Raw genomic sequence first — 115,343 nt, forward strand, 5'->3', positions numbered from 1 at the left:
TGCGTGACAGCCAGCTGTTTCATGGATCAAACGCTTCCGGCACAGCTGTTTGAAGGTCAAGATGATACACTTCGAATTGGTCATCCTGCTGGTATTATGCAAACTGAAATTGATATCTCACAAAACAGAGTGAAAGTCATTCGAACCGCAAGAGAAATCCTAGATGGAGTGGTCTTTACAAAAAAAGACTACATGGTTCAACCTCAAATAAAAAGAGAAGCATAAATGAGACGTCATCTTGTCGACAAAGAGCTAAAATGAACTGATTTTAGCTCTTTGTCTTTTTTCAGTGTGAAGATCTTAAAGCAACTCCGTTCTAACACCGAATGCAACGGTTTGTCTACACACTAATCGAACGAGAAAGTGTCTACTTGGGCGGTGCATCAATATCTCCTGCTGAATGGGCTTTTATATGTCCTTGATCATCTTTTAACTGAATATGACCATAACGGTTCACACCGCAGCAAATCCCTTCCTGCCATGTTTGCTTTTCACGATCTAATGAAATACGAAGCGGTTGATTCAGACGATATAATCGTTTGTTATAGAGGGCAGTGAGGGCTTCAAATCCTTCCATTTGCCAGCGTGTATGGTATTTTTCAAAGGCAGCTGTCAAATCTTTCACTAGCTGGTCCGCTTTCACATGAGTCAGTTCTGATAAGCAAACGGTTTTATACGGAACTTGCTCCGGCTTCGTCTGTACATTGATGCCTACACCGATGTAGATGGCGCTGCGGTCTGCTTCAATTAATGTGCCAGATACTTTCGCTTCATTAATCAATAGATCATTTGGCCATTTGATTGCTAGCTGATCATCTTCTCTCATGAGTGGTTTGAGTACATCATAAATGGCGAGTGCCGTCAGCGGGGCAATCGTTGATTGGGTGGAGATATCTACTGGCGGTTTTACTGTCATCGTGACAGCCACATTCCCTGTAGGCGTTTCCCACGGTCTGCCAAGCCTGCCTCTCCCTGCTGTCTGCTGCCGGGCATATACGGCAAATGAAGGGGTTTCCCCTTGCTGAATGAGCCTTTTCGCTTCATTATTTGTACTATCAATGGTGTCGTATTGAAAAATCTTCATGTGATCTCCTTTTGTTTCATCTTCATCTGATCTTTTTATTATAACAAAATGAAGCATTCAGCCGTGATTCTTTAATGTCGCTGTGCTTGAAAAGTTTCTTTTTCCTCTTCTGTAAACGGTACAGGGGCACCGGTGTCTTTACTTATTTGCACCATCGTGACAGAGCCTGTAAAACACGGTTCTTGCTGCTCATTTTCTCCTAAATAATGAAGGATGAGAGAGCTTGATCCAACCTTTTCCGGCTTTACATACACACGCAGCCTCTCACCGATTTCCACTTGCTTGATGTAATCACATTGAAGGTTTGCCACGACCGTAATCGTCTCTCTCGCGCGCTTCATTCGTTTATCTACAATTCCCGTTTTTTGAAAGAAGGCAATCCGCGCCTCTTCAAAATACACAAACGGGGTGACATTGTTCATGTGACCAAACATATCCGTTTCTGAAAAACGGACGGTTGTTTCCACATAAAATCGAAACGATGCCCTCCACTCTTCAAACGGTTCTTCAATATATGACGGCAGCCTCATTTGATCCACTCCTTATTCGCAAACAAAACGCCTCTCCCGTATTGGAAGAGGCGTTTGTTATGTTTTTGCATCCAGCCTCTTGTAAACACTCATCATGATTGGCAAGGAGGACTGAATGTGATGTTATTCTGCGTGATCGCTTCCGAAGAAGTTACGGAAAGCTTGTAATGTTGTATCTCGGTTAAGTGCTGCAATTGATGTTGTGAGCGGGATTCCTTTCGGACAAGCCTGCACACAGTTTTGAGAGTTCCCGCAGTTTGCAAGACCGCCATCACCCATAATTTCTTCTAAACGGTCAGACTTATTCATTGCACCTGTCGGATGTGCGTTAAATAGACGAACTTGTGAAAGCGGTGCAGGGCCCATAAAGGAAGACTTATCATTCACGTTTGGACAAGCTTCAAGGCAGACACCACATGTCATACACTTTGAAAGCTCATACGCCCATTGACGCTTTTTCTCAGGCATTCTTGGTCCAGGTCCAAGATCATATGTGCCATCGATTGGCACCCATGCTTTGACTTTTTTCAATGAATTGAACATACGGCTTCTATCAACCTGCAAGTCTCTCACAACCGGGAACGTTTTCATCGGCTGAAGACGAATCGGCTGCTCTAACTTGTCAATCAGTGCAGTACAAGACTGGCGAGGCTTTCCGTTAATGACCATGGAACAAGCGCCGCATACTTCTTCAAGACAGTTCATGTCCCAGTTGATCGCCGTTGTTTTTTCACCTTTTTTATTGACCGGGTTACGTCTGATTTCCATGAGTGCGGAAATGACGTTCATATTCGGACGGTAAGGGATTTCGAATTCCTCATCATAAGGCTTGCCATCTGCTGTATCTTGACGTGTGATAATAAATTGAATCGTGTTTTTTTCACTCATCTTATTTCTCCACCTTTTTCTTCGAGTAATCTCGTTTACGAGGTGCAATTAACGATACATCGACGTCCTCATAGTGGAATGCAGGTTTTTGGTTTTTCCCTTTGAACGTAGCCATCGTTGTTTTTAGGAATTCTTCATCGTTTCTTTCTGGGAATTCCGGTTTATAGTGTGCGCCTCGGCTTTCATTCCGGTTGTAAGCCCCAATCGTAATGACGCGTGCCAGCTGAAGCATGTTGTCAAGCTGACGCGTGAAGGCAGCGCCTTGGTTGCTCCATGAAGCTGTATCGTTGATGTTAATATGCTTATAGCGCTCCATCAGTTCTTCAATCTTCTCATCTGTTTTTAAGAGCTTCTCGTTGTAACGAACCACTGTCACGTTGTCCGTCATCCATTCTCCAAGCTCTTTATGAAGCACATATGCATTTTCTGTGCCATCCATGCTAAGGATGTTGTCCCATTTCTCCTGCTCTTTCTTCACGGCACTGTCGAATGTTGCAGATGATAAATCTTCTGCAGACTTTTCAAGACCGCTAATGTATTTCACAGCATTTGGTCCAGCAACCATTCCACCGTAAATCGCAGAAAGCAATGAGTTTGCACCAAGTCTGTTTCCGCCGTGCATAGAGTAATCACATTCTCCTGCAGCAAACAAGCCTTTGATATTCGTCATTTGATCATAATCAACCCATAATCCGCCCATTGAATAATGAACAGCCGGGAAAATTTTCATCGGAAGCTTACGCGGGTCATCACCCATGAATTTTTCATAGATTTCAATGATTCCGCCAAGCTTAATATCAAGCTCTTTTGGATCTTTGTGAGAAAGATCTAGGTACACCATGTTCTCTCCGTTGATGCCAAGCTTTTGCTCCACACATACGTCGAAAATTTCACGCGTTGCAATGTCACGTGGTACAAGGTTCCCGTATGCTGGGTACTTTTCTTCAAGGAAGTACCAAGGTTTTCCGTCTTTATATGTCCAAACACGTCCACCTTCACCACGAGCCGATTCACTCATGAGACGCAGCTTGTCATCTCCTGGGATCGCTGTTGGGTGAATTTGAATGAATTCTCCATTAGCATAATGAGCACCTTGCTGATAAACGATCGATGCAGCTGATCCGGTATTAATCATGGAGTTCGTTGATTTACCGAATACGATACCAGGGCCGCCTGTTGCCATGATGACAGCATCTGAACGGAAAGATTCGATTTCCATTGTCGTCAAGTTCTGTGCGACAATGCCTCGGCATACTTCCTCGTCATCTAAGACAGCGCCAAGGAATTCCCAACCTTCATATTTCGTCACAAGCCCCGCTACTTCATAGCGGCGAACCTGCTCATCTAGTGCATATAATAACTGCTGACCTGTTGTTGCACCAGCAAATGCTGTACGGTGGTGCTGTGTTCCCCCGAAACGGCGGAAGTCCAGTAATCCCTCTGGTGTTCTGTTAAACATTACACCCATCCGATCAAGTAAGTGGATAATGGACGGCGCTGCTTCACACATTGCCTTTACTGGCGGCTGGTTAGCTAAAAAGTCTCCGCCATATACCGTGTCATCAAAATGCTCGTAAGGTGAATCTCCTTCACCTTTTGTATTGACCGCTCCGTTAATTCCGCCCTGTGCACAAACAGAATGCGAACGTTTCACAGGTACGATTGAAAATAGTTTAACAGCTGTTCCCGCTTCTGCTGCTTTGATAGTTGCCATGAGACCAGCTAAGCCGCCTCCGACAACGATGATGCTAGAATTACTCATTGTAGCCCCTCTCCCTCTTCTACTAATCTATTTCCTCTTAAACAAAAGCGAAAATTGCTCTTAGCCCTACATATGAAAGCGCTATAAATATACCTAATGTCACATATGTGGAGATTCTTTGTGAGCGTGGTGAAACTGTAATTCCCCAGCTGACAGCAAATGACCACAAGCCATTAGCAAAGTGGAAAATAGTAGATAAAACGCCGACAATATAGAAACCTAGCATAAATGGAGAGCTTAAAATATTCGCCATCATGTCATAGTTTACTTCAGCACCAAGCTGCGCTTGAATGCGTGTTTCCCATACGTGCCAAGTGACAAAAATCAATGTGATAATACCTGTAATCCGTTGCAGTCTGAACAACCAGTTTCTTAAGTAACTGAAGCGAGACGTGTTGTTTTGTGCCGTAAAGGCTATGTACACCCCATAAACAGCATGATAGATCAGTGGTAAGAAAATCACGAACAGCTCAAGTGCATATCTGAATGGAAGCTGTTCCATAAAGTGTGCAGCTTTGTTAAACGCCTCTGGTCCATTCGTCGCAAAGTGGTTAATCACTAAGTGCTGTACTAAAAATAGACCGACCGGAATGACGCCAAGCAAAGAATGCAATCTCCGATAAAAAAATCCTTTGTTCCCCGACATTACTTTACCCCCTAGTAAAAAAAGTGCAATTGCTTGAAAATTGTCTTACCCCCGCTTCTTTCAATTGTAAGCACTTTATTCAAATTTATTGACAATTTCATTTTACTCCTATGTCAAAAAAGCGTCAAGAAACCGCGTACATAAATTAAAATTTTCCGAAATTTAAAAGTTTTAAATCAAAATTCGTTTTACTACAATAAGAATTTCTTAGACTTCAGGGAAAACTCTGTCATCATATGCCCACATAAGCTATAATAAATTGTTGAAAGAGGGGAGCCATACAATGAATAAATTTGAATCTAACTTAGAACAGCTAAAAGAAATTGAAGTCAATGGATTTGCCTACGAGCTGATACGCGAAGTTCTGCTGCCTGACATCCTTGGTCAGGATCATTCATCTATGATGTATTTTGCGGGTAAACTGCTTGCTCGTAAATTTCCTCAAGAGTCATGGGAGAAGATCCCCGAATTTTTCCATGATGCCGGATGGGGAACTCTCACGATGGTCCATTCTAAAAAACAGGAAATTGAGTTTGAGCTCGAAGGTCCACTTGTATCGAATCGACTCAGCTATCAAAAGGAGCCATGCTTTCAAATGGAAGCAGGTTTTATCGCTGAACAGATTCAGCTTCTCAATGAGCACGTGGCTGAATCCTATGAACAAGTAAAAAAGCGTGCTGATAAAGTCATTTTAACCGTTAAATGGGATTTAAGAGACCCTAGCTAACACTGTTTATGAAAGGCGATGACTTCGTGTCACGCCTTTTTTATATACCCTTCTATCATAGCACAGTTGGCGTACCGGTTTACGCACGTTTTCCTTTCTTCATATGCTGATGATTTCCAATATAAAAAAGAGGTGTATCTTTTCATGAGATACACCTCTTTTGAAGATTTAAGAATGAGCAGCTGCGCTCACTTTTGATAATTCAAACGCATCATGAAGGGCTTCTACAGCTTTCACCATATCTTCACGATCAACGACTGTTGAGACTTTGATCTCAGACGTACTGACCATTTTTACCTGAATGTCTTTTTGCGCTAACACAGCGAACATTTCAGCCGCAACGCCTGGGTTTGAAACCATACCAGAACCCACGATGGATACTTTGGCTAATTTGCTTTCTGTCTCAATCTGCTCATAACCAAGCGCACCTTTGTATTCTTCTAATACTTCAACTGTTTTAGACAAATCATCCGTTTTGACAGAGAAAGAGATTGACGTCTGATTCGTGCTGGTAACGGACTGAATGATGATATCGACATTGATATTTTGCTTCGCTAGTGTCGTAAAAATAGTCGACAGCGTTGTTAAACCGCTTGAAAGGCCGCATACCGTCACGCGTGTCATCTGATCTTCAAATGCAATTCCTCTTACAACTAAATTTTGTTCCATGGATGATTCCTCCTCAATGAGCGTACCCGATTCATTTTCAATACTAGAACGGACTTCTAGCGGGATTTGATAATTTTTCGCAAATTCGACCGCTCTCGGATGCAGCACACCTGCTCCTAAATTGGCTAACTCAAGCATTTCATCGTATGAAATTCCTGCAAGTTTTCGCGCAGACGGCACATAACGAGGATCTGTTGTAAACACACCTGGTACGTCCGTATAAATATCACATTTGTCCGCTTTGAGTGCCGCAGCTAGTGCCACAGCAGTCGTATCTGATCCACCACGCCCAAGTGTTGTAATATGTAGATCATCCGCAATTCCTTGGAAACCTGCTACAACGACGACTTTTCCCGCACTCAGTTCTTCTTTGATTCTTGTTTCATCGATGTCCACGATTCTTGCATTTCCGTGCACCTTCTCTGTTTTCATCCCAGCTTGCCAGCCTGTAAAGGAAATGGCATCATAACCTTTTGCTTGGAGCGCCATCGCTAATAATGAAATGGTCACCTGCTCACCAGTTGTCAGTAGCATATCCATTTCTCTTTTGCTTGGATCATCTGTGAGTTCTTTCGCTAGGTCTACTAGAACATCCGTTGATTTGCCCATCGCAGACACAACCACGACCACATCATTTCCGGCCTCGCGTTCAGCGATGACTCTCTCTGCGGCATTGCGAATTTTTTCTGTCGATCCAACAGATGTTCCACCAAATTTTTGTACAATTAGTCCCATGTCTACCACCCTTTTTCAAAAGATCACGTGTGAGAGAAGAGGCTGCGGAGACTGCTCTCGTCACTGCAAATAAAAAAGCAATGAGAGAACAAATCTCCCATTGCTTTAAAATCATCATCAAACGATGCAAACAATGAGATAGCCCTCCAAGAAATGAATTCTTGACAGCCCTACATTTCTTCAATGTACAGCCAGCGAATAAAATGAGTGGATTTTATTCACTTCGGCGACGCTCCCCTTTCAGCCCTCTTCCTAGATCCCCTCGATCTCTGAAGGCTTACTCTTGAAGTTCGCACCTCTATCTTCAACAAACAACACGTTCATTTATTAAATTAGTCACATCTTAACAGACTTTTGGAAAAAGTACAATCTATTTTTTTAATGCCTCCATTAAAAGTTCAGCCGTTTGTTTCGGAATACCAGCGTCCTGAAAATCCTGGATAGAGGCTTCTTTCATCTTTTTCACAGAGCCAAAATGTTTAAGTAACTGCTTTTTGCGCTTTTCCCCGATACCTGGGACATCGTCTAGAATAGACTGAAATGCATTCTTCCCGCGCAGCTGCCGGTGAAAACTAATCGCAAATCGGTGCACTTCATCTTGAATGCGCTGCAATAAATAAAAGGCCTGACTATTCCGTTCGAGCGCAACCATTTCAAGCGTATCACCCATCATCAGATTCGATGTCCTGTGTTTTTCATCTTTCACAAGACCTGCCACAGGAACAGACAGATTTAATTCATTTTCGAGCACATCTATGGCTGCGTTGATTTGTCCTTTTCCTCCGTCGATTAAAATCAAGTCAGGAAGCGGCAGTTCATCCTTTAACACACGGGTATACCGCCTTCTAATGACTTCACGCATGGATGCATAATCATCGGGGCCCTCAACGGTTTTAATTTTGTATTTTCGGTATTCTTTTTTATACGGCTTCCCGTCTTGGAAGACAACCATAGCGGATACGGGGTCTGCTCCTTGAATATTGGAGTTATCAAATGCCTCAATCCGGTATGGCATATAAATATTGAGTGCATCGCCAAGCTGCTCCACTGCACCAATTGTCCGTTCTTCATCACGCTCTATAAGCGAGAACTTTTCTTTGAGAGCAATTTTGGCGTTTTGGTGGGCAAGTAAAAGCAAATCCTTTTTCTTTCCTTTTTTTGGCTGATGAACATTCGTTTCAAGCAATTGCTCAATCATCTCTTGATCGACGCTGTCCGGCACCAAAATTTCCTTCGGCAAAAAGTGGTTGTTTTTTTCATAAAACTGCCCCATAAACGTGAGAAATTCTTCCTCAGGGTCTTGATACATCGGAAATAGGCTGACATCACGTTCGATTAATTTCCCCTGTCTGATGAAGAAGACTTGGACACACATCCAGCCCTTATCATAAGCATAGGCAAACACATCGCGATCAGATAAGTCACTCATCGTCATCTTTTGCTTTTCCATCGTTGAGTCGATATAAGCGATTTGATCTCTCAGTTCTTTTGCCCGCTCAAACTCTAATTGTTCGGCCGCTTCTTGCATCTTCTCTGTTAATTCTTTCTTGATTTGCTGATGTCCTCCGTTTAGAAATCTTGTGATTTCATCGACGAGCTGTTTATTCGTTTCTTCAGAAATGTCATACACACACGGAGCAAGGCATTGCCCAAGATGATAATAAAGACAGACTCGGTCAGGGAGTGTCGCACATTTTCTAAGTGGATATAAACGGTCGAGCAGCTTTTTCGTTTCTCTTGCTGCTTGTACGTTCGGATATGGACCGAAGTATTTCCCTTTATCCTTTTTCACATTGCGGGTGACAATCAGCTTAGGGTGACGTTCATTCGTAATTTTAATAAAAGGGTACGTTTTGTCATCCTTGAGCATGACATTGTATTTCGGGTCATATTTTTTGATTAAATTCAGCTCTAAAATAAGTGCCTCAATATTTGAAGAGGTGACAATGTATTCAAAGTCTTCGATTTCACTGACAAGCCGTTGCGTTTTGGCATCATGAGATCCTGTAAAATAAGAGCGGACCCTATTTTTTAATACCTTTGCCTTTCCCACATAAATGATCGTATTTTGTCTATCTTTCATTAAGTAACAGCCTGGTTGATCAGGTAAGACTGACAGCTTTTCTTTGATCAATTTGTTCATATTTTCATCCGTCCTTGTTTTCCTCTTTCACTCCTTCTAGTGTATCACGAACATTTGTTTTATACCACGATGAAAGAAAAGCGGCTCTCTATACGAGAACCGCTTTCGAGATCATGCCACGCGGGCATAGATCGGTTTATAGATGTTTGTTTACAAGCTCAGCTAGTGCTTCTTTTGGTTTGAAACCAACAGACGTTTCAACGACTTCACCGTCTTTTAAAACAAGAAGTGTTGGGATACTCATAACGCCGTATTTACCAGCAGTTTCTTGGTTATCATCCACATCAACTTTAACAATTTTCATTTTATCGCCCATTTCTTGATCAAGTTCTTCAAGAACTGGAGCAATCATTTTACAAGGTCCGCACCATGGTGCCCAAAAGTCTGCAAGAACAACACCTTCTGCAGTTTCTTGTGAAAATGTTGCGTCAGTAGCTTTTACGATTGCCATTATTCATTCCTCCAATGTAAATTATGCTTTTTAGTATAGCATCTACCAATGCGACTTGCGAATGAAATGCTTACGAATCATTTTTTATGAAATGAATTAAAAAACAAACCGTATAATCGCACCAATAACAACAATCGCACCAATGATCATCAGAATGGTTCTAAGCATATGACATAACTCCCTTTCCGCTTCATTTACAATGTATGATGCCCCAACATTCTTCTCATCAAACATTGAAATATGCGATCAAGCCAGATCGACAGTCAACATTACAACCGACATAGGCGGGAGATCCATAGTCAGCTCGCCGTGCTTCACAGCAAATTGCCGAAAGTCCGCAGGCTGAACGGAATGAGGATCATCAAACGTATTGTGCGCATTCATCCGATCAGATGTTAGCACACGGCCAGTGACCTTCGTTTTTGCATCCATTCCCTCTATCGCAAGAGATACGTTTGCTTTTTCATGGGGATTCAAATGACATAAACTAATATGCATCTTGTCAGATGACCGCGAGGCTGACACACTGACTTGAGGCATTTTTTCACCCCGGTGTTCATACGAAGGGGCATTTAATTCTACTTCAAGCGCTTCTTCTTCTTGATGCACTTGAAACATGTGAAATACGTGATAGGTAGGTGTCAGGAGCATCTTCTCGTCCTGCGTTAACACCATCGCTTGCAGAACATTGACGGTCTGGGCAATATTCGCCATATGAATCCGCTGGCAATGGCGATGAAAAATATGAAAATGCAAGGCACAGACTAGGGCATCTCTTAATGTGTTTTGCTGATACAAAAACCCTGGATTTGTCCCCGGTTCTGGATCATACCATGTCCCCCATTCATCAATAATCATCCCGATTCGCTTGTCTGGATCATAACGATCCATGATTTTTCCGTGTTCCACGACAAGCCGCTCCATTTCAGACGCCTTTTTCAGCGTTGTAAACCACTCATCCTCATCAAAATCGGTCGCTGACCCTTTTTTCTCCCATGTTCCTGGGACCGTATAGTAATGCAAACTGAGCCCATCCATCCACGGCGCTGCACGCTCCATTAATACTTTTGTCCAATTCACATCATTTGAATTCGCACCGCATGCGATTTTGTAAATGCGCTGACCAGCAAATTCTCTCACATACGTTTGGTAGCGTTTATATAAGTCTGCATAATACTCTGGCGTCATATTTCCACCGCATCCCCAGCTTTCATTGCCTACACCAACATACGTCAGCTTCCACGGTTCTTGTTTTCCATTTTGAATGCGCCAATCCGACATAGGTGTCCCCTTAGGAAATGTGATATATTCAATCCATTCTGCTAATTCTTGAACAGAGCCGCTTCCAACGTTTCCACAAATATAAGGCTCACATTCAAGTAATTCACACAGTCTCATAAATTCATGTGTACCAAACGCATTTGATTCAACGGTGCCACCCCAATGAGTATTCACCATCGGCTTTCGTTCACTAAGGTCACCGACGCCGTTTGCCCAATGATACTCGTCTGCAAAACAGCCACCCGGCCACCTCAGCACCGGGATATGTAATGCTTGAAGGGCCTTTAGCACATCAGTACGAATCCCTTCAACATGATCAATCTCTGAATCTTTCCCTACCCAAATTCCGTCATAAATTCCTCTTCCTAAATGCTCTTGAAAGTGTCCATAGATGTGTTTAGAAATGCGTCCAATCACTTCATTGACTTTTAGTGTCCCATTCACTTATAAACCGCTCCTTTGTTTCGTGATGACATACAAAAAAACCCAGAATACCTAGGCATTCTGAGTGTATGAGCGTTAAGAGTGGATATTCATGTTTTTTAACTCTTCATTTAAAAGCGGAACGACTTCGAATAAGTCACCAACTATTCCGTAATCAGCGATTTTGAAGATTTCAGCTTCTGGGTCTTTGTTGATCGCAACAATAACTTTACTGTTAGACATACCTGCTAAATGCTGAATGGCTCCTGAAATTCCGCAGGCAATATAAAGGTCAGGTGTAACGACTTTACCGGTTTGACCAATTTGCAAGGCATAATCGCAGTAGTCAGCGTCACATGCACCACGCGAGGCACCGACTGCTGCGCCGAGTGTTTGGGCAAGTTCTTTCAGCGGTTCAAAGCCTTCTTTGCTCTTGACGCCTCGTCCTCCTGCAACAATGACCTTCGCTTCAGATAAATCTACACCTTCTGATGTTTTTTTAATGACTTCCTTCACGATTGTTCTTAGGTTTTGAATATCGACAGAAACTGGCGTCACTTCTCCGCTGCGTGACGCATCACGCTCCAGCGGTGCCACGTTGTTTGGACGGATAGTAGCCAAAAGCAGACGATCTGTTGAAATGACTTTTTCAAAAGCTTTTCCTGAATAAATCGGTCTAGTGAAAACAAGATGTTCACCGGTAACGCTTACATCTATTGCATCTGAAATTAAGCCAGTTTGCAGGCGTGCAGCTATTTTTGGCGACAAGTCTTTTCCGATCGATGTATGACCGAAGAGCACTGCATCAGGATTGACTTGATCTAATATTGCTTGAAGCGCCTGCGCAAAACCATCAGACGTATAATAAGAAAGATGCGGGTGCTCGACGATCATCACATGATCCGCTCCATAATAAAGCAGTTCATCCGCTTGATCTTTGACGTGATCCCCTATTAAAACGCCAATCACTTCACCGCCATCAGCCACCTCGTGAGCGGCAGCAATCGCTTCAAACGTCACATTTCTTAATTTACCGTCACGACTTTCTCCAAGTACAACAACTTTTTTACTCATCCTTTAAGCTCCCCCTTGTTCTCGTGATATCGTAAAATGGATGTTTAGATGACTTTTGCTTCATTTCTTAGCAGGTCTGTCAGTTCCTTGACCTGATCCTGAAGCTCTCCGCTCAACACCTTGCCACCCTCTTTTTTCTCCGGTAAGAAACGTTCGATTGTTTTGATTTTAAATGGCACATCGTCTTCATCTAGATCTAAATCGTCTAATTCTAATTCTTCTAAAGGCTTTTTCTTTGCCTTCATGATGCCTGGTAACGATGGATAACGAGGCTCATTGAGACCTTGCTGCGCGGTGACCACTAGCGGGAGCTCGGCAGAAATCACTTCCACATCACCCTCTGCATCTCGCTCAATTGAAGCAGTGCCGCCGTCGATTTGAATACTTGTAATGGTTGTGACATATGGAAAGCCGAGTAATTCAGCAAGACGCGGGGCCACCTGTCCAGACCCGCCGTCAATCGCTACATTCCCTGCTAAGATCAAGGAAGCTTCTTTATCTTTGAAATAGTGATATAGAATCGTAGAAGCGGAAAATTGATCCCACTCCTCCAAATCATCTTCAACATTTAACAAAACGGCTTGATCGCAGCCCATTGCAAGTGCTGTTCTAAGCTGCTTCTCCGCATCTTCATTGCCAACTGTCACGACCGTTACTTCTCCCCCGTGCTCATCCCGAAGCTGAATCGCTTCTTCAATTGCGTACTCATCATAAGGATTAATAATGAACTCTGCCCCATCTTCTTGAATAGCACCAGACTGAATAGAGATTTTCTCTTCCGTGTCAAACGTACGCTTCATTAAAACAAAAATATTCATTCATTTCTCCCCCTTGTGTCGTACTAATCCCTTATTCCCCTTTAAAATTCGGTTTGCGCTTTTCGATAAAAGCCTGGATGCCTTCTTTGGCATCATTCGACTGGAACACCTCAGCAAACTTTTTGGCTTCCAGCTTCATTCCGCCATCATATGAGTACACTTTTGTCGCATTCAATAACTCAAGCACATACTCAAGCGTTTTAGGGCTTTTCGCTGCAAATTTCGCAGCCAATGTTTTGGCTGTTTCCAGCGCTTCTTCTTCTGTTTCCGCAAGTTTTGAAACAAGTCCGCAGGCAAATGCTTCTTCTCCTGTAATCGGCTCAGCTGTTCCCATCATTTCAAGTGCTTTAGCTGATCCAACATAGCGAGGCAGGCGCTGCGTTCCGCCGAATCCTGGGATAATACCGAGATTTAATTCCGGCAGTCCCAGCTTTGCATCTTTTGTTGCGATTCGAATATCACACGACATCGCCAACTCAAGCCCGCCGCCTAATGCTGCCCCGTGAATGGAAGCAATCACCGGTTTTGGACATTGTTCAATTCGTTCAAACACTTGCTGTCCTCTGTCTGCAAGGCTGGCATAATCAGACTCTTCCTGCAAGGTCGTAAATTCTTTAATATCAGCACCTGCTGAGAAAAATCTACCTTCTCCATGAATGACAATAGCTCTCACTTCACTGTTTTGTTCAAGCTGATCAAACATGTCATTAAGTTCAGTGAGAAGCTGAGAGGATAAGGCATTTGCAGGTGGGTGTTGAATCGTGATGAGTGCTATCTGTTCGTCTTGGTGTAAGCTAAGTATTTTTTCCATGTCAATCATCCTTTTTCAATTGTCTTTAAGATTGATGTATTCCGTTTAATAGAAGATCATGTACACTTTCTGCGAGTGCAGGCAGGTCATACTTTTGATCATTCATGACCCATGTTGTAGCGGTTTCATCAATCGTCCCAAATACCATTTGTCTCGCTAAGCGGACATCTAGATTTTGTCTAAATTCTCCTGTCTTCTTTCCTTCGGTTAAAATGGAGTCGAGCATATTTAAATACCCTTTCAGCACCTCATTGATTTTTTGGCGCAGTTCAAGGTTTGACTGCCTGAGTTCAAGCTGTGTCACAAGGGCCAAATGATGGTCTTGCGATAGCAGGCGAAAGTGTTCTCGAATGAGGAGAAGAAGCTTTTCTTTGGCAGACGGTTTCTTTTGAATATCTGTTTCCATCCGTTCGATGAATTGTCCCATTTTTTCTTTGAACAACGAGATTAAAATATCCTCTTTATTTTTGAAATAGAGATAAATGGTTCCGTCTGCTACTCCTGCTTGTTTGGCAATCTTTGAAACTTGTGATTGATGGTAGCCGTTCTCTGCAATCACCACAACGGCTGCATCAATAATTTGCATGTACTTCGGTCTTTTCTGCTTCAATGTGCTTCGTCCCTTTCTAAATTGAATGAGCATTCATTCATAACTTTATGTTAAAAAGAAACGAGTGATTTGTCAAGTGATGTTCTTCTTTCTTTTCAACCTTTAGCATACCAGAGCAGACACGTACAATTCAAATCATCCGGCCGCTTGACCGGATGATGCTCGTTCATTCTCTCATTGATCGACTGGTTCTTCCGTTGAAGATAATTGCTTTCTTTTTTCTTCTTCAATTAATACTCTGCGCAAGATTTTCCCTACAGCCGTTTTAGGCAGTGATTCCTTAAATTCGTAGACACGCGGCACTTTAAATGAGGCAATTCTTGTTCTAACAAAACGATCCAGTTCATCCTCTGTTACATAGGCATCCTTTTTCGGGACAACAAAGGCTTTTACTGTTTCCCCTCTGTATGGATCAGGAATACCCGCCACAACAACTTCTTGTACAAGCTCATGCTCATAAAGGGCTTCTTCAACCTCTCTTGGGTAAATATTATAGCCACTCGCGATGATGACATCTTTTTTCCGGTCTACGATATAGAAAAAACCATCCTCATCCATATACCCAATGTCTCCTGTGAAAAACCAGCCGTCTCTTAACACTGCCGCTGTCTCCTCCGGCTGATTCCAGTATCCTTTCATGATTTGAGGACCTTTGACGATAATCTCTCCATGCTCATATGGCGCTTTAAGTCCACCCGTTTCTTCACAATAAATACCGGCATCTGTATTCGGCCAAGGGCACCCGATACTTCCTATTTTGTTCGCTCCCCATAAGAAATTGGCATGAGTGACAGGAGAAGTTTCTGAAAGTCCATACCCCTCCACCAGCCTTCCTCCTGTTAATTTTTCAAAGCTCTGTTTAACTTCAACAGGTAGAGCGGCCGATCCGCTTAAGCATGCGGTGATGGATGATAGGTCATACTTTTCAATATTCGGATGATGAAGCAGGGCAATATACATCGTTGGTGCTCCTGGGAACAGCGTCGGTTTCTGTTTTTCAATGGTCTTTAGGGCATCCGCTGCATCAAAACGCGGAAGAAGAATCATTTGATGACCTTCTTTGACTGCAAGGTTTAGCACGGTCGTCATACCGTACACATGAAAGAACGGAATGATCCCAAGAATCCGCTCTTTTCCACGGTTCGTTTTATACATCCAGGATGCACACATTTCTGTATTGGCTACTATATTTTCATGTGTGAGCATGACCCCTTTTGGTAAACCGGTCGTTCCGCCTGTATATTGCAAAACCGCAACATCCTCTTTCGGTTGAAAGGATATTTGCGGAATCCGTTCTCCTGACGATTCTTTCATGATCTGTGAGAAATGATGAATGGTCTCACTCTTTTCCACTTGGATGACCATGTTGTTTTTCCTACGCTGGACAATTGGAAACAATATGTTTTTCGGAAATGGCAAGTAATCTTGTAATTTTGTGATGATCAAATGTTCCATACTTGTCAGCGCTTTCATTTTATAGGCCTTTGGATACAGTAGATCGAGAGTGATCAGCACCTTAGAGCCGCTGTCCTCCATTTGATATTCCAGTTCTTTCTCCGTATAAAGCGGATTGGTTTGAACGACAATGCCGCCTGCTATTAAAACAGCATAATAAGAAATCACCGATTGCGGGCAGTTTGGCAGCATAATCGCTACTCTGTCGCCTTTTTTCACACCGATGTCAATCAAGTGACTGGCTAATGTAAGTGCATCTTCTTGTAACTGCTGGTAGGTGATGTTTTTTCCTAAAAAATGAATGGCTGTATGCTCAGGTGCTGCCTCTGCGGAGCTGAATAAGTAAGATTGCAACGTTTCATTTGGGATGGTGAGTTCGTGGGGAATTTGATTCGGGTAATGCAGAAGCCAACGTTTATCTGACTGCATAAAAACCCTCCTTCCTGAACTTTCGTACTATTTTATTATAGCAAACTTTTCCTTATGGCAGTTTGCTTTTTTCAAATCGAGCTCGTTCTATGGTCCATCTTCATTTTTTCGCCGGTGTTTCTATAGAGGCTCTTTTCCCTTCATGATGCCACTTTTCGTATAATCCACCGATCGCACGAAATGACTCATGGACTCTCTCCACAATCTGTTTATGGATACTAGGGTCATTAGGTAAATGTGTGTGGATGTTGTCCACTTGATATTGTCTCATCATGTCTAGATACACAGTTAGAAAGATGGTGTCTTCTAAAATCCAATAAACGACTTCATCCGCCTCTTTTGTTCTTTTATGAAGCACTTTAATCCCTCGTTCATATTGAATAAGAATATAGCCGGCTGGATCAATGTCGATATATGGACTCAAATCATCAAAAAAACCAGTCGTTTGAAAAGGACGTGCAATATACGGTTCATAAATGTCTTGTGGAAGAGATGTCTTTTTGAGACAAGTGTCAATGCACTTTATGAGTTCGTCTTTCTGCAAGATTTGATTCATTCTGATTCGCCGCCTTTGATGAGTGAAAAGCTGTCAAGGTTTTCCCTGACAGCTTTTCTAGAATATATTCTTCATTTCACAGGAACATGTAAACGGCACCAATAACCGCAAAAGTGCAGGCAACTACAATTAATACTTTGGCTAGCTTTTCCATGTCGTCTCCTTAAATGCCGGCTGCTACTACATAAGACAGCCCAACAGAAATAATGAGTGAAATAAACCCGACCGCTCTATTATCATTCTCAATCTCTTTGTCTACTTTAAATCGTGGTGTTAAAAATTCAAAAATGAAATAGCTGACAAGCAGCATCACAAAGCCGTATACGCCCCATCCGACCATTTGAAGAAGGGAGTTGTGCTGGGCGATGGAATGCTGAAAGACATTGGCAATCCCAAAAATCTTCCCGCCGGTTGCCATAGCAACTGCTAAGTTCCCTCGCTGAATCTCTTCCCAGTTTTTATAGGAGGTCACGAGTTCAAATATGGTCAGAAATAAGACAAGACATAGGACGGCCACACTGTAATAGGCGGCAATTTCCACAAGTTCATTTTCCCAAAAGGCTTTCATGCGTTTTCTCCTTTTTACTTTAATTCGACGATGGTGACGCCTGATCCTCCCTCGCCTTGTTCTCCAAAACGAGCATTTTTTACACTACGGTGCTGTTTTAATAATTCCTGGACCCCTTTTCTCAGGGCGCCAGTGCCTTTACCGTGAATGATCGACACGCGCGGATAGCCAGCTAAGACGGCATCATCTAAGTATTTCTCGACTCTGCTTAAGGCATTCTCATAGCGCTCTCCTCTTAAATCAAGCTCAAGCGATACATGATAGTCTTTTCCTTTGACCGCCGTGATGGCTTTCTCTTGCTTAAATTCCGGTGCTGATTTGATAAATTCCATATCTTTTTCTTTTACTTTCATTTTTAGAATGCCCATTTGGACAATCCATTCTTTGTTACCTGTTTGTTCGATGAGCGTTCCTTTTTGGCCAAATGTCAGCACTTTGACTTCATCGCCTGGCTTTAGCTGTCTTGCTGCTTTTTTCACTGGCTCTGGTTTTTTCTTACGGTCAAACTCAGGGACAGCTTCTTCAAGACGCTTCCTCGCATCAATGAGTTCATGTTCTTTGAACGAGCGATGCTCACTTTTGATGGACCTCAGCTCTTGAATAATCTCTTCTGCTTCTTTTGTTGCTTGTTCAATTTTTTCTGCCGCTTTTTGTTCGGCTTCTTCCAGCAGTTTATCCTTTTGTTCATTCCATTCAAGGATTTGTTTTTGCAGTTCCTTATGAAGCTTCTCTGCTTCTTTTCTATAGAATTCCGTTTCATGCAGTTCTTCTTCTGCTTGTTTTTTGCTGTCTTCTAATGAAGCAATCATCTGATCGACTTCATTATGTTCCGCATGCATATCTGCTTTTGCACGGTCAATTAAATGATGAGGTAACCCTAGACGTTTGGAAATTTCAAATGCATTACTTCGTCCCGGCACCCCGATGAGCAAGCGATATGTGGGGGATAAGGTTTCAATGTCAAACTCTACACTCGCATTTGTGACGCCTTCTCGGTTATACCCGTATGCCTTCAGCTCAGGATAGTGAGTCGTTGCGATGACGCGCGCATTTGTTTGATGAACTTCATCTAAGATGCTCATCGCAAGTGCTGCACCTTCAGCAGGATCTGTCCCTGCACCTAATTCATCAAATAACACAAGTGAATTAGACGTCACATGCTTTAAAATATCCACAATATTGACCATATGAGATGAGAATGTACTCAAGCTCTGTTCAATAGACTGCTCGTCTCCAATATCAGCAAAGACTTGATCGAATACAGCCACTTCCGATCCTTCTTCGACTGGAATATGAAGACCTGCCTGCGTCATCAGCGTAAGAAGTCCGAGTGTTTTTAAAGTGACGGTCTTACCGCCTGTATTTGGACCCGTGATGACGATCGTTGAAAAATCTTTGCCTAGCTCAATATCATTTGCCACAACCTGATCTCGGGGCAATAGGGGATGTCTTGCCCGTTTTAAATAAATCTCCCCTTGGTTATTCACAGTAGGTTTTGTGGCTTTTTCTGCTTTTGCATATTTGGCTTTAGCGAAAATAAAATCTAATGTCTGAAGTTCATTCACATTATGAAGCAATTCATCAATGTGCTCTGACACACTCGCTGTCAGCATTTGCAAAATCTTTTCAATCTCTTGCTTTTCTTTTAGGCGAGTTTGCTGCAAGGTGTTATTTAAATCCACGACCACCTGCGGCTCAATAAAAAGAGTGGCGCCTGAAGAAGATTGATCGTGAACAATCCCTCCATAATTCGAGCGGTACTCTTGTTTTACGGGAATGACAAACCGATCATTACGAATGGTCACAATGGTGTCTGACAGCATTTTCGAGGCAGATTGTGAACGAATCATTGATTCTAATTTATCTCGTACTTTTGATTCTAGTGATCGTAACTGTGTTCGTATGGTGCGGAGTGCAGGCGTTGCGTGATCAAGCACTTCTCCATTGTCACCAATACAGCTTTCGATTTCTTTTCTCACGTTTGGCAGTAAAATCAGCGATTCTGCATATGTATGAAGACGGGGTATTTCTACTCCGTCCTCATACATAGAGGTGAGAAAGTGTTTCATGTTTTTTGCGGTATATAACAGCGCCGCAATTTCCATCAGCTCAGCAGGGCTTAATATACTGCCTATTTCTGCTCGTTTGACTCCTCGTCTAATATCCGTTAACCCGCCAAACGGCGCAGATCCTTTTAAACGAATCACATCTTGCGCTTCTGCTACCTCTTCTAACAGATGCTGAATGCTCTCAATATCTGTGAGCGGTGTTAAGTCCTGCGCTTTTTCTTTCCCTAAAGTCGAAGCAGTATAGGACATGACTTTTTCTTTTACTTTATGAAATTCTAATGATGCTAACACTTTTTGTTGCAGCATGGTCCAGCCTCCTAACGACTACCTGTCACGCGTTAAAAACTTTTTCATCTCATTGAGTGAAAATGTATTCACGACATTTGCTTTTGGTGTCCATCCTTTTCTTGCAGCTGTGACACCGACGTCCATATGATTGAGCATAGCGATGTTGTGCGCATCTGTATTGATCATGATGTTCACACCCGCTTCGTTTGCTTTCATTAAATGCTCTGTTTTTAAATCCAGTCTTGACGGGTTGCTGTTGAGTTCCAGTGCAGTGCCCGTTTTTTTCGCAAGCTCTATGAGCTGATCAATATTTAAGGCATAGCCATCTCGTCTACCGATCAAACGGCCTGTTGGATGGGCAATTAAATCCACATGCTGATTATTCAAGGCATTTTCTAGGCGCTCCATAATGACTTCCTCCGGCTGAGAGAAGCTAGAATGAATAGACGCAATGACAAAATCCATGTCTTTTAAAAAGTCATCATCATAATCTAACGATCCATCCGGCAGAATGTCCATTTCGACCCCTTTGAAAATGTGAAAATGCTCGAATTCTTGATTCAACATGTCAATTTCTTTTGCTTGCAAACGTAATCGTTCTTTTGTTAAACCGTTTGCTACTTTTAAATATTGCGAGTGGTCTGTAATCGCCATGTATTCATAGCCTTTTGCGATACATGCCTCTGCCATTTCACGAATAGAAAAAGCGCCATCACTCCATGTCGAGTGCATATGAAGGTCGCCTTTGATATCTTTTCGTTCTACAAATTGCATACTTTCTTTATACGTATCAATCTCTGCTCCGGTTTCACGAATTTCTGGCGGAATGAGCGGAAGCTGGAAATGTGCATAAAAAGCGCTTTCGTCTTCAAATGTTTTCACATCCCCAGTTTCGATCGTTTCAACCCCATATTCACTAATACGCTCACCACGCTCCTTCGCAAGCTGTCGCATACGAATGTTATGATCTTTTGAGCCAGTGAAATGGTGCAGTGTTGTTGCAAATTGATCCGTTGTCACAAGCCGGAAATCTACACTGATTTCAAAATCAAGTGCAAGCATGACAGATACCTTCGTATCACCACTCGCAATGACATCTTTGACATCATCAAGAGCAACAATCTGCTTTCTCACTTGTTCAGGGTTGTCAGTCGCAATGATGTAATCTAAATCTTTGACCGTTTCACGGGCACGTCTTAAACTGCCCGCTCTTGAAAAACGGATGATTCCCTCCATCTGTTCCAGCGCATCATCAATTCGCTCTGCCACATCTAATGCAAAGCCAATTGGCAGTCGTTCTGGCTGCTTTCCTGCCTCCTCAAGAGCGGCAAGAATCTTTTCTTCTGTTTTTTTGCCAAACCCAGCAAGCGTTTGTACTTTTTCCGCTTCACATGCCTCTTTTAAAGACTGTGCATCGTGAACACCAAGCTCTTGGTAGAGCTTAGCAATCTTCTTCCCACCGAGTCCTTGCAATTTTAAGAGTGGGACAAGTCCTTCAGGCACTTCTTTTTTTAATTGTTCGAGTGTTTCAGACTGTCCTTTTTCGATATACTCTGTGATCACAGCAAAGGTTCCTTTTCCAATGCCGGGTAATGCTAATAGGTCATCTATTTGAGAAAGGCTGCGGTCATCTTGTTCCAGTGCCGCAGCTGCTTTACGAAAGGCAGAAATTTTAAAAGGATTATCTCCTTTTAGCTCCATATAGACTGCAATTGTTTCAAGAAGTTTGATAATATCTTTTTTATTCATCTCTCATCCTCCAGCCGCTTTGGCATCTTCCTATATAAATATACAAACTTTCCCTTCATCCTACAACTTTCTGTCATGGAATGAGAAAAAACTTCTCCAAGAAAGGAGAAGTTCTTAAACTCCATACGTCGACCAGAGGTCTTTGACAAGACCGGACAGGTAAGGGGTGCTATTTACGATCACATCTGCTAACATTGATTTGCTCATCATCGTTTGAAGCGCATCGACTGGAAGTAATGCAGCCACAAACAATAGAATAAACACAAATAGATAGGTTTCAAGAAATCCTAAAACAGCGCCAAGCAGTTTGTTGACCTGTTTAATCACAGGGATACTTGCAATGGTTGTGAGCAATCCGCCGATGATAGCTAGCAGGATTTTGGTCAAGATAAACAGAATGATAAACGCAATGGTATTATAATAAGCTGTTTCTAGATTCCCACTAAAGAAAGCGAGCTGCGCTTGACCGCCGCTAAAATTAGGTGCTGGAATCCACGTAAGCTGTGGTGCAAGTGACTGATAAAACAGAGAAGCCACTAAAATAGAAACAACAAAGCTAATCAATTTAATAAATTGAAGAATAAACCCGCGTTTTAGACCGACAAGCGTTCCCATAAGAAGCAAAAACAAAATGATGATATCGATCACGGTAATTTCATTCCTTTTCTTTTAGATGAAGCTCTAGTTTTTCGTATTGCTCTTTTAATTTCAAGTAGTCGTGGACGACATTGACTGCTGTCAGTACAGCTAATTTGTTTATATCAAGGTATGGATTTTTTTCATTGATTTCTCTCATTTTATCATCAACAATTGAAGCAACATGTCGCATATGCATCTTCGTTTCTTGACCGATGATCGTATAGGACTGTCCGTAAATCTCAACTGTTGTTTTCGTTTTACCGCCGTCAGACAACGTTTCTCCTCCATTCCACGAGAATCCTAGTCTCTATCATAACATGTTTAGACATTGAATGGAAAGACGAGCCCTTCCCTGTTATGGTACACTTTAGAAATCAATGATATCAAGGTAAAAAGGAGTTATCCACTGTGCCCCAATCCGTCTTAAAAGCAACATCAGAAGACATGAAAAAAATGAAGAGCGTGTACGCTCAGCATTTAACTGACACTTTGCCGCCAGGCGCTCTATTTCAAGCAAAGGTTCCCGGCTGTACGATTACAGCCTACAAATCTGGAAAAGTACTGTTCCAAGGACAAAAGGCAGAAGCTGAAGCGAGTCAGTTCAACCATATACAAACAGCTGAAACAAAAAGCAAAAAAACGCCATCCATCACACAGTACAGCCCACCACCCGGCATTGCTTCCATGTCGGTTATTGGCTCAGATGAGGTCGGTACTGGCGATTATTTTGGACCCATTACGGTCTGTGCGGCTTATGTTGATTCCAGTCAGCTTGCTCTCATGAAAGAGCTCGAGGTGAAAGACTCAAAAGGACTAAAAGATCCACAGATTATCAACATTGCCAAAGACTTGATCAAAACCATTCCGTTCAGCCTTCTCGTGCTTCGGAATGAAAAATACAATGCGATGCAGGAAAAGGGCATGAGCCAAGGGAAAATGAAGGCACTGCTTCATAACCAAGTTATCACCTCCGTACTAGAAAAACTGGATGGGAAGAAACCAGAAGCAATTCTCATTGACCAATTTGCCGAACCAGGTATTTATTTCAGGCACCTTGCGGGGAAAAAGATCATTCGGGAGCGTACATATTTTAGTACGAAAGCAGAAGGCATCCACTTATCGGTTGCTGCAGCTTCTATTATTGCAAGATATGCTTTTTTAATTGAAATGGATAAATTATCAAAAGCAGCGGGCTTTGACATTCCAAAAGGGGCCGGTCCGCATGTTGACAAAGCGGCAGCAAAGCTGATGAAACAGCACGGCGAAGAGGCTTTACGCCAATTTACAAAACTTCATTTTGCCAACACCCAAAAAGCGAAAAAATGGTTATAATCAAAAAAGAGCTATCGCCCATACAGCGATAGCTCTCAGATTGTTGACAAAGGGCTAAAATGGGCTTGATTTTAGTCCTTTGCCTTCTTTTAGCGTGATAGAAACCTTTGCAGCCCTAGGAAGGACGAGTACTGGCGCGGAGCGAATTTGACATTCGTGAGCACCGGCACGAAGGACTGACAAAGAATGCGAGGGTTTGTCTACACGCTAAGAGCTATCGCCCATAAAGCGATAGCTCTTTTTATTATCCGCGCAAGACGGCTTGATACGTATCTTCTAATGCTTTCAATACGTTTGTATGAACAGCCGTGACTTCTTCCTCGGTCAACGTTTGTTCTGGGTTTAAATATTGCAGCGAGAACGCAACAGATTTCTTGCCTTCTTCCATATGCTCACCCTCATACACATCAAAGACGGAAAGGTCTGTGAGCAATTGGCCGCCAGCTTCATAAATGACTTTCTCCAACTGTCCGCTCGAGATATGCTGATCGACAACAAGTGCAATATCTCTTGTCACAGCAGGGAATCTCGGAATAGCCGTATATTTCATATCCTCTGTTTCAGACGTCATCACATCTGTTAAATCAAATTCAAATACATACGTTTCTTTTAAATCTAATTCCTTTTCCACTACTGGATGAAGTGCAGCTACAAAGCCAATCACTTTTCCATTTAAATGAACATCGGCTGTACGCCCTGGGTGAAGGCCCTCACGCTCTGCTTGAACATACGTGATCTCTCCTGATACACCAAGCTTTTCAAATAGTCCTTCTGCAATTCCTTTCGCTACATAAAAATCGACGGCTTTTTTCTCGCCCTGCCAAAGATTTTTATGCCATAAGCCTGTCAGCGCACCAGCGACATGTTCTTTTTCCACCGGTTTTGCCCCTTCAGCTTCTGCTAAGAACACAGAACCCGTTTCATAAAAACCAAATGAATCAGCTTGTCTTGCCAAGTTATATGCAACAGAATCAAGTAAGTTTGGCAGCAGACTTTGTCTGAGCACACTTCGTTCCTCACTCATTGGCAGGGAAAGTCTTGTTTGATAAGCTGGATTTAAAGCAAAAGCTGTGGACTTATGCTGATTCGTTAATGAATACGTAATCGCTTGAGAAAGCCCTGCGCCCTCTAAGAAACGTCTCACCTTTCTGCGCTTCACTTGGTATGGCGTGAGACCGCCAACGGTTCCAGCTGTCGCAGGGAGTGTAGATGGAATATTGTCGTAGCCGTATAATCTCGCGACTTCTTCAATGAGGTCCTCTTCAATCGTAATATCCATTCTGCGGGAAGGAACCGTTACGACAAGCACATCATTTGATTCGCCCACTGTAAAGCCTAGTTTGTTGAAAATCTGAATCATATCTTCTTTTGAAATGCTCATGCCAAGCACCTTGTTCACACGCTCAGTTGATACGTGGATCACATTCATACTGGCTTCAATGTGATTTTCCTCAACTGTACCGCTTAGCACTTCACCGCCTGCATACATACTGATCAATTGAGCTGCTCTTTCGGCTGCCGGTTTTGTCCGCTGCGGATCGAGCCCTTTTTCAAATCGTGTACTTGATTCACTGCGAAGCCCTAAGTCTCTAGATGCTTGACGGACGGTTTGACCGTTGAAATATGCCGCTTCTAAAAGAATCGTTGTCGTCTCATCACGTACCTCTGATTCAAGACCGCCCATGACACCTGCAACAGCATGCGCTTTCGTTCCATTAGTGATCACAAGATGCTTCGATGAAAGTGTACGCTCTTGCTCATCAAGTGTTTGAATGCTTTCGCTATCAGTCGCTTTACGTACAACCACCTGCTTTGAACCAAAGCGGTCATAATCAAAGGCATGTAGTGGTTGACCGTATTCAAGTAAGACAAAATTCGTAATATCCACGACGTTGTTAATTGGGCGGATACCTGCATTCATCAATCTTGTTTGTATCCAAAGTGGTGCTGGTCCAATCTTTACATTTTTAATGATCTTCGCTGCATAAAGTGGATTCGCTTCTTGATCCTCAATTTTAACAGAAATATAGTCTGCTGCTTTTTCAGAAGAAGTGTCATGCACTGTATCAGGAAGCTTGATGTTTCTCCCTAAAATGGCGGCAACCTCATAAGCCACTCCTAGCATATTAAGGGCATCGGCACGGTTTGGTGTTAAGCCAAGTTCAAGTACCGCGTCATCTAATTGAAGTGCTTGAAGGGCATCATCCCCTGGTTTCACGTCATTCGGGAAAACAAAGATGCCTTCTGCATATTCTTTTGGTACGAGCTTAGTCTCTACGCCTAATTCTTGCAGAGAACAAATCATGCCATGAGACTCTTCACCGCGCAGTTTTGCTTTTTTAATTTTAAAGTTTCCAGGAAGGACTGCACCAACCGTTGCGACGGCCACATGCTGTCCTTTATCCACATTTGGAGCCCCGCATATAATTTGCACCGGTGCGTCTTCGCCGATATCAACAAGACATTTGTTTAATTTATCCGCATTCGGATGCTGTTCACGTTCAATGACGTGTCCAACGACAACGCCTTTGATGCCTTCGCCTTTATACTCAACGGCTTCCACTTCAATTCCGCTTCTTGTGATTTTCTCTGCTAATTCATCTGGTTTGATGCCTTCTAAATCGACATAGTCTTCTAACCATTTATATGAAACAAACATGTTGATTTCCTCCTCTTAGTCCTGCTTAAATTGCTTCGTGAATCTAATATCATTTGTGTAGAAATGACGAATATCATCTATGCCGTATTTCAGCATCGCAATACGTTCAACACCCATTCCAAAAGCAAAGCCTTGGTAAGTATCTGGATCAAATCCGCTCATTTTTAATACATTCGGGTGAACCATTCCTGCACCTAAAATTTCAATCCAGCCTGTTCCTTTACATACAGAACAGCCTTTCCCGCCACATTTAAAGCAAGACACATCGACTTCAACGGAAGGTTCTGTGAATGGGAAAAAACTTGGGCGCAGTCTAATTTCACGATCTTCACCAAACATTTTTCTTGCGACTGTCTCAAGCGTTCCTTTGAGGTCACTCATGCTAATATTATGATCTACCACAAGTCCTTCAATTTGCATGAATTGATGCGAGTGAGTGGCATCATCGCTGTCACGTCTATATACCTTACCAGGGCAGATGATCTTCACAGGACCTTGGCCTTTATATTTCTCAAGTGTACGTGCTTGAACGGGTGATGTTTGCGTTCTCATGAGTGTGTCTTCAGTAATATAGAAGCTGTCCTGCATATCACGTGCCGGATGTTCTTTTGGAAGATTGAGCGCTTCAAAGTTATAGTAATCTGTTTCCACCTCAGGGCCCTCTTCAACGGTATAGCCCATTCCGATAAATAAATCTTCAATATCTTCTACGACAATCGTTAATGGATGTCTTGCCCCGATTTTAATCGGACTTGCTGGCAATGTGACATCAATGGTTTGAGAAGCCAGTTTCTTTTTCACTTCTTCTGCTTCTAGCTGCTCATTTTTTTCAGCAATGGCACCAGCAATCTGCTCTCTTACTTCGTTTGCAAGTGCGCCCATTTTTGGTCTTTCTTCAGCGGAAAGCTTGCCCATTCCGCGCAGCACTTCTGTAATCGGACCTTTTTTCCCTAAATATTGAACACGAATATCATTGACTTCTTTGAGCGAGCTGGCTGCTTCTACCTTCGCTATCGCTTCTGTTTCAAGCTGTTTTAACGTTTCTTGCATGAGTGTCATCCTCCTTTTAATATACAAAACCGTCTGAATAAACGGGCGTTTGATTGTTTGAAGACAATAAAAAAACCCGCCCCTCCAAAAAAGAAGGGACGAGTTGTGGTCGCGGTACCACCCTTGTTAAGCACAAATATATGTGCGAATAAGCTTCATTGACATAACGGAATCAAACGAATCCGGTCCACCTTTACGCAAAACATGCGGTCCCGGTGACAACTCCAGAGGTGAATTCCTGTTTCAGCATTCCTTAAATGCACTTTCAGTCTACGATGCATTCTCCCTATTAGGACGCCCCGTGAAACAATCTTCCTCTATCATGGTTTTTAAAATATTAGTTTCATTATAGTGAAAAATAGGACGTGATGCAACACTATCCGCGCAAATGATAGACAAGAACCGCTGCTGCCACAGCCACATTTAATGATTCCGCTTGTCCGTACATCGGAACGTATAAATTCTGATCTGTCATTTGAAGGATCTCTGGATCAATACCTGCTCCCTCGTTGCCCACAATTAACGCAAATGGACCTTCTGATGCTATGTGTCTATACTCTTTCGCATCTTTCAAAGCACTGCCATATACAGGTATGCCTTGCGCCTTTAATGCTGGAATTGTCTGTTGTAGTGTTTGTTTTAAGATAGGCAGGTGAAAATGAGACCCTTGTGCTGAACGGAGCGTTTTTCCGTTAAACGCATCAACGGTTCCATCCCCTAGAATCACAGCATCAAGCCCCGCTGCATCTGCTGTCCGAATGAGTGTGCCTAAATTCCCCGGATCCTGCACTGCATCTAACAGAAGCATTCGTTCATACTTTTTCTCCTCAAATACAGGAATTGTACAAACCGCTGCGATTTGCTGAGGTGTTTCCGTTTCCGTCATCGCAGTAAAAGCCTCTTCACTTAATTCATACAGCTCAATGTCAGGCTCGATGTCAGCAGGGAGCATGTCAGGTGTTGTGATCATTAACTCTTTCACAACCCCGCTTTTCAATGCTTCTTCTACTAAGTGTTTTCCTTCAACAAGGAACAGCCCTGTTTTCGTTCGTTCTTTTTTTGTATGGAGCTTTTTCCATTGTTTAATGTGTGCGTTTTTAGCTGATTCTATATATTTCAAGCGACTTTAACTCCTTTAAATATCATGAATTTATTATATCTCAAGCACACTACATAATAAACCTGTCTTTGAGACAGAATAGGGCTATCACCATCAAAAAAGGAGTGTGGGCAATGGATTTTAATTTAAGAGGCGCAGTGATTCAAAACATTACTGGCCATAATCAAGAACAACTTGAGCATACGATTTTAGATGCCATTCAAAGCGGCGAGGAAAAAATGCTACCAGGACTTGGCGTTTTGTTCGAGGTGTTATGGCAAGAGGCATCCGAAGATGAAAAAAATGAAATTCTTGAAACATTAGAGCAAGGCTTAAAACCTGAGCATCAGCAATAACAAGAAGCCGGTTTGCTTATCTATTAGCAAGCCGGCTTTGTTCATTTAGCCAGTGATTGGCGTCTCCATTCGAAGAGCTGGATCGCGCCAAATCTCGATCCATTTTTTAATAGCGAACACGATAATGACAAAACCTAAAATCAGCATAATCATCGAAAGCACGGCATTCAGTACACTGTAGCCAGATGCTTCAGGATTGAGATAGACATTCGCAACCATCCAATAACCCGCATAATTCACCGTCACATATAAGTAAGCAAGTGGAATTAAACAAGTCAACATATACCGCCTTTTATCCGCAATTTTTAACACAACCGTCGCCCCAATGATTAATCCGACCGAGGCCATTAGCTGGTTTGAAACGCCAAAAAGTGCCCAAATGGACCCAATGTCTCCAGAGTAAAGCAAGTATCCCCACATAAAACAAGCAAGTGCACTTGCAAAGACTGACCCTGGTACCCAGTCGTTTCGTTTCAGCGGTTTATATGCTTCTCCAAAGAAATCTTGAATCAAATATCGCGCGACACGGGTTCCCGCGTCAATCGCCGTTAAAATAAAGACGGCTTCAAACATAATCACGAATTGGAAGAAATAAGATGCCAAATGACTAAAGAACGGAATACCCGTAAAGATGTACGCCATCCCTACAGCTAATGTAACAGCTCCACCCGTCCTTCCTTCTAAATCAAGACCGATTTCTTTACTTAGCTGAGGAAGGTTTTCAACACTCATACCAAGCGTTCGGAACACTTCAGGTGTACTATTAATCGCAAAATAATCTCCCGGATGAAGCGCAGTAGCGGCAATTAACGCCATGATTCCCACTAAACATTCTACCAGCATCGCGCCAAACGCCACCGGCTTCATATCACTCCAACGATCTAGCATTTTTGGCGTTGTCCCTGAGCCAACAAATGCATGAAAACCAGAAATCGCGCCACAAGCAATGGTAATCGAAATAAAAGGCCAGACAGGTCCAGCTAAGACAGGTCCTCCTCCATTTACAAACTCCGTGAACGCCGGAAATTGGATGGTTGGATTAACCACAAAGATTCCCGCAATCAGCGCGATGAATACACCAATTTTCATAAAACTGCTTAAATAGTCTCTGGGTGCCAAAAGCAGCCAAACCGGCAGGGCCGCGGCAAAGAACGCATAGATTGGCAGGGCAAGGGCAAGCGTTTTTGTATCAAGTGTTAACAAATCTCCAAGTGCTGTTCCTTGAATATTCGGTCCAAGGAATACCCCCAACATCAATAATATGAATCCCGCAGATGTCGCCAGCTTTAAATTGCCCGTCTTTTTATAATAAAGGCCAACTCCCATCGCTATTGGAATGGTAATACCAACTGCAAAGGTTCCCCAAGGATTTCGTTCTAAAGCATGAAGCACAACCATGGACAGTCCTGCCATTGTAATTGTAATAATAAATAACATGGCGAGCCCTGTGCAAAATCCTGCCACAGGACCAAGCTCCTCTTTCGCTACTTCTGATAGTGATTTCCCCTTTTTCCGCATCGAAGCAAACAAGACCACGAGATCATGAACAGCTCCGCCAATCACCGCTCCAATTAAGAGCCAAAGGAGACCAGGTAAATACCCAAATTGTGCGGCTAAAATCGGACCAACTAATGGACCTGCAGCGGCAATCGCAGCAAAGTGATGCCCAAATGTAACCCATTTGTTTGTCGGCACATAATCTTTCCCGTCCTCGAGTGTATGGGCCGGCGTAGGGTGATCATCTGTGACCTTTAGTACCTTCACCATCATAAACGTGCCGTAGAGGCGATAGGCAATCGCTAAAATACACATCGATCCTATCACAATTGAAACCGCATTCATTTAACCATCCCCTTTGTATAAACAATTTGTTACAAATATAACATAAATTGATTTATTTTTCTTTCTTTTAAAACCAAGTTGACAAATAGGAATAATTGATTTAATCTAAAATAAGCTTCACCTACTTCCATAAACTCTCTTTTGACAGAGCAAGTTTGAGGCTCTGTCCTTTTTTATTGATTTCATCTTACATAAATACAAGATGGATCACATGTGCCTTCCTCACTAGAAAAATATCACTTCATTTACTTGAAAACAGTTCTTTTGACACAACTTACATTCCAACGTTCATTTCCTGGGAAATTCAACGCAATTAAAAAACCTTTCCCCATACTGAGGAAAGGCTTCATTTTAAGAACCGTACGTAATTTGTTCGACCGTTTTTTGATCAAGTCTTTTGATGACTTCTGTTAAAAGCTTCACCGCATTTTCATAATCATCTCGATGAATCATGGCTGCATGAGAATGAATATATCTGCTTGGAATCCCGATGGATAGTGATGGAACGCCATGACCTGTTAAGTGAATACCTCCAGCATCTGTTCCTCCACCTGGCATGGAATCATATTGATAAGGAATGTTTAATTCATCCGCAGTTTGGACAACAAAATCGCGAAGCCCTTTATGAGAAACCATGGAAGCGTCGAATACGACAATCGTTGGTCCTTTGCCAAGTTTGCTTGTTGCTTCTTTTTCAGTAATACCTGGTGTATCACCTGCTACTCCAACATCAATAGCAAATCCAATATCAGGCTGGATGGTAGCTGCCGCTGTTTTAGCTCCGCGCAAGCCAACTTCCTCTTGGACAGTTGCTACACTGTATGCAATATTTTCATGCTGAGTATCCTTTAAATTCTTCATGACATCAATCGCTACTGCACAGCCGATACGGTTGTCCCAGGCTTTTGCAAGAAGCATTTTTTCGTCATTCATTACCGTAAACTCAAAGTAAGGTACGATTTGATCTCCAGGGAGGACGCCCCATTCCATTGCCTGTTCTTTGCTCGAAGCCCCAATATCAATGAACATATCTGTGATTTCGATTGATTTTTTTCGTGCTTCTGGTGATAAGACATGTGGCGGTTTAGAACCAATCACACCTGTAATGTCTCCTTTTTTCGTCACAATGGTGACACGCTGCGCCAGCATAACTTGTGACCACCAGCCGCCGACCGTTTGAAAACGAATATAACCTTTGTCATCAATTTTTGTCACCATGAATCCTACTTCATCTAAGTGACCAGCAAGCATCACTTTAGGCCCATTTGCATTTCCTTCCTTCTTAGCAATTAAGCTGCCAAGGCGGTCTGTAGAAACTTCATCTGCATATGCTTCTATGTATGACTCCATGACTTTTTTTACATCACGTTCATTTCCTGGAATCCCTTTTGCATCCGTTAGGTCTTTCAGCATAGTTAATGTTTGATCTAGTTTTGTCATTTTTGTTTATCCTCCTTTTTCTTCATGGTGCATTCTTATTATACAAAACCTTTTTCGTTCAATACGATCTTTTTATGAATATTTTTTCGTTTATCGAAATATTTTTTTAAAAAAAGTTGAAACCTTTTGGCTTTCTCATTCGTAGTACATCAGATAACGGTATTGGAGGTGCATCCTGTCATGTTTGTCATCCTCATTAGACTTGCTCTTGTTGCACTGCTTGTCTATATTTTCTACATGGCGGTAAAATTCTTCTCAAATCCGAGAAGAAAGTTGAAACAAGCACAATTAAAAGAAGGCTTTTATTTTATGGACGAACAGCAAAATGCCCGCAAAAATTTCAATTTCGTCTATAAAGGTGTCTTGTTTGAAGGGGAGAAACATGTTCCTTCTAAGGATCATCCTCTGTTTGTCCACTCCATTTACGTTTGGACCGAGTCACCTGAGAAGCTAAATGAATTCACATTAGAAGACTTTGAAAAACTTGAGGAAAACATCATTGAACGGTATCCTCAAACAAAAATTGATTGGGATCAGCCCATCAAAAAAATCAAACAAAAAAAAGGAGCAGACACGCCGACTTGACGGTGTCTGCTCTTTTTCAGATCAGATTGATATAGCCCAATATCACCAATTGAACAACAATTAAAGCAGGCATACCTATTTGAAAGGCAGGATGCTTTGTTTTATGACGAAAATACTGCATGCCTAGAAATGACCCAGCAGCACCAAAAAGAACTGCAGTACTCCATAAGTGTGCTTCTGATATTCTCCATTTATGTGCTTTCGCCCGGCGTTTATCCTCTCCCATGAGAAAAAATCCATAGACATTGACCAAGATGAGCAGTACGATCATTGCGAAATTCATTTATTCCACCTCACATGATGAGAAAAAAAGATCACTCCTCGACGGAATGATCTTTTATATGACTTACTTGTCTAGTTGTGCTTTTGCAGCATCAGCAAGCTGGTTGAACGCGTTTAGGTCATTCACAGCAAGATCAGCAAGCATTTTGCGGTTTACTTCGATACCAGAAAGCTTTAAGCCATGCATTAAACGGCTGTAAGAAAGACCGTTCATACGAGCTGCAGCATTGATACGAGTGATCCATAGTTTACGGAAGTCACGTTTTTTCTGACGACGGTCACGGAAAGCGTAGTTTCCAGATTTCATCACCTGTTGGTTTGCTACTTTATATAATCTATGTTTTGAACCGAAATAACCTTTTGCTAATTTAAGAACCTTTTTACGACGCTGACGCGACACAGTTCCGCCTTTTACTCTTGGCATTGTAATTCCCTCCTATGTTTCCTATTCCAGATTACTTGATGTTTGCAAGTTGTTGTTTGATACGTTTGAAATCTCCAGCACTTACGATTGCGCTCTTACGCAATTTACGTTTTTGCTTTGTAGATTTGTTAGCGAACAAGTGACTTGTGTACGCATGAGAACGTTTAAGTTTACCAGAACCTGTTTTTTTGAAACGTTTAGCAGATCCGCGGTGAGTTTTCATTTTTGGCATTGGATGTTTCCTCCCTCTGTTACTTTACTTTTCGACTTTTGGTGCAAGCATGAGGAACATGCTGCGTCCGTCCATCTTAGGTTTTGTTTCTACTGTTGCTACTTCAGCGCAAGCTTCAGAGAAACGGTCTAACACGCGCTGTCCGATTTCTTTATGCGTAATCGCACGGCCTTTAAAGCGGATAGAAGCTTTCACTTTATCTCCCTTTTCAAGGAATTTGATTGCATTACGGAGCTTCGTGTTAAAATCATGTTCATCGATTGTCGGGCTCAACCGAACTTCTTTTAAGCTAATGATTTTTTGATTCTTACGTGCCTCTTTTTCCTTCTTCTGCTGTTCGAATCGGAACTTACCGTAGTCCATGATTCGGCAAACAGGTGGTTTTGCATTTGCAGCAACTAACACAAGGTCAAGATTGGCTTTCGTAGCAATTTCCAGAGCTTCCTGGCGGGTTTTAATCCCAAGCTGATCGCCATTTTGTCCGATCAAACGAACTTCACGCGCACGAATACCTTCATTAACTAATTGATCTTTGCTAATAGTGAGCCACCTCCATGAGATTTTGAATTGAGTTCACAATTCATTTTGACCATTTCGTTGTATGTTTTACAGGCAAACAAAAAGTGTGGGCATATAAAACACCCACACTGCGAACATTTGCATGAAAAAATAAATGTACGGTCAACCTGTCAACTACAAACATGTGTCAATCAGGTGAGAAGCGGGTGCTTCTGCTTGTGATATCTATTCAATTCGTTAACTATTCTACACAATTTTCATTTGTCCGTCAAGTAACGGAACTCTTGAAACAACTTTTTCATTTTAGCATGACGAAACGATTTGGGCAAGCCTTTTTCAAACAATGCTGATATTAAAGAATCAATTGCAAGAAGATTGGGATGACAATCACGGTGACAACCCCTACTACCACAACAGCGATACTTGCCATTGCCGCTTCCACTTCGCCCATCTCAATCCCAACAGAAACGCCAAGTGCATGTCCTGAAGTACCAAGTGCAAGGCCTTTGGCCACTGGGTTTTTAATCCGAAACAGTTTTAGGAAGAAGGCACCTAACGCATAGACAATCACCGCATTAAAAATAACCGCAAAGGCTGTAATATCTGCAATTCCGCCAATATCCTTTGCAATTGGCAAAGCAATTGCTGTCGTCGCCGCTTGTGGGAGCATGCTTTTCATAACAGCAGCATCAAGATGAATCCCTTTTGCTACTGCATAAACAATCGTAATAGAACAAAGTGAGCCGACAAAAATAGCGGATAAAATTTGCCACCAATATTTTTTCAGCAAAGCTCGCTGTTTATAAAGAGGAATCGCAAACGCGATGGTCGCAGGCTCTAAGAAAAACTTGATAATCTTACCGCCTTCATTATAATCTGCATAGGAAAAACCGCCAATTTTCAAAAACAAAATGCCTAACACCATGGCAACAAATAGCGGGGTGAATAAGAAGAAACCTTTAGACTTTTTAAATAAAAATGTGCCAATCCCAAAGGCCACTAATGAGACGACAATGCCAAAATAAGGACTCATAGTACTTGTACCCATCTTACACCTCTCCTTTAATGCGTAGTTGAAGCTGGTTTATTTGAATGAGAAGGAGTGGATTTGCTCTCCTTTGTCTTTTGACGCTGCTGTGGTCTTTCTGATAACTGCATCAGAAGCTGAGAGAACAGCCCAGTGGCGGCAAGTAACATAATGGTTGCAATGATAATCACACCCACTACCTGTACCCCTACTTCTTGCATGACACCTAATGATTGAATGACTGAGATACCAGAAGGAACAAATAGAAAACTAATAAGACCTGTCAATGAACTGCCTAATTGCTCTACATGCTCTAGTTTCACAATCTTTGTTGTTAATAAAATAAATAAAAGAACCAAACCAATAACAGATGCAGGCATCGGAATCGGTAAATACATTGAAATGAGATTAGAAACGAACATTACCGTTGCAAAGATAAATGCTTGAGATAGAAATCCATATACTTTTGTGGCACTCATGCCCTTTCACCTCTTTCTTCGACTGCCCTCAGTATATGGCATGAAACAAACAAATGAAGCGTTTACAATAAAACTCACCTAATATCCTGACTGAAATGCAAAAAATGAGGATTGAAATACAAATGAAAAAAGCCGCCCTATTCTAATAGGAGCGACTTCTTTAGTTCTTTCGCATATGTTCGGCTGACAGGGACGATAGACCCGTCTGTCATATGAAGATTATACGTTGAATTAAACCAAGGCTGTACTTCTTTCATATGAGACGTGTTGACGATATAGCTTCGGTGAACTCTCATAAAATAAGCCTCGGGTAATTTCTTTTCAATGACCACAAGCGGTTCTGTCACCTCATACATATGATCTCTTGTTTTCACAACCTTTTTTCCTTCACTAAGCCCTACATACATAATCTCGTCAACCTGCAAGATCACAATAGACTCATCGACAGAGATCGCTAATTTTTGGTTGTGAGAAAATTTGTCTTCTGAAAGAGACGGCTCCTGCGTCTCAATAGCTTTCCACTTCTTAAACTTTTGCATCGTTTGCAAAAGCCGCTCTTCATCAAAAGGCTTTGTTAAGTAATCTAGTGCACTCACCTCAAACGCCTTCAGCGCATATTGATCAAATGCTGTAGCAAATACGATCGCCGGCGGATCAGACATTCGGTTGAGCCTTTTGGCAATATCAAATCCATTCTCACCTGATAAATCGATATCTAAAAAGAGCAAATCGGGCTTGTGATCGACCATCCGGTCAAAAGCAGATTCTATATTTTCCGCTTCCTCTATTTGAACATTCTCTTTTGTTCTTTGTAACAAATATTTTAATTCGTCTCTTGCTAAAACTTCATCATCTACAATCAATACCTTTATCAACGAGAATCATCCTTTTTTACATAATCCATTGGAATGCGAAATGAGATGTCAGTGCCTTTGTCACTATGAATGGATAAAGCAGCTTGCCGGCCAAAAATTCCTCTTAGCCGCTGGTCTAAATTATAAAGTGCTGTACCTGTTCCTTCTTTTGATTCAACTGGCGATTTTAATAATTGAGCCATCTTGTCGTCTTCAATCCCCTGGCCATTATCTGTGACTTTCATATAGACATGCCCATCTTTTATCAAAGCGGATACGATGACTTCACAATTTGTTTGATGTTTAGGAAAAGCATGTCTCACTGCATTTTCAACAAGCACTTGAAGCACAAAGGGAGGGATCATCACCTGTTCCAGCTCTTTTTCAATTTGAAAGGTCACTTGATATTTATTTGGAAATCTCGCTTGTTCCAGTGATAAATAAGCCTCCACATGCTGAATTTCTTTATGCATTGGAATGAGCAGCTGGCGGGCGCCTTGTAAATTTGATCGAAAATAAATACTCAGTTGCAGTAGCAGTTTCCTTGCCATCTCTACATTCGTTCTACACAAAACGGAGATGGTGTTAATGGCGTTAAATAAAAAGTGCGGATTCACCTGGGCCTGAAGCGCCTTGATCTCTGCATCTTTCAGCAGACGGCTTTGGGTCTCAGCCTCCCCAAGCTCAAGCTGTGTGGAAAAAAGCATCGCCAAACCTTCTGCAAGCTCCTCTTCTACTCTGCTTAATCCGACTGGAGAAGTGAAATACATTTTTAATGTTCCGATTGTTTGACCATTAGACGTGAGTGGTAGCACAATGGCTGCTTCAAGAGGACAGTGAGCGACTGAACAATTGATGTCATCTTTCGAATGCGCCTTCATAATCTTTCCACTCATCAACACTTGCTTAGACAACCCTGTAATCAGGCTTTTCGATGGAATATGATGATCTGTTCCATCTCCAACATGTGCTAAAATCTTTTCTGTATCTGTTAAGGAGACAGCATCTGTTTCTGTTAAACGATGAATGATTTCTGCCACACTTTTACATGATTGTTCGTTTAGCCCTTGCCGGAAATAAGGAAGTGTTTGATCTGCAATAGAAAATACTCGATGCGTCTGCATCGCTTTCGCCTGCTCTTCTTGGCGAATTACTGACTGTAAAATGGATAAAAAGATAAAACTCCCGATTCCATTCACAAAGATCATCGGCAACGCAATAATACTCACAAGGCCCCAAGCATCAGCAAATGGCTTCGCAAACAGAAGGATAATGACCATTTGTAAAGATTCCATCGCTACACCAAAAATCGCTGCTTGTCGCGGTGTGACCATTCGATTCTTCCGCTTAAATCGCCTGCCGACATAGCCTGCAATCACACCGGCTAAAATGGAAGAAATTGCGCAGCTAAGCGCGGTGCTCCCTCCTAGTGAATAGCGATGAATGCCAGCTAAAAGCCCAGCACCAATCCCTACAAATGGCCCCCCTATTAAGCCGCCCATTTCGATCCCCATAATTCTCGTATTGGCGATAGAACTTGATGAGCCTAGGTGATATGAAAATTCGTGGTTCATCACAATCTGCTGCTGGATTTCAATTCCAGTGTAATTGCTGATGATACTAAAAGAAGCAAAAATAAAGACAAGGATTGCTTTTTTTCGAAACCCTTGATTATGTAGTAAGAGATTGCGAAAGCCCTTCACATGGGCAAGCACAAATCCCAAAATAACGATGATTCCTACACGCTCAATCATCATAATAATTAAATGAAGCAAACCGGCCACCCCAATTGATGTATGTGATATCTACTGTCTATCTATTCTATCATGCACGGTCAATGCTCAAAAATCTCTCAAATCTTTTCTTTATTGCCCTCTCCTTCTATTGTAAAATGAACATGAGCCTGTCACATGCAATTGAGGGTAACTACATACATAACAAGGGAGAAGATCATGAAAGCCGTATTTTTCGATTTAGATGATACTTTGCTTTGGGATGAAAAAAGCATTCATACCACTTTTCAAGAAACTTGCCGGGAAGCAGAAAAGAAATATGGACTTGATCCAGAATCGTTTGAACAGATTGTGCGTGAAGAAGCAAGAAAGCTGTATTCTTCTTATGAAACATATGATTATACTGTCATGATTGGCATTAATCCTTTTGAAGGACTGTGGTCTAATTTTAGTGAGCCGATTAGCGAAGGCTTTCAAAAGCTGAACGCCCTTGCACCAGAGTATCGCAAAAACGCTTGGACGAACGGCTTAAAAGAGGCAGGAATTGACGATGAAGCATTTGGTCAATACTTAGCAGATTTCTTTGCAGCAGAGCGCAGAAAACGCCCGTATGTCTATGAAGAAACGTATCCTGTTTTAGAGCGCCTAAAGGGGAGCTATGAATTACTTCTTTTAACAAATGGAGATCCTAGTCTGCAAAAAGAAAAACTTGCAGGTGTTCCGGAACTTGCCCCTTACTTTAATGAAATTGTGATTTCAGGAGATTACGGGAAAGGAAAGCCTGATCCTGGCATCTTTGAGCACTGCCTTCAGCTGTTAAATCTCACAAAAGATGACGTCATCATGGTAGGAGATAATCCAAAAACAGATATTCTCGGCGCTTCTCGCGTAGGCATCCAAACCGTTTGGATCAATCGTCATGGCAAGAAAAATGAAACAGATGTGACACCAGATTATGAAATTAAAGACTTACACGAATTGTTTGATATTTTAAAATAAAGCATTAGAAAAACACCCTTCTCCTGATCGAGATTGGGTGTTTTTTCGATTTCGGCTAAACAATTGCTGCTAGACTTTGTGCTTGACGATCTAAGCTGCGTGCTGCTTCTCCTACATTCATGAATTCCTCGCTTGCCTGCTTGACAAGGTCCCGGTTTGTAAACACGCTTGTCTTTGCACGGCTGGTCCCGCTGCTGACCTTTTCAACTTCTATATGAATCGCCTTCACATATCGATCCACCTTTACGATCGCTTCCTTTGAATCTGTCGCAAGCTTACGGATTTCTGCCGCGACGACACTAAAGCCATTTCCATAGGAACCTGCATGCGCAGCTTCTATGGCCGCGTTCAATGCGAGCAGCTGCGTTTGGGAAGCGATACTGTTAATCGTTGTAGCAATTGAACTGATCGACTCCACCTGCTCTGTTAACCCTTCTAGCAAACTCATGTTTTGATCCGTTTCACTCGCAATATGTTCAAAAGAAGCATTTACACTTTGACTATGCTCGATGCCGATTTCCGCTCGCTCCATTAATTTTGCAGACATATCCTTTAAGTCTTCTACTACCTGCTTCACTGTGTTTTCTCTCTCCGTAATATCTGTTGCCACTTTCACGACAGCCACTACGTTCCCCTCTTCATTGAGCACTGGTGTATACGTCGCTTCAAGCCATAAGGTGTCACCGTACTTCGTGATCCGCTGCACCTTTTCCTGAAACACTTGTCCATTCTTCAAACGCTTCCAAAACATTTGATAACTTGCGTCTTCTGCAATATGCTGAGGACAAAACTGTCTATGCTTTAAACCAATCATTTCTTCCTTTGTATATCTCATGGCTTTTGCGAAAATATCATTGACCCATAGTACCTCGCCTGTGACATCAAATTCAATCATCGCCAATGAATGTTCTAACGCACGAAGAACGGCTGATTGCTCCAATACTTGTGTTGATAAAGTGTTTGTTGTTTGAATCATCACTTTCATTCCCCCAATTTGCCTCTATCCAATAGTACATACTTACCCATACTTTCGTACTATCTAAACGTATTATTTGCGTTCTTGGATCACTAGTAGAGAATTTTTTTCCACAAGAAAAAAGCCAGCAACCTCAAGAGATGAGATCACTGACTGTTTCGTTTGCCTTCATTATTTTTTTGCTTCTGCGACTGCATGTTTCACAAAAGCTTCGAGGTCCATTGTTTCTGAATCTTGTTCCCCGTATTTTCTTACATTGACTGCGCCATTTTCTGCTTCTTGATCACCGACAACTAGCATGTACGGAATCTTTTGCATTTGCGCTTCTCTAATTTTGTATCCGATTTTTTCATCACGGCTGTCAAGTTCAACACGAAGACCTTCAAGCTGCAAACGTTCTTGTACTTTTTTCGCATAGTCTAAATGGACAGACGGTGAAACCGGGATGACTTGGAATTGTACAGGTGCCAGCCATGTTGGAAGAGCTCCTTTGTATTCTTCAATTAAGAAGGCAACGAAGCGTTCCATTGTGGACACAACTCCTCTATGAATAACAACTGGACGATGGTGTTTTCCATCTTCTCCGATATATGTGAGATCGAAACGCTCTGGAAGTAAGAAGTCAAGCTGTACAGTAGATAGAGTCTCTTCTTTTCCAAGGGCTGTCTTTACTTGGACGTCAAGCTTAGGACCATAAAATGCCGCTTCGCCTTCTGCTTCATAGTAGTCGTGCCCAAGCTCGTCCATTGCATCTTTCAGCATAGACTGTGCTTTATTCCACATTGCATCATCGTCAAAATACTTCTCAGTATCCTCTGGGTCACGGTAAGATAAGCGGAACGTATAATCATTTAAGCCGAAGTCTTGATAGACTTCTTCAATTAAACGAACTGTACGGATGAACTCATCTTTGATTTGATCTGGACGAACAAAGATATGGGCATCATTTAATGTCATCCCGCGAACACGCTGCAGGCCGGATAAAGCGCCTGACATTTCATAGCGGTGCATTGTTCCAAGCTCTGCAATTCGAATTGGCAGTTCACGATAGCTATGAGGTTCATTTTTATAAATCATCATATGGTGCGGGCAGTTCATTGGACGAAGGACAAGATCTTCGTTGTCCATTTCCATGACCGGGAACATATCTTCTTGATAATGCGCCCAGTGGCCTGATGTTTTATACAATTCCACACTCGCAAGAACGGGTGTATACACATGCTCATAACCAAGGCGTACTTCTTTATCAACAATATAACGCTCAATGACGCGGCGGATTGTTGCCCCTTTTGGCAGCCAGAGCGGAAGACCTTGGCCCACTTTTTGAGAGTTCGCAAACAGCTTCAATTCTTTTCCTAGTTTACGGTGATCGCGCTCTTTTGCTTCTTCAAGCAGACGTAAATGCTCGTTTAATTCTTCTTTGCTGAAGAAAGCTGTTCCGTAAATACGCTGAAGCATTTGGTTGTTACTGTCACCTCTCCAGTAAGCACCTGCAAGGCTTAACAGCTTGAATTCTTTGATTTTCCCTGTAGACGGCAAGTGAATGCCGCGGCATAGATCGAAGAATTCACCTTGCTCATAAATTGTGACGGCTTCGCCTTCTGGGATTGCCTCTAACAACTCGAGCTTCAATTCATCGCCAATTGCTTCAAAGCGTGCTTTCGCTTCTTCTCTTGAAACTTCAATGCGCTCAATCGGCAAATTGCTGTTAATGATTTTTTTCATTTCTTTTTCAATCTTTGGTAAATCTTCAGGTGTAATCGCTACATCGATGTCGACATCATAGTAAAAGCCATTTTCGATGACAGGGCCTACGCCAAACTGGACGTGATGCTCTTTTCCATAAATGCGTTTGATTGCCTGTGCTAGTAAATGCGCTGTGCTGTGGCGCATAATATCGAGCGCTTCTTCACTCTTATCTGTGATGATCTCGATTGTTCCACTTTCTAACAGTGGCGTACGCAGATCTATTTCTTTGCCGTTCAATTTACCGGCAAGCGCTTTTTTCTTTAGGCCTGGGCTGATTGATGCCGCGATGTCTTCTGTTGTAGCTGTTTTGTCAAACTCCTTGACTGCTCCATCGGGAAATGTAAGTTGAATTTGTTCTGACATCTCTAGTCACTCCTTTTTTTGGCAATATAAAAACCCCGCCCCCTGGAAAGGGACGAGGTTGAATAAACGGAATCGTGGTTCCACCCTTTTTCCCGTATTTGCAGCTTGCTTTGTCAAAAGCAAATACGGCTTGTGGTTCAATAACGGGAATTCCCGTCAGCTATTACTAAACAGTTCACAGCTGATGTTCAAAGGTGGTAAAGCAAATGGTCCTCTGCTAGGAAGCTTTCAGCCGCGGCTTCCCTCTCTTTAAGCGGGTGTTCATTTGTTCATGTCCTTATCAATACGGTCTTTGTATGAAGTTACACCGTATTATAAAACGTTTTTTCGTGAAAATCAAGAAAGCTTTTCACTTTTCTTTTCCAAATGGCTAGGAACAAATTGTACATTCTGTTCTTGAAACGAATGAGGCGGGAATACCTCGACTCTTTCTTGAAAAATATTTTGAATGGTTTGCACCATCGAGTGACCTGTATCATCTGTAAATAGGTCAATTTTTTGTGGCGCAATGGATACAAGCGGTGCAATCAACTGCGAATCAATATACATTGGATGCTCTCTTACAAACTGTCTGTCTATGTATTGTTTTTGATCACGCTCAGAAGCGTACCGAAATTCCCAAATCATAAGGCGGTCCTGATGCACAACATGTACTTTTTCAAGCTTAGGTTCTCTTGACATCACATAGTCTCGAAGGGATTGAATAAAGTTTTGATATTCTTGTTCCATTTTATATTCTTCGATGGATACTTCAACATAGTTCTTCAGCCTTCTGTCATACGCTGAGAGCCTAAATGTCATAAATGAACCAATGGAAAAAACACCTTTCTGTAAAGAAATCGTCTCAAGCTCTTTTTTTAACAGATCCTCCCTCGGCGGGTCTTGATGAATTCCAGGAATATCATCTAGATCCCCTTTCATGATGCTATGGGCGATTGAAAGAATTTGGTGCTGCTCTTCTGGATCTTTAAATAAGTATGTGTTTTCAAGGATGCTTCGCATGCGTTCATTTTCTTTGCATTCCAAAAAAAAGTGAATCAGCAATGTCCGCACAATGTGCTCAATGGCTTCTCCTGATTTTTTTGCTTCTATGAGAAGCCGATCTTTCCCTTGTTGAATCGAAATGTGATGCCGACTGTCCAAGTGTTCAGCAAGATGTAAAAAAGCGGCGGTATCATATTCATCTTCAAAGATTATTTCAAGCATGTTTGTCCCCCCTAACGACATCTGTTACATATATATGGGGGGAACATAAAAAATAGACGCCTAAAATAAATCAGGCATCTTTCTTTTTAAAATCAATGGAACTGAGATAAAGATCAAATAAATCAAACAAACAATCGCTAAGGCAGCATAATTTCCGCTCACAAAGCTTGATCCAAGGACATTTAATGCCACAGTACCTGGTATTAATCCTAAAAAAGTAGCTGCCGCAAATGCACGATAATTCGCACGTGAAGCTGCTGCGGCATAACTGACAAAATCAAAGTGAATGGGTGCAATGCGTAATAAGAGGATATAAAGAAATCCATGCTCTTGAATACGGGACGTCACCGCTTTTAGCTTCCGATTGCTTGATTCGTTTTCCTGCTTGTTTGAACGGAAGGTTGAGGCAAGCAAAAAAGATCCTGTTGCACCTGCTGTCGCACCAGCTAAGGCATAAATGGTCCCAAGGACACTGCCGAATGCCAAACCTGCTGCTAGCGAAAAGACGGTGAGAGGGACAAGCACAAATGGACGAAAAAGTGATAAGAAAAGAAAGACAAAGGGAGCCAGTATCCCAAATTGAAGAATCCAATTCTTCACATCTTTCGGCGACAGTTGAAGATGCTGTTTGTTGAGCCACCATAGCACAGCAGCTAGAACGCCAATCACGAGGAAAAGCAGCCATTTTCTTTTATTCATTTCATCCGCTCTCCTTCACGTGACCTATCTTTTTATAAATGACGACGATTTTCCCCTTCAAGCAGAACTGGTTCAGCTAGGTAGAGAATACGTTCCATTAATCGAGCTGCCTTCACCTCTTCTTTTTCCCCGCGCTGTGAGTACGTAAAGTGATGCTTTAACTCATTCGGTGAGAAATTAGAAGAGAAAAAAGTCGGCAGCTGCTCTGCCATACGGTATTGCAAGATTGTTCCTAAAAGTTCATCTCGTACCCAGCTTGTCATCGACTCTGCTCCAATATCATCAAGCATTAAAATCGGTGTTGATTTGACCATATTCAGCTTCTCTTCGAGTGTATGATCGGCTAAGGAATTTTTTAACTCTCTCACAAATTCAGGCACGTATACAAGGAGAGATGGATACTCTTTTACCGCTAGCTGCTGCGCAATCGCTGCCAGAATAAATGTTTTTCCGACCCCAAACTTCCCGTGTAAATAGAGGCCTTTGCCCTTCCCTGTTTCATCATAACTTTGCAGGAATTGACCTACTTTTTGAATGACTTCCTGTCTTCCAACCACATTTAAATCAGCAAACGTCGCTTGAAGAACATTCTGTGGAATATACATACTTTTCATGAGTTCTTGCTGTTTTTTCTGTCTATCAAGCCGCAGTTTGACAGGACAAGGGGAATATTCAATATCAATGCTCTGACCTTTGATTACAAGCTTCGGGTGATACCCGTCTAAAATGACATTTACATTCTCTTCCTCTAAGCAGTAAGAACAGCCCTTTGATTGCTGTACATATTCAAAGAGCCTATTCAAGCTGCGATTGATCATATCTTCTTGTATTTCCTCTTGATGCTCCGTTAAAAAAGCTTTCACATCTTCATCAGCTAGGACACTTTCTTTAATCTGATTGTATCTCACACGAAAATCTACCCGCCCTTTTAGCTGATCAAATGAACGACCGATCGGTTTCATCTCCATCTCACCTCACATTAATGTGCATTGTACTTTTTCATATTATTAAACTGATCTAACAATTTTTCTTTTTCTCGTTCGAGGTCCTCTGTAGACAAATTATCTGTCTGTTCTTTTGCGGGCTGTTCTTTCGTTTCAGCTTCCTTCATCCAGTCAGGCAGCTTCTCCTCACGGATGACTTTTCCTGATCCATAGGATTGACGCTTATTTTTTTGCTGCGCCCATTCTGTCATTTGCCTGTTCTCTTCTTTGGCAATTTTCATAGCAGCTGCCACGGTTTTGATTTTCTTTCGCACCCAGTGGGCAGCGATTTTCTGCATATATGTTTTGGACAGTTTCATATCGGTTTTTAGCAGTGTATAGTAGATCAGGACATTCATAACCCCAGGCTCTAGCTGCTGCTCAAGCATAATATCTTCAACAATTCTTAAGTCTGCATACGTTGGTTCAATGCCATCTGCCATATCTTTCAAAAGCTCTCTAGGCGAAATATGATCAAGCTTTTCAATCAATTTCGCATCAGGCGCATCTGCGCCTGGCTGCTGCGTGGCTTCGTGACGTAAATGCCTTGGCTGTTTTTGATCAATCAGCTTCGGCTGTTCGCCTCTATATTCAATTTGATACCAGTCTCTCGCTGCTTTTCGCAGATCTTCAGTTGATATCATCTGATCTGAACCACAGGCACTCGCAACAATATTTTGCATTTGAAGCGGGGTGATGCCATAGACGACAGCTAACTTCTTAATTGTCTCTTTCACTTGTTTTGTCAAAGCCTTTCTCGGAATCATCATGTCCGACATGCCTGCTAACAGGAGATCAAAATCAAAAGATTCATCTGAAAGCGGTGCAGGCTGACTTGAGCCAACTGTCACATATTCGTAGCCCTCATCAAGCGATGACGCCTGATTGATTTCCTCTGTCATCTTGCGCTCTCCTGGCTGCAAGACATGAAACACTTCTTCAAACGATCGGGATATGTTCTTTGCATCAGCAGGAACTCCTGGATAAGAAAAATAATCACGGAGCTGCATATATTTTGCTTTCTCTACCCGATGATACAAAAGGACATTCAGCATACCATCTTGGAAAAATTCATCCGGTCTCAGCGGCGGCACGAGCTCATATGTAAACAGTCTGCCTTCTTCCGTTTCCTGTTCATATGTGCGTAGTAATCCGATCGCTTCAAGCTTTAGGCGCTCCTCAAAAATATCATTTAAATTCGTTTGCAGCATCACCATCAGCTGACGGTGAGGTGCGGGTTTCCCCCACATTCGATTTTGTTCCAGCTCTCCCCATAGCGTCATGTATAAACTGAAAGCGGACATGCCAATAAGCGGCTGATATAAAAGAGTAATAAGCTGTCTATCGATGTCACCGAGCAATGAAGCGCTTTTGACGACATACGGATCGACGGCTAGCACTTCCTTCCAATGCTCTGTCATATGCTGATCCTCCCTTAATACGGTTGTCTTCATTGTACACTCTTTTTGCGTTTTTCGCTTTACGCAGGAAAAAGAGCATGAAGAATCTTCAGCTCTTTTTTAGCGTTCTTTCTTTAATAAATCTTTTAATTCATCAATAAACACATTGATATCTTTAAACTGACGGTAAACCGAGGCAAACCTGACATAAGACACTTCATCAATTTTCGCCAGCTCGTCCATCACCATTTCCCCAACAAGCTCGCTTTTCACCTCTGACATGCCTTGGTTACGCAATTCCTTCTCGATGTTAAAGCAGACATCCTCGAGCTGTTTTAAAGCGACAGGACGTTTTTCACAAGCTTTAATCAATCCTCTCAACATCTTTTCCCGGCTGAATTCTTCTCTAATTCCTTCTTTTTTCACCACAATCAATGGCAATTCTTCTAATTTTTCAAACGTCGTGAAGCGATATTGACAGCTTTCACACTCTCTTCTGCGACGGATGGATTTCCCTTCATCTACTGGTCTTGAATCAAGCACCCTTGTGCCAAGGTGCTGACATGTGGGACATTTCATTTCATCAGCTCCGATCTCTTCTTGGAAGTTGTTTGTCTAGTTCTTTATAAAGGGACAAAACAGCCTTTTGACTATAGCCAAAGTCTGTTGGCAGCGCTGTTTCTGTTGTCACATGAAAATCGACAGCTGTTTCAAAAGGACGAATTGAAATGACAGTCGCCACGAGAAAAGCTTTTTTCGGCGTTCGTATGTTTGCGCTGATTTCACCTCGTTCTGCTGAAACAGATGTCACTTGATAGGAATCGTTTCTTGAAAGAACGGCTTCTACCGTTTGGAAAACTTGAGTTTGTGTCGATTTGTAGTAATGGCTTTTCAGCTCTGACACTGGATGATGGTCAGATGTTTCTGTATGATTTGAAATGAATCGTTTTAGATTTTGTCCTAAAGTCATACACGTATCCCCTTTGTCATAAACCCTCTTCTTTATTTTATAAAAAAAACCTTTGTTTTCCTAGAACAAAAGTATAGACAGGTTGGATCATGCTGGATGCCCGTGTATGGAACAAATATAAAAAGGAGCATAACACAAAGGCATTTAATGCTTTTGGCCAGCTCCCATTGCAATCTTTTTTATGTTTACAGTGCTTTGGCTTGCGCCTGTTTCACTTGTACAGGTCCCATGCCTCGAGGAATTTCGATGTTTTCTCTTGTTTCAGCACCTAGTTCATCTCCGATATGATCTGCTGCAATATTCGGATCTAGATCGCCGCAAGTATAAACATCTATGCTCGCATAACCATGTTCAGGAAAGCTGTGAATTGTCAAATGAGATTCAGAAATAATGACAACTCCACTTACTCCTTGAGGTGCAAATTTGTGAAAAGCAACCTCTCTAACTTCAGCTCCTGATTTCAAAGCTGCATTTACAAACGTTTTTTCAATAAAATCCATGTCGTTCAGTTTATCACAGTCGCATCCCCATAACTCAGAGATAACGTGACGTCCGATTGTTTCCATCATGGACCCCCCTTAAACAAGAATGAAAGAGTGAAGTTCTAAGCAGCCGGACCGGACATATACCACGGGGGAAAGTTAGTCCAAAGAGGTCCTAACCCTTTAAGTATACCCGAATGAGTCTGCGAACAAGAAGTTCACGAAAAATAGTATACTTTGTTTAGACCCATTTTGCAAGCTGTCTTTTTAGTGGGATTTTCTCTCATTTCTTGAAAAGGGACGTTCAGTCTTCTTCATTTCAAACAGCTGAAAGCTCTTTCATCTGTGAACCAACAAACTTTACAAGATCAACCACTCTGCAAGAATAGCCCCATTCATTGTCATACCATGCAAGAACTTTTACTTTTCTGCCTTCCATCACCATCGTTGTAAGTCCATCAACGACAGCAGAATAAGGGTTTGTGTTAAAGTCTGTGGAGACAAGTGGTTCATCGGTGTAATCTAATATGCCAGCAAGAGATGTTTTTGAAGCCGTTGCAAAGGCAGCATTTACTTCTTCTGCTGTGACATCTTTTTTCAAGTCGACCACAAGATCAACCATCGATACATTTGAAACCGGTACGCGAAGTGCAAGTCCATGTAATTTCCCTTTCATGTGCGGCAGCACTAAAGAAAGCGCTTTAGCGGCACCCGTCGTCGTTGGAATGATGGACTGGGCACATGCTCTTGCCCGGCGCAAATCCTTGTGGGGGTTGTCGATATTTTTTTGATCATTTGTATAAGCATGAACCGTTGTCATTAAGCCGTTGTCGATGCCAAATTCATCATCTAACAATTTGACAACTGGTGCTAAGCAGTTTGTTGTACAAGATGCGTTTGAAATAACGACGTGCTTTTCAGGATCAAGATCATCCTCATTGACACCCATTACAATTGTAACGTCTTCATTTTTACCTGGAGCTGTAAGTACGACCTTTTTCGCTCCGGCATCTATATGGCCCATCGCTTGATCTTTTGAATTAAATTTCCCTGTTGCTTCGATCACGATATCAATCCCAAGCTCTCCCCATGGAAGCTGCTTTGGGTCTCTATTATTGAGCAAAAGCACTCTTTTGCCATTGACAATCAACGCGTCATCTTCTGCTGTCACATCGCATTCGTAACGTCCATGATTTGTGTCATATTTAATTAAATGTGCTAGCGTTTCGGCAGGATAGCTTGCGTTCACCGCTACAATTTGAATTTGATCATCAAGCATTGCTTTTCTGAAGACCATGCGTCCAATTCTGCCAAACCCATTGATCGCTGCTTTTACCTTCATGAACAGGTCACTCCTCTATTATGTGTTATACTCAATAAATTTATTTATGAAATTAGTATATCACATTAGAATGTAATTGCCAGTATATAAACGTACATTTTCAAAAAAGGGCTGTTCTTTGCAATGAAATTGACGAAAAAAGCATAAAAAAAGAAGAGTACTGTATGTACTCTTACTTATCTGTATGTTCCCATTCGTTTAATATGTTCTCTAATTGCTTTCTCATAAAAGCAAGATCTTTTGTGTTTTCTATCACGCGGTCTGCTTTTTGGCATTTTTCCTCAAGAGGCTGCTGGGAGTGAATGCGATTCAGCGCTTCTTCCTCACTCAAGTCGTTTCGATTCATGAGCCGCGACAGCTGCAAATCAGGCGTCGTGTACACAACGATGATACGGTCGACTAGCCCTTCCAGCTTGCTCTCAAATAGGAGCGGAATATCAAGCACAACAAAAGTTTCTTGGTTGCTGACCCCTTCATCACGCTGCTTGAGCATTTCCTTTCTGACTTCAGGATGAACGATGGCATTGAGCTTTTTTCTTTTCTCTTCATCAGAAAAAATGATCGCCCCAAGCTGCTGACGGTTCAGTTCACCATTTGGCTGAAGAACCTCTTCACCAAAAGTTTGAACGATTTGATGAAGGGCAGGCGATCCTTTAGAAACCGCTTCTTTTGCAATGATATCTGCATCCACCACCCGAATGCCTTTCTCTTTTATCATCTGCGAGACTGTGCTTTTTCCGCTAGCAATCCCGCCTGTTAATCCAATGACGAGCGTCAATTCGTTTCCTCCTTTACAGCTTCCACACCCCAATTAAAATGAGCAACAGCCCTGGTAAGCATGCGAGTTTATCGATCCAGCGCCAATTGGCCAAATAATGACCTGCACGCAGTCCAATGCATACAAAAAGAGAACTCATCACAGCGACCGTGATGCTCATGACAATTGGAGAAAAACCAAGAATCGCTGCACCAATCCCTGCACCAAATGCATCGATGGATAAAGCAATTCCAAGAAGCACCGCTTCCATTCCATTAATGGTGCCAGAGCGGTCAATATCTGCACTTGTAGGCTTTCGCAAAATATGAATGACAAGCCCAAGAGACTGCACTTCTACATTGAGAAGTGTTTTTTCATGAAGGAGCAAATCACGCTCTTTCGCTGGTTTATAAAATTGATACAGAACCCAAAGTCCGATAGCAATTAAAATGCCTCCACCCAGTTTATCTGTCACTGAGACAGGGAGGAATGTCGTGAGCAGGCTGCCAATCAGCATGGAAATGAGCAACACAATTCCTGAACAGCAAGCAATAATAACGATGGCTTTAAATGGAATCCTCATCTTGCGAAGACCATACGTAAAACCTACAGAAAAGCTGTCAATGCTGACGGCAATAGCTAAAAACAGAAGCGAAAACGAAATCATACCTGTACTCTTCCTTTCTGTTCATGCAACGATGATCAAGAGTCTCTAGGCGTCCTTAGACTCTTCTTCACTATATGAAGAGCAGGTGGGCTGTGTGTCAGTCTACACCTTGCTGAAAAAAGAATGTTTTTTATCGTATGCATGGCAAAAAGGAAGCATGCTGACGGCTTACTTTTATGAAGGGCGTTTTTGGCAGGTCACACAAAAATGAGTGCCGCGCCCTCCCACCACTGTTTTCTCTATGATACTTCCGCACGTCTGGCAAGGTTCTCCCCGCCGGTCATATACAAGAAGCTGTAATTGAAAAGTCCCAATATCACCTTGTGAATTGATGTAGGAACGAATGGTGCTACCTCCTGCATCAACAGCCACTTGAAGCGTATCAATAATATGTTTGTGGAGCACCTTACAAGATTCAAGACTTAGCTGATTCGCTTTTGTTTCTGGATGAATGCCTGATTTAAACAGCACTTCATCTACATAAATATTACCGAGGCCAACCACAATCTTTTGATCAAGTAAAGCCGTTTTGACCACGCGGGAGGTTTTCTTTAATTGCTCCCATAAATATTCTGGTGTAAATGAGTCTGAAAAAGGTTCATATCCCAGCTGTGATAGCGGAAGTTCTTTTTCTTCTTCGCCTGGCTGAAATAGATGCATCGTCCCAAATTTACGGACATCATGGTACCGAAGTTCGGTACCATCTGTGAACGTAAAGACGACGTGTACATGTTTATCATAAGGCTCACCAGTTTCATGTACACGGTATTTCCCTTCCATTCTTAAATGGGAGACCATCACATAGTGGTCTAAATGAAAGAGTAGAAACTTCCCTCTTCTTTCAATCGTTTGAATGGTTTCTCCTACCATCCTTCTAGCGAACTCTTCCGGTTCCCCAGGACGTTTGATGATATTTGGCCATTTGATATCGACCGTTTCAATCGTTTTTCCTTTGACTAACCGCTGAAGAGTGCGCCGGACGGTTTCTACCTCTGGTAATTCCGGCATGCTCCTCGCTCCTTTTTCTCTCTCTTTATTTTGCGTCGTACCAAGATGGACCTGAAGCGAAATCGACTTTTAGCGGCACATCGAGCTGAAGTGCATTTTCCATGACTTCAGGGACGATTTTTTCTAGTATGGCGATTTCTTCTTGTGGCGCTTCAAAGATCAGTTCATCGTGCACTTGCAATAACAGATTTGCCTGCAGATTCTCTTCTTTTAACTTTCGTGCCATATCAATCATCGCTTTTTTAATGATATCGGCGGCACTGCCTTGGATCGGTGTGTTCATTGCCGTTCTTTCCGCAAAGCTTTTCACATTAAAATTACGGCTTGTGATATCTGGAATATATCGTCTACGTTTGAGAAGCGTGGTCACATACCCTTTTTGTTTTGCTTCCTGCACGATGTCTTCCATATAGGTTTTCACGCCTTTAAAGCTTGTTAAGTAACGTTCAATGAAGGCCGCCGCTTCTTTTCTTGTAATCCCAAGGTTTTGAGACAGTCCATAATCACTAATTCCATACACGATTCCGAAGTTGACCGCCTTCGCCTGTCTTCTCATAGAGGAAGTCACTTCTTCTTCTGAGACATGGAACACATCCATTGCTGTTTTCGTGTGAATATCCATATCTTGCGTAAAGGCTTCAATCAAGTTTTCATCTTGAGAAATGTGCGCGAGTACACGCAGCTCAATTTGAGAATAATCAGCCGCAAACATGAGCCAGCCTTCTTTTGACGGGACGAACGCTTGACGAATCTTTCGGCCTTCTTCTAAACGAATCGGGATGTTTTGAAGGTTTGGGTCTGTTGAGCTTAGTCTTCCTGTTTGTGTAAGTGCCTGATTAAATCTTGTGTGCACTTTATGCGTATCTTTGCGCGTCACTTTCATTAAGCCTTCCACATAAGTGGATTGCAGCTTTCCTATTTGACGGTAATGCAGAATGGACCGAATAATTTCGTGCTTGTCTTCAAGCTTTTCAAGGACATCCGCAGACGTAGAGTAGCCTGTTTTAGTCTTTTTGATAATAGGCAGTCCTAATTTTTCAAATAAAATCACACCAAGCTGCTTCGGTGAATTGATGTTAAATGTTTCTCCTGCTAACCGATGAATGGTTTCTTCATATTCCTTCAGCTTCTTCGTGAGTTCTTCACCCATTTTCTGAAGGCGTTCAACATCCACTTTTACCCCAAGAGATTCCATTTCACCTAAGATGAGGGCAAGTGGTAGCTCTAAATCTTCATACAACTCATGCTGATCATTTTTTTCTAACGCTTCAAGGGTCAAATCATGCAGCGCAGAAATCGCTGCTGCTTTTCTTCCAAGATGGTCTTTTAGCTCTTCTTCAGGTGGAATCGCCTGTTTCGCTCCTTTTCCGTATACTTTTTCATCGGAAAGGGCAATGTTCAGGCCATATTCCTTCGCCACACTTGCAACGTCCTCATAGGATTTCTGCGGATTGACCACATAGGAAGCGAGTAGGACATCGTTATCGACACCTTTTAAATCAACATCATGCCATCTGAGGGCAACAACCGCTCTTTTGGAATCAAAGACCCATTTCTTCTTCGTTTCATCCTGTACCCATTGTTTAAACGCTTCAGATTGTAGAGCATCTTCTTTTGTCATAAAAAATGCACCGTTCTCATTATGGATCGCAAACCCTATCAAATCGGCTTCGTGATAATTGTCTCCTAGCTGTTCTACCACAAGGGCAGCGTGATCTGTCAGCATGTCCTCCGTGACATCTGTCATTTTCTTCACATCTATTTCGTCTATTTCTACTGGTTCATCTGATTCTGGTGCTTCTCCTAAACGCTCTAGCAGCGTTTGAAAGCCCAGTTCTTTATAAAGCGAGATGACCTGTTCCATGTGAGGACCTTCATAGGCGAGCTCTTTGCTAGACACATCTATTGGTGCTTCTATGAGAATCGTCGCCAGCTTTTTACTCATCACCGCTTGTTCTTTATATTCTTCAAGCTTTTCTTTCAGCTTTTTTCCGCTGACTTCGTCAATATGATCAAGCAGATTTTCAAGGCTTTCAAACTGCTTTAGTAATTTGATCGCTGTTTTTTCACCGACACCAGGTACGCCTGGGATATTGTCTGATGAGTCTCCCATCAGCCCTTTCATATCGATGATTTGATCTGGTCTGAGGCCGTATTTCTCTTCAATATGGGCCGGTGTGTAATATTCTACTTCTGTGATGCCTTTTTTCGTAATGGCTACTGTTGTATGATCTGTTGAAAGCTGCGTTAAGTCTTTATCTCCTGAGAAGATTTTGACCTCAAAGCCGTCCTTTTCTGCCTCTACAGCCAGTGTGCCGATAATGTCATCTGCCTCGTATTGCGGAAGCTCGTACCTTTTCACTTGATAAGCATCTAATAGCTCACGGATGAACGGCATTTGTTCTGATAGTTCTGGCGGAGTTTTTTGTCTTCCACCTTTATATTCCTTAAAGGTCTCGTGACGGAAGGTGGTTTTACCCGCATCAAATGCTACGAGCATATGAGTCGGCTTCTCGTCTTCAAGCATCTTCATTAAGATCATCGCAAAGCCATAAATGGCATTTGTATGTACGCCTTTATCATTGGATAATAGCGGCAAAGCAAAAAAAGCTCGATAAGCGAGACTGTTTCCATCCACAAGTACTAATTTCTTTTGATCTGTCATCTTTTAATCCTCCATCGACTGAGCCGGCTCAGCCGTCTCTTTCGCACATTGTATGTTCATTTTATCAAAGTTTAATTTGAAAAGAAAATAGACAAGCCTGCATAAAAAAGGGACGAAAACAACAAGTGTTTTCGTCCTTCCAAAATTGGCTCCTTGGATGAAGGGGTTCCTATTCATCCTACCAATGATTGATTAACAAAACATGAATTCATTGTAAAGATCATGTAAATTTTAACGCCACTTTCCATTCTTCTCTATTTTGACTTTAAACTCACGGTAAACGTCGTCCCTTTGCCTTGTTTGCTATGAACAGAAATCGTTCCTTCATGTGCTTCGACAAGGTGTTTGACAATGGCAAGACCAAGCCCTGTACCGCCTGAGTTTCTACTTCTATCTTTATCAATTCGATAAAATCTCTCGAATATTCTTGGAATCTCACTCTTTTTCATACCGATCCCTGTATCTGCTACATCAAATTCATAGCTGTCTTTCCTCTGTCTTGCTGTGATCGTAACACTTCCTCCCTCTGGTGTATAGGTGAGGGCATTATTGATCAGGTTGAGGAAAATTTGTTTTAATCTCAACGGATCTGCCATGACATAGACCGGCTCTTTCGGAACACGCACTTGTAGGTCAATGCCTTTTTCAGCAGCCTTTTGTTTTAGCAGTACTTCAATCTCTTGAATGATTTCTGTCGCATTGGCTTCTTGAATATTCAGCTTAAAATGCTGCTGTTCAATTTTCGAGAGATCAAGTAAGTCTTGGATGAGCGTTTCTAAACGAATACTCTCTTTTAGGATGATGGACAAAAATTGTGTCAGCGCTTCTTTATCGTCAATGGCACCATCCAGAAGTGTTTCAGAAAAGCCTTTAATTGACGTGATCGGTGTCTTTAATTCATGTGACACGTTAGCGACAAAGTCTTTTCGCATCTGTTCTAGCTGCTTTGTTTCTGTCACATCATGAAAGACAAGAACAATCCCTTTCCATTCATCGTCTGTACTTAAGATCGGAACACCATCGACTTGGAAATAACGGCGCTCGATGTCAACAGCGAGACGTAAAAACTTTCGGACCTTGGTTTCTGTCATGAAAATTTCGTCTATTAACTCAATAATCTCTTCATGGGTAAAGGCTTCATGATACAGCTTGTGCATATAAATATGTTTTTGCACTTTGAATTGCTTGCGGAATGTTCGATTGACTAAGTGGATATAGCCCATTTTATCAATCAAAATAATCCCCGCTCCAATGTTTTCAATGACTGTTTGCAGACGATCTCGCTGCATTTCGCCAGCGCTTGTCATGTCTTGAAGACTTTCTGCCAGACGCTTCATTGATGTATTGAGTTCACTTGTTTCAATGATCAACTCTTCATAGTTATTTGTATCATAGTTCCCTCGTTCAAGCTGTTTGGCCACCTTTGTGGCATAATCAATCGGCTTTACATACTTCATCGACATGCGATAGCCAAAGAAGACGATGATAATGATGGCCGAACCAAGACAAAAGGCTAATGCAAGCCAGAGCTGACCATCAATCTCATTCAAAGGCTGGAATGAAGCATGAAGAAATAAATATCCCGCCGGTTCGTTTTGTTTCATCATTGGGACTGCATAATGAAACAGCGCATCCTTCTCATCCTCAATGAACGTTCCTTTTGTTTGGAGCTGCTCACTTTTCAGTGTGTTTAAAATGACAGCCCTTTGTTCTGCTTGACCCGTTGTATGTATGATATTCCCCTTCACGTCCACAATCGACGCATTCATATCGAGATGCTGCTTTGCTTGATTGAGAATCTTCTTGTTTTGCTCCGCATTCAAATCTTCAACATTCATAGAAGAAAGAAGAAAACTCGATTCCTTTTCCATTCGTTCGGTTAATTTTGTTTCATAGAAAATATGAAACATATGATCCAAGAAAAGACCAAGCGCAACAAACACAATAAACAGGAGAAAAATGAGCCCAGAAAAAAGGCGGGTTCTCACTTTACTCATTTGGCTTTGGCTCCTCCAATTTGTAGCCTAAGCCTCGAATGGTTTTAATATATGTTGGTTTTTTCGTGTTCTTTTCAATTTTGTCCCGCAAGTGGCTGATATGCACATCCACAATACGAGTATCACCTGCAAAGTCATAATTCCAAACCGCACTTAACAATAGATCACGCGTAAGGACACGGCCTTTATGCTTAGCCAAATAAAGAAGCAGTTCAAATTCCTTTGGCGTGAGCTCTAGACGTTCTTCTTGGAAATAGACTTCGTAATGTTCAGGTAAAATGCGCAGGTCTCCAATTTTGATTTGGTCTGCAATGATCTCTTCCTTCTCTTCTTGCACGGGAGCCGGCTGAGATTGCTGTGCTCTTCTCAAAATGGCTTTTACCCGAGCACCCACTTCTCTAGGACTGAAAGGTTTTGTCATGTAATCATCGGCTCCAAGTTCAAGACCGAGCACCTTATCAAATTCATCGTCCTTTGCTGTCAGCATTAAAATAGGGAACATCATTTTTTGAATTCTCAGTTGTTTGCACACTTCAATGCCGTCCATTTTCGGAAGCATTAAATCAAGCACAATCAGATCAGGCTGTTCACTTGCTGCTTTTTCAAGCGCTTCTTCTCCGTCTCTTGCTGTGACGACATCGTAGCCCGCCCTTTCAAGGTTATAGCTTAGAAGTGTTACAATTGATTCTTCATCATCCACAACTAATATTTTTTTATTCATGTTGTGCCTCCAATTAGTGATTTCCCCTGCATCCGGTTTTTTGTATCTTATGTGAAAAGCGAGAAGTCATGCTTTCTCTTTCATTTTAACGAAAGCTTAACAAGAGAACAATTTAAAATTTCGACAAGATTGGCTTTGTAAACAAAAAGAAGACTCCTCTTATGAGAAGTCTTCAGCGTGTAGACAAACCCTCGCATTCTTTGTCAGTCCTGCGTGCTGGTGCTCACGAATATCAAATTCGCTCCGCGCCAGTACTCGTCCTTCCTAGGGCTGCAAAGGTTTTCTATCACGCTGAAAAGAAGACAAAGGGATAAAATCAAGTTCATTTTAGCCCTTTGTCAACAATCTGAAAGAAGACTCCTCTTATGAGAAGTCTTCTTTTTTATTCATATTAAGACAATACTTTCATGACATTCTTAACAGATTCAACGGAACGGTCAAGCTGACTTCTTTCTTCTTCTGTCAGCTCAAGCTCGATGATCTGCTCAAGACCGTTTCCACCTACGATTGTTGGAACTCCAAGGTAAATGCCTTCGTAGCCATATTCACCTTCAAGGTATGCAATCGTTGGCATGACGCGGCGTTGATCTTTTAAGATCGCCTCAACCATTTCAACGAGTGAAGCAGCAGGTGCATAATACGCACTACCGTTACCTAATAGGTTGACGATTTCACCGCCGCCTTTTCTTGTTCTTTCAACAATTGCATCAATTCGCTCTTTAGGAATTAATGTTTCCAGCGGGATACCGCCTGCATAAGAGTAACGTACAAGAGGAACCATGTCGTCCCCATGTCCGCCAAGAACAAAGCCCGTCACATCTTTCACAGATAGGTTTAATTCTTGAGCAACGAACGTACGGAAACGTGCTGTATCAAGAATGCCTGATTGTCCGATGACTTTTTCTTTTGGTAATCCTGATTCTTTATAAACTGCATATGTCATTGCATCAACAGGGTTAGTTAACACAACAATGATCGCTTCTGGAGAATATTTAACGATTTCACGTGTCACACTGCGCATGATTTTTTCATTTGTTGACACGAGGTCGTCACGGCTCATTCCCGGTTTTCTTGCAATTCCTGCCGTAATGACCACGACATCAGAACCGGCTGTATCTTCGTAGTTAGAAGTTCCTGTAATATTTGCATCGAAGCCTTGTACAGGGCTTGCTTCCAGCATGTCAAGTGCTTTCCCTTTTGTCGGGTTCTCAAGCTGAGGGATATCCACTAATACGACATCCGCTAATTCTTTTTGAGCTGTTAGAAATGCTGTAGTTGCTCCAGTAAAGCCTGCTCCGATGACAGATACTTTTTTACGCTTGTTTGCCATTTCCTTTTTCCCCTTTAACTTTAAAGTTTAAGAATCAAGACAAGTTTTTGATGAGCTCGTCAGCAAACTCAGAACATTTCACTTCTGTTGCGCCATCCATTAATCTAGCAAAATCGTACGTGACGACTTTTGATGCAATTGTATTTTCAACAGATTGAATCACTAGATCAGCTGCTTCCTGCCAGCCAAGGTGCTCAAGTAAAAGCACGCCTGATAGAAGAACAGAAGATGGGTTCACTTTATCAAGACCAGCATATTTCGGTGCTGTTCCGTGAGTCGCTTCAAAAATAGCGTGTCCTGTTTCGTAGTTGATGTTCGCACCAGGTGCGATACCAATTCCACCAACTTGTGCTGCAAGTGCATCAGAGATGTAGTCTCCGTTTAAGTTCATTGTTGCGACAACATCGAACTCAGCTGGACGAGTTAAAATTTGTTGAAGGAAAATATCTGCAATGCTGTCTTTAACAATGATTTTGCCAGCAGCTTCTGCTTCACTTTGCGCTTTGTTTGCCGCATCTTTTCCATCTTGTTCTACAATACGATCATATTGTGCCCATGTAAAGACTTTGTCGCCAAACTCTTTTTCAGCCACTTCGTAGCCCCAGTTTTTGAAGGCTCCTTCTGTAAATTTCATGATGTTTCCTTTGTGAACAAGTGTCACAGATTTACGGCCTTGGTCGATTGCATATTGGATCGCCGCTCTGACAAGGCGAGAAGTTCCTTCTTCAGAAACTGGTTTGATTCCGATACCTGATGTTTCTGGGAAACGAATTTTATTCACACCTAATTCGTTTTTCAAGAAGTCGATTAACTTCTTCACTTCGTCTGATCCTTTTGCATACTCGATACCAGCATAGATATCTTCTGTATTCTCACGGAAGATGACCATATCTGTGTCTTCTGGACGTTTCACAGGAGACGGTACGCCTTTGAACCAGCGCACTGGACGTAAGCATGTGAACAGATCAAGCTCTTGTCTTAGTGCCACGTTCAATGAACGGATTCCTCCGCCAATTGGTGTTGTCAGTGGTCCTTTGATCGCGATTAAATATTCACGAATATCTTCAAGTGTTTGCTCTGGAAGCCACTCACCAGTTTTATTGTAAGCTTTCTCACCTGCATATACTTCTTTCCAAGTGATTTGCTTTTCACCTTTATATGCTTTTTCTACAGCTGCTTCAAGAACTCTTGATGCTGCTTTCCAAATGTCAGGACCGATTCCGTCCCCTTCGATAAACGGGATAATTGGATTATTTGGTACATTCAATACGCCGCCAGTAACTGTAATTTTTTCGCCTTGTGACAATGATATTACCTCCCAGGTTATGTAGTGAATATTTGAAACTTCCAAGCTTGATGTCTGCAAGCCAAGAAGTTTTTCACATGATTCGTTTTTTGTTGATATGGAGGCTGATTGGTTTAGATGGATCAGCCTCCGCTATTCTATCAACATTAGTCTCTTTCACTGATCGGAACAAACGTTTGAAGATCAGGTCCAATATAGTCAGCTCTTGGACGGATCAGACGGTTGTTGTCATATTGCTCTAAAATGTGAGCAATCCATCCAGAGAATCGGCTGATCACGAAAATTGGTGTAAACAAGTCATGATCAATCCCAAGACTGTGATAGACAGAAGCAGAATAAAAATCAACATTTGGTGGAAGATTTTTCTCTGATGTCACGATTTCCTCTGCGCGTACAGACATTTCATACCATTTTGGCTCGCCTGTGAGATTAGTTAAGCGCTGGCTCATTTCTTTTAAATGTTTTGCACGCGGATCACCCTGGCGGTAAACGCGGTGGCCAAAGCCCATAATTTTCTCTTTCTTCTCTAGCTTACCATGAATATAGGAATCTACGTTTTCAACTTCGCCAATTTCTGACAGCATCTTCATTACGCCTTCATTTGCGCCGCCATGAAGTGGTCCTTTCAATGCGCCGATAGCTGCTGTTACACCAGAGTAGATATCTGATAGTGTAGCAACACATACACGTGCTGTAAATGTCGATGCATTTAATTCATGATCCGCATGTAGAATGAGCGCTTTATCAATCGCTTCAATTTCTACTGGTGAAGGCTCTTCGCCGTTTAGCATATATAAGAAGTTTGCAGCATAGCTGTATTCTTCTTTTGGCTGTACAGGCTCAAGTCCCTTTCGAATGCGTGAAAATGCAGCGACAAGTCCAGAAATTTTCGCTTGTAAGCGAATGGCTTTTCTGTAATTCGCTTCTTTGTCCATAATCTCTGATTCGTTATCAAGTAAACCTAATAAGGATACCGCTGTACGAATCGCAGACATTGGATGAACCCCATCCAGCGAATAAGATTTAAAGTGCTCAATGATTTCTTGCGGAATATGAGCATTTTCATTGAGTTGCTGCTTTAACTCGCTCAACTCCTGCTCATTCGGCAGCTTTAAGTGCCATAACAGGTAGACAATTTCTTCGAAAGTAGCTTTTTCAGTTAAATCATCGATATTGTACCCTACATAAGTAAGAGTATCATCAATAATTGAGCTTACGGATGAAGTTGTTGCCACGATACCTTCAAGACCTCTTGTTGCTGTCATGTTCAATCTCCCCTTTTTAAAAAGATTCCCCTTCGTTGCAAAATTCTCGCTTTTTGAAAGCGCTATCCAACCAAAATAGGCTGGCAGGTTTAGAAAAGAAAATGCTTACATTTACCTATACGGTTAGAGCGCTTTTAGCCTCATATCTCTTGTTTGATCAATGAGTTCAAAATTAAGCCTATTCCCATTATAAACAATAATCAGACATTTGTTAAATGTTTAACTATAATTTTTTTTGATATTTTTTTTTCCAGCCTTCCGGTTCGGGCATGGAATAAAGGGATTTTGCTTCTTTTAATATATTTAATTATGTTTTTTTGCAAAAGCTCACGTCAGAAAAAATATCAAAAGAAAGTGGCATGAGCCACTCTCTTTTTATCCGCTGAAAAATTTCACTGCTTGCATCACTAAATAAGCAATTCCAGCACCAATCAGCGGACCGACAGCCACACCTTTGAATAAACTAACTGCCAAAATCGTACCGAATACAAGTGCTGCTGTGATATGCGGATCGTTTTCGAGTAGCACAATGCCGTTTTTTGCAATAAGTGCTACTAATATACCCGCTCCGAGTGCAATCCAAGCATAAGAGGATTTCATTGCTTCTCCAAGCTGTTTAAATCCAATGTCACCTGTTGCGATCGGTACAAGCACAGCGATCGTGATGACCGTCACACCCCAATTGATACCTTTTGATTGCAGAACCGGGAAAATTTTTTGATCCAATCCAATGAGTTTAATCACAATCAGCACAGAAACCGCTAAAATTAACGAATTGTTCTTCGCTATGAGTGCAATAACGAGTAAAAGAATCAAAAATAAATTGGCTTGAGTGAACATATGCCGCCCCTTCCTTTCTTTTTATTGCGACCTTTTCATATTACTAATCTTTTTGAATAAAATGAAGTATCGGACATGCTTGTTTTTTGGAGGGGATTGTGTGAATCACACTTATGTGGCCATTTTTTTGCGAAGTTTGATGATCTTCAGCATCGCCGTTTGTGCGGTTGTTTTTTTATATCAGTCTTTTCCGTTTTTATATCCATTTTGGATTGCACTTGCCGTGTCGTGTTTGATTCATCCAGCCGTATGTAAAATCGAAAACATGACCGGGATGCCAAGAGGTTTTGTTGTCATCATTGTGCTATTACTCTTTTTAGTGGCAGCAGCCGGATTCATGACACTTTTAGTGGCGGAAATCATTTCAGGAAGTGCTTATTTAGCAAAGGTGCTACCAGGCCATCTTGATCAAATGATTGGGATTGTGGAACGTTTTTTCACTGACAAGATTTTGCCTTTATATCATGATTTAACTGCTCAATTTAATACACTTCAAGCAGGTCAAAAGGAGTCGATCTTAGGACAAATCCAAGCACTTGGTGACGAAGCAGCGGCAAAAATCGGGACTTTCCTTTCAAAAACACTTGAATTCATTCCAGCTTTTTTAGGTCTTTTGCCTGATGCAGCAGCGACGCTTTTATTTTCCGCACTAGCGACTTTTTTTATCACAAAAGATTGGTTTACATTAAAAAAATATGGTTCTCGTATCTTTCCCGCCAAATGGATGCTTCACACACGTGCCATTTTATCTGAAATCAAAAAAGCCATTTCTGGCTTTATGAAGGCCCAGCTTCTCCTTGTTGCCATGACCATTGGTATCGTGCTGATTGGACTTTTCATCTTAAAGGTCGAGCATGCGATTGTGATCGCTCTATGTATTGGTCTAGTTGATTTACTTCCTTACATCGGGAGTGGCACGGTTTTTCTTCCGTGGATCATTTACTCCGCTATGACAGGAAATCTTTCACTCGCCATTGGACTAGGCATTTTATATATTGTGGTGCTCATTCAAAGACAAATATCAGAGCCAAAAGTCTTAAGTAAATCAATCGGTCTTAATCCTTTAGCAACACTTGTGGCACTGTTTGTCGGGTTAAAATGCTTTGGTTTTCTTGGACTTGCAATAGGTCCCGCTTCTCTTGTCGTTTGGCAGGCGTTTCGTAATGCAGGGGTTTTCAGAGACCTTTATCAATACATTCGGTATGGTGCGCAAAAGTAAAAGAGACCTCATTTAAAGGTCTCTTTAGCGAATAATCGTATAGCGTTTGCGATGAGACATATTTCTAAGCCAGCGCTCAAAGAGCGGTTTGATTCGTTTTCTTGTCATGGGAATGAGCAGCACAGCCCCAATCAGATCTGAAAGGAATCCAGGAATGAGCAGCAGCAACCCGCCAATCAGAATGCAGAATCCATCGACAATGGTGGCCCCTGGCATTTTGCCATATTGTAAATCTCGTTGCACTTTCTGAAATGCTTCTATTCCTTGTTTTCTTGCAAAGTAAGCACCTAGTGCACTTGTCAGCACAATGACTAGCATCGTTGGTAAAATACCAATGATGTTACTTGAGATTAAAAATAAACTAATTTCCACTGCCGGGAACAGAATTAATAATAGTAGAAAATATTTTTTCAAGCCATATCACCTCATGGGGTCTCTTTCATCGAAAGCTGTTTACTTTTTTTAGTGTAACATAAAAAAAGAGAGGAGTCAGACAACTCCCCTCGTGTGTGATTTAAAGGACGCTTGCACGGCCTTTGTAGATCGCTCCGCGTGCTGGATCTACTGTAATCTCTTCGCCTTCTTTTAGAAGTGTTGTGGCGCTGTCGAGGCCAACAATGACTGGAATGCCAAGGCTGAGTCCAACAACTGCTGCATGGCTTGTTAAACCGCCTTCTTCCGTGATAAGGGCAGACGCTTTTTCTAAAGCACCCATCATATCACGATCTGTGCAGTTTGCGACAAGAATCGCACCATCATACATTTTTTCCTCTGCTTCTTTTCCGCTCTGTGCAATTACAACCGGTCCAAAGGCAGATTTGCGGCCAATCCCTTGACCCTTCGCAATGATGTCACCGACAACATACACTTTCATTAAGTTCGTAGTACCTGTTTCACCAACTGGCACACCAGCTGTAATCACGATTAAATCACCATGTCTTACATAGCCTGTTTCAATTGACTTTTCTACTGCATTCTCAAGCATTTCATCAGTAGATGTCGTTTTTGAACCGCTCTTTGCAAATACACCGAATACGAGAGAAAGCTTTCTTGCCACTGATTCGTTTGCTGTGACTGCAACGATTGGTGCTTTTGGTCTATATTTTGAAATCATTCTAGCTGTATGTCCGCTTTCCGTAGGTGTCACAATCGCTGCCACATCAAGCTTCATAGCTGTATGTGCAACAGATTGACCGATTGCATCTGTAATGCTGACCTCTACTTCTTCGCTTCTGCGAGAAAGGATTGCTTTATAGTTAAGTGCTTCCTCTGAACGTGAGGCAATGTTGTGCATCGTTTGCACAGCTTCAACTGGATATGTTCCTGCTGCTGTTTCACCAGATAGCATGATCGCATCTGTACCGTCAAAAATAGCATTTGCCACGTCACTTGCTTCCGCACGAGTTGGACGCGGGTTACGCTGCATGCTATCCAGCATTTGAGTTGCTGTGATGACAGGCTTGCCTAAACGGTTGCATTTTTTGATCAGCATTTTTTGAACAAGCGGTACTTCTTCTGCCGGAATCTCAACACCAAGATCTCCACGAGCGACCATCAGTCCATCTGATACCTCAAGGATTTCATCGATGTTATCAACGCCCTCTTGGTTTTCAATCTTCGGAATGATTTGAATGTCAGCTGCGTTGTTCTTTTCAAGCAGTTCACGAATTTCAAGAACATCAGAAGCTCGTCTCACAAAAGAAGCTGCGATGAAATCGACACCTTGTTCAATTCCAAACAGGATATCATTGGCATCCTTTTCTGTAATACCTGGCAAGTTGACACTCACGCCTGGTACGTTGACACCTTTTTTGTTTTTCAGTGTACCTGTATTCATCACTTTTGTGACGATTTCTTTTCGGTCTTTATTTAGTTCTTTTACTTCTAGACCAATCAGACCGTCATCTAATAAAATGGTTGAGCCCACTTCTACATCATGAATTAAATCTTCGTACGTCACACTGATTTTTTCAGTGTTTCCCACAATGTCTTCCATACTCACGATAAGATCAGTACCAGCAACTAACTCAATTGAGCCGTTTTCAACTGTGCGTGTACGGATCTCTGGACCTTTTGTATCAAGAAGGATCGCAATGTCCTTGCCTAAAGTTTTACCTGCTTTACGAATGTTTTCAATACGTGCACCATGCTCTTCAAAATCTCCATGAGAGAAGTTTAGTCTGGCTACATTCATTCCTGCTTCAATCAATTCAGTCAGCTTTTCAATGCTTTCACTTGCTGGACCGATTGTACAAACGATTTTTGTCTTTCTCATTACTGTTCCTCCTAAGGTCTTCTCGTTTTATATAGAGAGCTCTTGTGAAAGTCGGTACATATTTTGATCGACTGTATGCTTTTTATCTAAGATGTCTAAAATATCGTGATGAACGAGCTCGTTGCTTTGAATGCCTACACAGCGTCCGCCTCTTCCTTCAAGAAGAAGTTCTACTGCATACGCTCCTAAGCGGCTTGCGAGCACTCGGTCAAACGCACTTGGAGAACCTCCGCGCTGGATATGTCCTAAGACAGATACACGCGTTTCAAGGCTTGTCTCCTCTTCAATTCTCTTACCAAATTCGACACCGCTGCCTACACCTTCTGCGACGATGATGATACTGTGCTTCTTGCCGCGCTCATGTCCTCTTCTCAATCTGGCAATAATTTCGTCCATGTCATAGTCTGCTTCAGGAATCAAGATTGATTCAGCTCCACCTGCAAGACCTGACCAAAGGGCAATATCCCCCGCATGTCTACCCATTACTTCCACTACGTATGTACGTTCATGTGATGTGGCTGTATCACGAATTTTATCAATGGCATCAATGACTGTATTTAGTGCTGTATCAAAGCCAATAGTGAAATCAGTACCTGGAATGTCATTGTCAATCGTGCCAGGGACACCTACACATGGAAAACCGAGCTCTGTTAATTTCTTCGCTCCCATGAATGAGCCATCTCCACCGATGACAACAAGTCCTTCAATACCGAATTTTTTTAAGTTCTCAATCCCTTTTTCACGACCTTCAACTGTCTTGAATTCAGGACATCTTGCCGTGTAAAGTTTTGTTCCTCCACGATGAATGATATCGCCTACTGAACCTATTTCGAGTTTCTCAATTTTACCGTTAATTAGACCTGAATATCCATTATAAATACCGTAAACTTCTACATTATGGTAAATTGCTTTCCTTACAACTGCGCGCACAGCTGCATTCATTCCTGGGGAATCCCCACCGCTCGTTAAAACTCCTATACGCTTCATCTTTTTCACCTCAGAGACCATATATGAATTAAACATACCATTTCCACTGTATGAAAACAATCATGAGCAAAACCGGATGTTTTCAATACGAATTTCTAAAACCGTACTTATTATACAATTAAATAAAATGTTTTTAAACAAAAGTTAAGAAAGTCATGAAAGCACTTTGTTCAAAAAACAGTTGATTCAAGTACTCTAAACCTTGTCAAATCAACGTTTTCAGACGTTTCAAATTTTATGAAAACAAAAGAAAATTATTTTCAAATAGCGCTTACATCAGATCGTTTTGATGAAAAAAGACGAAAAAAATAAACGCCAGCCAAAAGGCTGTACGTTTATTTAGTTTACCCCAATATATTGATTTTCAATCGATACTTTGCCGATTGCTTTGTATTTTTGATATCTTTGTTCAACTAATTCTTCAGGCGATTGTTTGAGCAAAGATGTAAGTGACTGTTTTAATGTTTTTTCAATGTAAGCTGCTTGTTGTTTCACGTCTCGGTGTGCTCCACCTTGCACTTCTTTAATAACATCATCTATAATATCTAATTCTTTTAGGTCTGGAGCGGTAATTTTCATTGATTCTGCAGCTTTTTTCGCAAGTGATGAGTCCTTCCAGAGCAGTGCTGCTGCACCTTCAGGTGAAATCACTGAATATGTTGAGTTCTCTAGCATAAATAGTTGATTTCCTACGCCTAAGCCTAGTGCTCCGCCACTTCCGCCTTCTCCAATGACAATACAGACAACCGGTACACGAAGTCCTGCCATTTCAAAAAGGTTTTTCGCAATTGCTTCACTTTGCCCGCGTTCTTCAGCTGCTTTACCAGGATAAGCTCCTTTTGTATCAATAAAGCAAATGATTGGACGATTAAATTTATCTGCTTGTTTCATCAAGCGCAATGCTTTACGGTAACCTTCTGGATGCGGCATCCCGAAATTACGGCGCAAGTTTTCTTTTGTGTCTTTTCCGCGCTGATGACCAATGACTGTGACAGGAAGTCCTTTAAACGTAGCAATTCCTCCAACGATGGCTTCATCGTCGCCATAAAAACGGTCACCGTGACATTCGAAAAAGTGATCAAACAGCTCTTGAATGTAATCGAGAGTTGTTGGGCGCATCGCATGACGAGCAATTTGTACTCTGTCCCACGGCTTTAAATTTGTATAAATGTCTGTTTCAAGCTTACTCAGACGCGTTTCAAGACGCTCAATTTCCGCACTTAAATCCATCTCTGAGTTTTGTGTGAATTTTTTCAATTCATCAATTTTCGCTCGAAGTTCAATGACAGGTTTTTCAAATTCTAGTTCTCCAGCCACTCTCGTTCACCTCCTGTGCTGTGTAATGCTAAGATTTGGCCTAATGTTTCTTTCATTTCTGCACGATGAATCACAGCATCTAGCTGACCATGCTTCATTAAAAATTCAGCCGTTTGGAAGTCCTCTGGTAGGTCTTCACGAATGGTTTGTTCAATGATTCTGCGACCAGCAAAACCAATTAATGCACCAGGCTCTGCAAAGTTGTAATCACCTAGAGACGCAAAACTAGCTGATACACCACCAGTTGTCGGATTGGTCATCACAGAGATAATCAAACCTTGATCCTCGCTGAACAGCTTTAATGCTGAACTTGTTTTTGCCATCTGCATCAGACTAAGAATCCCCTCTTGCATTCTTGCTCCACCAGATGCAGTGAAGATGATAAATGGCACCTTGTCCGCTTTTGCTTTCTCAATAGCTAGTGTAATCTTTTCACCAACGACCGAGCCCATGCTGCCCATACGGAATGTGGCATCCATGACAGCAATGACAGCACTTTGACCTTTAATTTCACCTTTTCCTGTCACGATGGCTTCATTCAAAGATGTTTTTTCTCTGTCTTTCTCAAGCTTTTCTTCGTAGCCTGGGAAACCGAGCGGGTTCTCAGAAATGAGGTGACCGTTAAATTCTTCAAATGTGCCTTCGTCTACAAGGCTTTCAATACGTTGTTTTGCATTCATTTGCAAATGTCTGCCGCAATTCATGCAAACACGCAAATTTTTATCTAGTTCTTTGGTGAGCATTATTTTTTTACATTGCGGACATTTGGTCATGATGCCTTCAGGCACATCTTGACTTGCCTGTTCAGAGGGTACAGATGCATATTTTTTCTTTTTACTGAAAATATTCTTGATTGACAAATGACTACCTCCCTTTTTGAAGGGTTTTTTCTTTACACGCACATCCACTATTATAGGACATGTCATAACTGTACCGAAACTATTGTACTTTTTTTGTCAAACGCTGTCATCCTTCATTCAATTTTTTCAGTGGGGAATTGATGAGAAATGAGTATAGGTTTGGGGCGCTGAGTAGTTGATATAGGTGAATTGTGAACGTCTACAAAAAAATCTCATTCAGGATGAAAAAAATTTCGTATAAGAGAGGAAATGGTGCACGTTTTTCCTCCAATTCAGAAAGAACGTGCACACTTTTCCAATTCGATTACTCGCCGATAATCGTTAATTTTCTTGTTTTTTCTGCAACAGCTTCTGGGTCTACTTTGATTCTTGCAACGCCCGTTTCCATTGCTGCTTTTGCCACTGCTTTGGCTACTGCTGGTGCTACACGTGCATCAAATGGTGCAGGGATAACGTATTCCGCTGACAATTCTTCATCTGATACAAGGGAAGCAATCGCTTCAACAGCTGCAATTTTCATTTCTTCGTTAATGTGTGTCGCACGTACATCAAGCGCTCCGCGGAAAATACCAGGGAATGCAAGGACGTTGTTCACTTGGTTCGGGAAGTCAGAACGGCCAGTTCCTACAACACTTGCACCTGCTGCATGTGCATCTTCTGGCATGATCTCTGGATTTGGATTAGCCATTGCGAAGATCACAGGATCTTTTGCCATTTTTCCAACCATTTCTTTTGTTAAAGCACCTGCTGCTGAAACGCCGATAAAGACATCTGCGCCTTCAATCACTTCTTCTAAAGAACCTTCTTTACGATCTTGGTTCGTGAATGTAGCTACTTCATTTTTCACTGCATTCATACCATTCGGACGGCCTTCATAAATAGCGCCTTTTGTATCACACATGATGATATCACGTACACCGAAATGATAAAGAAGTTTGATAATCGCAATTCCTGCTGCTCCAGCGCCGTTTGCAACCACTTTAATTGAAGACATTGATTTTCCAGACAGCTTCAGTGCATTCACAAGTCCTGCCACTGTTACAATCGCTGTCCCGTGCTGATCATCGTGGAAAACAGGAATGTTTGTCTCTTTTTTCAAACGCTCTTCAATGATAAAGCAGTTTGGTGCTGCAATATCTTCAAGGTTCACGCCGCCAAATGTCGGCTCAAGAAGCTTCACTGTTTCTACGATTTTGTCTACATCGTTTGTTGCAAGTGCGATTGGGAATGCATCAACACCTGCAAAGCTTTTGAATAATACAGCTTTTCCTTCCATTACTGGAAGAGATGCTTCTGCCCCAATGTTTCCAAGCCCTAACACAGCACTTCCGTCTGTGACAACAGCAACCATATTGCCTTTCATTGTATAATCATACACTTTGCTTGTGTCGTCATAAATATCTTTACATGGCTCTGCCACACCTGGTGAGTAAGCCAAGCTCAAGTCTTTCGCATTTTTCACTTGTACCTTGGATTTTGATTCGAGTTTGCCTTGATTCTCTTTGTGCATATGTAATGCTTCTTCTCTTAATGACATGTGATGAACACTCCTTCAAGTGGAAAATGATTTAATGAATTGCTAAGTTGATAAGCACATACTTGGCAGTTTAAATATCACAGAATCTTTAAAATGATAACACAATAGGTGAAATTGTAAAACATATTCAGACGATTTGTCATCATTTAATCACAACGTTTTGTTCACCGAGCAGCTCTTTTAACTGGAAAATCACCGCATGATCTGCATGAACTTTGTATGCATCTGGAAGTCTCATCGTCTTTTTTTGCTTTTCATAATACAAATAGACATCTGCTTCTCCGCTGTGCATGGAGATCACTCGCTTTACTTGTTCTAGCAGCTCCTGCGTATGGTTCTCTTCTTTGACTCGAATGTAGACAGATTCTTTTCTTCTAGAGCCCATCTCTTCCAGTAGAACAGCTTCTTGCACGATGATTTGACTGCTCTCATTTCTGACATCTATTCTGCCTTCAACATAAAGCATTGCGCCCTCCTCAAGTAAGGGGGACAGCTTTCTAAATTGCTCTGGAAAGACGACACCTTCCATTTCTCCCGTTTCATCCCCGAATGTGACAAATGCCATCGATTGTCCATTTTTTGTCCGAATCGATTTCACCTTTGTCAAAAGACCACCCATTGAGATCTTTCGCTTTATATAGGAAGAAAGTCTGATGATTTCCACCGCACCATTTTCTCTTAAGCGATCTCGATACGCTTGTACAGGGTGATTTGATAAATATAACCCGAGTGCCTCTTTTTCAAATTGCAGGAGATCAACAAGCGGCAGTTCGTCTATCTCCGCATATTTTGGCTTAATGGAGAACGTTGTATCCCCAAGAAAGTCCAGTTGCTCCTCAGGTGTTAAAAATGACACATGGTCTAACGCAATATCTATCGATGCTAATAACGAAGCACGATTTGGATGAAGCTCATCCATTGCCCCTGAGAAAATGAGGGCTTCAATCGTTTTTCGGTTGACACTCTTTGTTGATACCCTTGCGCAAAAATCAAATAAATCTTCAAATGGCTTTTCCTGTCTTGCTCTGTATATATCCTTTACAGCTGACACTCCGACATTTTTGATCGCTCTTAAGCTGTAGCGGATCTCCCCTTTTTCAACCGTGAATGGGAATTCGCTCTTATTAATAGAAGGCTTCAACACAGATATCCCTTTTTCCTTTGCCTCATAGAAATATTGAGCCACTTTGTCTTCATTTCCAATCACACTCGTTAAAAGACCGCACATAAAATATAACGGATAATGCGCTTTTAAATAAGCAAGCTGAAAGCCGATCATGCTATATGCAACAGCATGGCTTCTATTAAAACCATAGTTTGCAAATTTGACGATTAGGTCATAAACGTCATTTGCAATGTTAACAGGATACTCCTTTTTTAGGCATCCTTCAACAAAATGGCTTCGCTCTTCATCAAGCACCTTTTTATCTTTCTTTGAAACGGCTCTTCTTAATAAATCTGCTTCCCCCAGCTTAAAGCCTGCCATCTTTGCTGCAATCAGCATGATTTGCTCCTGATAGACGATGACCCCATATGTATCCTTTAAGATGTCATACAAATCTGGATGCGGGTAGGAGACTTTCACTCTGCCATGCTTTCGGTCGATAAAGAGCGGGATATTCTCCATCGGACCCGGGCGGTATAAGGCATTGACTGCCACGATATCTTCTAGACTAGAAGGTTTCAGTCGTCTCAGCACCTGGCGCATACCTTGTGACTCCAGCTGGAAAATTCCCGTAGTATCTCCCGCTGATAACAATTCAAACGTTTTCTGATCTTCATATGAAATGTCACTAAAGTTAATGTGGACGTTTTCCTGTCTTTCAATCTGGTTTTTAATGGATTCAATTAATGTTAAGTTTCTCAAACCTAAAAAATCCATTTTTAAAAGACCGAGATCTTCTAAATAATTCATCGCATATTGCGTCAAATACACTCCATCATGCCCTTCTTGAATAGGCACGACTTGTGTGAGCGGCTCCTCACTTAGGACAACGCCGGCTGCATGTGTTGACGTATGTCTTGGTAATCCTTCTACCTTTAAAGCGGTTTGAAACACTCTTTGCAGCTCTTCAGATTGCTGGAGCAGTGTTTTTAATTCTGAGGAGACCGCCACCGCTTCTTTCAGTGTCGTCCCTAGCTTTGATGGGATGAGCTTTGCAAGGCGATCTGCTGCTTTTGAATCAATTCCCATTACACGTCCGACATCTCTTAAAGCAGCCTTTGCGGCAAGTGTTCCAAACGTGACAATTTGTGCCACATGCATATCCCCGTATTTGTCTTTTACGTATGAAATGATTTCATCTCTTCTCGTGTCAGGAAAATCGATATCTATATCCGGCATACTGATTCGTTCAGGATTTAAAAAACGCTCGAATAAAAGCCCGTGACGGATCGGATCGACATCTGTAATAAACAGAACATACGCAACTAAAGAGCCTGCTGCTGATCCCCGGCCAGGACCTGTGACAATGCCATGATCATGAGCATACTTCATAAAATCCCACACAATGAGGAAATAATCACTGAAATTCATTTTTTGAATGATGCTCAGCTCATACTCAAGCCTTTTGATATATGTGTCATTTGAAGCAATCTGTCTTCGTTTCATGCCTTCTAGGCACACTCTTCGTAAAAACTGATCAGCTGTTGATTGATCAGGCGTCGGATAGGTTGGCAGTTTCGTCTGACCAAGATTTAAATCGACCTCGCAGCGGTTTGCAATCTCAACCGTTCTTGCCAGCAATTCTGGATTATCACCATACCACTTCATCATTTCTTCGGTCGATCTGAAATGCTTGTCTCCTTGGTCTTCCTCTATTTCTGATAACTGCTGGCCTGCTTTAATGGCCTTTAAACATGTATATGCGGTTTTGTCCTCTTGATGGATATAGTGGACGTCACCTGTTGCCACAAGCGGGATGTTCACCCTTTTTGAGAGTTCCCTGAGCTTATGAGACAGCTCTTCGTCCTGCTGAAACGGCTGAACGGCTAAATACACATGTTCCTCACCAAAAAGATCTTTTAAATGGCTGGCCGCATCCCTTGCTTCATCTAGCTGATCATGTTGCAGCAGCGTTTCAATATAGCCGGATACGCCTGGTGTGATGGCAATAAGGCCATGATGATAGGCTTTCAGCCATTTCTCTTTCAGGCCGGTTTTTGACTTTGATTTCAAGACACTGCTAATTTTGATCAAGTTTTGATAGCCTTCATTGTTTTTGGCAAGGAGGATCAAAGGATAAGCCTCTGTCTCTTGTTCATCTATGAAGACAGAAGCTGTTAAACCGATAATCGGCTTGATGCCATGTGTTTTACATTCCTTATAAAATTCAACCGTTCCATACATCACATGGTCATCCGTAAGAGCGAGCGCTTGATAGCCAAGTTCTTTCGCCTTTAATACGAGCTCCTTGACCTTCGCTGCACTGCTCAACAAGCTGTATCCACTGTGGACCTGAAGATGAACATAGGACATGCTTAATCCACTCCTTTCGTCTAAATTCATTCTTTCATTATAAAACGCGATGCGGTGAGAAACAAATGTTCTTTCTTTTCCGCTCGTTCATACTTGTCCAGCACACGCCATATATTGAATAGAGTGAGGTGGGAAAAATGGATGTGAAGGAAGCCTTTATTCCAAACTTTATTAGTTGTTATTTTATCGCACTGGGGGTTATTTTGGGCGGTGCAATTATAGGCGGGGTAGGTGCATATTTATCTGGTCAGCCACCGCTATCAATTATTTCAAGTCTTGCCAACCGCTTAAAAATTTGGGCACTTGTTGCGGCAATCGGTGGAACTTTTGATGCGGTCTATAGTTTTGAAAGAGGGATTTTCGAAGGGAACACACGTGATATTTTCAAGCAGATCTTGTTAATTATCTCTGCTATGGGCGGTGCGCAAACGGGGTATCTCCTGATTACGTGGCTCACTCAGGAGCATGTGTCGTCATGAGGGTGCCAGAGCTGTATAAACGTCCAAGCTGGCAGCGTTTTTTTGCTGGGATGATGTTCGGCGCAATTATCAGCTGGCTGATTTTCCTCTTTACGTACGGCACCTTTCAAGAGAAGCAAGTGACACTGCTCAGAAGCCAGCAGCACCATATGGACAGTCTGAAAGAACAAATCACACTCTATCGGGAAGATTTGCATAAATTAAATGAAGACAATAAGCAGCGTCTGCTTATTCAGAGCGTAGACGTTCACCTCGTCAACCGTGAGCAGTACAAAATCCCGGAGCCAGATACCTTGAAATTTGAAGATCAGGTGAAAGAGGATATCTCAGAGGTGATCACAAAGGATATTGAAAGTGTCTATAAAACAAAAGAGCTCTTAAAACGGACCGTGGAAAATAAAGAATATACGATTAGAGAAAAGGCATACCGCGCCAAAGTCACTGAGCTGACCATTTATACAAAGCTATCGCTTGAAGTGCGTATTTCCTTTGCTGAATAATAGATGATGTGGAATTTTTATGAATTTCTGCACTCAATGATCGCTTTTCACTTGTTATTTTTATACACTAAAAGAAGAACGAGATATTATCATAAGAAAGAGGTGAGAACAATGGAGGTTTACAGCTATCGTCAAATGGCACGAGACAAAGCAAGCCGGATTAAAGACGGCTTGTGTGCTTATGCTGAGACAGAAATGATGGCCCATTTAATTAAAAAAGAATTAAAGCATCAAAATCTCCAAGCCTATGAAGATTCAACTGACATCGGCTGCTGGTTTATCCCTGTATCCAAGTAACCCTTTTCTCAAAGAACAAAAAAAGAGAGAGGGACTTGAAGCCCCTCTCTCACGATGATGATTTACATACTTCTTCTAAATCACGCAAAATCTCATCTGCAACTGCCCAATCATATATGGACGCACCGGCTGCAAGCGGGTGACCTCCGCCATGATATTTTTTAGCAATGGTGTTAATGACGACGCCTTTTGAGCGGAATCTCACACGAATCTGATCGTTCTCTTCCACAAAAAAGACCCATGCCTTAATCCCTGCAATATTTCCAAGTGTCCCAACAAGCTGTGAGGCTTGCTGCGCTGTTGTTTGGAACGACTCCAAAATGTCACGTTTAATAAAAACAGAAGCTACGCCATTCTCTGATAAAGAGATATGTTGAAAAATATAGCCATTTAATTTCACGACATTCAAATCTGTCTCATACAATTGATTGAAAAGGTCTGATGATGAAAACGGATATTCGATGAGTTCACCCGCATATTTGAGTGTCTTTTTCGTTGTGTTTGGGAAAAGGAAACGGCCTGTGTCTCCTACAATGCCGGCATAAATCAGTTCTGCCGCCTTTGTATTCAGCTGATATCCTTCTTCTTTCCCCTCTAAATACAGCTCATAAATCATTTCACTAACAGAGCTTGCTTCTGTATCAACCCAAAGCAAATCACCATACGGATCTTCATTCGGATGATGATCAATTTTCATCAGCTTATCGCCCATTGAATAGCGCTGATCATCAATTCTAGCTTGATTCGCAGTGTCACAGACAATGACAAGGGCACCTTTGTACACTTCATCCGGCACGTCATCTAATTCATATAAAAATGAAAGAGATGGCTCAGGGGTTCCTGTCGCATAAATATTTTTTTCTGGATAGGTGGCACGCAAGATTTCCGTAAGGCCGCACTGTGATCCATATGCGTCTGGATCAGGTCTTACATGTCTATGAATGATGATGGTGTCATATAATGATATGGTTCTAATCAGTTCTTTTTTCATAAATACTCCTTCTTATGCGATACTCTTTTTATTATTAAATCATAAACTACCCAGACAGAAAAGTGAGGAATAGACAATTTATTCTAGTAAGCAAGCCTATTTACGTTTAAAATAGGGTTGTAACCACTTACAATGGAGGCTTGGCACATGCTTGTTTTGATTGTGTTTATTATTTGTTCTGCCATGTTTTATTTATACTACAAAGCAAAGAATGTCCGTACGAACCGGCCGGTCGAAAAGAAATTCTGGTCTGCCAAATCAAGTATGGCACTTGGCTGCTTTGTCCTGCTCTTCGGTGTGAATCAATTATTTTTAAACCGCTCGTCACTCGCATTTGTCATTGGGTTTGTTTTTGTTGCCGTTGGTATCGGCAGTACATGGGCAGGATATAAAGCCTATAAGCACTATCTTCCGCTCTTTTTAAAGGAAGGCGAAAAAGACCATGCATAATAGAGAAAGGGCTAAAATGAACTTTATTTTAGCCCTTTTTTGCCATTTATCCTCTCTCCATCAGCTGCACCATCAGCATCGCTTTCCCTACAATATTTGACTGGTGGTAAACTTCCACTTCCAGCTTTCCAAACTTGCGCCCAACTTCTAAAATATTCGGTTTGATCTGTATCGTGGATTCCATTTGAACCGGTTTTAAGAAATAGACGGAAAGACTTTCTACAATTAGCTCGCCTTTTTTATGAGACTTTAAGAAGCGGTTGGCTGATTCGATTAAAATTTGTGTAAACACACCGTACGAAATATTGCCGAGCTGATTTGTCATTTGCGGTGAGACTTCATATTGGTACACCGCATCAGTTTTTGGTTTTTCTGTCTCGGTCTCCTTAAATCCTCGTGACACGACATCATCCAGCTTTTCACCGACCTGCGGCTGCTTTTGAATCATTTGCAGCGCCTTCAGCACGTCCTGACGGCTAATCATCCCAATCAGCTTCGCATGATCATTTACAACTGGCAGCACCTCAATACCTTCCCACACCATCATTTGTGCAGCTGAAGCGACAGATGTTTTGCCAATGACGGTCAGCGGATTTTTCGTCATCACCTTTTCAATCGGTGTAGAACGGTCATGGCCCGCAATATCCTTAGAGGTCAAAATGCCGTGAATTTTCATTTGATCGTCTGCTACCGGGAACCGTCCGTGACCGGTTTCATAATTTTTTTCATACCATTTCTCAAGTTTGTCCTCTGGCGATAAATAGACGGTCCGTTCAATCGGCGTTAAAATATCCTCCACAAGCACAATTTCTTTTTTAATCAACTGGTCATAAATGGCCCGGTTAATGAGAGCCGCTACGGTAAATGTATCGTAGCTTGTTGATAAAATGGGCAGCTCAAGCTCATCTGCGAGCTGAATAATTTCATCATCTGTTGAGAATCCGCCCGTGACCAGCACAGCCGCTCCCGCCTCTAATGCTTGCCGGTGGGCATTGATTCGGTTTCCGACGATCAACAGGTTCCCAGCTGCTGTGTATCGCATCATTGCATCCAGTTCCATTGCACCGATGACAAATTTATTTAACGTTTTATGTAAGCCAGCTCGTCCGCCAAGCACCTGGCCATCAATGACATTGACTACTTCCGCATATGTCAGCTTTTCAATATTTTCTTTTTTCTTCTGTTCAATTCGAATGGTCCCGACTCGTTCAATGGTGCTCACGAACCCTTTATTTTCAGCATCTTTAATAGCCCGGTAAGCCGTGCCTTCACTGACTTTCATTTCTTTCGCTATACGCCGGACAGAAATTTTCTCTCCAACATCTAATGAATCAATATACGATAAAATTTGCTCATGCTTTGTCGCCAATCCCGTTCACCCTTTTTGTTTTCAGCGTTTTCATCTATATTTCATTATAAAGGCAGGAGGCTTTTAATAGCAATTTGTCTTTTACACGAGCACGATACAGGCAAATAAAAAAGCCGGCATTTGTGTGCCGGATTTAGATTGTTGACAAAGGGCTAAAATGTTGTTTATTTTAGCCCTTTGTCTTCGTTTCAGCGTGATAGAAAACCTTTGCAGTCTAGGAAGGACGGCTACTTTCACGGAGCGAATTTGGCATTCGTGAGCACCAGAGCGCAGGACTGACAAAGAATGCGAGGGTTTGTTTACATGCTGAAGCCGGCATTTGTGTGCCGGCTTTTCTTCCTATTGATTAAATGTCGATGGATTCTCCGCTGTTTAATACGTGACCCACGCCGCCATGCAAGCTGTCTGCAAATGCATGAGGATCTTGTTCAATCGGCGGGAATGTACTGTAATGAATCGGTACGACTTGTTTCGCACGAAGCCACTCTGCTGCGATTCTCGCATCGTCTGGTCCCATTGTGAAGTTATCACCTATTGGCAGGAAGGCGAGCTCAATATGATTCAGCTCCCCAATGAGTTTCATATCCGAGAAGAGAGCCGTGTCTCCAGCATGATAAATTGTTTTGCCTTCAGCAGTAAATAAAATACCGGATGGCATCCCTGTATACGTAATCGTTTTGGATTCTTCATCAATGACCGCTGAGCCATGGAACGCTTGCGTCAGCTTGACTTTACCAAATTCAAATTCACATCCGCCGCCAATAGAAAGCGGGTGCGTTTTCACCCCTTGCCAGCCTAAATAAGTGGCAAGCTCGAATGGCGCAATCACGAGTGCGTCATTGCTTTTAGCGATTTCAATGGTGTCACCGACGTGATCTCCATGCCCGTGCGTGAGCAAAATGACATCCGCTTTGACATCTTGCGGTTTGACATCTGTGTGCTTATTTCCATTTAAAAATGGATCAATCCAAATATGGTATCCGTTTGTTTCAATGTGTACGACTGAATGTCCATGATATGTAGCTTTCATGTAAGTATATCCACCTTTCGAATTTGATCTCATTTTGTCTATTCCCTTTTTAAAAAGCTGAAAAACTCAGTGTCTGTGAATCACATTAAGACCACCTGTTGCTTCAATGACGGTCCCTGTAATCAGGTCAGAGCGGTCATCACATAAAAAAGAAATAATACGACCGATATCCTCACCTGTCCCAGACCGGCCAATCGGTGTTTCATCGTCTTTTATCTGCCGGGCTTCCTCTATCGTTGATTCTTTCATATCACCCACAATTTTCCCTGGACAAACCATATTGGCCGTGATGCCATTTTCAGCTTCTTCAATCGCAATGGTTTTCGTCAATGACGCAAGGCCCACTTTTGCCGCTCCGAAGGCTGATCTGTGCATCCAGCCTGGCGCATGGTCTGCTCCTTGGAAGCCATATGTGATAATCCGGCCAAAGCCTTGTTTTCTCATCATAGGGATCACCATTCGGAACAAATGGAACACTGCGGATAGGTTGCCTTCCATCATTTGATACCATTCGTCTTCAGAGTAATCCGCGAGTTTTTTTCGTTCAAAAATATAAGGTCCAGCATTATTGATCAAGGCATCAATCCGCCCAAATCGCTCTGCTGCGAGCTCGACCATGTGTTTTAAATCTTCTTTGTTTGTCACATCGCCTTGGACAAATTGAAGCTTTTCTTCGTATTCTTGCAGTTCTTCTTTCATCTGCCGGACAGCTTCATCATCACTTCGATAATTCACTGTCACAGAATACCCCATATTCAGTAAAGACTCGGTGACTTTCCTGCCAAGCCCTTTAGAACCCGCTGTTATTAATGCGTGTCGCACACAATCTCCTCCTAAAGCAAAGGTTGCAAGTTCATGTGTTTCTTTTATTATCTTTACTTTACTATAAACCGGCTCCCTTCGCACTTTTGAACCCTTTAACAATGAGGGAAAAACCGTATAGGGTGATTCATCCACTTTTTCATATCCCATGAACCATGGATATCAAGAAGCAGCGAAACAAACCGATAGCATTCTCTCGCCTAATGAAGCTGACGAGGAAGCGGGCAAATCTCTTCATAGCCTAATTGAACAGATTGTGCAGCTTCTTTCGTCAACAGGTATTCGAGTGCAATAAAATCAAACGCAGCTGGTCCAAATACAACATATTCTGTATCAACTAGACTCGTTACTTGATCATCGTCTTCAATATATTGCGAGGGGTCTAAATCAATTAAAATGAGACTGGCTGAATCAGGAGGACTTAGCTTTTCAAGCTTTTGCTGTACCTTTTCTGCATAATCCTGATATTCAGACTGATCAGCGTAATAGCGGCTGATGAGTTTGGAGACTGCCTTTTTTAACAGCGCATGGAATTCTCTCAAATGTCTCTTTTCTCCCCCGTATACTGCTCCGAAAAAGTTTGTTCGATATGCATGAAGATGCGCTAGTTTCCTCCCGTAATCCCTATAGAAGTGTGCTGAACGGCCCTCAAAAGATGTTAAAGGGATTCCTGCTACTTTTTCCATGACATAAAATTGTCTCCCTGCCTTCTTCACTTTACGAACAACTTTCGGAATATGAAAGGAATTCGTATGAGCCAGCTTTTCATTGATTTCATCAAGATGCTCTTGTACAGTACGGGCATCTACTCCATAAATCAAGTTGATCCCATACACAAATTCACTTTCTTCTCTTGCAGTTTTTGGAGATTTCACTACATATTCCGTTTGGTCTTGTAAGGAAATCAGCCACACATCATTAGCCCGGCCATCGTATGGTTCTCCTAACGTTTTCACTGATACGATAGGCTGATCAAACAAAGCCTGAAGCGTTTTCTTCATGAACTGTTGTCACTCCTTATTCAGCTTGACACTGGTATGCTTTCCTTTTCTCCAGTGAAGATCAATCTCCTTTTTCCCATGACAAAAAACCATCCGTATAAATAGACTGACATAGCAGAATGAGACACGAATAAAACACCCTTATTAGGCTGACATGCTACCAAATGTTTTTGGTGCGTGGTAGCCTAATTTTTCTTGGATACGCTCTTCATTATAATACTTGATGTAACGATCGATTCGTTGCCTGACATCTTTTTCTGATATAGAGTTGAACTTTGTAAACATAAATTCCTCTGATTTTAAGCTAGAATGGAATGATTCAATCACTGCGTTATCCCAACAGTTGCCTCGTCTAGACATACTGCTTGTGAGGTTCCTTACCCCTAGCTCCTTTTGATATGCATACGAACTGTATACACTTCCTTGATCTGAATGCACAAGTACATCTTTAGGTGAATTCCTTTTCTCTAAAGCTGCCCTCAGTGTGTCCAATATGAGTGATGTCTGTTGGTGATCATCTAGGGTATAGGCAACAACTTCGTTGTTGTATAAATCCATCATGGTCGAAAGATAGAGCGTTCTCGGTCCATACTGAATATAAGTAATATCGGTTACCCATTTTAAATTCGGGTGTATTGCGGTGAAGTTCCGATTTAATATATTTGGGGCAATGATGACAGATTCCCCTTGTGATTTCCATTTCCTTTTACGCTTCACACGACATTGAAGATGGTGTTTTTGCATGATGCGCTGTACAGTATTTCGGTTTCGTTTGATATCATATTGGCGCTGAAGCAGCTTTCGGATCTTACGGTGGCCGTACCGGAACGACGTTTCGGTACATAAGGAAATAACAGCCTTCTCCACTTGTGATTTTTCACGTATTCCTTCGGATACCCAGCGATAATAGGTCGATCTGGCGATCTGCAAAATACTTAAGACAGACGTTACTGTATAGTTCTTCCGTAATCTCTCGATCAAATACAAGGCTACTCCTTTTTCAACTCCTCTACGATCTCCAAATACTTTTTTAGAATTTCATTCTCCATCTTAAGGTGTTCAATCTGCCTATTTACTTTTTCCTCTTTGGATACATTGTCAGGTCCATGTCCGAAGCTATATTGTTTTCCAATTGGCTGATCGAATCGATGTAACTGATTTTCTCGATACCACTTCATCCATGTTTTAATCTGAGATACATTCTTTATATGATATTTATCCATAATTTGTTGATTGGTAAACTGCCCGCTTAATTTATCTTTCACAACTGCCCATTTTATTTCAGCTGAATATCTGTTTTTTTTCATAAAAAATACCCTCCAAATTATCACTTAGTTTAAGTGTATCACTTGAAGGGTGTTTTTTTATGTCCCATTTGACTAGGTTAGTCTAAAACGAATGGTTTTGGCGAATTATGCTAGGCAGGCTTTTGCTTTTTCTAAAGCGAGCTGAATTTGTTTGAATCCAGTTCCACCTGCACTTGTTCTTTTTTCAACAGCAACATACGGATCAAGAACAGTGTAAATGTCTTGTTCAAAGAGGCCGCTTGCTTCTGTAAATGTTTCAAATGGAAGGTCACTTAAATAGATGCCTTTTTGAATGCATGTATACACAAGCTTCCCAACGATTTCGTGTGCTTCACGGAATGGCATGCCTTTTTTCGCAAGGTAGTCTGCCACTTCGGTCGCATTTGAGAAATCTTCTTTTGTTGCTTTTTTCATGACATCTTCGTTCACTGTCATTGTTTGAATCATGCCTGTGAAGATTTGCAGGCTGCCAGCGATCGTTTTCACCGTATCAAACATGCCTTCTTTATCTTCTTGCAAATCTTTGTTATACGTAAGCGGCAAGCCTTTCATAATGGTGAGCAGCCCCATCAGGTTGCCATATACCCGCCCTGTTTTTCCGCGGATCAATTCAGCCATATCCGGGTTTTTCTTTTGCGGCATCATGCTGCTGCCTGTTGCGTACGTGTCATCGAGCTCAATGAATTTGAATTCTTGAGAACACCATAAAATGATTTCCTCACAAAGACGTGAGAGATGCATCATCACAAGGCTGCTATTGGACAAGAACTCTAAAATGAAATCACGATCACTCACGCCATCAAGGCTGTTCTCGTAAATATGGGCAAAGCCAAGCAGCTCTGCTGTATATTCGCGATCAATCGGGAATGTCGTTCCCGCTAACGCCCCGCATCCAAGTGGTGACACATTAATCCGCTTCAATGAATCTTGAAAACGCGCTTTGTCCCGCTCAAGCATCCAAAAGTAGGCGAGCATATGATGAGCAAAGGAGATAGGCTGTGCACGCTGTAAGTGCGTATATCCCGGAAAAATTGTTTCAACGTGCTGTTCAGCTTTTTCTACAAGCACTTTTTGAAAAGAAGAGATCAGCTCAATGATATGCTCTACTTGGTTATTCAAATATAAATGCATATCGGTTGCGACCTGATCATTCCGGCTTCTCGCTGTGTGTAATTTGCCGCCAAGCGGACCAATCTCATCAATGAGCATTTTTTCAAGGTTTAAATGAATGTCCTCATAATCCACTGAGAATTCAAGTTCATCGGCCTCTGCCTTTTTCATGAGCGTATTCAGTCCGTCTTTGATTGCAGCGGCCTCCTCATCACCGATGATACCGCATTTATTCAGCATACTTGCATGGGCAAGGGAGCCGGTCAGATCTTCTTTGACTAATTGTTTGTCGAAATGAATGGATGCACCAAACTCATCGACCCATTTTTCTGGTGTTTTTTGAAATCGGCCTCCCCAAAGCTTTTTCATGCTTTAACCTGCTCCTTTTTGTTCACGATGCTGTTTACTTTTGTTGGTAAACCCCAAAGGTTAATAAATCCTACAGCTGCATCATGATCGAATTCATCTGCTTTTGTGTAAGTTGCTAGATTTTCATCATAAAGTGAATATGGTGATTTACGTCCTTCTACAATAGCATGACCTTTAAATAGTTTCACACGTACAACACCTGTTACGTTCTTTTGCGTTTCTTGTAAGAATGCATCTAGTGCTGATTTAAGTGGTGAGAACCATAAGCCGTTGTATATTAATTCAGCCATTTTTTGCTCAACGATTGGCTTAAAATGTGCTACTTCTTTGACAAGCGTTAAGTCTTCAAGTTCTTTGTGTGCTTTTAATAGGGTAACTGCACCTGGGCACTCATACACTTCACGAGATTTGATCCCAACAAGACGGTTTTCAACGTGATCGATTCTGCCTACACCATGCTGGCCAGCAACTTCATTTAAATGAAGGATCAGATCAGATAATGAATACTGAATTCCGTCAATAGCTGTTGGTTTTCCTTTTTCAAACGTGATTTCAATGATTTCAGGTGTGTCAGGTGTTTTTTCAAGTGGATTTGTCAGATCATAAGCACCTTCTGGCGGCGCTGCCCAAGGATCTTCTAAAATACCACATTCGTTACTTCTGCCCCAAAGGTTTTGGTCGATTGAATATGGGCTGTCTAGGTTAATCGGAATCGGAATACCGTGCTTTTGTGCATAGGCGATTTCTTCATCACGTGACCATTTCCATTCACGCACTGGTGCAAGAACTTCTAGGTCTGGATTCAATGCTTTAATTGATACTTCAAAACGAACTTGGTCGTTTCCTTTACCTGTACATCCGTGTGCAACGGCAACTGCATTTTCTTTCTCTGCGACTTCCACTAATTTTTTAGCAATGAGCGGACGAGATAGTGCAGACACTAGCGGGTATTTTCCTTCATACATCGTGTGTGCTTGCAGTGCAGCAAGTGCAAATTCTTCAGCAAACTCTTCTTTTGCGTCGATCATGTAAGATTGAACAGCTCCGACTTGAAGTGCTTTTTGCTGAACGAATGCTAAATCTTTTCCTTCACCTACGTCCAGACAGCAAGCAACAACTTCGTATCCTTGCTCCTGTAACCATTTAACTGCAACAGAGGTATCAAGACCTCCGGAATATGCTAATACGACTTTTTTATTTTGTGACATGTTTGAAAAGCTCCTCTCGCTTGTTTTGATTCTGTGAATGTTTTTTGCATAAAAATAAGTTTTAATTTATAAACATGCATTTAGTATGTATACACTGTAACAAGGAAAAATTGTTTTTTCAACCCCTTTATGAAAAAAACTCTGCCAAATTTTCTTGGCAGAGTCATTTTGGGCTATTTTCGATCTTTTTCAAGCTCTCGCAACACATGAGGAAGCTCTGGAATAATGAGTTTGGTCATGGCTAACCGAACTGCTCCGGTAGAGCCTGGTGTGGCAAAAACGGCTTTTTGGTTAATCACCCCTGCCGTCGCTCTAGATAAGATCGCGGCTGATCCAATATCTTCTGTATAGCTCAGCATGCGAAAAATTTCTCCAAAGCCCGGCAGCTCTTTGGAGAAAAGAGGTGTAATGGATTCAATCGTGACATCCCTTGCTGCAATTCCTGTTCCTCCATTTAATAAAACAGCATCAATCTTCGCTTCACTTGTTCCTTCTAAAACGGCGTCTTGAATTGCTCCAATATGATCTTTCACAATATCGTATGCAAGAATGAGATGTCCTTGTTCTTTAAGCAAATCAATCATCAGACGGCCGCTTTTATCTGTTTCCTTTGTCCTTGTATCACTGACGGTAATGACTTTTACATGAAGCCTCGCTTTCGCTTCGCGTTTATGTTCTTCGACGCTCATATCTTCACACCGCTCCTTTCATATTGCCTCACATTATAGCATGCTGATTTCAATAGAAAAAAGCTCTTTTCCGATGGGGAAAAGAGCTTTAAAAGGATGTTACGCTAAACGCATAACGTCTCTTGCAATCATGACTTCTTCGTTCGTTGGAATCACAATGACTTTTACAGGAGAGTGAGGATAGCTGATGAATGCTTCTTCGCCTCTCATGTTGTTAAGAGATGGGTCCCAGTATACGCCCATGAATTCTAGACCACGAAGTACACGTGCTCTCACTTCTGAGCTGTTTTCACCGATTCCAGCTGTGAAGATGATCGCATCTACACCATTCATTCTCGCTGCATAAGAACCGATGTACTTATGAATTCGGCTTGCAAAAATATCTAGTGCTACTTCAGCACGGTCGTTTCCTTCTTCTGTCGCTTCTTCGATATCACGAAGATCACTTGAAAGACCAGACACACCTAAAAGACCACTCTTCTTATTCAAAGTAGAAAGAACTTCTTCCGCCGTATGACCAGTTTTCTCCATAATAAATGGAATAAGGGCAGGGTCAATGTTACCTGAACGTGTACCCATTGCCACACCTGCAAGTGGTGTAAAGCCCATTGACGTATCGATTGATTTTCCGCCTTCTACTGCCGCGATACTTGCACCATTTCCAAGGTGGCAAGAAATCAAACGAAGCTCTTCTAGAGGACGGCCTAATAGCTCGGCTGCACGCTCTGTGACGAACTTATGGCTTGTCCCGTGGAATCCGTATTTACGAATACCAAAGTTTTTGTAGTAGTCGTACGGAAGGCTGTATAGGTAAGACTGCTCTGGCATTGTTTGGTGGAACGCTGTATCGAACACAGCGATCGCTGGTACGTCAGGCAGAATTTGTTTGAATGCTTTGATTCCTACAACGTTTGCAGGGTTGTGAAGTGGTGCAAGCTCTGAAAGCTGATCAATGTCATTGATGACTTCATCTGTTAAAACAACAGAATCGCTGAATTTTTCTCCGCCGTGAACGACGCGGTGTCCTACGCCATCAATTTCATTAAAGTCTTTGATGATGTTAAATTCAATTAGTTTTTCAAGTAGCATTTTAACCGCTACTGCATGATCTGGAATATCTGTGACTTCTGTTTTCTTTTCTCCGTCTACAGAAATTGTGAAGATACTGTTATCCATTCCAATTCTTTCAACAAGCCCTTTTGTTAAAACAGTTTCTTCTGGCATGTCGAACAATTGGAATTTAAGAGATGAGCTTCCTGCGTTGATTGCAATAATTTTGGACATTACTGTCGCTCCTTTTACTCAGTTGTTATATAAGGTTTCACGTTTTTTCGGTGCTATATTCAACCTGTTTGAACGGGTCTTTTATAGTTTAACGATAAGTCCGAAAAATATCTGACTTTTTCATTTAAACATTGAAAACTTTGCATTTCAAGTACACCTTCGAACTGTTACCGCTTACATCGATAAGTCGTTATTTTCTGAATAATAAAATAGCCAGACATCACTCTGGCTATTCTTTCGTTTCTTTTTCTTCTATAAACCATTGGTCTAATTTTCTCATGACGCCAACCATTGCTTCCTTCTGTGAGAAAGATGGCAGATTGGCAAATAGCATACGTTTCGGTGCTTCGAGCCCCTCTTTTTTCTTTTGCATCACAAATAAGCTTTTGGCATGCTTTTTGTCTTTGAACATGGAGACTGGCAGCTGAATTAACGCATTCATATATGCATGTTCTTTGATGAAATCCTTTAATTGTACGCTTTCTTTTCCTTCAAATAAATCGTTTGGAATGATGAAGAATAAGAAGCCGCCTTCTTTCGTGTAACGAAGACTTTGCTCAATGAATAAATAATGCGCAAAGGAATGACCTTCTTTTGCCTTCAATTCATAGTCTTTAGCGCGCTCATCATTTGGATAATACCCGACAGGAAGACTGCATACAGCAACATCTGCTGGTGAGATAAGAAGCGGCTCAAGGCTGTCCTGGTGAAAAAGTTCTACTTCTTTTTCTTCTAAGTTCGCCTGTGCCCACGCAATTTTAATGAGCACATCATCAATTTCAGAGGCAAAACCGCGTGTTGTTTCTGCTGTTACATTGTTGAGGACCGCAAGCAGTAAATTCCCTGTACCCGCAGCTGGATCAAAGACAACCAGCTCTTTTTGTCCTTCTAAAAATTTATTGACCAAATAGCTGACAAACAGACCAATTGTATCAGGTGTCATCTGCCGGTTTGGATGTGAAATATCTTTTTGTCCTTTCAATACGGCGAGCTGAAACGCTTTACGAATCTGCTCATGATCATAAGAGGCGAAATCTGCTTTCTCTATTAAATCTTTTAGTAAACCGTTTCGATCATTTGCCTGGAAAAAGGCTTCTCCTGCTTCTGCCAATGCTTCAATATAGGAAATGTTCTGTTCCTTTTTTAAACGAATTGAAGCTGTATCGAGCAGCTCAAAAATCGTACTCACTTGATCTTTCTGCAATGCTTTTCTCTCCTCGCTTTGTTAAAAGCTATATGTTCTCATTGAAAAGAGCCCCAGTATGAAGCCGGAGCTCTTGTCGATGCTGCTTTTATAACAGTGATTTCGCAGCCTCAATGGCTTTTTCATAATTTGGATGATTTGTTGCTTCGCTTACGTACTCAGTGTAAACCACTTTTCCGTTTGGGTCTAATACGAAGACCGCACGCGCCAATAAACGCAATTCTTTCATATATACACCAAACGCTTCACCAAATGACATATCTCTATGATCAGATAATGTTTCGACATTTTCAATTCCGTTTGCTCCGCACCAGCGTGCTTGTGCAAATGGAAGGTCTGCACTAATGGTATAAATATTGACTGGACCTAAACCGGCTGCCTCTTCATTGAAACGTCTTGTTTGTGCGTCACACACACCTGTATCAATAGAAGGAATCACTGAGATAATCGTCACTTTTCCTGTTAAATCAGAAAGTGAAACTTCCCCTAGTGAGTTCGTTAATACCGTGAAATCTGGAGCCTGCTCGCCTACTTTCACTTCATTTCCTACAAGCGTTACTGGGCTCCCTTTAAATGTGATCGATGCCAAAACAATTCCTCCCTTATCAAATGTATGGTTCTATCATAGTAGAGAAAGCAAAAAACTGCAAAGCCTAATCGTCCATTTTGAAAAAAAAGTTAACTGCAGGGCAGCTAACTTTTTAGAGGTCTATGTCATCTAGTTTTCGTTCTTTGTGACGATGCTCCCGTTCATCCTTCTTAAACATGTGCTGAAGACGTTCAATTGCTTGAGGAGCAGAATCCAATATTTTATCGAGCAGATGTGTGTGTTCATCCAAATGAAGCATTCGAACGCCATTTGTTCCCACAATTAAAAAGGCGATTGGTGTAATCGATACTCCGCCACCGCTTCCGCCTCCAAATGGGAGTCTCGGTTCTTTTCGTTCTTGTTCATCAGACCGTTTTTCTTTCTTTTGATTACCGTTGAATTCACTGCCGCCGGCTGCAAATCCAAAACCAACCTTTGACACAGTGAGAATGACACTGCCATCAGGGGTTTCGACTGGATCGCCGATGATCGTGTTCACATCAATCATTTCTTTTAAGTTTTCCATCGCTGTCTTCATCAGACCTTGGATTGGATGATCTGCCATTTTCGGGTTCCTCCTTAAACAGATGATTCATTCTTCGTTGCTTGAAGAGAGGCATTTTTTCTCGCCTTTCTCCCTTTTAACCAATGGACAAGTAATCGAATGGCTGCAAGCATAGCATGTCCAATCCGAAAATAAGCTATACATGCAAAGTGTGTCTGTGATACATTGTGCTGAAAAGTGGGAATCACTTCATAGACGGGCTTGTGCTTAAAGGTGAGATGCTCCTGCATAAAGGCAAGAAGTGCTCCTTTGACTGACCACACACCCCCGGCTGCTACACCTGTTAAAGCTGCGTCATGAAAACCAATCCACGTGGACCAGTGAAATGAGACGATTTTTATATGAATGAAGAACTTTCGCATGATCCGGTTTAGATCGACAATCTCTTTTGTAATACGCTCCATTTGATGAAGGATTTCCTTTACATCACGTTTTCCTACTTTTTTATGTGTGGTTTCTTTTTCGTGACTCGGCGTTTTGGAGCTGGCCATTTTCTTTTCACGAATATCAATCGTTTGATCTTCCGTATTCACTTTCACCATCGGAATGTCTTTCTTCAGTCTGACAATTCCATATAAGGTGACGATCTTCACCGCAATATGGTCATTGTCATTTGCATGTGAATAGTCCAGTGAAATGGTCACTTTCATAAAGATCAATAAGATCACAAGGAACAAAAAAGCTGCGATCCAAACGTACAGCACTGTGCTCACTTCCTCCATAACAAATGATGCTTCCTCTACGATTATGGCTTTCCTTCTGGATTTTATACCCAATCATTAAAAAAAGAGTTTGACCGGTACCCGGCCAAACTCTCCTTGATTATGCGTTTGATTCTGTTTTTTCATATAAATGTTCATGAACGACCACCGTATCTGCAAAGTAGTCATGAACCCCTTGCTTTTTCGGCGTGAACCCAACCACAGCATAGAGAACAAAAAGCGTATTAATATATCGCCCCACAATTTCTCTAAAGAAAATGACATCCCATGACAGCTTCTTCTCAGGCTGAAGTGAGACGACTTTGATTCCAAACACCATCTTTCCAAGTGTTTGTTGGAAAATCTTCGTCATGATCGCAAAATAAAGCAGAAAGACAATTGTGGTTGTGACGGAAAATGGGGAAAACCAGCCTCCACCTTTTGACCAGCCAAAGACACTAAAGATTGGAGAAACCGTCAAATGGTTAACACCCCATACGACGAGCCAATCTAGGATAAATGCCCAAAATCTAATCCAGAAACCTGCAAAAGCCTGCGCTTCAATTGAAGTGCGCTTCGCAAGAGCCGGCCCTGATTCTTTCTCTTGGCTGCGACTTTCCGTTACTTCATCGAATGTAGAATCCATCTATGATCCCTCCTTTATTTTGAATAGAGATACATCGGTTTAGACCCATTTGAGCCAGCCAGTGTTTCTTTTAAGTTCAGAAAATCAATTTCGCTTTTAAAGAGCTTGCTTGCACTCATGTTGAAAAGAGAGTTCCAGCCAAAGCTTTGTGAATAGCTGATCACTGTTGCTCCTTTTAAGCCTTTTTCATTTTTCTTCATTGCTTTTAGCGCATCTTCATAGTATCCAAGCTCATCCACTAATCCGTTTGATTTCGCCTGTGTTCCGTCATAGACTCGGCCGTCAGCAATTTTCTTGACGTTTTGTTTTGACATCCCGCGTCCTTCAGAGATCACTTTCACAAAACCTTCATACGAGTTATCGACCATGCTCTGCATGATGTCGCGCTCATCTTTTGTCATATCACGATTTGGAGACATGATGTCTTTATATTTTCCACTTTTAATGGTTTCATATTTAATGCCTAAATTATCTGCCAGCTTTGCATAATTCAAGCTTTGCATGATGACCCCTAGAGAGCCTGTTAACGTTTCAGGTGAAGCAAAGATTTTTTTCGCTGGAGTGGATACATAATAGCCGCCAGAAGCCGCCATTGAACCCATGGAAACATAAATTGGTTTCTTCGCTTTTTTTACTTCTTCTAATTTTTTATGTATTTCAGCACTTTCATAGACACCGCCGCCAGGAGAGTTGACGCGCAGCAAGACACCTTTGACAGACGCATCGTCTTTTGCTTTATCTAATTCTTTTAAGAACGCACGATGATCATACGCTTCCCCGCCTAAAAGGCTAGATGCACCGCCGTTATCTTGAATCGTACCATTAATCTCAAGTACAGCAATTTTACTCGCTCCGCTGCCATCCTCTAGTACCTTTTCTTCGATTTCGTCCCCAAATTGATAGCTCATCTTATTATCATTGAAGCTTTCATACAAGGCCGTCGTGATACTAATCACAATCGAAAAGCCGAAAACACCAAGTGCAATGATTAAGGCTACCCATCTTTTCGCATTCATTTCTTTCTCCTCCTTTTTGTCTCACTTCGTTCATACGAATACACACATGAAATGTTTCACAGAAACTGTGGTTTTTTTACATTTCATTTCAACATGATAGCACCGATGTGAAATCATGATCAACTTTACATCTTCTATCATTTGCTCGTCATGATGAAAAATTGGCTATTTTATCCTCTCCCTATATCTAATAGCTCAGACTATCTTCACAACGAAACGCCCAGACCTCTCTTTCTTCCAAAATGAGCTGTTAAATTATGCTCAAATCCAGCATTATCTAATCACTTACAATGACTCATTTCTAAAAAAGGGAGCTTCTCTCATGATATGCGTCTTTCTAATATTTTTACTTTCATATGAAAAAAGTGTAAAATATGAACAAGGGTTTTCTATGTAAGCCCTTTACTACTAGAAATCTATTTTTGACAACAAAGGGGAGAACGTCAATGACAGACAATCGTCGCAATGTATTTTTCTTTTACAAAAAAGATCATGAATTGGATGGACACATTTCTTCTCTGGAGAAGCTCGCTACCGATCAAGGCTTTCACGTCGTAAAGCGTGCAGAAGATGCCCATATCATCGCTTCTATTGGTGGAGATGGCACCTTTCTTCAAGCGGTCCGCAAAACGAACTTCCGGGATGACTGCTTGTATGTAGGGGTATCAAAAACAGAGAATTCGCACCTATACTGCGATTTTTCGTTAGAACATTTTGATCAAATGATTGATGCCATGAACACTGAACAGATTGAAGTGAGAAAATATCCGATCATCGATGTAAGCGTTGACAGTATCAACCAGTTCCATTGCTTAAACGAACTGTCGATCCGCTCTAGCATCATTAAAACATTTGTCATCGATGTGTATATAGATGATTTCCATTTTGAAACCTTTAGAGGCGACGGGATGATTATTTCCACGCCGACTGGCTCAACAGCCTACAATAAATCGGTAAACGGTGCCGTGGTTGATCCGATGCTCCCTTGTATGCAAGTTACAGAGCTTGCATCGCTAAACAACAACTCGTACCGTACACTCGGTGCTCCTTTCATCTTAAGCAGTGATCGTAAGCTAACGCTGAAAGTTGTGCAAGACGGGAACGACCATCCGATTATCGGGCTTGATAACGAAGCGCTTGGCACAAAACACGTCAAACAAATCGACATTGGCCTTTCAGGAAAAGTCATTAAAACAGTGAAATTAAAAGACAACTCCTACTGGGAAAAAGTAAAACGCAGATTCCTTTAATCAAAAGCTCCTTTACGGGGCTTTTGTTTTCTTTTCAGCGTGATAGAAAACCTTTGAAGTCTAGGAAGAGTGAGCACCGGAACGGAGCGAATTTGACATTCGTGAGTACCGGAGCGCAAATCTGACACCGAATGCGAGGGTTTGTCTACACGCGAAAAGCTCCTTTACGGGGCTTTTTTTCATGTCTTTTCATTCAAGGTCATGGTGTCTTTGAAAAGATATGGTATGATGTCACAAGTATACATGTACGAAAAGGAGAACACGATGCCATTACAACATTTTGATCAATATCCATTAAGCGATGAATTGAAACAAGCGCTAGAAGCGCTTCATTTTCATACACCTACACCCGTCCAGCACGAGACATTATCCGTTGCTTTTTCAAAGCAGGACCTCATTGTCAAATCTCAGACAGGCAGTGGCAAAACAGCAGCCTACGGTCTGCCAATTTGTGAAATGGTGGATTGGGCTGAGAATAAACCTCAAGCCCTCATCCTCGTCCCAACAAGAGAACTTGCCATGCAGGTCAAACAGGACCTTACAAGCCTTGGACGATTGAAAAGAATCAAAGCCGCAGCCATTTTTGGAAAAGCCCCTTTTCAAGCCCAAAAAATAGAGCTTGCACAAAAGAACCACATTGTATGCGGAACACCAGGACGAGTGTTGGATCACCTTGAGAAAGGTACTCTTTCCTTAGAAAACCTTAAATTTTTCGTGTTAGATGAAGCGGATGAAATGCTGAACATGGGATTTATTGATCAAGTCTCTTCTATTATTCAACATCTGCCGCCAAAGCGGATGTCGATGTTATTTTCAGCGACGATGTCTGATGAGATGAAGAAATTAAGTGAACAGTTTCTACAATCACCAAAAGTGATTGAAATTGCACAGGAAGAAACGTCTGTTCCACAAATCACCCACACCGTGATTGAAACAGAAGAAGAAGCAAAATTCTCTCTTCTTCAGCGTACGATCGTGATTGAAAATCCAGATAGCTGCATTATTTTCTGTAATACACAGGACCGAGTGAACGAACTCACAATGAAGCTTGATGAGTGGGATGTGCCCTGTGACAAAATTCATGGAGGCATGAGACAGGAAGACCGTTTCGCTGTCATGGATGAATTCAAAAACGGTGAGTTCCGTTATTTGATCGCAACCGATATAGCAGCCCGGGGTATTGATGTCAGTGATATGACACATGTGATTCATTATGACCTCCCCTATGAAAAAGAGCGCTATATTCACCGAACAGGAAGAACAGGCAGAGCGGGAAAAAGCGGGAAAACCATTGCATTTATGACGAGAAATGCAAAACCTCTGATTGATGAATTAAAAGAGGAAGCAGGTATTGATTTCAAGACGCAGCCATCCCCAACAAAGGAAGAAGCAGAGCAGCATGTCGAACGCTTTGAAGAAAAGATTGAAACGCCGATTCAAAAGGAAAATAAACAGGCAGGCGTTGAAAAAAATATAATGAAGCTTTATTTTAACGGCGGGAAGAAAAAGAAGCTGCGGGCTGTTGATTTCGTTGGGACCATTGCCAAAATAGACGGCGTTGCCTTTGATGACATTGGAATTATTACCATCCAAGATACGAAAACATACGTCGATATTCTTAACGGCAAAGGCCCTCTTGTGCTGAACGCCATGCGCCACACAACCATTAAAGGAAAGCAGTTAAAAGTACATGAAGCACGTGCATAAAAAGTGAAGGCTAAGCGCCTTTACTTTTTTTATTTAAAATAAAATAAGCTTACAACCCTTGAACCATCAGCCTTTTCTGCGTCCAACATGACAAATGTCATATTGAATACATGATGGGTGCTACTATGAGCATGACACCTTTCCTTCTATACTTTGAAGTAGAAAGAAACGGAAAGGACTTGAACGTTCATGACGACTTCAACAAACACACAGCAGCAAGCGACTTTAAGAAAACAAGTAGGTCAATTTTCTGGTGCTGATTCAAAAAAAAGTATCATGCAACTCTTTAATACATTTATTCCATTTTTGGGGCTTTGGTTTCTTGCCTATTATAGCCTGAACATCTCCTACCTTTTAACCCTCTTCTTTGCGGTGATTGCAGCTGGTTTTTTAGTACGTGTCTTTATTATTTTTCACGACTGCTGCCACCAATCCTTTTTTAAACAGAAGCCGCTGAATCACCTGTTTGGTTTCATAACGGGTGTACTCACCCTTTTCCCTTATCTTCAATGGCAAAGAGATCATTCAATTCACCATGCCACGAGTAGTAATCTAGACAAACGAGGTACTGGCGACATTTGGCTCCTGACAGTCAAAGAATATCAAGAAGCATCAGCTTGGACGAAGTTTCGCTACAGATTTTACCGTAATCCTTTTGTGATGTTTATTTTAGGACCGATCTTTGTATTTCTCTTAAAAAACCGTTTCAACGTCAAAAATGCTCGTAAAAAAGAGCGCTGGAACACGCATTTCACAAACGTGAGCATCATTGCACTAGCAGCTGCAACGTGTCTTCTTTTTGGCTGGCAGGAGTTCCTGCTTGTCCAAGGTCCAATCTTCCTGATCTCAGGATCAATCGGCGTATGGCTGTTTTATGTGCAGCATACATTTGAAGATTCTTACTTTGAAGCAGATGAACATTGGAATTATGTGCAGGCGGCAGTAGAAGGCAGTTCTTTTTACAAATTGCCAAAGCTTCTTCAATGGTTAACAGGCAATATCGGCTATCACCATGTTCATCATTTAAGTCCGAGGGTACCGAATTATCACTTGGAGCATGCACATGATCATAGTGAGCCGCTTCAAAATGTGCCAACCATCACTTTAAAAACAAGTATCGAATCAATGAAATTTAGACTTTGGGATGAAGAAACGAAAGCATTCGTTACCTTTAAAGAAGCACGGCAATCTAAGAAGATGCCCGCACCTGTCATTAAAGGAGACATTCTAAAGAAAAATGCATAATTGGTGCAAGCTCTTTCTTACTCTAGAAGGAGCTTGTTGCCATTTACAGGATGCAACCGTAAGTTGAATTTGATAAAGTAAGGAAAAGAACGAAAACGGAAAAGGTGGCACACGGATGAAAAAACAGTTTAAAATTCAAAAATTGCATGGGATTTCCCCCTATATATGGGCCATTTTTTTCATCCTGCCCTTCTATTTTATTTTAAAGACGCCTACGACTTTAGGTATTGTCATTGGCATTATTTTGAACGTGGTTTTTTTCGGAGTGTATCGTTTTGCCTTTGTCGCAAAAGGCTGGTCTTTATATGTCTTCGGTCTTTTATTGATTGCGATTTCGACTGGCTATGTGATGCTCTACAGCTACATTTATTTCGCTTTTTGCATCGCCTATTTCAATGGGCACATTAAAAGAAAAGTCCCTTTTTATATTTTATACTATATTCATCTAGGGAGCGCCGCCGTAGCCGTGAACTTTAGCTTGATTTTAAAAAAGGGCTGGTTTCTCACACAAATTCCTTTTGTTGTGATCACACTTATTAGTGCCATTCTCCTTCCTCTCAGCATTCGAAGCCGAAAAGAACGTGAACGCCTTGAAGAGAAATTAGAAAATGCCAATGAACGGATCGCCGATCTTGTAAAGATTGAAGAAAGGCAGCGTATCGCACGTGATCTGCATGACACCCTTGGACAAAAGCTTTCTCTTATCGGTTTAAAAAGTGATCTTGCCCGCAAACTCGTCTATAAAGATCCTGAGCAGGCTCGTGCTGAGCTGAAAAGCGTCCAGCAAACCGCCAGAACATCTCTCAATGAAGTGCGAAAAATTGTTTCTTCCATGAAAGGCATTCGGATCAAAGATGAGATATTGAACATCAAGCAAATACTTGAAGCCGCCTGTATTGACATGATTTATGATGAAAAGGAAGCGCCGAAACACATCTCTCTTCTTAACGAAAACATTGTGAGCATGTGCATCAAAGAAGCCGTAACGAATGTCGTCAAGCATAGTGACGCCACTGTCTGTCAAATCACGATTCATCAAAAGTCAAAGGAAGTTGTCATTACAGTTGAGGATAACGGCACATTTAAAGGCGGTGATCCCTCCTCTCAAACGAAGGGACATGGCCTTTTAGGGATTAGAGAAAGATTGGAATTTGCAAATGGACGCCTGCACATTGAAACAAAAGACGGGACGAAGCTGATCATGAGCATTCCAAATGATTCAGCAGCGAAAGATAAGGAGGAAATAAAATGATTAACATCTTTATCGCAGAGGACCAGCAAATGCTGCTCGGTGCTCTTGGATCGCTTCTCGATTTAGAAGACGATATGACGGTTGTTGGAAAAGGCACAAACGGTCAGGACGCCATTGATTTTGCTAAAAAACATCCGGTCGACATTTGTTTAATGGATATTGAAATGCCAGGAAAATCTGGTCTCGATGCCGCTGAAGAACTCAAAAAATCTGATGTGAAGATCATCATTTTAACAACCTTTGCCCGTTCTGGCTATTTTCAAAGAGCACTGAAAGCTGGCGTTAGCGGCTACATGTTGAAAGACAGCCCAAGCGAGGATTTAGCAAGTGCCATCCGCAGCGTGATGAAAGGGAAAAAGGTGTACGCCCCTGAATTAATGGAAGACTTGTACAGCGACGAAAATCCTTTAACTGAACGAGAAAAGTCGGTTCTAGAACTCGTCGCAGACGGAAAAAACACAAAAGAAATCGCCAAGGAACTCAGCATTAAAAGCGGCACTGTCCGAAACTACATATCCGTTATTTTAGATAAACTAGAAGTCAAAAACCGAATTGAAGCCATTACTCGTTCAAAAGAAAAAGGCTGGTTTAAATAAGAAAAAAGATCAGGTCATACACTGCCTTGATCTTTTTTCTTTCTATCATTATTCCTCTATCCACTGCTAAAATATCATTGACAACAAACCTCACTTCTATGGTATGATATCTGAGTGATAATAATTATCATTATCACTCATACAACCAAATACACGGCTGATGTGCCGATTTCAAAGGAGTTTACATTCATGAAGAAAATATTGTTCCCTCTGATGCTCATCTTCGTACTTGCGTTGAGCGCATGTGGCAATAGCAGCAACTCTTCCTCAAATAAAGGAAAAAATCAATCAACGTCATCGGACACGATTACATATCAGTCTGAAAATGGACCTGTGAAGCTGCCAGCAAATCCAAAACGTGTTGTTGTTCTCGCCTCTTATACAGGAAATGTCTTGTCACTTGGTGTGAACCTTGTGGGTGTTGACTCTTGGTCAAAAAAGAATCCACGTTTCAAAAAGAAATTAAAAAATGTGGAAGAAGTATCCGATGAAAATGTAGAAAAAATCATGAAGCTAAAGCCTGATGTCATCATCGGTTTAAGCGGTGCAAAAAATGTAGAAAAACTAAAAAAAATCGCCCCAACCGTCTTATTCACATATAACAAAGTCGATTACCTTCAGCAACATATTGAAATTGGAAAAGTCTTAAACAAAGAAAAAGAAGCAGAAGCATGGGTCAAGGATTTCAAAAAACGCGCAGCTGAAGCTGGCAAAGAAATCAAAGCAAAAATCGGTGAAGATGCAACCGTATCTGTCTTTGAAAGCGGCACAAAAGATCTTTACGTCTTTGGAGATGCATGGGGACGCGGAACAGAAATCCTCTACCAAGCAATGAAACTAAAAATGCCGGAAAAAGTAAAAGAAAAAGCATTAAAAGCTGGTTATTATGCGGTGTCACAAGAGGTCATCCCTGAATTTGCCGGAGACTATATGATCATTAGCAAAAACAGCGAGATGGACAATTCCTATCAAAACAGTGAAATCTATAAGTCCATTCCTGCTGTGAAAAAACATCGTGTGTATGAAGCAAATGCGGAAGAGTTTTACTTTAATGACCCGCTCACACTTGAATATCAACTATCATTCTTTAAAAAGCACTTTTTAGGTAAATAAACCGAAGCAAGGGACCTCTTCCCTTGCTTTTTTGCTGTCTGCTTCTAGCGGGAGTGCCTATTTTCCGCTACAATGATGTACAAGCTAATTTAAAAAGTGTGGTGCTCGTTTTGTTTAAAATTTTACTGATTGAAGATGATACAACCCTCTTTCAAGAAATCAAAGAACGTTTAGTTAACTGGTCTTATGATGTGTATGGGATCAACAATTTTCAACAGGTCATGCAGGAATTCACTTCCATCCAGCCTGATTTAGTCATTATTGATATTCAGCTGCCAAAGTACGATGGCTTTCATTGGTGCCGGATGATTCGGCATCATTCCAATGTGCCCATCATCTTTCTTTCCTCTCGTGATCATCCTGCTGATATGGTCATGTCGATGCAGCTTGGAGCCGATGATTTTGTACAAAAGCCCTTTCACTTTGACGTTCTCATCGCCAAAGTAAGTGCTGTTCTTCGCCGAGTCCATGATTATAATGCCGAACCTGCCAACTTAAAAGTTTGGTGCGGCGCTACCCTTGACCTCGAAAATAATACAGTGGCGAATGAAGACGGTGAGGTTGAATTAACCAAAAATGAGTTTTTCATTCTCAAAGAATTGATTCAGCATAAAAATCATATCGTCAAAAGGGAATCTCTCATCCAAGCATTATGGGAAGATGAACGATTCGTGAGTGACAATACACTCACTGTAAACGTCAACCGCCTTAGAAAAAAACTAGACGAAATCTCCCTTGGCGCCTTCATTGAAACAAAGGTAGGTCAAGGTTATCTTGCAAAGGAAAAGGATGATCAATGATGCTGCAAGCATTTCTAAAAGAACGAAGAAGCTGGATCTTGTTCTTTCTTAGTTTGCAGCTTCTCATTCTCTTTGTTGCTTATTTGGATACAACGATTCCACTCGCTTCTCTTTTTTATATCGTGCTTTTGTCTACATTACTCTTCATTGTCTTTCTTTTTTTTCGTTACCGGAAAGAAACCGCTTATTATGAACAACTGAAAGAATGGGATGAAAACATAGACCATCAAATGCGTCTCAAACCCTCTTCCCCTTTTGAACAAATTGTACAGGAGGCAGCGTCAGAGCAAATCGACCGATACCGCCAGATGACAGCTAAGCAAAAGACTGCGCTGGAAGAAGAAAAAGATGAACTGCTCTCATGGATACATGAGGTGAAAACGCCGCTCACAGCGATGCATTTAATGATTGACCGCATAACAGAACAGCCGCTCAAATCAAATATGACATATGAATGGCTTAGAATACATTTACTCCTTGATGCACAGCTGCATCAAAGCAGGATCCAACATATTGAAAATGATTTATTTATTGAAAAACTGGATCTCCAAAACATGCTAACGAAAGAAATCAAAGCGCTCCAATCGTGGTGTATGCAAAAAGGAATTGGCTTTGACCTTTTATTAGAAGAGCGAGACGTATTAAGTGATACAAAATGGTTATCCTTTATGATCAGACAAGTGCTGACAAACGCAGTCAAGTACAGCCATTCATCTGACATTATCATCGAAAGCAAACAAATGAACGAACAAGTGGTGCTCACCATCACAGATCAAGGTAGAGGAATTGATCCAAGAGACGTGTCCCGTATTTTTGAAAAAGGCTTTACCTCCACAAGACATCACAATGACACGGCCTCCACAGGCATGGGGCTCTATTTAACCAAAAAGGGAGCTGACGCTCTTCATATCACGATCGAGGTCAACTCCATAATAGATCAAGGGACAACTTTTACCTTTATCTTTCCGAAAAAGAATGATTTTGTTCATATTGCGAGCATGTGAACATGCAGTTCAAGAAACCCAATCTCTTCAAAGGTGCATCGGAGAGATTGGGTTATTTTATACAGCTATATCATGCTACTTCACGGCACATTTCTCCTAGCTGTTTTCTTCTATAAATACTCATTAGCAGACCGACTGACATCATTTCTAGAAGAATATGAGACCCCCCATAGCTCATAAAAGGCATGGAAACTCCTGATATAGGCAATAATCCAAAGTTTGCGAAAATACTCAAGATAAATTTTGCTGCAAATGTGGCTGCCAAACCAATCATTAACATTTTGCCATAAGCAGATTGAACTCGTTTCGCTGTATGAACTACTCTATAAATAAAAATCACAAACAACATAAAAACGGCCAATCCTGCGAACCATCCAAATGAATAAATGATATACGTCAACATCCAATCAGTGTGAACATCATACAATGCGTACGGATTTATCTGAAAACCATTTGAGCCAAATTCATGAAGTGAGTATTGGTAATAGTGGGACATATCAGCTTGATAAAGAGAAAATAATTGAACAATGAGATAGACAATACCTGCTGCTGTAAACGAAATAAGCTGTCTCATTTTTGCATGAGATACATACATCATCGTTATGCATATGACCATAAAGGTGATGGTTGCAGAAAGAGATCCGACTATATGTAATAAAATAATGGGTAAAGTGACAATCGCTAACCCTAACCAGGACTTGAAACCATTGTTCCAGTTCCAAGATTGGTAAATGCCCGCTAACGAAATAATCATCAGAAATGGAAAAATTTCAGTCAGATTGATCGATCCATTATTTAAGCTTAAAAAGAGAATACCGTTCACTCTTGTCCCAATCATCATTGTAAGAATCAGCATTCCAATCGTTCCTATGTATAAATGCCACGAATAGGGTAAAAAGCGCCGATAATCAAAAACAAACAGCCCAAACATCAACGCAAGACCAAATACATAGTAAATGAGACTTTTATAAAAGATATTCGTGTCTTGAAAATGCAGTAAATGAGAATGAAACTGAAAATAATACATTACAAACAGCCCAAATAAACAAGTAGCTAATACAAGAAGTATCGTTTTAAAATCAACTTGAGTTTTGTGTGTTTCATGAAGCTGCATTCCGAGTATGGCTGCATCTCCAATTTGATCGAGCGCTTGATCTACCGCCTCTTCTTCTGACATGCCCGCACTGACCGCTTCCTCTTTCAGTGTGTATAAATGATCACGAAGCTCAAGCTTTATACTTGAATGTACGTCTTTATTTTTGATTCGTTTACACACATTTTTTATATATTGTTCAAATTTTTTCTCTAGTCCCATACGACTTTCTCCCCGTTCAAAACGCCATCTACTGCATCTTTGAACACATGCCATTCTTCCTTCTTTTCCTTCATAAACGCTTTGCCCTGTTCATTAATCCGATAATACTTCCTTTTTCGATTGCCATTCCCTTCACCCCAGTAAGACACAATGAACCCCTTCCCCTCCAAAGTGTGCAAAATAGGATAAATGGTTCCCTCTTTAAAGCTAAAAATCCCTTCAGATTTCGACTCCAATTCCTTAATCATTTCATAACCATACATTGGCTTTTCATTTAGTAAGCTTAAAATAAGGGTAGCTGTACTCCCCTTTAGAAGCTCTTTACTCACTTTCATCCATCGTCACCTCTAATACATAGATTTACTATGCATATATTTGATATGCATATCTTACATGAAATCAAATACTCTGTAAAGGTTCATCAGAAAAAAACAAGAAATTTGATACATCATAGCGAAAAACAGATAAAATAATTGAATAACAATCTGAATTCTACATAAGGCTTTGACATATCAAACAAGCATGTGACAACAATGTCACATGCTCGTCTGTTTTGTTCGTCAAATCGCAGGAAGTCTGATCGGCTTCTTTTTATACTAGGGATATCAATTAAATAAAAAAGGGGTTCGACAGATGAACATTTTAGAAGCTCGCAAGTTATATAAAAGCTATGGAAATAAATTCAATAAACAAGAGGTGCTGAAAGGCATTGATTTGACGATAGAAGCTGGAGAATTTGTCAGCATCATGGGGCCATCAGGCTCGGGGAAAACGACCCTTTTGAACGTATTGTCCTCAATTGATCATGTGTCCAGCGGATCGATTCGGATCGCAGATGCAGAAATGACGCAAATGAAAGATCAGCAGCTCGCTGAATTTAGAAAAAAACAGCTTGGCTTTGTTTTTCAGGATTATAACTTACTTGATACACTCACGGTTAAAGAGAACGTCCTCTTGCCCTTATCCATCTCCAAAACGCCTAAAAAAGAGGCATTTGAACGCTTTCAACAGCTTGCAGAGGATATGGGGATTTATGAACTAAGAGACAAATATCCAAATGAATTGTCTGGTGGACAAAAGCAACGGACATCTGCGGTCCGTGCCTTTATTCATGAACCAAGTCTTATTTTTGCTGATGAACCAACCGGAGCACTTGATTCCAAATCTGCGTCTGACTTACTGAACAAGCTGCAAGAATTCAATCACAAGCGCAAAGCAACCATTGTCATGGTGACCCATGACCCTGTTGCAGCCAGTTATTCAAGACGAGTGATTTTTATCAAAGATGGACAGATCTATACACAATTGAATAAAGGCGCACTAGAGAGAAAGATGTTTTTCGAGGATATTATGAAAACGCAAGGTGTTTTAGGCGGTGTGAAGCATGAACATTAATCAGCTCGTCTTCCGCAATCTGAAGAAAAACTTGAAAAATTACTATTTATACGTGTTTGCACTCGTATTTAGTGTGGCGCTCTATTTTTCCTTTGTCACCTTGCAGTATTCACCAGCACTTGATGATGTGAAAGGGTCTATTAAAGGCGGTGCGTCAATTAAAGCCGCTTCTATTCTGCTAATCGCCATCGTCGGCATCTTCCTTTTATATGCAAATAGCATTTTCATCAAACGTAGAGGAAAAGAAATCGGCCTCTTGCAGCTCATTGGAATGACGAAACAAAATATTGCCAAGCTGCTCCATGCAGAAAATTTCATTCTATACGTGTTCTCTATGGCTGTTGGTATCATAGCTGGGTTTATCGGTTCAAAACTCATGCTGATGGTGCTATTTAAAGTAACCGGCGTGAACGCCATCGCCAACCTGCATTTTTCAGGAATGGCCCTTTTGCAGACACTGATCGTCTTTTTCATCATCTATGGATTGATCATGTTAAGAAATCGATGGTTTATTAATAGACAGACGATTTTATCTTTGTTTAGAACCACGTCATCCACAGAGCAGCGTGTGAAAAAAATCTCTGTCTTTGAAATCATCATCGGGGTTCTAGGCATTGCATTCATCAGCTCAGGCTATTATATTTCTTCTCAGCTTTTTACCGGCACATATACGTCCATGATTGCGTTACTTTTAGCGATGATTTATATTCTTGGCTCTGTCATTATCGGTACCTTTCTTTTCTATAAAGGCTCTGTTTCATTCATTGCCAATATCGTACGTAAAAGAAAAAATGGCTATCTCGCCATTCATGAAGTCCTGTCTCTGTCATCTATTATGTTCCGGTTAAAATCAAACGCACTGCTTTTAACGATTATTACAACGGTATCTGCACTTGCCATCGGGTTGTTATCTTTAAGCTACATTTCCTATTACTCAGCAGAAAAAACCGCTGAACAACAGATCCCATCACATTTCGTCATGGGATCTGAGAAAGAAGCCAACACCTTCACTCGTGCACTTTCTGACAAACATATTGCGTATGAAACAAAGCAGTTCAAGGTCATTCAAGCGAAGTTTGACGCAAAAAAGATCATGGATTCAGAGATTAAAAATATGAATAATGATCCAGGTGTCTTAACTCTACCTGTGATCAGTGAGAAAAACGCACCAAATATTCATGTGAAAAGCAACGAAGTCATCTTAAGCGGCTACAGTGATTTATTGAAGAAATTCATGCCGATTCAAAGTTCAGGTGATGTGAAACTACTTATTAAGAAACCCCTTGATTTAAAGGTCATTGATATGAAGAAAGATTACCTCATCTCTTACAACTTCACGTTTGGTGGTCTACCTGTTGCTGTCGTCAGTCAAAGTGTCTTTGAGCAGCTTAACCAGCAGAAAGATCCTAAACTTCAGATTGAGAATAATCAATATCACGCAGTCAATATAAAAGATGATCAAAACCTTGAACAAGCGAATGATGTGTTTACCTCTTTAAAACTAGGTGACAACAGCATGTCTCAATTGGCTTCAGCTCAGCAACAAAAACAAACCATCGGATTGATGATGTTTGTAGTCGGATTTTTAGGCCTCAGCTTCCTTGTGACATCAGGCTGTATTTTATACTTTAAACAGATGAATGAGAGTGAAGAGGAACAAAGCTCATACACGATTCTGCGTAAGCTTGGTTTTACGGAGAAAGATCTCTTAAAAGGTATTCGGCTCAAACAGCTCTTCAACTTTGGCATTCCGCTTCTCGTCGGACTGCTGCACAGCTACTTTGCTGTACAATCTGGCTGGTTTTTATTTGGCAGCGAACTGTGGACTCCTATGCTGATTGTCATGACAATTTATACCGTTTTGTATTCCGTCTTCGGATTCCTATCTGTCCAATATTATAAAAAAGTCATTAAAGAATCGTTGTAAAGTATTCCCCATAGGCACTGGCCTATGGGGATATTGTGCTTCATTCATTTTGTTGATTCAAACTGATGCGATAAAATGTGATCTCTTGCCGCATAAGCTTTTTGTTTGACCTCTTCTAAGTTCACTCCAACCAGCTTCCCATTTTGTTTCACTGCTTTTCCAGCCACATAGACAGAATCAACATTTGAAGGGTGTGCCGTTTGAACAACTGCCCCAGCTGGATCTGTCATCGGAAGAAGATTCATGCTTGTCCGATCGATCAAAATAAAATCAGCTTCTTTTCCAGGTGTGAGAGAGCCGATTTTGTCATCAAGCTTCAAGGCACGAGCCCCGTTTATTGTGGCTGCTTCAAGCATTTGCTGAGCAGACAATCCAAGTTCAGGTCCTGGCATCGTCCCTTCCATCAATAAAGATTGATTTTGAATCGCCCGCTCCGCCTGTAGTCCGAATTTCATTTGGGTAAATAAATCTCCTCCTGTCGCTGTCACCACATCTACACCAAGCGTTGGCAGAACACCATTGTCAATGGCGAGCCCTGTGACAGGATATCCGTGTCCCATCATCATCTCAATCTCAGGTGTAATAGAGATGGAGCTTCCGCTACCAGCTAACATCTTCATTTGATCTGCATCAATTGCATTGATATGCACCATATTCAAATCAGGCCCGAGCAGCCCTGCTTGATGAAGCCGCTCAATCGATCGATCCGACGCTCCCCAATTTCCAAAGCCAATGTGCATACTGCATAATGCATCTAGTGATCTCGCTGTTTCAATTTCAAAGACGGTCGTCTCCCATGAAGAAAACTCAGGTCCACGAATGGCAAGTCCCATCGTCAGCAGCTGATCCGACGATTGAAAATGTTTTTGTTTCACGCGGGCTGCGTCTTCCATATTCGTGAGCGTACTCTCTCTGTCCCAATACGCTGCATCTCCAGAGGTACCAAAACCAAAGACCGCTCGAATACCCGCATCTTTTAAACCTCCAATGAGTTCTTCTGTATGATCCATAGAATTGATCATCGTCCAGTCGAAAAATGTGGTCACTCCTGCATCTAACGCCTCTAATGCGCCTAAATAATTAGCAATTCGATCATCTGATGGACGTCTCATCGCCCCATAGTTGCCATAATAAATTTTGCTCAAATACGTTTGCAAAGACCAATCTGTTCCGATCCCCCGTATGACAGACTGCCACACATGACGATGTGTATCCACAAGCCCTGGCATGATGACCATGTCAGACGCATCAACAACATCAGCACCGCTTGCTTCAATCGAAGGTCCGACTTCTACAATATGTGCCCCTTCAATTAATAGATCTCCCTTCTCTAGAAAACCTAAAGATGGATCAAGTGTGATAAGAGCTGCATCTTTAAACAATGTTTTCTTCATCCATATCCCCCTTTTCAAATAAGAGAATGAATCACTCACTCTCTCTGTCATTTTAAGACATAACAGGTTCAAATTAGAAGAAAAGTGACTCAAGGGATATGGTTTTATGAGCTGATATTCCGAAAATAGTTGTATATCCGTTTTAATTTCACGTCGTGCTTCCCTTTTGGACTTTCCATCATGCCAAATTCAAAGAACTTCACCGGTTTAATTCCGACATATTGTAAAAGAGCGCGTTTCATTAACATCTTGTGGGCATTTTGCAAAAAGAAGAAAGGGTAGTGAGTCGGGCCTTGCATTGTCGATACACAAACAGCCCTCTTTCCTTTTAACAAACCTTCTGGAAGCAGCCCCCCTGTTTGACGGTAAGCAAAATTCGCTGCAAACATTCGATCAATAAAGCCAAGTAGCATGGCTGGCGGCCGCCCCCACCAAATCGGATAAACAAACACGATGTTGTCTGCCCATTTGATCTTCTCTTGATAATCTTGAATTTCAGGGTCCTTATGCATATCACGTCTTTTTTTCTCTTCATGAAAAATAAGTACAGGATCAAATTTCTCTTGGTATAAATCGATGATTTTCACTTCTTGGACGTTTGGATTTCCTTCACTGCCTTTAAGGATTTCTTTTAAAAAAGCACCATTTAAACTGTTGTGATGGGGGTGAGTATAAATAATGAGTACATTCATGGCTCGTCTCCTTTAGTTATCATTCGATAACAAATAGCATACACCTCTCTCATTTACTTGTCAAATGATAATTGTTTTTTGATAATAAATTTGATATGGTACATAGGAGGTGAAAAATGATGAAAAACCCACATTTTTTCAAAGAGTTCGTCGCATTTGCTTCTACTTTTTCTGAGCTAAAACATGCCATGATGAGCAAGGTGAAACCATCAGATCTAACCACCCTACAATATTTGATTCTGGAGCAGCTAGCCGTCAGTGAGCCGCTAACACCTAGTGAAATCGCCGACTGTCAGCACATGTCTCTTCCAAATGTCAGCAGAGAGTTAAAAAAGCTTCACGAAAAACAATTCATCGATAGGGAAGAAGACAAAGAAGATAAACGAAAACATGTTATTAAGCTGTCTAACAAAGGCCGCACATGTATGGACAAAGCATTTCAACAAATTGAATCGATGCTCATGGACAGCCTTTCTCCCTCTGACCAAAATCAAATGGATGATATTGTACAAGCCCTCCGTCTGTTAAATCAAACCATTTTCAAAAAATGAGCCAATGAAAAAAGCATGAGCGATACGCTCATGCAGATCATTTGAGAAAACGTTAGTGAAGAGATGCTAAAAGATAAGTGATCAAACCTACTATTGGAATAAGCGGGATCATCAGCTTCAATGTTTTATTCGTATTCTTATATAAATTCCACAGCAAAACTGGTACACCAAACGTCAATGTATCAAAGACAGCAAGCACTGCCCCTTTATGCTGTTCTTTATGAGCCATTTTGAAAACCTCCACATCCAATAAAATACATTTATTATAGTGTAGCATAGATCCTATTTTGATCATTTACTCCAGGTAATTGAATCGTCAGCATGTCTGATAAAAATGAACAGGATGTAACTGAAGCTTCTCCCGAGATAGTAGACAATAAAAAAGCGCCGGATGTTTTCCATCCAACGCTTCTTCCCATGACATGTTCAGCATCCATTTCGCGCATCACGTCTCTTTTGCTCTATGTATCCTTTATCCAATAAGCTGATAGGCGATATATAATGCAACCAGCCAAATCGTGACGGCTGAGGCTTTATTGATACGGTTCATCCACTTGCCGTTTGTATCTAGCTTCCCTAACATTTTCCCGAGAAGGGCAAGACCAATAAACCATAACCATGAGACGATTATACAGGCTGCGGTAAATGCCAATTTTTCCGCCCCATGATATTGAAGGGAGTTCGTTCCAATCACGCCAATCGTATCGAGAATCGCATGAGGGTTTAATAGTGAAACGGAACAGGCAAATACGATTTGTTTTCTCACAGGCATCAAGTCCATCTTTTCTTGATTGCCTGATGCAGAGCTCGTGTTCCAAACTGACCACCCCATATAAAGTAAAAAGAAAAATCCAATGATAAAAAGTGCTATTTGCAAGATCGGAACGGTGAGAACAACAACCGAAACTCCAATGACAGCTAAAGTAATTAAAAGTGTGTCACAGAGGGCGGCTGTGATGACCACTGGCAGCACGCGATATAATCGAGGCTGAAGGGCTCCTTGCTGAAATACAAATACATTTTGCGCGCCCAAAGGTAAAATAAGACCAAAGGCAAGCACAATTCCATGAATAATCGCAATCGACATCTTCAGAACATTCTCCTTTTCAAATAATTCTTACACATTTCAACATAAAACATCATGAACGAAATTTACTTATTTGATTTGTCCAATAAAAAAAGCGCTGGATGTTTTCCATCCAGACGCTTATTGTTTCTACTGTCATGATGATTTTCGTGCAAGCTCTCTTTCTCTCAGCTCGACACGTCGAATTTTCGCTGACGGAGTTTTTGGTAGCTCGTCAATGAATTCGATTTCTCTTGGATATTTGTACGGTGCTGTTGTATTTTTCACGTGTGTTTGCAGCTCTTTAATCAGCTCATCGCTTTGTGCAGATGCATCTCGCAGGACAACGTATGCTTTCACGATTGATCCTCTGATTTCATCTGGACTTGCCACGACAGCACATTCTTTCACTGCTGGGTGTTTAATCAGTGCATCTTCGACTTCAAACGGGCCAATTGTATAACCTGAGCTGACGATGATGTCATCCCTGCGGCTTTCAAACCAAAAATACCCGTCTTCATCTTTTTTCGCACGGTCACCGGTAATAAAGTAATCCCCGCGGCGCTGCGCCGTTGTACGCTCTGCATCTTTGTAGTATTCCTTGAATAAAGCCGGCGTTTCAAGATGAACGGCAATGTCACCTATTTCTCCTGGAGCACAGATCTGGCCATTCTCATCAATGATCTCTACTTCATTGCCAGGTGTTGGTTTGCCCATACTGCCCGGCTTGATGTCCATTCCTTTCAGCACCCCGACCAGCAGCGTGCTTTCTGTTTGCCCGTAACCATCTCGCACTTCGATATTGAAATGTTTTTTGAACGTATCGATGACTTCACGGTTGAGCGGCTCTCCCGCAGAAACAGCACTATGCAATGTTGGCAGCTCGTACTGACTGAGGTCGTCGACTTTTGCCATAAAGCGATATTCAGTTGGTGTACAACATAAAACATTGATTTCATTTTTTTGAAGCAGCTCTAGGTACGTATTCGGATTAAATTTCCCTCCATAAACAAAACCTTCTGCTCCGCTTCCTAAAACAGATAAGAGAGGACTCCACACCCATTTTTGCCAGCCTGGTCCTGCTGTTGCCCATACTTTATCCCCTTCATTAATGGAGAGCCATGCTTTGGCCGCAGTACGTAAATGTGCATACGCCCAGCCATGTGTATGAACAACCCCTTTTGGATTACCTGTTGTGCCTGATGTATAAGATAGAAACGCCATGTCCGTACGTGTTGTTTCTGCCATTTTTAACTCGCTTGATTGCTCTTCCTTTTGCGCAACAATATTTGTCCAGCCATGATCATTCTCACCAATCGAGAATGTTTTAAAATCTTTTGGCTGATTGGTTCCGTCGAATGATTGAATGAATGATGCGTAAACAATTGCTCCTTTTGCTTCTGCATGCTCAATTCGGTAATCTATATCTTTAGCGCGAAGCATTTCTGAACAAGGAATTACAACCATTCCTGTTTTTAAAATGGCTAAATAAATGCTGTATGCCTCTAGCATACGCGGCACCATCACAATGATTTTATCGCCTTTTTTAAAGCCTGCATTTAATAGAACATGACCAATTTTATTCGCCTCTTCTACTAATGCTGCATATGTCACATGCGCTTCATGGCCATTTCCGTCCTGCCAGTGCAGGGCGATTTTCTCCTGGTCATGACTGAACGCTTCAATCTCACTGACTAAGTTATATTGTTCTGGTGCAATTAAGTCTTCTCTTTTCATGGTACAGCTCCTTTTAGCCTCTTTCTATGAAACGAATCATGTTTCAATTTACCTATTCTAACACTCATAACTGAAAAATGCTTGAATTAGGACCTACTCCTAGTATTATGCCATAATTTTTTCATTTCGTCTTCTTTTTTAAAAATATTCTAACAATTTATGTACAAAAAAAGAGCGGGAATGAACCCGCTCATAAGCCATAGCTTTTTAATTGTGTGTCTTAGAAAGATCCGCCACCCATATGTTGTTGAGCGTAAGATACAAGACGCTTAGTGATTTCTCCACCAACTGATCCGTTAGCGCGAGCTGTTGTTTCTGGTCCAAGGTTTACGCCAAATTCTGAAGCGATTTCGTACTTCATTTGGTCGATCGCTTGTGCAGCGCCTGGAACGACTAATTGATTAGAACTGCTTTGTCTGTTTTGTTGAGCCATGTGTTCTCACCTCCTTGTGAATATAGAATGTGTAGAAACACATGACTTCATGCGATTGATTTTATGGTAATTATTATGAAATTTTTTATTTAGAATAAATCAGCGAATTTGTCAGCTGCTTTCTTTTCATTTGTGACGACGATTGTTTCGATCTGCTCCACTGCCTCGTCAAGCATTGGCTCGAATTCAGCAAAGCTTTCGTAGCGTTCTACCTTTTCAAGCTTTGGTTTTGTTTTTGGAGATGGCGGCGTAAAGATTGTGCAGCAATCCTCAAATGGCTGAATGCTTGTCTCATATGTGCCAATTCGTCTCGCTTCTTCGATAATGTCATTCTTATCCACGGCAATCAGCGGGCGAATGATCGGTGTGTTTGTGACATGATTAATGGCATACATGCTTTCAAGTGTCTGACTTGCCACTTGACCAAGGCTTTCACCTGTAATAATGGCAAGCGCATCACGCTTGGCTCTTATTTTATCTGCAATTTTGAGCATCATTCTTCTCGTTGAAGTCATCGTATAGTTTTCTGGTACTTGTTTGTGAATGAGCTCTTGGATTTTCGTAAAAGGAACGATGTGAAGCTTGACTTCGCCTCCATAAGCAGCTAAGCATTCCGCTAGATCAATGACCTTTTGCTTGGCACGTTCACTTGTATAAGGTGGGCTAAAGAAATGAACAGCTTCAATTTGAATGCCTCGTTTCATTGCCTGATAGCCGGCCACTGGGCTGTCAAATCCGCCAGAGAGCATCAACATCGCTCTTCCACTTGAACCAACTGGCAGTCCGCCTGCACCTTTTACATCTTTAAATGTAATGTACGTCGCGTGTTCTCTTATTTCAATTCGCAAGTGAACATCTGGCTGTTTCACATTAACGGTTAAGTTGTCTGTATTCCTTAGAACATGTCCACCAATTTCTCGGTTCATTTCATTTGAATCAAGCTCAAATTGTTTATAAGAGCGTTTCGTTGAGACCTTAAATGTATTTCCTTGTTCATACACTTCCTGAACCGCTGAGAGTGCCGCTTCTTTGATGGCATCAAGATTTGTCTCACATTTTACAGCCAGGCTAAAGCTTTGAATGCCAAATACACCTTTAAGCTGTTCTGAAATCGGTTTAGGGTCTTCTCCGTTTAGCATGATCGTAATGCGGTCTCTATCAGATGCATACTTTAATGCTTCAAATTCTTTCAATACAAACCGGATATGCTGTCTTAGTTTTTCGATAAATTTCTTTCTATTTTTCCCTTTTGTTGAAATCTCACCAAAACGGACTAAAATATGGTCATACTTCATGTTGTTATCTCATTCCTTTTAATTTTTTCACACTTTGTGCGATCGTTGTGATGATTTGCGGCGCTAGCTCTGGCCCTTGTCCATATGTCAAACTGATTCTCATACTGCTTTTGGCTACTTCTTCTGATTTTCCCATCGCCAGCAGGACACGGCTTGGTTCCTTTTTCTTGGCAGAACAAGCAGACGTTGTCGAAACGTAAATACCTTCTTTTTCGAGCATATGGAGAAGGACTTCGATTTGAATACCTGGCACTGAAAAATTCACAATGTGCGGTGCACTATGCGACAGCGGTGTGTTTATTACGACGCCTTCTATCTTTCCAAGCTGCTGCTCTAGCTCCGTTTTTAAGGCGATCATCTCATCATGATGCTTGTTTAAATGTTCAAATGATTGCTTTATGGCTTTTGCTAAGCTGACAGCTCCAGCAGGGTTCTCAGTCCCTGAGCGAAGGCCGAATTCTTGCTCTCCTCCTGTGATAAAAGGCGCAAGCACGATCTCCCTCTTTAAAAAGAGGGCACCTGTTCCCTTCAAGCCGTGAATCTTGTGGCCTGACATCGTTAAAAGATCAATATCCATCTCTTTAGGCAGCGGAACCTTGCCAATTCCTTGTACGCCGTCGACATGAAAAATCGCCTCTTTGGCATACTTCCGAATGATGCTGGCCGCTTCCTCTATCGGCTGAATCGCGCCTGTTTCATTGTTTACATGCATGAGACTGACAAGCACTGTATCAGGGCGAAGCACTTCTTTTAAATGCGTCATATCTGCACGGCCATGCTCATTTACTTGAATATAGGAAATATCAAAGCCAAATAATGTTTTCAGCTGTTCAAACGATTCGATGACAGATGGATGCTCAATCGCTGTCGTGACAATATGTCTGCCCCGATTCATCTTAGCAAGAGCAGCCCCTTTGATGGCAATGTTATTTGCTTCTGTTGCACCTGAAGTAAAAATAATCTCATATTGTGTAAAGCCTGTATAGTGAAGGATTTGTTTTCGCGTTTCACTTAATAGACGGCTCGCATCAATGCCGAGCTGATGGAGCGAAGACGGATTTCCAAAAAAACGCTCACTCACTTGCTGATGTACTTGTAAAACCTCTGGATAAGGCTTTGTTGTGGCACTATTATCAAGATAAATCATATCTTAAACTCCTTACAAAAAAACTTAAAAAATAAATGCATTTATATGTTACCATAATGAAGTCAGACAGAGAATTTTCTGAAAATGGCAGTTGACAACTTTTCATTTTCACTATATCATCCATAGTGCAATTGTCATATAAATACCTAAATTGTCAGAATATTTAAATTTGACACAATACACTGATTGAGGAGGGACTATTTTGAAAAATAGTTTAAGTATAAAAGAAACATTGGCTATCGGACTAATGCTTTTTGCATTATTCTTTGGCGCAGGAAATATGATATTCCCGCCTGTTCTTGGACAATATGCTGGTGAAAACGTATGGCTTGCCATCGGCGGATTTCTACTTACAGGCGTAGGTCTTCCACTATTAGGGGTTATTGCTGTCGCCCTTACAGGTACCGGAGCCAAAGGCCTTGCCGATAAAGCACACCCTAAATTCGGGACTATCTTCACCGTGATTCTGTATTTATCCATTGGACCATTTTTCGCCATTCCGCGAACTGGTACGGTTTCGTATGAGATAGGATTAGCACCATTTCTCTCAGGTGCCCAAGCCACTTCATGGGTACCACTATTCATCTTTACCGTAGTGTTTTTCACTATTTCATACTTGCTTGCGTTAAATCCTTCAAAGCTGGTTGATCGTATTGGTAAAATTTTGACACCGATCTTATTAACTGTTATTGCTATTATTGTCATTAAGGCCATTGCTACGCCAATGGGAATGATCGGTGCTCCAGATAAAACATATGAGGCAAATCCGCTTTTCACTGGATTTTTAGAAGGCTATAAAACAATGGATGCACTTGCTTCTATCGTATTTGGAATCGTCGTAGTGACAGCTGTTAAGGACAGAGGCATCACAGAGCGAAAATCTCTTGCAGCAGCTTGTATTAAGGCAGGACTCGTAGCAGCTGTTGGACTGGCACTCGTGTACATTTCACTTGCTTATGTGGGTGCTTCAAGCCCCGATGCCACAGGAATGGTTGGAGCAAATGATGGCGGCAAACTGCTTTCACTTTCTGCCAACTTTTTATTCGGTTCTGCTGGTAACATTGTTCTTGGCGCAGCCATTTTATTCGCTTGTTTAACGACTAGTGTTGGACTTATTTCATCTTGTGGAGAATACTTTTCAAAGCTCTTCCCTAGCCTGTCTTATCGCACAGTCGTTCTGATCGTATCTTTATTTAGTACACTGGTTGCAAACCTTGGACTCGCACAGATCATCTCACTATCTGTTCCAGTTCTTGTGACCATCTATCCACTGGCCATTGTGATTATTTTATTGTCATTCCTTGATCGCTGGATTAACGGCAGAAGAATTATTTATATCACTTCTCTCATCTTTACTGGTTTCTTTGCCATCATTGATGGATTATTAGCTGCCGAAGTGAATCTAGGCGGATTGCCTGGCATCTTGAAATCAATTGTTCCGTTTTACGATTTAGGCATTGGCTGGATCATACCAGCTATTATCGGTGCTGTGATTGGTGTACTTATTTCCATATTTACCAGCCCACCAAAGCAACTTGCCTCATAATCATCACAAGCCAAAACATCCCCTTCCAAAGAAGAAGGGGATGTTTTTTTATTGTTCTTCATATACTAAAATAGAAAAATTCATGACTTTTGTACGAAAACACATGTTGACATCAGGCGTACATCCTTTATAATTAGTGATTGTTAATGATGAACGGTTACCTAGCAACTAATTAACAGAATATTTCAACATAATAATGGAGGCTTTAAATGCAATGAAGGCAACTTTGTCGACGAAAGATACGGTTATCATAGGTTTTATGCTGTTTGCTCTATTCTTCGGCGCCGGTAATATGATTTATCCACCAGAGCTTGGGCAATATGCTGGGCAAAATGTGTGGAAAGCAATGGGCGGATTTTTATTAACAGGTGTCGGTTTACCTCTTCTAGGGATTATTGCAATCGCTTTGACAGGTCGAGATGCGAAAGGATTAGCTGATAAAGCTCACCCAGCTTTTGGAACAGCGTTTACCGTCATTTTATATTTATCTATCGGGCCACTTTTCGCTATTCCTCGAACAGGAACGGTCTCATAT

General features: G+C 41.6%; 110 protein-coding genes, 1 riboswitch and 2 other annotated features (2 of these 113 only partly in view). Of the genes, 24 read left to right on the forward strand and 86 right to left on the reverse strand.

Going from position 1 to position 115,343, the window contains the following annotated elements; genetic code table 11:
- A protein-coding gene (locus NST57_RS13845; protein WP_142155686.1) for a PrpF domain-containing protein crosses the window boundary here: on the forward strand, nucleotides 1-225 show its 3' portion. Its footprint begins 906 nt before the window's first position; 225 of the gene's 1,131 nt are visible here — the last part of the coding sequence; the start codon falls outside the window, past its left edge; its stop codon occupies nucleotides 223-225.
- A gap of 142 nt (nucleotides 226-367) precedes the next feature.
- On the opposite strand, the gene NST57_RS13850 is transcribed toward NST57_RS13845, so the two are convergent.
- The 5 genes from NST57_RS13850 to NST57_RS13870 all read right to left on the reverse strand — a co-directional run bounded on the left by NST57_RS13850 (nucleotide 368) and on the right by NST57_RS13870 (nucleotide 4,910).
- On the reverse strand, nucleotides 368-1,084 hold the full coding sequence (locus NST57_RS13850) for a biotin--[acetyl-CoA-carboxylase] ligase (protein ID WP_142155687.1): 717 nt from the start codon (nucleotides 1,082-1,084) through the stop codon (nucleotides 368-370).
- A gap of 71 nt (nucleotides 1,085-1,155) precedes the next feature.
- Nucleotides 1,156-1,614 carry an acyl-CoA thioesterase gene (locus NST57_RS13855; protein WP_007501614.1) on the reverse strand — a complete coding sequence of 153 codons (459 nt, stop codon included), beginning with the start codon at nucleotides 1,612-1,614 and terminating at the stop codon, nucleotides 1,156-1,158.
- Nucleotides 1,615-1,737: 123 nt separating this feature from the next.
- Nucleotides 1,738-2,502 carry a succinate dehydrogenase iron-sulfur subunit gene (gene sdhB / locus NST57_RS13860; RefSeq protein ID WP_072367454.1) on the reverse strand — a complete coding sequence of 255 codons (765 nt, stop codon included), beginning with the start codon at nucleotides 2,500-2,502 and terminating at the stop codon, nucleotides 1,738-1,740.
- Between the two features lies 1 nt (nucleotide 2,503).
- Complete coding sequence (gene sdhA / locus NST57_RS13865; RefSeq protein ID WP_007501620.1) at nucleotides 2,504-4,264, reverse strand: succinate dehydrogenase flavoprotein subunit; 1,761 nt, start codon at nucleotides 4,262-4,264, stop codon at nucleotides 2,504-2,506.
- A gap of 37 nt (nucleotides 4,265-4,301) precedes the next feature.
- Complete coding sequence (locus tag NST57_RS13870) at nucleotides 4,302-4,910, reverse strand: succinate dehydrogenase cytochrome b558 subunit (RefSeq protein ID WP_341298726.1); 609 nt, start codon at nucleotides 4,908-4,910, stop codon at nucleotides 4,302-4,304.
- A gap of 283 nt (nucleotides 4,911-5,193) precedes the next feature.
- Between NST57_RS13870 and NST57_RS13875 the strand changes: the two genes are divergently transcribed.
- Nucleotides 5,194-5,637: a YslB family protein gene (locus tag NST57_RS13875; protein WP_008345974.1), complete on the forward strand. Its 444-nt coding sequence runs from the start codon at nucleotides 5,194-5,196 to the stop codon at nucleotides 5,635-5,637.
- Between the two features lie 168 nt (nucleotides 5,638-5,805).
- Here the strand turns inward: NST57_RS13875 and NST57_RS13880 are convergent, their stop codons facing one another.
- From NST57_RS13880 to zapA, 15 genes are all read right to left on the reverse strand, one after another.
- A complete protein-coding gene (locus NST57_RS13880; RefSeq protein ID WP_341298727.1) occupies nucleotides 5,806-7,041 on the reverse strand; it encodes an aspartate kinase in 1,236 nt (411 codons plus the stop codon).
- Nucleotides 7,042-7,172: 131 nt separating this feature from the next.
- Nucleotides 7,173-7,350, reverse strand: a riboswitch (Lysine riboswitch).
- Between the two features lie 61 nt (nucleotides 7,351-7,411).
- On the reverse strand, nucleotides 7,412-9,184 hold the full coding sequence (gene uvrC / locus NST57_RS13885; protein ID WP_341298728.1) for an excinuclease ABC subunit UvrC: 1,773 nt from the start codon (nucleotides 9,182-9,184) through the stop codon (nucleotides 7,412-7,414).
- Nucleotides 9,185-9,320: 136 nt separating this feature from the next.
- The gene (trxA, locus tag NST57_RS13890) at nucleotides 9,321-9,635 is read right to left on the reverse strand and encodes a thioredoxin (protein ID WP_034320855.1); all 315 of its coding nucleotides are present in this window, start codon (nucleotides 9,633-9,635) and stop codon (nucleotides 9,321-9,323) included.
- Between the two features lie 246 nt (nucleotides 9,636-9,881).
- Nucleotides 9,882-11,360: an alpha-N-arabinofuranosidase gene (locus tag NST57_RS13895; RefSeq protein WP_341298729.1), complete on the reverse strand. Its 1,479-nt coding sequence runs from the start codon at nucleotides 11,358-11,360 to the stop codon at nucleotides 9,882-9,884.
- Between the two features lie 75 nt (nucleotides 11,361-11,435).
- Nucleotides 11,436-12,413, reverse strand: coding sequence for an electron transfer flavoprotein subunit alpha/FixB family protein (locus NST57_RS13900; protein ID WP_007501631.1), 978 nt, complete (start codon nucleotides 12,411-12,413; stop codon nucleotides 11,436-11,438).
- Between the two features lie 44 nt (nucleotides 12,414-12,457).
- Nucleotides 12,458-13,231, reverse strand: coding sequence for an electron transfer flavoprotein subunit beta/FixA family protein (locus NST57_RS13905; protein WP_052321056.1), 774 nt, complete (start codon nucleotides 13,229-13,231; stop codon nucleotides 12,458-12,460).
- 31 nt (nucleotides 13,232-13,262) lie between these two features.
- Nucleotides 13,263-14,042 (reverse strand): enoyl-CoA hydratase, encoded by a 780-nt coding sequence (locus tag NST57_RS13910; protein ID WP_142155690.1) that lies wholly within the window; start codon nucleotides 14,040-14,042, stop codon nucleotides 13,263-13,265.
- A 25-nt stretch (nucleotides 14,043-14,067) separates the two neighbouring features.
- Nucleotides 14,068-14,652, reverse strand: a complete 585-nt coding sequence (locus tag NST57_RS13915; RefSeq protein WP_017358246.1) for a TetR/AcrR family transcriptional regulator — start codon at nucleotides 14,650-14,652, stop codon at nucleotides 14,068-14,070.
- Between the two features lie 174 nt (nucleotides 14,653-14,826).
- Nucleotides 14,827-16,536 (reverse strand): AMP-binding protein, encoded by a 1,710-nt coding sequence (locus NST57_RS13920; protein WP_142155691.1) that lies wholly within the window; start codon nucleotides 16,534-16,536, stop codon nucleotides 14,827-14,829.
- A 100-nt stretch (nucleotides 16,537-16,636) separates the two neighbouring features.
- Entirely contained in the window at nucleotides 16,637-17,092 is a 456-nt protein-coding gene (locus tag NST57_RS13925; RefSeq protein WP_341298730.1) for an Imm63 family immunity protein, read from the reverse strand.
- Between the two features lie 163 nt (nucleotides 17,093-17,255).
- Nucleotides 17,256-17,660: a DUF350 domain-containing protein gene (locus tag NST57_RS13930; protein ID WP_007501637.1), complete on the reverse strand. Its 405-nt coding sequence runs from the start codon at nucleotides 17,658-17,660 to the stop codon at nucleotides 17,256-17,258.
- Nucleotides 17,661-17,674: 14 nt separating this feature from the next.
- Complete coding sequence (locus NST57_RS13935; protein ID WP_142156184.1) at nucleotides 17,675-20,032, reverse strand: endonuclease MutS2; 2,358 nt, start codon at nucleotides 20,030-20,032, stop codon at nucleotides 17,675-17,677.
- Nucleotides 20,033-20,053: 21 nt separating this feature from the next.
- Complete coding sequence (polX, locus tag NST57_RS13940) at nucleotides 20,054-21,766, reverse strand: DNA polymerase/3'-5' exonuclease PolX (RefSeq protein ID WP_142155693.1); 1,713 nt, start codon at nucleotides 21,764-21,766, stop codon at nucleotides 20,054-20,056.
- Between the two features lie 114 nt (nucleotides 21,767-21,880).
- Complete coding sequence (locus NST57_RS13945; protein WP_025207758.1) at nucleotides 21,881-22,414, reverse strand: CvpA family protein; 534 nt, start codon at nucleotides 22,412-22,414, stop codon at nucleotides 21,881-21,883.
- Nucleotides 22,415-22,421: 7 nt separating this feature from the next.
- On the reverse strand, nucleotides 22,422-22,679 hold the full coding sequence (gene zapA / locus NST57_RS13950; protein WP_008345998.1) for a cell division protein ZapA: 258 nt from the start codon (nucleotides 22,677-22,679) through the stop codon (nucleotides 22,422-22,424).
- Nucleotides 22,680-22,813: 134 nt separating this feature from the next.
- Here zapA and rnhC point away from each other — a divergent pair, with 134 nt between their 5' ends.
- A complete protein-coding gene (gene rnhC, locus NST57_RS13955; RefSeq protein WP_142155694.1) occupies nucleotides 22,814-23,737 on the forward strand; it encodes a ribonuclease HIII in 924 nt (307 codons plus the stop codon).
- Nucleotides 23,738-23,981: 244 nt separating this feature from the next.
- Here the strand turns inward: rnhC and pheT are convergent, their stop codons facing one another.
- The 3 genes from pheT to NST57_RS13970 all read right to left on the reverse strand — a co-directional run bounded on the left by pheT (nucleotide 23,982) and on the right by NST57_RS13970 (nucleotide 28,566).
- Nucleotides 23,982-26,396 carry a phenylalanine--tRNA ligase subunit beta gene (pheT, locus tag NST57_RS13960; protein ID WP_142155695.1) on the reverse strand — a complete coding sequence of 805 codons (2,415 nt, stop codon included), beginning with the start codon at nucleotides 26,394-26,396 and terminating at the stop codon, nucleotides 23,982-23,984.
- Between the two features lie 15 nt (nucleotides 26,397-26,411).
- Nucleotides 26,412-27,446 carry a phenylalanine--tRNA ligase subunit alpha gene (gene pheS / locus NST57_RS13965; RefSeq protein ID WP_008346004.1) on the reverse strand — a complete coding sequence of 345 codons (1,035 nt, stop codon included), beginning with the start codon at nucleotides 27,444-27,446 and terminating at the stop codon, nucleotides 26,412-26,414.
- Between the two features lie 376 nt (nucleotides 27,447-27,822).
- Nucleotides 27,823-28,566 (reverse strand): TrmH family RNA methyltransferase, encoded by a 744-nt coding sequence (locus NST57_RS13970; protein WP_142155696.1) that lies wholly within the window; start codon nucleotides 28,564-28,566, stop codon nucleotides 27,823-27,825.
- Between the two features lie 113 nt (nucleotides 28,567-28,679).
- Here NST57_RS13970 and sspI point away from each other — a divergent pair, with 113 nt between their 5' ends.
- Nucleotides 28,680-28,901 (forward strand): small acid-soluble spore protein SspI, encoded by a 222-nt coding sequence (sspI, locus tag NST57_RS13975; RefSeq protein WP_008346010.1) that lies wholly within the window; start codon nucleotides 28,680-28,682, stop codon nucleotides 28,899-28,901.
- Nucleotides 28,902-28,946: 45 nt separating this feature from the next.
- Here sspI and cstA read toward each other — a convergent pair whose 3' ends face one another.
- Nucleotides 28,947-30,743 carry a carbon starvation protein CstA gene (cstA, locus tag NST57_RS13980; protein WP_099496664.1) on the reverse strand — a complete coding sequence of 599 codons (1,797 nt, stop codon included), beginning with the start codon at nucleotides 30,741-30,743 and terminating at the stop codon, nucleotides 28,947-28,949.
- 351 nt (nucleotides 30,744-31,094) lie between these two features.
- Nucleotides 31,095-32,183: a M20/M25/M40 family metallo-hydrolase gene (locus NST57_RS13985; protein ID WP_142155697.1), complete on the reverse strand. Its 1,089-nt coding sequence runs from the start codon at nucleotides 32,181-32,183 to the stop codon at nucleotides 31,095-31,097.
- Nucleotides 32,184-32,363: 180 nt separating this feature from the next.
- Between NST57_RS13985 and NST57_RS13990 the strand changes: the two genes are divergently transcribed.
- Nucleotides 32,364-32,768: a hypothetical protein gene (locus NST57_RS13990; protein WP_008346017.1), complete on the forward strand. Its 405-nt coding sequence runs from the start codon at nucleotides 32,364-32,366 to the stop codon at nucleotides 32,766-32,768.
- Nucleotides 32,769-32,784: 16 nt separating this feature from the next.
- Here NST57_RS13990 and NST57_RS13995 read toward each other — a convergent pair whose 3' ends face one another.
- The 8 genes from NST57_RS13995 to NST57_RS14030 form a co-directional block, all read right to left on the reverse strand.
- Nucleotides 32,785-33,051: a DUF1294 domain-containing protein gene (locus NST57_RS13995; RefSeq protein ID WP_142155698.1), complete on the reverse strand. Its 267-nt coding sequence runs from the start codon at nucleotides 33,049-33,051 to the stop codon at nucleotides 32,785-32,787.
- 63 nt (nucleotides 33,052-33,114) lie between these two features.
- A complete protein-coding gene (rplT, locus tag NST57_RS14000) occupies nucleotides 33,115-33,474 on the reverse strand; it encodes a 50S ribosomal protein L20 (protein WP_007501659.1) in 360 nt (119 codons plus the stop codon).
- A gap of 31 nt (nucleotides 33,475-33,505) precedes the next feature.
- Complete coding sequence (gene rpmI / locus NST57_RS14005; RefSeq protein ID WP_003216324.1) at nucleotides 33,506-33,706, reverse strand: 50S ribosomal protein L35; 201 nt, start codon at nucleotides 33,704-33,706, stop codon at nucleotides 33,506-33,508.
- 24 nt (nucleotides 33,707-33,730) lie between these two features.
- The gene (gene infC, locus NST57_RS14010) at nucleotides 33,731-34,246 is read right to left on the reverse strand and encodes a translation initiation factor IF-3 (protein ID WP_024718649.1); all 516 of its coding nucleotides are present in this window, start codon (nucleotides 34,244-34,246) and stop codon (nucleotides 33,731-33,733) included.
- Between the two features lie 71 nt (nucleotides 34,247-34,317).
- Nucleotides 34,318-34,449, reverse strand: a sequence feature (ribosomal protein L20 leader region).
- A 128-nt stretch (nucleotides 34,450-34,577) separates the two neighbouring features.
- Nucleotides 34,578-35,273, reverse strand: coding sequence for an antiholin-like protein LrgB (gene lrgB / locus NST57_RS14015; RefSeq protein WP_200831234.1), 696 nt, complete (start codon nucleotides 35,271-35,273; stop codon nucleotides 34,578-34,580).
- A gap of 14 nt (nucleotides 35,274-35,287) precedes the next feature.
- Complete coding sequence (lrgA, locus tag NST57_RS14020) at nucleotides 35,288-35,731, reverse strand: antiholin-like murein hydrolase modulator LrgA (RefSeq protein WP_142155699.1); 444 nt, start codon at nucleotides 35,729-35,731, stop codon at nucleotides 35,288-35,290.
- Nucleotides 35,732-35,868: 137 nt separating this feature from the next.
- Nucleotides 35,869-36,606, reverse strand: coding sequence for a LytR/AlgR family response regulator transcription factor (locus NST57_RS14025; RefSeq protein ID WP_048002761.1), 738 nt, complete (start codon nucleotides 36,604-36,606; stop codon nucleotides 35,869-35,871).
- Nucleotides 36,603-38,360 carry a LytS/YhcK type 5TM receptor domain-containing protein gene (locus NST57_RS14030; protein ID WP_142155700.1) on the reverse strand — a complete coding sequence of 586 codons (1,758 nt, stop codon included), beginning with the start codon at nucleotides 38,358-38,360 and terminating at the stop codon, nucleotides 36,603-36,605. The genes NST57_RS14025 and NST57_RS14030 overlap by 4 nt, the downstream gene beginning before the upstream one ends.
- Before the next feature lie 177 nt (nucleotides 38,361-38,537).
- Here NST57_RS14030 and NST57_RS14035 point away from each other — a divergent pair, with 177 nt between their 5' ends.
- The gene (locus NST57_RS14035) at nucleotides 38,538-39,317 is read left to right on the forward strand and encodes an HAD family hydrolase (RefSeq protein ID WP_019743726.1); all 780 of its coding nucleotides are present in this window, start codon (nucleotides 38,538-38,540) and stop codon (nucleotides 39,315-39,317) included.
- Nucleotides 39,318-39,372: 55 nt separating this feature from the next.
- On the opposite strand, the gene NST57_RS14040 is transcribed toward NST57_RS14035, so the two are convergent.
- From NST57_RS14040 to NST57_RS14135, 20 genes are all read right to left on the reverse strand, one after another.
- On the reverse strand, nucleotides 39,373-40,293 hold the full coding sequence (locus NST57_RS14040; RefSeq protein WP_142155701.1) for a methyl-accepting chemotaxis protein: 921 nt from the start codon (nucleotides 40,291-40,293) through the stop codon (nucleotides 39,373-39,375).
- A gap of 171 nt (nucleotides 40,294-40,464) precedes the next feature.
- Nucleotides 40,465-42,405, reverse strand: a complete 1,941-nt coding sequence (gene thrS, locus NST57_RS14045; RefSeq protein WP_007501674.1) for a threonine--tRNA ligase — start codon at nucleotides 42,403-42,405, stop codon at nucleotides 40,465-40,467.
- A gap of 45 nt (nucleotides 42,406-42,450) precedes the next feature.
- Nucleotides 42,451-42,698: a binding site (T-box leader), on the reverse strand.
- A 43-nt stretch (nucleotides 42,699-42,741) separates the two neighbouring features.
- Complete coding sequence (ytxC, locus tag NST57_RS14050) at nucleotides 42,742-43,611, reverse strand: putative sporulation protein YtxC (RefSeq protein ID WP_142155702.1); 870 nt, start codon at nucleotides 43,609-43,611, stop codon at nucleotides 42,742-42,744.
- 60 nt (nucleotides 43,612-43,671) lie between these two features.
- The gene (locus NST57_RS14055; protein ID WP_142155703.1) at nucleotides 43,672-44,310 is read right to left on the reverse strand and encodes a VTT domain-containing protein; all 639 of its coding nucleotides are present in this window, start codon (nucleotides 44,308-44,310) and stop codon (nucleotides 43,672-43,674) included.
- A gap of 32 nt (nucleotides 44,311-44,342) precedes the next feature.
- The gene (dnaI, locus tag NST57_RS14060) at nucleotides 44,343-45,272 is read right to left on the reverse strand and encodes a primosomal protein DnaI (RefSeq protein WP_142155704.1); all 930 of its coding nucleotides are present in this window, start codon (nucleotides 45,270-45,272) and stop codon (nucleotides 44,343-44,345) included.
- Between the two features lie 17 nt (nucleotides 45,273-45,289).
- Nucleotides 45,290-46,714 (reverse strand): DnaD domain protein, encoded by a 1,425-nt coding sequence (locus NST57_RS14065; protein ID WP_142155705.1) that lies wholly within the window; start codon nucleotides 46,712-46,714, stop codon nucleotides 45,290-45,292.
- A gap of 99 nt (nucleotides 46,715-46,813) precedes the next feature.
- Complete coding sequence (gene nrdR / locus NST57_RS14070; protein ID WP_003216720.1) at nucleotides 46,814-47,272, reverse strand: transcriptional regulator NrdR; 459 nt, start codon at nucleotides 47,270-47,272, stop codon at nucleotides 46,814-46,816.
- A gap of 4 nt (nucleotides 47,273-47,276) precedes the next feature.
- A complete protein-coding gene (locus NST57_RS14075) occupies nucleotides 47,277-47,663 on the reverse strand; it encodes a cytosolic protein (protein WP_142155706.1) in 387 nt (128 codons plus the stop codon).
- 185 nt (nucleotides 47,664-47,848) lie between these two features.
- Entirely contained in the window at nucleotides 47,849-48,229 is a 381-nt protein-coding gene (gene speD / locus NST57_RS14080; RefSeq protein WP_003216492.1) for an adenosylmethionine decarboxylase, read from the reverse strand.
- Nucleotides 48,230-48,464: 235 nt separating this feature from the next.
- Nucleotides 48,465-49,487 carry a glyceraldehyde-3-phosphate dehydrogenase gene (locus NST57_RS14085; protein WP_008346043.1) on the reverse strand — a complete coding sequence of 341 codons (1,023 nt, stop codon included), beginning with the start codon at nucleotides 49,485-49,487 and terminating at the stop codon, nucleotides 48,465-48,467.
- Between the two features lie 172 nt (nucleotides 49,488-49,659).
- Complete coding sequence (gene coaE / locus NST57_RS14090; protein ID WP_142155707.1) at nucleotides 49,660-50,265, reverse strand: dephospho-CoA kinase; 606 nt, start codon at nucleotides 50,263-50,265, stop codon at nucleotides 49,660-49,662.
- A 13-nt stretch (nucleotides 50,266-50,278) separates the two neighbouring features.
- Complete coding sequence (ytaF, locus tag NST57_RS14095; RefSeq protein ID WP_007501684.1) at nucleotides 50,279-50,911, reverse strand: sporulation membrane protein YtaF; 633 nt, start codon at nucleotides 50,909-50,911, stop codon at nucleotides 50,279-50,281.
- A gap of 174 nt (nucleotides 50,912-51,085) precedes the next feature.
- Nucleotides 51,086-51,919 carry a DNA-formamidopyrimidine glycosylase gene (gene mutM, locus NST57_RS14100; RefSeq protein WP_060781265.1) on the reverse strand — a complete coding sequence of 278 codons (834 nt, stop codon included), beginning with the start codon at nucleotides 51,917-51,919 and terminating at the stop codon, nucleotides 51,086-51,088.
- 25 nt (nucleotides 51,920-51,944) lie between these two features.
- Nucleotides 51,945-54,584, reverse strand: a complete 2,640-nt coding sequence (gene polA, locus NST57_RS14105) for a DNA polymerase I (protein WP_142155708.1) — start codon at nucleotides 54,582-54,584, stop codon at nucleotides 51,945-51,947.
- A 254-nt stretch (nucleotides 54,585-54,838) separates the two neighbouring features.
- Entirely contained in the window at nucleotides 54,839-56,581 is a 1,743-nt protein-coding gene (gene pnpS / locus NST57_RS14110; protein ID WP_017358268.1) for a two-component system histidine kinase PnpS, read from the reverse strand.
- Nucleotides 56,574-57,302 (reverse strand): response regulator transcription factor, encoded by a 729-nt coding sequence (locus tag NST57_RS14115; protein WP_007501691.1) that lies wholly within the window; start codon nucleotides 57,300-57,302, stop codon nucleotides 56,574-56,576. The genes pnpS and NST57_RS14115 overlap by 8 nt, the downstream gene beginning before the upstream one ends.
- A gap of 391 nt (nucleotides 57,303-57,693) precedes the next feature.
- Nucleotides 57,694-58,632 carry a malate dehydrogenase gene (gene mdh / locus NST57_RS14120; protein WP_007501693.1) on the reverse strand — a complete coding sequence of 313 codons (939 nt, stop codon included), beginning with the start codon at nucleotides 58,630-58,632 and terminating at the stop codon, nucleotides 57,694-57,696.
- A 34-nt stretch (nucleotides 58,633-58,666) separates the two neighbouring features.
- A complete protein-coding gene (gene icd, locus NST57_RS14125; RefSeq protein ID WP_012010859.1) occupies nucleotides 58,667-59,938 on the reverse strand; it encodes an NADP-dependent isocitrate dehydrogenase in 1,272 nt (423 codons plus the stop codon).
- 146 nt (nucleotides 59,939-60,084) lie between these two features.
- Complete coding sequence (citZ, locus tag NST57_RS14130) at nucleotides 60,085-61,203, reverse strand: citrate synthase (RefSeq protein ID WP_058015092.1); 1,119 nt, start codon at nucleotides 61,201-61,203, stop codon at nucleotides 60,085-60,087.
- A gap of 375 nt (nucleotides 61,204-61,578) precedes the next feature.
- The gene (locus tag NST57_RS14135) at nucleotides 61,579-62,043 is read right to left on the reverse strand and encodes a DUF441 family protein (RefSeq protein WP_142155709.1); all 465 of its coding nucleotides are present in this window, start codon (nucleotides 62,041-62,043) and stop codon (nucleotides 61,579-61,581) included.
- Nucleotides 62,044-62,143: 100 nt separating this feature from the next.
- Here NST57_RS14135 and ytvI point away from each other — a divergent pair, with 100 nt between their 5' ends.
- Nucleotides 62,144-63,262 (forward strand): sporulation integral membrane protein YtvI, encoded by a 1,119-nt coding sequence (gene ytvI / locus NST57_RS14140; protein WP_142155710.1) that lies wholly within the window; start codon nucleotides 62,144-62,146, stop codon nucleotides 63,260-63,262.
- A gap of 24 nt (nucleotides 63,263-63,286) precedes the next feature.
- On the opposite strand, the gene NST57_RS14145 is transcribed toward ytvI, so the two are convergent.
- The 7 genes from NST57_RS14145 to dnaE all read right to left on the reverse strand — a co-directional run bounded on the left by NST57_RS14145 (nucleotide 63,287) and on the right by dnaE (nucleotide 73,716).
- Entirely contained in the window at nucleotides 63,287-63,676 is a 390-nt protein-coding gene (locus tag NST57_RS14145; protein WP_341298731.1) for an FxsA family protein, read from the reverse strand.
- Between the two features lie 100 nt (nucleotides 63,677-63,776).
- A complete protein-coding gene (gene pyk, locus NST57_RS14150; protein WP_142155712.1) occupies nucleotides 63,777-65,537 on the reverse strand; it encodes a pyruvate kinase in 1,761 nt (586 codons plus the stop codon).
- A 27-nt stretch (nucleotides 65,538-65,564) separates the two neighbouring features.
- Nucleotides 65,565-66,524, reverse strand: coding sequence for a 6-phosphofructokinase (gene pfkA / locus NST57_RS14155; protein WP_017358271.1), 960 nt, complete (start codon nucleotides 66,522-66,524; stop codon nucleotides 65,565-65,567).
- A 339-nt stretch (nucleotides 66,525-66,863) separates the two neighbouring features.
- Nucleotides 66,864-67,841: an acetyl-CoA carboxylase carboxyl transferase subunit alpha gene (gene accA / locus NST57_RS14160; RefSeq protein WP_341298732.1), complete on the reverse strand. Its 978-nt coding sequence runs from the start codon at nucleotides 67,839-67,841 to the stop codon at nucleotides 66,864-66,866.
- Entirely contained in the window at nucleotides 67,826-68,701 is an 876-nt protein-coding gene (gene accD, locus NST57_RS14165) for an acetyl-CoA carboxylase, carboxyltransferase subunit beta (RefSeq protein ID WP_017358273.1), read from the reverse strand. The genes accA and accD overlap by 16 nt, the downstream gene beginning before the upstream one ends.
- 304 nt (nucleotides 68,702-69,005) lie before the next feature.
- On the reverse strand, nucleotides 69,006-70,238 hold the full coding sequence (locus tag NST57_RS14170) for an NAD(P)-dependent malic enzyme (protein ID WP_142155715.1): 1,233 nt from the start codon (nucleotides 70,236-70,238) through the stop codon (nucleotides 69,006-69,008).
- 142 nt (nucleotides 70,239-70,380) lie between these two features.
- Nucleotides 70,381-73,716 carry a DNA polymerase III subunit alpha gene (gene dnaE / locus NST57_RS14175; RefSeq protein ID WP_341298733.1) on the reverse strand — a complete coding sequence of 1,112 codons (3,336 nt, stop codon included), beginning with the start codon at nucleotides 73,714-73,716 and terminating at the stop codon, nucleotides 70,381-70,383.
- Nucleotides 73,717-73,853: 137 nt separating this feature from the next.
- Here dnaE and NST57_RS14180 point away from each other — a divergent pair, with 137 nt between their 5' ends.
- From NST57_RS14180 to NST57_RS14190, 3 genes are all read left to right on the forward strand, one after another.
- Nucleotides 73,854-74,195, forward strand: a complete 342-nt coding sequence (locus NST57_RS14180; RefSeq protein WP_007501717.1) for a YtrH family sporulation protein — start codon at nucleotides 73,854-73,856, stop codon at nucleotides 74,193-74,195.
- Nucleotides 74,192-74,695 (forward strand): sporulation membrane protein YtrI, encoded by a 504-nt coding sequence (gene ytrI / locus NST57_RS14185; protein ID WP_142155717.1) that lies wholly within the window; start codon nucleotides 74,192-74,194, stop codon nucleotides 74,693-74,695. Before NST57_RS14180 ends, ytrI begins: the two co-directional genes overlap by 4 nt.
- Before the next feature lie 111 nt (nucleotides 74,696-74,806).
- Nucleotides 74,807-74,992, forward strand: coding sequence for a hypothetical protein (locus NST57_RS14190; RefSeq protein WP_341298734.1), 186 nt, complete (start codon nucleotides 74,807-74,809; stop codon nucleotides 74,990-74,992).
- Nucleotides 74,993-75,041: 49 nt separating this feature from the next.
- On the opposite strand, the gene NST57_RS14195 is transcribed toward NST57_RS14190, so the two are convergent.
- Nucleotides 75,042-75,983, reverse strand: a complete 942-nt coding sequence (locus NST57_RS14195; RefSeq protein ID WP_025207776.1) for a DHH family phosphoesterase — start codon at nucleotides 75,981-75,983, stop codon at nucleotides 75,042-75,044.
- Between the two features lie 147 nt (nucleotides 75,984-76,130).
- On the opposite strand from NST57_RS14195, the gene NST57_RS14200 reads away from it, so the two are divergent.
- Entirely contained in the window at nucleotides 76,131-76,433 is a 303-nt protein-coding gene (locus tag NST57_RS14200) for a YtpI family protein (protein WP_008343164.1), read from the forward strand.
- Between the two features lie 46 nt (nucleotides 76,434-76,479).
- Here the strand turns inward: NST57_RS14200 and NST57_RS14205 are convergent, their stop codons facing one another.
- The 15 genes from NST57_RS14205 to sppA all read right to left on the reverse strand — a co-directional run bounded on the left by NST57_RS14205 (nucleotide 76,480) and on the right by sppA (nucleotide 91,343).
- Nucleotides 76,480-77,802, reverse strand: a complete 1,323-nt coding sequence (locus tag NST57_RS14205; RefSeq protein WP_017358275.1) for a CBS domain-containing protein — start codon at nucleotides 77,800-77,802, stop codon at nucleotides 76,480-76,482.
- A 346-nt stretch (nucleotides 77,803-78,148) separates the two neighbouring features.
- Entirely contained in the window at nucleotides 78,149-78,832 is a 684-nt protein-coding gene (locus NST57_RS14210; protein ID WP_142155718.1) for a metal-dependent hydrolase, read from the reverse strand.
- Between the two features lie 66 nt (nucleotides 78,833-78,898).
- Nucleotides 78,899-79,654, reverse strand: a complete 756-nt coding sequence (locus tag NST57_RS14215; RefSeq protein ID WP_142155719.1) for an SDR family oxidoreductase — start codon at nucleotides 79,652-79,654, stop codon at nucleotides 78,899-78,901.
- A gap of 200 nt (nucleotides 79,655-79,854) precedes the next feature.
- The gene (locus tag NST57_RS14220) at nucleotides 79,855-80,655 is read right to left on the reverse strand and encodes a phosphotransferase family protein (RefSeq protein WP_341298735.1); all 801 of its coding nucleotides are present in this window, start codon (nucleotides 80,653-80,655) and stop codon (nucleotides 79,855-79,857) included.
- A gap of 144 nt (nucleotides 80,656-80,799) precedes the next feature.
- Nucleotides 80,800-81,962, reverse strand: a protein-coding gene (locus NST57_RS14225; protein ID WP_341298297.1) for an IS3 family transposase whose coding sequence is annotated in 2 segments (ribosomal slippage) — nucleotides 80,800-81,686 and nucleotides 81,686-81,962 — 1,164 coding nt in all. Because the reading frame shifts where the segments join, the coding sequence is not laid out codon by codon here.
- A gap of 105 nt (nucleotides 81,963-82,067) precedes the next feature.
- Complete coding sequence (gene argH, locus NST57_RS14230; RefSeq protein WP_142155720.1) at nucleotides 82,068-83,441, reverse strand: argininosuccinate lyase; 1,374 nt, start codon at nucleotides 83,439-83,441, stop codon at nucleotides 82,068-82,070.
- On the reverse strand, nucleotides 83,438-84,649 hold the full coding sequence (locus NST57_RS14235) for an argininosuccinate synthase (RefSeq protein WP_142155721.1): 1,212 nt from the start codon (nucleotides 84,647-84,649) through the stop codon (nucleotides 83,438-83,440). The genes argH and NST57_RS14235 overlap by 4 nt, the downstream gene beginning before the upstream one ends.
- Before the next feature lie 173 nt (nucleotides 84,650-84,822).
- Nucleotides 84,823-85,338, reverse strand: a complete 516-nt coding sequence (locus NST57_RS14240) for a molybdenum cofactor synthesis domain-containing protein (RefSeq protein ID WP_142155722.1) — start codon at nucleotides 85,336-85,338, stop codon at nucleotides 84,823-84,825.
- Nucleotides 85,339-85,437: 99 nt separating this feature from the next.
- Nucleotides 85,438-86,622, reverse strand: coding sequence for an acetate kinase (locus NST57_RS14245; RefSeq protein WP_007501728.1), 1,185 nt, complete (start codon nucleotides 86,620-86,622; stop codon nucleotides 85,438-85,440).
- 229 nt (nucleotides 86,623-86,851) lie between these two features.
- Nucleotides 86,852-87,826, reverse strand: coding sequence for a class I SAM-dependent methyltransferase (locus NST57_RS14250; protein ID WP_050827548.1), 975 nt, complete (start codon nucleotides 87,824-87,826; stop codon nucleotides 86,852-86,854).
- Between the two features lie 88 nt (nucleotides 87,827-87,914).
- A complete protein-coding gene (gene tpx, locus NST57_RS14255) occupies nucleotides 87,915-88,415 on the reverse strand; it encodes a thiol peroxidase (protein ID WP_142155723.1) in 501 nt (166 codons plus the stop codon).
- Between the two features lie 112 nt (nucleotides 88,416-88,527).
- Entirely contained in the window at nucleotides 88,528-88,980 is a 453-nt protein-coding gene (ytfJ, locus tag NST57_RS14260) for a GerW family sporulation protein (RefSeq protein ID WP_007501733.1), read from the reverse strand.
- A 14-nt stretch (nucleotides 88,981-88,994) separates the two neighbouring features.
- The gene (locus tag NST57_RS14265; protein ID WP_142155724.1) at nucleotides 88,995-89,702 is read right to left on the reverse strand and encodes a DUF2953 domain-containing protein; all 708 of its coding nucleotides are present in this window, start codon (nucleotides 89,700-89,702) and stop codon (nucleotides 88,995-88,997) included.
- Nucleotides 89,703-89,802: 100 nt separating this feature from the next.
- Nucleotides 89,803-90,327 (reverse strand): RDD family protein, encoded by a 525-nt coding sequence (locus NST57_RS14270; RefSeq protein ID WP_341298736.1) that lies wholly within the window; start codon nucleotides 90,325-90,327, stop codon nucleotides 89,803-89,805.
- A gap of 14 nt (nucleotides 90,328-90,341) precedes the next feature.
- A complete protein-coding gene (sppA, locus tag NST57_RS14275) occupies nucleotides 90,342-91,343 on the reverse strand; it encodes a signal peptide peptidase SppA (protein ID WP_142155726.1) in 1,002 nt (333 codons plus the stop codon).
- Nucleotides 91,344-91,789: 446 nt separating this feature from the next.
- Here sppA and NST57_RS14280 point away from each other — a divergent pair, with 446 nt between their 5' ends.
- The 8 genes from NST57_RS14280 (at nucleotide 91,790) to NST57_RS14315 (ending at nucleotide 100,310) form a co-directional block, all read left to right on the forward strand.
- On the forward strand, nucleotides 91,790-92,593 hold the full coding sequence (locus NST57_RS14280; protein ID WP_035701998.1) for an NAD kinase: 804 nt from the start codon (nucleotides 91,790-91,792) through the stop codon (nucleotides 92,591-92,593).
- A gap of 264 nt (nucleotides 92,594-92,857) precedes the next feature.
- A complete protein-coding gene (locus NST57_RS14285; RefSeq protein WP_341298737.1) occupies nucleotides 92,858-94,300 on the forward strand; it encodes a DEAD/DEAH box helicase in 1,443 nt (480 codons plus the stop codon).
- Nucleotides 94,301-94,489: 189 nt separating this feature from the next.
- Entirely contained in the window at nucleotides 94,490-95,545 is a 1,056-nt protein-coding gene (locus tag NST57_RS14290) for a fatty acid desaturase (RefSeq protein ID WP_341298738.1), read from the forward strand.
- A gap of 115 nt (nucleotides 95,546-95,660) precedes the next feature.
- Nucleotides 95,661-96,797 (forward strand): histidine kinase, encoded by a 1,137-nt coding sequence (locus NST57_RS14295; RefSeq protein ID WP_142155729.1) that lies wholly within the window; start codon nucleotides 95,661-95,663, stop codon nucleotides 96,795-96,797.
- Nucleotides 96,794-97,393: a response regulator transcription factor gene (locus NST57_RS14300; RefSeq protein ID WP_035391139.1), complete on the forward strand. Its 600-nt coding sequence runs from the start codon at nucleotides 96,794-96,796 to the stop codon at nucleotides 97,391-97,393. The genes NST57_RS14295 and NST57_RS14300 overlap by 4 nt, the downstream gene beginning before the upstream one ends.
- Before the next feature lie 189 nt (nucleotides 97,394-97,582).
- Nucleotides 97,583-98,506 (forward strand): ABC transporter substrate-binding protein, encoded by a 924-nt coding sequence (locus tag NST57_RS14305; RefSeq protein WP_142155730.1) that lies wholly within the window; start codon nucleotides 97,583-97,585, stop codon nucleotides 98,504-98,506.
- Nucleotides 98,507-98,616: 110 nt separating this feature from the next.
- Nucleotides 98,617-99,306 (forward strand): response regulator transcription factor, encoded by a 690-nt coding sequence (locus NST57_RS14310; protein ID WP_058213913.1) that lies wholly within the window; start codon nucleotides 98,617-98,619, stop codon nucleotides 99,304-99,306.
- Entirely contained in the window at nucleotides 99,306-100,310 is a 1,005-nt protein-coding gene (locus NST57_RS14315; RefSeq protein ID WP_341298739.1) for a sensor histidine kinase, read from the forward strand. The genes NST57_RS14310 and NST57_RS14315 overlap by 1 nt, the downstream gene beginning before the upstream one ends.
- Nucleotides 100,311-100,380: 70 nt before the next feature.
- On the opposite strand, the gene NST57_RS14320 is transcribed toward NST57_RS14315, so the two are convergent.
- Together NST57_RS14320 and NST57_RS14325 are read right to left on the reverse strand one after the other, a co-directional pair.
- Nucleotides 100,381-101,625 (reverse strand): FtsW/RodA/SpoVE family cell cycle protein, encoded by a 1,245-nt coding sequence (locus NST57_RS14320; RefSeq protein WP_341298740.1) that lies wholly within the window; start codon nucleotides 101,623-101,625, stop codon nucleotides 100,381-100,383.
- On the reverse strand, nucleotides 101,616-101,960 hold the full coding sequence (locus NST57_RS14325) for a PadR family transcriptional regulator (protein ID WP_341298741.1): 345 nt from the start codon (nucleotides 101,958-101,960) through the stop codon (nucleotides 101,616-101,618). Before NST57_RS14325 ends, NST57_RS14320 begins: the two co-directional genes overlap by 10 nt.
- 298 nt (nucleotides 101,961-102,258) lie before the next feature.
- Between NST57_RS14325 and NST57_RS14330 the strand changes: the two genes are divergently transcribed.
- Both NST57_RS14330 and NST57_RS14335 read left to right on the forward strand, forming a co-directional pair.
- Nucleotides 102,259-103,020: an ATP-binding cassette domain-containing protein gene (locus NST57_RS14330; protein WP_142155734.1), complete on the forward strand. Its 762-nt coding sequence runs from the start codon at nucleotides 102,259-102,261 to the stop codon at nucleotides 103,018-103,020.
- Nucleotides 103,010-104,947 (forward strand): ABC transporter permease, encoded by a 1,938-nt coding sequence (locus NST57_RS14335; protein WP_341298742.1) that lies wholly within the window; start codon nucleotides 103,010-103,012, stop codon nucleotides 104,945-104,947. Before NST57_RS14330 ends, NST57_RS14335 begins: the two co-directional genes overlap by 11 nt.
- A 44-nt stretch (nucleotides 104,948-104,991) precedes the next feature.
- Here NST57_RS14335 and NST57_RS14340 read toward each other — a convergent pair whose 3' ends face one another.
- Nucleotides 104,992-106,341 (reverse strand): amidohydrolase family protein, encoded by a 1,350-nt coding sequence (locus tag NST57_RS14340; RefSeq protein WP_341298743.1) that lies wholly within the window; start codon nucleotides 106,339-106,341, stop codon nucleotides 104,992-104,994.
- Nucleotides 106,342-106,445: 104 nt separating this feature from the next.
- Nucleotides 106,446-107,033 (reverse strand): NAD(P)H-dependent oxidoreductase, encoded by a 588-nt coding sequence (locus tag NST57_RS14345; RefSeq protein WP_142155737.1) that lies wholly within the window; start codon nucleotides 107,031-107,033, stop codon nucleotides 106,446-106,448.
- A 119-nt stretch (nucleotides 107,034-107,152) separates the two neighbouring features.
- Here NST57_RS14345 and NST57_RS14350 point away from each other — a divergent pair, with 119 nt between their 5' ends.
- Nucleotides 107,153-107,584 (forward strand): MarR family transcriptional regulator, encoded by a 432-nt coding sequence (locus NST57_RS14350; RefSeq protein WP_142155738.1) that lies wholly within the window; start codon nucleotides 107,153-107,155, stop codon nucleotides 107,582-107,584.
- 52 nt (nucleotides 107,585-107,636) lie between these two features.
- Here the strand turns inward: NST57_RS14350 and NST57_RS14355 are convergent, their stop codons facing one another.
- The 6 genes from NST57_RS14355 to NST57_RS14380 form a co-directional block, all read right to left on the reverse strand.
- Nucleotides 107,637-107,813, reverse strand: coding sequence for a hypothetical protein (locus NST57_RS14355; RefSeq protein ID WP_200831235.1), 177 nt, complete (start codon nucleotides 107,811-107,813; stop codon nucleotides 107,637-107,639).
- A 243-nt stretch (nucleotides 107,814-108,056) separates the two neighbouring features.
- Entirely contained in the window at nucleotides 108,057-108,671 is a 615-nt protein-coding gene (locus NST57_RS14360; protein WP_142155739.1) for a LysE family transporter, read from the reverse strand.
- Nucleotides 108,672-108,806: 135 nt separating this feature from the next.
- Nucleotides 108,807-110,387 (reverse strand): acyl-CoA synthetase MbcS, encoded by a 1,581-nt coding sequence (gene mbcS / locus NST57_RS14365; RefSeq protein ID WP_341298744.1) that lies wholly within the window; start codon nucleotides 110,385-110,387, stop codon nucleotides 108,807-108,809.
- A 220-nt stretch (nucleotides 110,388-110,607) separates the two neighbouring features.
- The gene (locus NST57_RS14370; protein ID WP_003216385.1) at nucleotides 110,608-110,820 is read right to left on the reverse strand and encodes an alpha/beta-type small acid-soluble spore protein; all 213 of its coding nucleotides are present in this window, start codon (nucleotides 110,818-110,820) and stop codon (nucleotides 110,608-110,610) included.
- Nucleotides 110,821-110,909: 89 nt separating this feature from the next.
- Nucleotides 110,910-112,115, reverse strand: coding sequence for a tRNA uracil 4-sulfurtransferase ThiI (gene thiI, locus NST57_RS14375; protein ID WP_341298745.1), 1,206 nt, complete (start codon nucleotides 112,113-112,115; stop codon nucleotides 110,910-110,912).
- 4 nt (nucleotides 112,116-112,119) lie between these two features.
- Nucleotides 112,120-113,262, reverse strand: coding sequence for a cysteine desulfurase family protein (locus tag NST57_RS14380; RefSeq protein ID WP_341298746.1), 1,143 nt, complete (start codon nucleotides 113,260-113,262; stop codon nucleotides 112,120-112,122).
- Between the two features lie 202 nt (nucleotides 113,263-113,464).
- On the opposite strand from NST57_RS14380, the gene brnQ (NST57_RS14385) reads away from it, so the two are divergent.
- The gene (brnQ, locus tag NST57_RS14385) at nucleotides 113,465-114,808 is read left to right on the forward strand and encodes a branched-chain amino acid transport system II carrier protein (RefSeq protein ID WP_142155743.1); all 1,344 of its coding nucleotides are present in this window, start codon (nucleotides 113,465-113,467) and stop codon (nucleotides 114,806-114,808) included.
- 214 nt (nucleotides 114,809-115,022) lie between these two features.
- Nucleotides 115,023-115,343: the 5' portion of a branched-chain amino acid transport system II carrier protein gene (gene brnQ / locus NST57_RS14390; protein WP_148943419.1), read on the forward strand. 1,023 nt of this gene lie beyond the right edge of the window; only the first 321 of its 1,344 coding nucleotides appear in the window; it begins with the start codon at nucleotides 115,023-115,025; its stop codon lies beyond the right edge, outside the window.

Source organism: Bacillus sp. FSL M8-0077 (assembly GCF_038050255.1).
GTDB lineage: Bacteria > Bacillota > Bacilli > Bacillales > Bacillaceae > Bacillus > Bacillus altitudinis.

Bases quoted from the DNA above. Each gene is read 5' to 3' on its own strand.
- NST57_RS14240 (WP_142155722.1), bottom strand. From the start codon at position 85,338: ATGAGCGTCGAAGAACATAAACGCGAAGCGAAAGCGAGGCTTCATGTA.
- polA (WP_142155708.1), bottom strand. From the start codon at position 54,584: ATGACAGATCAAAAGAAATTAGTACTTGTGGATGGAAACAGTCTCGCT.
- NST57_RS14190 (WP_341298734.1), top strand. From the start codon at position 74,807: ATGGAGGTTTACAGCTATCGTCAAATGGCACGAGACAAAGCAAGCCGG.
- NST57_RS14220 (WP_341298735.1), bottom strand. From the start codon at position 80,655: ATGAAGAAAACGCTTCAGGCTTTGTTTGATCAGCCTATCGTATCAGTG.
- NST57_RS14285 (WP_341298737.1), top strand. From the start codon at position 92,858: ATGCCATTACAACATTTTGATCAATATCCATTAAGCGATGAATTGAAA.
- NST57_RS13920 (WP_142155691.1), bottom strand. From the start codon at position 16,536: ATGCAGTCAGATAAACGTTGGCTTCTGCATTACCCGAATCAAATTCCC.
- pfkA (WP_017358271.1), bottom strand. From the start codon at position 66,524: ATGAAGCGTATAGGAGTTTTAACGAGCGGTGGGGATTCCCCAGGAATG.
- nrdR (WP_003216720.1), bottom strand. From the start codon at position 47,272: ATGAAATGTCCCACATGTCAGCACCTTGGCACAAGGGTGCTTGATTCA.
- NST57_RS14075 (WP_142155706.1), bottom strand. From the start codon at position 47,663: ATGACTTTAGGACAAAATCTAAAACGATTCATTTCAAATCATACAGAA.
- lrgA (WP_142155699.1), bottom strand. From the start codon at position 35,731: ATGAGTGCCACAAAAGTATATGGATTTCTATCTCAAGCATTTATCTTT.
- NST57_RS14320 (WP_341298740.1), bottom strand. From the start codon at position 101,625: ATGGGACTAGAGAAAAAATTTGAACAATATATAAAAAATGTGTGTAAA.
- NST57_RS14270 (WP_341298736.1), bottom strand. From the start codon at position 90,327: ATGGATTCTACATTCGATGAAGTAACGGAAAGTCGCAGCCAAGAGAAA.
- NST57_RS14115 (WP_007501691.1), bottom strand. From the start codon at position 57,302: ATGAATAAAAAAATATTAGTTGTGGATGATGAAGAATCAATTGTAACA.
- trxA (WP_034320855.1), bottom strand. From the start codon at position 9,635: ATGGCAATCGTAAAAGCTACTGACGCAACATTTTCACAAGAAACTGCA.
- NST57_RS13905 (WP_052321056.1), bottom strand. From the start codon at position 13,231: ATGAATATTTTTGTTTTAATGAAGCGTACGTTTGACACGGAAGAGAAA.
- NST57_RS14210 (WP_142155718.1), bottom strand. From the start codon at position 78,832: ATGAAAGCTACATATCATGGACATTCAGTCGTACACATTGAAACAAAC.
- rpmI (WP_003216324.1), bottom strand. From the start codon at position 33,706: ATGCCAAAAATGAAAACTCACCGCGGATCTGCTAAACGTTTCAAAAAA.
- NST57_RS14330 (WP_142155734.1), top strand. From the start codon at position 102,259: ATGAACATTTTAGAAGCTCGCAAGTTATATAAAAGCTATGGAAATAAA.
- ytfJ (WP_007501733.1), bottom strand. From the start codon at position 88,980: ATGGCAGATCATCCAATCCAAGGTCTGATGAAGACAGCGATGGAAAAC.
- polX (WP_142155693.1), bottom strand. From the start codon at position 21,766: ATGAATAAAAAAGATATTATCAAACTTCTTGAAACAATTGCAGTCTAT.
- ytaF (WP_007501684.1), bottom strand. From the start codon at position 50,911: ATGATTTCGTTTTCGCTTCTGTTTTTAGCTATTGCCGTCAGCATTGAC.
- dnaI (WP_142155704.1), bottom strand. From the start codon at position 45,272: ATGAAACCGATCGGTCGTTCATTTGATCAGCTAAAAGGGCGGGTAGAT.
- NST57_RS14325 (WP_341298741.1), bottom strand. From the start codon at position 101,960: ATGAAAGTGAGTAAAGAGCTTCTAAAGGGGAGTACAGCTACCCTTATT.
- citZ (WP_058015092.1), bottom strand. From the start codon at position 61,203: ATGACAGCAACAAGAGGTCTTGAAGGTATCGTGGCAACAACTTCATCC.
- NST57_RS14370 (WP_003216385.1), bottom strand. From the start codon at position 110,820: ATGGCTCAACAAAACAGACAAAGCAGTTCTAATCAATTAGTCGTTCCA.
- dnaE (WP_341298733.1), bottom strand. From the start codon at position 73,716: ATGTCCTATGTTCATCTTCAGGTCCACAGTGGATACAGCTTGTTGAGC.
- NST57_RS13995 (WP_142155698.1), bottom strand. From the start codon at position 33,051: ATGAATTTCGCAATGATCGTACTGCTCATCTTGGTCAATGTCTATGGA.
- NST57_RS13910 (WP_142155690.1), bottom strand. From the start codon at position 14,042: ATGGAAAAAATACTTAGCTTACACCAAGACGAACAGATAGCACTCATC.
- NST57_RS14380 (WP_341298746.1), bottom strand. From the start codon at position 113,262: ATGATTTATCTTGATAATAGTGCCACAACAAAGCCTTATCCAGAGGTT.
- mbcS (WP_341298744.1), bottom strand. From the start codon at position 110,387: ATGAAAAGAGAAGACTTAATTGCACCAGAACAATATAACTTAGTCAGT.
- NST57_RS14290 (WP_341298738.1), top strand. From the start codon at position 94,490: ATGACGACTTCAACAAACACACAGCAGCAAGCGACTTTAAGAAAACAA.
- NST57_RS14035 (WP_019743726.1), top strand. From the start codon at position 38,538: ATGAAAGCCGTATTTTTCGATTTAGATGATACTTTGCTTTGGGATGAA.
- mutM (WP_060781265.1), bottom strand. From the start codon at position 51,919: ATGCCGGAATTACCAGAGGTAGAAACCGTCCGGCGCACTCTTCAGCGG.
- NST57_RS14280 (WP_035701998.1), top strand. From the start codon at position 91,790: ATGACAGACAATCGTCGCAATGTATTTTTCTTTTACAAAAAAGATCAT.
- NST57_RS14335 (WP_341298742.1), top strand. From the start codon at position 103,010: ATGAACATTAATCAGCTCGTCTTCCGCAATCTGAAGAAAAACTTGAAA.
- NST57_RS14345 (WP_142155737.1), bottom strand. From the start codon at position 107,033: ATGAATGTACTCATTATTTATACTCACCCCCATCACAACAGTTTAAAT.
- NST57_RS14085 (WP_008346043.1), bottom strand. From the start codon at position 49,487: ATGAAGGTAAAAGCAGCGATCAATGGGTTTGGCAGAATTGGACGCATG.
- thiI (WP_341298745.1), bottom strand. From the start codon at position 112,115: ATGAAGTATGACCATATTTTAGTCCGTTTTGGTGAGATTTCAACAAAA.
- sppA (WP_142155726.1), bottom strand. From the start codon at position 91,343: ATGAATGCGAAAAGATGGGTAGCCTTAATCATTGCACTTGGTGTTTTC.
- NST57_RS13875 (WP_008345974.1), top strand. From the start codon at position 5,194: ATGAATAAATTTGAATCTAACTTAGAACAGCTAAAAGAAATTGAAGTC.
- sspI (WP_008346010.1), top strand. From the start codon at position 28,680: ATGGATTTTAATTTAAGAGGCGCAGTGATTCAAAACATTACTGGCCAT.
- NST57_RS13850 (WP_142155687.1), bottom strand. From the start codon at position 1,084: ATGAAGATTTTTCAATACGACACCATTGATAGTACAAATAATGAAGCG.
- NST57_RS14355 (WP_200831235.1), bottom strand. From the start codon at position 107,813: ATGGCTCATAAAGAACAGCATAAAGGGGCAGTGCTTGCTGTCTTTGAT.
- NST57_RS14170 (WP_142155715.1), bottom strand. From the start codon at position 70,238: ATGTCATTAAGAGAAGAAGCATTACATATGCACAAAGAGAATCAAGGC.
- NST57_RS14360 (WP_142155739.1), bottom strand. From the start codon at position 108,671: ATGTCGATTGCGATTATTCATGGAATTGTGCTTGCCTTTGGTCTTATT.
- NST57_RS14200 (WP_008343164.1), top strand. From the start codon at position 76,131: ATGCTTGTTTTGATTGTGTTTATTATTTGTTCTGCCATGTTTTATTTA.
- NST57_RS14235 (WP_142155721.1), bottom strand. From the start codon at position 84,649: ATGTCACAAAATAAAAAAGTCGTATTAGCATATTCCGGAGGTCTTGAT.
- NST57_RS13930 (WP_007501637.1), bottom strand. From the start codon at position 17,660: ATGAAAGCCTTTTGGGAAAATGAACTTGTGGAAATTGCCGCCTATTAC.
- mdh (WP_007501693.1), bottom strand. From the start codon at position 58,632: ATGGCAAACAAGCGTAAAAAAGTATCTGTCATCGGAGCAGGCTTTACT.
- ytxC (WP_142155702.1), bottom strand. From the start codon at position 43,611: ATGCTTGAAATAATCTTTGAAGATGAATATGATACCGCCGCTTTTTTA.
- NST57_RS14305 (WP_142155730.1), top strand. From the start codon at position 97,583: ATGAAGAAAATATTGTTCCCTCTGATGCTCATCTTCGTACTTGCGTTG.
- pheS (WP_008346004.1), bottom strand. From the start codon at position 27,446: ATGCAAGAAACGTTAAAACAGCTTGAAACAGAAGCGATAGCGAAGGTA.
- NST57_RS14065 (WP_142155705.1), bottom strand. From the start codon at position 46,714: ATGACAGAGCATTGGAAGGAAGTGCTAGCCGTCGATCCGTATGTCGTC.
- NST57_RS13925 (WP_341298730.1), bottom strand. From the start codon at position 17,092: ATGAATCAAATCTTGCAGAAAGACGAACTCATAAAGTGCATTGACACT.
- NST57_RS13880 (WP_341298727.1), bottom strand. From the start codon at position 7,041: ATGGGACTAATTGTACAAAAATTTGGTGGAACATCTGTTGGATCGACA.
- rplT (WP_007501659.1), bottom strand. From the start codon at position 33,474: ATGCCAAGAGTAAAAGGCGGAACTGTGTCGCGTCAGCGTCGTAAAAAG.
- speD (WP_003216492.1), bottom strand. From the start codon at position 48,229: ATGGAAACAATCGGACGTCACGTTATCTCTGAGTTATGGGGATGCGAC.
- NST57_RS13855 (WP_007501614.1), bottom strand. From the start codon at position 1,614: ATGAGGCTGCCGTCATATATTGAAGAACCGTTTGAAGAGTGGAGGGCA.
- NST57_RS14340 (WP_341298743.1), bottom strand. From the start codon at position 106,341: ATGAAGAAAACATTGTTTAAAGATGCAGCTCTTATCACACTTGATCCA.
- ytrI (WP_142155717.1), top strand. From the start codon at position 74,192: ATGAGGGTGCCAGAGCTGTATAAACGTCCAAGCTGGCAGCGTTTTTTT.
- NST57_RS14245 (WP_007501728.1), bottom strand. From the start codon at position 86,622: ATGTCCAAAATTATTGCAATCAACGCAGGAAGCTCATCTCTTAAATTC.
- pnpS (WP_017358268.1), bottom strand. From the start codon at position 56,581: ATGAGTAAAGTGAGAACCCGCCTTTTTTCTGGGCTCATTTTTCTCCTG.
- NST57_RS14265 (WP_142155724.1), bottom strand. From the start codon at position 89,702: ATGGAGGAAGTGAGCACAGTGCTGTACGTTTGGATCGCAGCTTTTTTG.
- NST57_RS14180 (WP_007501717.1), top strand. From the start codon at position 73,854: ATGGATGTGAAGGAAGCCTTTATTCCAAACTTTATTAGTTGTTATTTT.
- NST57_RS14195 (WP_025207776.1), bottom strand. From the start codon at position 75,983: ATGAAAAAAGAACTGATTAGAACCATATCATTATATGACACCATCATC.
- sdhA (WP_007501620.1), bottom strand. From the start codon at position 4,264: ATGAGTAATTCTAGCATCATCGTTGTCGGAGGCGGCTTAGCTGGTCTC.
- NST57_RS13990 (WP_008346017.1), top strand. From the start codon at position 32,364: ATGTTTGTCATCCTCATTAGACTTGCTCTTGTTGCACTGCTTGTCTAT.
- NST57_RS14055 (WP_142155703.1), bottom strand. From the start codon at position 44,310: ATGAATAAAAGAAAATGGCTGCTTTTCCTCGTGATTGGCGTTCTAGCT.
- NST57_RS14350 (WP_142155738.1), top strand. From the start codon at position 107,153: ATGAAAAACCCACATTTTTTCAAAGAGTTCGTCGCATTTGCTTCTACT.
- lrgB (WP_200831234.1), bottom strand. From the start codon at position 35,273: ATGGGTACAAGTACTATGAGTCCTTATTTTGGCATTGTCGTCTCATTA.
- cstA (WP_099496664.1), bottom strand. From the start codon at position 30,743: ATGAATGCGGTTTCAATTGTGATAGGATCGATGTGTATTTTAGCGATT.
- NST57_RS14315 (WP_341298739.1), top strand. From the start codon at position 99,306: ATGCTGCAAGCATTTCTAAAAGAACGAAGAAGCTGGATCTTGTTCTTT.
- NST57_RS14295 (WP_142155729.1), top strand. From the start codon at position 95,661: ATGAAAAAACAGTTTAAAATTCAAAAATTGCATGGGATTTCCCCCTAT.
- sdhB (WP_072367454.1), bottom strand. From the start codon at position 2,502: ATGAGTGAAAAAAACACGATTCAATTTATTATCACACGTCAAGATACA.
- thrS (WP_007501674.1), bottom strand. From the start codon at position 42,405: ATGTCAGAACAAATTCAACTTACATTTCCCGATGGAGCAGTCAAGGAG.
- NST57_RS14300 (WP_035391139.1), top strand. From the start codon at position 96,794: ATGATTAACATCTTTATCGCAGAGGACCAGCAAATGCTGCTCGGTGCT.
- NST57_RS13985 (WP_142155697.1), bottom strand. From the start codon at position 32,183: ATGACAAAACTAGATCAAACATTAACTATGCTGAAAGACCTAACGGAT.
- pyk (WP_142155712.1), bottom strand. From the start codon at position 65,537: ATGAGAAAGACAAAAATCGTTTGTACAATCGGTCCAGCAAGTGAAAGC.
- NST57_RS13870 (WP_341298726.1), bottom strand. From the start codon at position 4,910: ATGTCGGGGAACAAAGGATTTTTTTATCGGAGATTGCATTCTTTGCTT.
- argH (WP_142155720.1), bottom strand. From the start codon at position 83,441: ATGAAAAAGCTTTGGGGAGGCCGATTTCAAAAAACACCAGAAAAATGG.
- NST57_RS14040 (WP_142155701.1), bottom strand. From the start codon at position 40,293: ATGATTCAAACAACAAACACTTTATCAACACAAGTATTGGAGCAATCA.
- pheT (WP_142155695.1), bottom strand. From the start codon at position 26,396: ATGTTTGTTTCATATAAATGGTTAGAAGACTATGTCGATTTAGAAGGC.
- uvrC (WP_341298728.1), bottom strand. From the start codon at position 9,184: ATGAACAAATTGATCAAAGAAAAGCTGTCAGTCTTACCTGATCAACCA.
- NST57_RS13900 (WP_007501631.1), bottom strand. From the start codon at position 12,413: ATGAGTAAAAAAGTTGTTGTACTTGGAGAAAGTCGTGACGGTAAATTA.
- NST57_RS14135 (WP_142155709.1), bottom strand. From the start codon at position 62,043: ATGTTCACTCAAGCCAATTTATTTTTGATTCTTTTACTCGTTATTGCA.